Below are 115,343 nucleotides of genomic sequence, written 5' to 3'. Positions count from 1 at the left end.
GCTTTGGGTGGCAAGTCTGAAAGTAAAGTGGTCAACTGAGCCATTAACATCGCCGCTGATACGGGCTCGACTAAAGTGACCGCCACTGAGCTTTGCGCCGTCACTGTGGTGATCACGCTGCAACCGTGGCAGCCCAAATCCTGAATCGTTGCCAAGTCCGCCTGAATACCGGCACCGCCGCCGCTGTCTGAACCGGCTATAGTCCAGACAAACGCGGGGCGCTCGGTATTCATGGGCAATTTCCCCCCATGAATACCCAGCATCATTAGGCTTCCTCAGCTTCGGCGACGAGCTTGTCTTTAACGTGATAAATCTCGGCGCCCGAGGCAGCAAATTGTGCCGATTTTAGCGCCATTGCCGCTTCCAACTCCTGCGGCGTCTTGATTGTGACTTGCATAGCTTGGGCAGCCGCTTCAACTTGCTCCGCCTTCGCTTGTGCCGCCTCTAAGCCAGCGGCATAGGCGCGAACATCTTGGGTGATTTTCATCGAACAAAATTTAGGGCCGCACATAGAGCAAAAATGCGCGACTTTAGCGGATTCCTGCGGTAAAGATTCATCGTGATAAGCACGCGCGGTTTCAGGATCGAGCCCTAAGTTATATTGATCTTCCCAGCGGAATTCAAACCGCGCCTTTGCCAGCGCATTATCACGAATTTGCGCACTCGGATGACCTTTTGCCACATCGGCAGCATGGGCGGCAATCTTATAGGCAATCAAACCTTGCTTAACATCTTGTTTATTCGGTAGTCCTAAGTGTTCTTTTGGCGTGACGTAACACAACATAGCGCAGCCATACCAAGCAATCATGGCCGCGCCTATGCCGGAGGTGAAATGATCATACCCAGGTGCGATATCGGTGATTTGTGGGCCAAGCGTGTAAAACGGCGCCTCGTCGCAGTGAACTAACTGCTTGTCCATGTTCTCTTTAATGAGCTGCATCGGGATATGTCCCGGCCCTTCGATAATGGTTTGTACGTCGTATTCCCACGCGATTTTGACTAGCTCACCTAAGGTTTCAAGCTCTGCAAACTGGGCTGCATCATTAGCGTCGGCAATCGATCCGGGACGCATACCATCACCTAAAGACAGGGATACATCGTAAGCGACGCAAAGCTCACAGATCTCACGAAAATGGCTGTAGAGGAAGTTTTCCTTGTGATGACTCAGGCACCATTTGGCCATAATTGAACCGCCGCGAGAAACGATCCCAGTAACACGTTTAGCCGTCATCGGCACATAACGCAGCAGCACACCAGCATGAATAGTAAAGTAATCAACACCTTGCTCAGCTTGTTCAATCAAGGTATCGCGGAACACTTCCCACGTTAAATCCTCTGCCACGCCGTTCACTTTCTCCAGCGCTTGATAAATCGGCACTGTGCCGATGGGCACTGGTGAGTTGCGGATGATCCACTCGCGGGTTTCGTGAATATAACGACCCGTGGATAAATCCATTACCGTATCTGCGCCCCAACGGGTAGACCAGACGAGCTTTTCCACTTCTTCCTCGATGGAAGACGTCACCGCCGAGTTACCGATATTGGCGTTCACTTTCACCAGAAAATTACGCCCGATAATCATAGGTTCGGCTTCGGGATGGTTAATATTCAGCGGAATAATCGCGCGGCCACGGGCAACTTCGGCGCGGACAAATTCGGCGGTAATCGGTTCGCCGACTAAGGCACCAAAAGCTTCGCCCTTGGCTTTACGATTGAGGATTTCATCCTGTACTTGCGCAAGTGCCATGTTCTCGCGGATCGCCACATATTCCATTTCGGGAGTGATAATCCCTTGACGGGCATAGTGTAATTGACTGACTCGTTTGCCCTGCAGCGCTCTGCGCGGGCGGACAATGACACTCGAGCCTGCCTCAAAACGCAGATGGTCTAAACCATCATCGGCGATTCTTTGTTGGGTAAAGTCTGAGGTCGCGCAGGGTAATTGCTCTGTATCGTTGCGGGCTAGGATCCAGTTTTGTCTTAATTTACCAAGGCCTAGACGCACATTGATGTCGGCCTCAGGATCGGAATAAGGTCCGGCGCAATCGTACACTCGGATTGGCGGATTTTTTTCCATGATAGGCGCATCATCAGTACCGCCGACAAGCGTGTCAGTCTGCAGAATCTGCCGCATGCCAACGCGAATATCGGCACTGGAACCTTCGAGATAAATCTTTTGTGAATTAGGATGTTGCAGTGGCGCTAACGTATCGATAAAGGCTTGAGCCTGCGCGCGAGTTTCGCGGCGACTCGGCGCCTTAGTCACGATTGATTGACTAGACTCAGCCGATTTATTAGCCACTGTCGATTTATTAGGGATTGTCGATTCTGGCGCTGTGATTTCTATCGCATTGGCAGCTACAGCTGGGTTTGAACTGGACATAAGCAATCTCACGTTAAAAAATGGAGTTGCTTGTCTGGAGAATTGAGTTGTTGATAGCTGGGCATGGCAATCAATTTTTGTGACCAACACTGGCTTCAAAAATTGAGTTACCCTGCTCAATAACAATTAAATCTAAACATTAAGGCTTAAAACACTGCTGAGTTAACAGGTGTTCAAGCCGTCTATTTTGGCGATTTAATGTGTGTTATTACGCTTGTTTCCTTCGCAGGTTTTAACCTGATCAGGTTCAACGGATCCCGAATAAACGGTCTCAGCCAAGAGGCACTCCGACAAGATGAGTGCGCAGTATAGACAGAAGCGGCAGCAACAAACAAGGAAAAAAGCAATTAAAAACCTTAACCACCAATCCAAAATAAAGATTCATAATTAATTGTTTTTAATTGATTAAATAAAATTAAACTAAAAAATCTATAATTAGCATGAAAATAAATCATAAAAGAAAGTCACTGTTTATGGGGTTTGAGCATCATTTTGTTTAATCGAGATTGAATGGCATCATCAATAGCTTGATTGATTTTTTTGCCACTGCAGTTAATGGGAAAACCTAAATTTTCGGCGTTAGGATTAACTTGAGTGCCGACTTGTACCACGCGATAACAAGTATCCCCTTTACGCACAATACGATTTGGGTCTAAGGGTAAATCTAGACTCGTTGTGCCACCGAAATCATCAGCATTAGAGACAAATAGCACCTCCATCTCTGGGCTCATTTCACTCATATTCGATTTCTGGGTGAACTTATCGGCCTGTTCAATGACGAGAGCATCGAGCGCTTGCTCGCGCTGACGTTCAAAATATTGCTGGGTGAATAAACTCATGCTTGAGCTTGTCGCTATTGTGCTCTCACCTTCTGCTGCGGGTGAACTCTTAGCGCCAAGCTGCGGCTTTATTTCTGTGGTATTAAGCGTATTCGTTGGTTTTTTTGCAGTCACTTCAGCGGGCTTTACTTCACTTTGGGCACTTGATTGAGTTTTCTTTGATTGAGATTGGCTCGATTGAGTGATGTTCGGTTTAACCGTATCTGGGTTCACTTTTTCCGACTCTACTTTTTCAGAGACGGCCTTTTCGGGTGCTATTGTTTCAGGCATGACCTTTTCAAGTATTGGCAGAGGCTTCACTTGAGTTTGAGGTGTGGGAACAATTGTAGGCGTAACAGAACTTGTCGCTTCAGTCTTATCCTCGGCCTTGATCTCAGTTTTGGACTCCGAGGTTTCGGCTTTCTCTACCGCGGGAGCATAAATAAAGTAAGCCTTGATCGCTGTCACTTTAGGGCCACGGCTTTCTATTTCCTTCAATCCAAAGGGATTTAACTGCGGGCGCCACAAAATGCAGATAAGTAAAAATAAACACGCATGCACTAAGAGCACAAAAAATAACAAACTGAATCCTTTGAAATACGGCTGACGAGCACGCAAAACGGATCCCGTACCCAATCCCTGAGCACTAGTTTGTATTGTCCTAGACAGTTCAGGTTTGGATTCAGATTCAGCAACCAATTTATCTTGATGTTGATGTTGATGTTGATGTTGATGTTGATGTTGATGTTCAGCATGGATTTCTTGCAGTACCAAATCTTGGGTTTTATCTTGAGCTATGCCTTTGATGTCATGCTTAGAGGCTGAATGACCTGTATCGCTATTGAACGCTAATGGCTCCGTATCAGTGGTAAAAACAGGCGTTTGAGCAGCATCCAGTTCACCGAGGTGATGATCAAAGGTGATAAAAGTCTCACCTTCTGGCGATGTGACCGAAATCAGCAAAGCACTATCGGCATCATCTCCAATCGCTATCGCTGTAGGAGATGCTGTCAATAAAGGCGCGGCCTTGGGTTGATGTTGAAAAGGCAAAATCCATCCTTAGGTTTTGTATAGTATCCATTGATTTCAATGACGCTTAACGTGGAACGATTGCACTCTAATTCAATATCAATCCAATATCAGGTTGGTGAATATTGAAAACGAATTATCCAATGATTGCATTTACTTGCGAGTGCTCAACGCAGATTAGAGGAGGCAAACAGGGTAAAGTTCAATGCAAATGCAACCTGCTACAAGCACAGTACTTTACGCCAGTGCTTGATAAGTCACTTGCCAGTTAAGACAAATAAGGCTGGGAATTGGGATCATAATCGCGCTAAATCTCACGTCTTGAAGCGAGTAGCATCATCAATGCGATGCACTGATGGGAGTGCAAGACGGCGTTAAAAATCTAAAAGATGAAAAATAGAAGCCAACCATAAATTTAAGCTTACAAGTGTACGCTTAAATATGGTGATTTATTTTTCTAACTGATAGACTCAGTCATTATCGTTTACGAGTGTGTATCTACCATGTCGAGTCAAAGTGTTACCGAACAGCCAAACACAGTTAAAAACCCGGTAAAATCTGGACCATATAGTATCAAAGAAGAGATCGCTAACAGTGTATCCCATGGCCTAGGTGTTATTGCGGGGATTGTGGCATTGGTGCTCATGCTGCTTAAAGGTCAAGATCACCTAACGCCAATTCAACTTACGGGCGTAACCATTTATGGTGCGAGCATCATAGTGCTTTTCCTATGCTCGACGTTATATCACAGCGTTAGCCATTCAGGCTGGAAACATAAACTGAAGATCGCCGATCACTGCGCTATTTACTGTTTAATTGCAGGAACTTACACACCTTTGATGCTGATAAGCTTACAAGGCACGCAGTCGATAGTGATTTTAACGGCTATTTGGTCGCTTGCAATTGGTGGGATCCTATTTAAGACACTGTTTATTCACAAATTCAAAAAGTTAAGCTTAGTCTTGTATCTCGCTATGGGCTGGCTATGTGTCACTGTGATGGGCGATTTAACGGCGGCCATGTCAGAGATAGGCTTTAATCTATTAATCTTAGGCGGGTTATTTTACACCTTAGGAGTGGTGTTCTACGTCGGTAAACGCATTCCTTTCAACCATGCCATTTGGCATTTATTTGTGCTCGGCGGTGCCATGAGTCACTTTCTGTGTATTTATCTGACTGTTATTTAAATGGCTATGACTTAACAGATGGTGATTTAACTGGCTCTGATTTAAATGACTATGACTTAACAGATGGTGATTCAGCTGACGGTGATTTATCTATGGGTCAAAGCTAAACGTCGTTAATTATCTATTTAAGCACTTCCTCGAACGCTCTCTCAAACATCGCAATCAAGTACGGCTATTCAATTCAGTAAACAGCGACGCTAATACCGTCGCTTGTTCTGCTCTGCCACAGTGCCGCCAAAGCGCAATAATACATTCTGCGGTACACAAGCCCCCTTCTTGCTGATTACGCCGCAATATAAAGGCGGATTCAGGCATAAGTGGCGGCAAACTGACTCGTGCAGCCGTTTTAAGATAGGGGCTCTGGCGCAGCATCTTACGCGCCTCCTGCCAAGTCGCATCTAAAATTACCACTTGGCTCGGCATTCGTTGTGCTGCTATGAGTGTGGATTGCGCAGGCACTAACAAGGCTTGTGCGTTCGAGAGCGATGGCTCAGCTAAATTCGTCTCTAAGGGGTTAATATCAGTGGGCATAGCAAACTCAGTATCACTTGCAGGAAACAACAGCTTGGCTTGCTGCGATGCCAACATAGCCACTAAATCGTTATCAGGTGCCGTTCTCGACCAGACGATGCTTTTCACCTCTTCAGGGAATGCGGCTAACGCGAGTTGGCCAGTATTCGTTTTGCGGGTTAACTCGCGCTCGTGGGTCAATAAAATAATCTGCATTGCCTTCCTTGCTGCGGCAAAAGAATGAGAAATAACATTAAACATCTAGCGATGTTAGGAACAGGCTCGAAGCACATCCACTTGAAAGCTCAGGTTAAAATAACGGCGTTCGTTCGCCAATAAGCCAAGCCAACTAAGTTTGACGTGAAATAAAATCATAGATTAAAGTTATGATTTAAAAATGATAAAACTTACAAACATTCCAACACTATCTGTTTTAGCAGAAAAGTTTCACGTTCTATTGATTGGCCTTTATGGGGATGATTACGCTGAATATCTTCATTATGGGCGATAGCTTGATGAATATTGAGCCATTGAGGTCGCATGCCATTTTTAATCTCATGGGCTTCTAATCGAGTCTCACCTAAACCACGCTCGCCCAGTGCGGTGTCAATACTGCACACATAACAGAATGACTCCATGTGCACTACATTCGCCCCTTCACGGTACCAAGGTCGAAACTCTTCATAGCGACCAAAGGGCGCTAACACTTGAATGTCTAAGGCACCGGTTTCTTCCTGAAGCTCGCGGATCAGTCCATCTTCGAGACTCTCGCCATCGTCAATGCCGCCGCCAGGTAAGCTGTAGTCGCGGTATTTTTGAGTATACAGCAGCAAAATGTCTTCACCCGATAACACAATCGCGCGGGCAGCTCTGCGATAAAAAACGCGTGCCGTCTGTAGGTTAACCGCTGGATCTTGGGTGGTTCTCAATAAACGCATAGTCTTAGCCATTTGCCGAAAAGGAGTCGCAGCATAAACGAAAATGTGCCAAATGCAGATCAAAAAATGTAGCAGAGGCAATAATCACACTCAGTCCAATCCGAGTGATTGATAGGTTTTAGCGATTAGACTCTTGATTATTAACGGCTTAGGCTAAAATCGATTTGCCCATGATATTAACAACGAGATCGCGATGCATCAGCTCTTTCGCCTGATTCTCATCTTTGGTGCTCATAGTCATTCTTAACGTAATGCCCAAGCGGCAAAAATGCTCAAGCGCATTCAAACTCACTATGCTCACTCAAGAGCTGGGCCAATTGCTGCTGATAGGCATCAATAATCGCTGGTGTTTGCTTATGCGCGGGCATGCGTTGGTAATGGCCAATCACCTGCGACAGATAACGCTGCGCTCGCGGCAAACTTGCTTCATCTAGCGTCTGCCACATTAACGACCCCGTAGCAGTGATAGGCAGACCATTTGGAGCTGCGATTGTACTGACATGGAGGATTTCGTAGAAACGTTGATTCTCTTCCAATAAGAGTTCCGACTTAAGCCCTAAGGCCGAAAGTGATTGCCTGACATAGTAATTATGATGCACGGGACACAAAATAAACTCGAGGTGCCGCTGTGGATGTTTGGCTAGAATTGCCCGCACTAATTCCACCAGCAATTCACCACCCACGCCAGCGATGATAATTAACTGTTTATCTTTGTCACTGGTTTGCTCGAGCGGTAAAATCGCGACATCAAGGCAATGCACTTGCCACTGACTATGACGACTTAAATTAGGGTCTATGTCTAGGTTTAAGTGAGGGTCTATGTCTGGGTTTAAGTTTGGATCTAAGTGTGGATTAAGGCCTGATATGTCAGCGGGAAAGAAACGCTGTAAACGCAGCTCAAGCGCCTGCATTAGCGAAGGCACACAATCGACAAAATGCACTTGGCGAGCAGCATTCCTTTTTAACAACAGCATACCGAGCAAACCATGATCGCAGCAGCAATCCCAAATATGATCGTAATGACCAGTGATCATGCTGTTTATCTGTTGTAAACGTTGGCTAATTTTCACGGTTTGACCTTACTGCTGCGGCTCCAAATGCTGTAAATCCCACGCTAAATTGCATTTTTAAGCAAAAAGAAAGCGCGCAGTTTACCCGAGTCAAAAGCAAACCACATCTTTTGTTCGTGCCCTCAAAGTGCTTCTCGTCACGTCTGTTACGACACGCCTTAATGTGGTGAATACGTATGCAGGCCGTTGCGGTTAAAAAGCCATCGCCACTAGTATGCTGTGAGTCACATTCATTATAAAAACAAGGATCAAGGAATGTTCATCAAGACCAACCCTATTCAGTTCACTCGCAGCGACTTAACTGCCCGTCACGTAACAGACTGCCACTTAACAAACAGCCACACTCGCCAGTGCTCATCGCGACAAAAGCTATCGCAAGCGCTATTAAGCCCTACAGCTATCGCCCTTGCGGTCACGAGTCTTTTTAGTGCCAACGTATTTGCCAAAACCGTTACCGTCAGCTCACCCAACCAACAAATTCAAATCAGCTTGAGTGATGATACTGGCCGCCCCGAATATAAAATCGATTTTCACGGCAAGACAGTCATAGAACCGAGCCGCTTAGGCTTAGTTTTTCAATCCCTTGGCGAACTCGGTCAAGGATTACAGATAAACAGCAGCGATAAACAAAGTGCCGATGAAAAGTGGCAACAACCTTGGGGCGAACAGGAATGGATCCGCGATCAACACAATCAACTGACTGCTGTATTAAGTAATGGCAAGGTGCAACTCGAAATCGAATTTAAAGCCTTTGACGATGGGATTGGCTTTCGCTATCACTTAGCCCAACAAGCAGCCCTGCCCGCCAATTCGCCGCTATCCATCACTGACGAGTTAACCGAGTTCAATGTCGGCAATAGCGCTAAAGCCACAGCATGGTGGATCCCTGCCCGCGGCTGGAATCGCTACGAATATTTATATCGCACCACAGCGCTTAAAGACGTCGATAGAGCCCATACCCCCTTCACCTTTAAACTCGCAGACGGTACGCACTTAAGTATCCACGAAGCCGCCTTGGTGGACTTTGCCGCCATGACCTTAGATCAACAGCGCGATGGCAAACTTAAGGCCGATCTCACGCCTTGGTCCGACGGTATTCGCGTCAAAACCCAAGTGGGTTTTTATACGCCGTGGCGCACCATTCAAATTGCCGACAAAGCAACTGGGTTGCTCAATTCGCACCTCATCCTAAACCTCAATGAACCCAATAAACTCGGCGATGTTACTTGGGTAAAACCAGGGAAATACGTCGGTATTTGGTGGGGAATGCACTTAAACGAAAATACCTGGGGCTCGGGCCCAACCCACGGCGCCACCACCAGTGAAACAAAGCGTTATATGGATTTTGCCGCTAAATATCAGTTTGATGGCGTACTGGTAGAAGGTTGGAATGAAGGTTGGGATGGCGACTGGTTCCACAACGGCGACCAATTTAGCTTTACTAAGGCCTATGCTGATTTCGATCTGCCCGCCATCACAGCATACGGAGCAAAACAAAATGTACGTTTAATCGGCCACCATGAAACCGCAGGTTCAGTCACGCATTATCGCGAGCAAATGGCAGATGCCTTCGCCCTGTATGAGCAGCATGGTGTTACTCAAGTCAAAACGGGCTATGTCGCCGATGGTGGCCAGATCAAGCGCATAGATGACAAAGGCATTACCCGTCACGAGTGGCACGACGGCCAATTTATGGTCGGTGAGTATTTGCACAATGTCACTGAAGCAGCGAAACACCACATCAGTATCAATACCCACGAGCCGATTAAAGACACAGGCCTGCGCCGAACCTATCCGAACTGGATCTCCCGCGAAGGTGCCCGCGGCCAAGAGTATAATGCTTGGGGTAGCCCACCAAACAGCCCTGAACATACGGCCATATTACCCTTTACCCGCATGCTTGCGGGTCCAATGGACTTTACCCCGGGAATTTTTGACTTAGCGCCCAAGGGGTTGGATGCTGAAAATCGTGTGCAAACCACATTGACCAAACAGCTCGCCTTGTACGTTGTGCTCTATAGCCCAATCCAAATGGCAGCAGACTTACCGCGCAATTATGAAAAGCACTTAGATGCCTTCCAATTTATCCGCGATGTGCCCACAGATTGGTATCAAAGTGTCGCGCTGGCCGGTGAAGTCGGTGACTATGTGGTCTTTGCTCGCCAAGCGAAGGATCAAAGTGATTGGTACTTAGGCGCACTCACGGATGAAACCGCACGCAAGGTCACGGTCAAACTGGATTTCCTCTCCCCGAATAAACGTTATCAAGCGCAGATTTACCGCGATGGCGCAAAAGCCGATTGGAAAACCAATCCCTATGATTATGTGATTGAGACTAAAGAAGTGAGCGCTAAAGATAGCCTAAACCTCGCACTCGCCAGCAGTGGCGGCACAGCAATCAGATTCAAAGTGCTTTAGGTTTAGTTTTTTAAAGTCAGTGCGTTAAGAACGTGTTTAAGCGAGTGTGAAAATACAGAGTAAAAAACAGAAAGTCACCAAGGATATACCTTGTCCTTGGTGACTTTTTATCGCCAACTAACACCTGTTGATCCCAATACAAACATAAAAGTTGATCAAGGTCGAGGCGTCTATTCAGTTCGTGCCCATTGGCCGACAAATCGGTATAAACCGAATGAACAGGCTGGAAATGCCCTCGCAAACTCACCAACATCGTAGACAGACCATGCCAACCCAAGGCGAAGGCGTAAAACCAACACAGGTGCAAAAATGCCTCCGTTAGATTAATCTGACCTTCCTTTACTTGCTTATGGTGCTCAGCTTGCGATATCGGGCAAATTTATTAGAAATGCGCAGCTTTAAACGTTTCGAAACTGAACTCGCACACTTAGGCTTTAGCCATTTCCAACCCTTAGCGCCACTTCGCCCTTGGGTGCAGCGCTACTTTCATTTGCGCGTTGCGATTAATTTACCGCAGAGCATTGAACAGACATTTTATCCAGACGGCGGCACTAGCCTGCATTTCTATTTCCCAACTCAAACACTCAGTGGCGATGAACCTCAAGTGTTGTTTCATTGTGGTCAGAGCCGACATTCCCACGCCTTTTTACCAGGAATCGAGCTGATGACAGTTCGCTTTCACCCCGGCGGCGCGTTTCATTTACTTGGCATTGAACTGCAAGATATTCTGTCTGCCGCATCAATGAAGGCTATTGATGCGACGCAATTGCAGCTAACAGGATTGGATCAACTGCTATCGCAACTGGCGGAAACCAATCAGCCAGCCCAACGCGTCGCCCTACTTGAGCACTGGTTATTGCAGCTCACCCAGCAGCAATGTGATGCGGCCTTATCTCGACATAAAAGCGCTATGATTAGCTTAGTGCAGGCGAGTTTACCAAAGCTTACTCAAACCCAAGCCAGTTTAGAGGATTTCTATAGGCAACTGCCCCTAAGTCGCCGCCAGTTTGAACGAAGATTTAAACAAGAAACCGGATTGTCACCCGCGCAGTTACTGCAATTAAACAGAGTCAAAATCGCCCGAAACTTACTCAGCCAATCACCTAACCTCAGCCTAGTGCAGGTCGCATTCGATTGCGGATTTTACGATCAAGCCCATCTACATCAACACTTTGTACGGGTGACACAGCAAACTCCAGGACAATACAAAAAGCGTAAAATGTCGCAAATCTCCAATCCTACATAGCGCTAACAGCTTAGATTGAAGCCTCAGCTTATAGGAGGCTTTTATGTCAGAACGTATACCACGCCAGCAAATTTACCAGCTACAACCCACACTCGCTAACGCGCTGCTCAGCTTAGACAAAGCGGCCGGTGATTCCCACTTTGCACCATTACTGGTGCATTTAGTCAAGCTCAGAGCATCGCAACTCAATGGCTGCGCGTTTTGTCAGCGAATGCACGCCGAGGAAGCCAGAAGCGACGGTGAAGAACAGCTGCGTTTAGATTTACTTGCCGCTTGGCAGGAGGTCGATGGAATCTTTAATGAACGGGAACGTGCAGCGCTGCTCTGGACAGAAATCTTAACCCAAGTTGCTACTGCCCCCGTGCATGACAGTCAATATGCGGCGCTTGCAGAGCATTATTCCGAGAAAGAAATTGTCGACCTCACCAGCTTAATCATTGCCATTAATGGCTGGAACCGCGTCGCGATTGCCTTCCACTTGCAACCCATCTAACGGCAAATAAACAGGGCGCCGAATCGGGTGCCCTGCTTGTTAATATCACTATGTAGTTCTTATCACTATACCATTTGTATAACTAACTTAATGTCAGTGCCACTATTTTAAGTGGATGATTGTCATCGAACGAAGGGAAATCCTCATGGGGATCGAGCCAAGTGTGCGTAGTGACTGTACGGCCTTGTTTTTCAACACAGCGCACTAAACTGTCAAACCATACTTGGCGCTCGACTTTCGCCACATTGTTACAGCAAACGATAGTGCCACCGACTTTCGTCGCCATTAATGCGGGCTTGAACAAACCTTGATAATCATTAACCAAATCGACAATACCAAAAGCACTCTTGGCATAACGCGGCGGATCGAGGAACACCAGATCAAACTGGGTTTGCGCCAATTTGGGATAACTCGGTAATTTTTGATTGCGACGCCCTCCCACACTCAAGCCTGCCAATTGGCGCAGGGCCGGAAACGCATCACTCTGCACAAACTCACATACATTCGACACCTGATTTAACGCCGCATTCGCTTTGCCCGTCGCTAAAGCAAAGGAAGAAAAATCAACATTCATCACCTGAGTCGCGCCGCCGATGGCTGCCGCAGTACCAATGCCGCAGGTGTAGGAAAACAAATTCAGCACAGTTTTATCTTGGCTGTGTGCCCGCACATATTCGCGGCCAATGCGCATATCAAGGAATAACAGCGGATCTTGTCCTTCGTGGCGCAGTTTAGTGCTGAACTTGATGCCATTTTCCTGCATTACTCGCTCAGAACTCGCAATCTCTGTCAGTGCGGGAGATAAGGCATTCAATACACGGGAATGGCCTAATGAACGATCGTTATACACTATCGGCAAATCGGCCTGTTGCAACAAAACAGTGCCGACATCAACCAACTCTTCGTCGGTTAAGGTCTGATGAAAACTCTGCACTAGCCAAGTATCGCCATAACGGTCGATATTCAAGCCACTGACGCCTTCGACTGTGCCATGGAACACCCGAAAACAATCGGTTTGATCCTGTTCTGCTTGTTGTAAAAAATCATGGCGTTTCGCCAGAGCCGTCGATAACAGCGTTTGAATAGACATAAAAAGCGGGACTCGCGCAGCGGAAACCTGCGTAAGGTTTCAAGAGGGAAAACGGCATAATACCAAACTAGGTCGCAGAATATCGGAAAAGTTCGCCCCGAAAACAGCATAAACACCGACTAACACCCAAATGGGGGGAACTCTATGTCCCCCAACCCGCCAAGCCTGTTATAACCAAGTGCACGGAATAATTTTCAAACAAAGATGTAGGTTAAATCACTTCAAGCAACGGCTCTAACCCTGGCGCCGTTTTAGTCGGCACAAACTCTATCACCTCAAACTCAGCGACATCGGCAATGCAGAAAGGATCTTGCTGCAAAATAGCCTCTAGCGCCGCGCGACTTTCAGCCTTGGCGAGGATGACGCCACCGGTACGTGGCACCTTACGACCCGAGGCGACAAAAGTCCCTGCGGCATAATACTCATCAAGATAAGCAATATGGGCGGCTAAATGTAACTCCACTTCTGCAATTGGCTTTTTATAGGTAAGCGAGACAACAAACATAGGGATCCTTTAATCAACTGAAAAAATTTAAAATAATCGAACGAAAAACGCTTAATCTGGCGATCATCATAAGCTAAGTAACTATTTGAGCCCACCATATCTAGGCTGGCTATATAGTGCAGAGTGCGCGACTTTCGAGTCAAGCTATCGGCATCCGTACTGGATATTTATTGCATGCTGACTCTGATTAAGCGCATTTAACTCGCCGTCAGTTATGCTGCGGTTGATTTTATCACTCAGTTAACATCCGCAATAACAATACCCTTTTTTCTAAAAAATAATGCAATGACTGATCATCAAGTATTCTAACAAGATTAGAGAGTTATTTGAGCATTCCAGCAAGCCTATAGCTATTGATAAACCGTCTAGATGCGTTACGCCTATGTTTCAATCCAGTTACTGAGCCATGATGAATACGTATGTAAGCAGTTGTGCAAAAATCTACGCCGAGGCTACTATAAATCCGCTCGTTTCACCCTCTGCTTGTGGGGTTTGAAATCTGTGAGGTCGTTTCTGATAGGGTTACATACAAGGATTGCTATCAGGCTTAAGTTCTTTCTGCTGACTGGCTTTAGGCCACTCACTTGGGCTAATCCCTTTGAATTAAGGTGTTAGGTCCAAATTTGAAATGAATTTATCGGCGAATATGCTTCTGAGGGAGGAGTATATTCGCCATTTTTTCACAGAGTACACTCATTCATGGCATGCGCGAAACTACCATGAATAAGCCATGAATCTGACTCTTAGCTTTTATTGTATGCTCTTGGCTGTGATGAAATAGCTCACCACATAAAAGCAAAGTACAGTGCCAATCCATTGCTAGGCAAAACAATTAAAACAATAAGCACTCAAGGCAGAACGACTGCCGGCAACAGAAAGGAAGTTCAATGTCTTCGAATCACCAGCAAGATCCCCATCAAGCCGCAGCGCCTCAGTTGCCGCATGCATTCAAGCAACAACCTGAGCTGAGTTTCTGGCAAATTTTTAATATGTGTTTCGGTTTTTTAGGCATTCAATTTGGGTTTGCCCTGCAAAATGCCAACGTCAGCCGCATTTTTCAAACCTTAGGGGCTTCTATCGATGAAATTCCCATACTGTGGATTGCCGCACCACTGACGGGTTTATTGGTTCAACCTATTATTGGTTATTTGAGTGATAACACTTGGGGACGCCTTGGTCGTCGTCGCCCCTATTTTTTGATTGGCGCGATTTTTACTACCCTTGCCATTTTCATCATGCCGCACTCGCCTACCCTGTGGATTGCCGCCGGCATGTTATGGATCATGGATGCCTCGATCAATATCGCCATGGAGCCGTTTCGCGCCTTCGTCGGTGACAATTTACCGAAAAGCCAACGTACTCAAGGCTATGCCATGCAAAGCTTTTTCATCGGCATTGGCGCTGTGGTCGCTTCGGCCTTACCCTATATTTTGACTCACTTTTTTGATGTTGCGAATACTGCACCTGCGGGTGAAATTGCCGATTCAGTACGTTATGCCTTCTATTTTGGCGGCACAGTATTATTGCTCGCCGTCAGTTGGACTGTCGTATCGTCAAGAGAATATTCCCCTGAAGAATTAGCCGCCTTTAACGCAAAACAAGTCGATGCTGAAGATGAAACCTTAGCCCGCACTCGTACCCGCAAGGACTATCAATTTGCCTCCATCGTATGGATGGGTCTCGGCGCCCTGCTCACCTTCGCTATTGGGGCGCAGGATTTAGACAAGCAACTGTATATTTTGAGCTTAGGGATTTTCGCCTTTGGCCCATTACAACTGTATTGCGCGCTGCGTTTGGGCCATTCACAACCCGCTGAACGCAATAAGCTCGGCATGGTATTTAGCGTGGTCGATGACTTGTTCCATATGCCCAAAGCCATGCATCAACTGGCGATCGTGCAGTTTTTCTCTTGGTTCGCACTGTTTGCCATGTGGATTTACACCACAGCCGCCGTGACGTCTTACCATTTTGGCAGCAGTGATGTGTTGTCCCAAGCTTATAACGACGGCGCAGATTGGGTCGGCGTACTGTTCGCCTCCTACAATGGTTTTGCCGCCATTGCCGCGATTTTTATTCCTATGCTGGCTAAGCGTATTGGCATCAAGCTGACCCACACAGTCAATATGTTCTGTGGTGGTATAGGTTTGATTAGTTTCTTTTTTATTAAAGACCCAAGCCTGTTATGGCTGCCTATGATAGGTGTCGGTATCGCGTGGGCGTCAATTTTATCTGTGCCCTACGCCATGTTGTCGGGCATGTTACCCCCGCAAAAAATGGGCGTTTACATGGGGATTTTTAACTTTTTCATCGTCATCCCGCAGCTTCTTGCCGCCAGTGTGCTGGGTTTAGTGCTCAATGGTCTGTTCGATGGTCAACCTATTTATGCACTGATCACAGGTGGCGTCTTGATGATGTGCGCCGGTATTGCCGTGCTTTTTGTGGAGCAAGAAATTGTGGTTCAAAATGAGCAAAGTACTGGCCTGAATGGCAACACGCCCTTAACCGCAAAAGCCGTAAACAAAGTTAACTGATAAAACGTCACTAAGCACAAAAGGTGGCAAAAAGTTAGCTGATATACATCCAATATGTGAAGCGCGGTGAACTCGCCCCATTGGCGATTCACCGCAGCATGAAGCCTTTTTATCAATCCAATCACTATAAAAATATAACCATTATTTGGGGAGAACGAGATGGAATCGAGTCCTACGCCGCAGCAGGATCTGCACACCAGCCAAACCCGTCACGCGCAAACGTTAACAAGGCGCAGCCGCCTAGCGCTTGCCGTCGCCGCAAGCCTATTAGGAATAATAGGGTTAGCGGCCTGTTCACCCACATCGAATTCAGCAACAACTGCCACAAGTGTGAATGCCGCGCCAAGTGTGCAGCAGGTTGCGCCCGGCGCACCAGGTAAAGCGCCGACTTGGGCATTTTCGGGTAAAACTGGTATTGGGACGTCTTACGAGCCTTATACCCAAGGTCAATATCAAGATGCTAAGCAAAATCCCATTAGCCGCGTTTGGTTCTCCCTCGCCCAAGGTATTTTAACCGAAACCATGTATGGTCTTATCCATAATGCGCAGCTCAAAGAACTGCAATTTGTGGTCACAGGTAATGGCTTTGTCGATACCGAAAAAGAGAACACCATCAGCAGTATAGAATATTTAGATACAGATGCTAATGGTCGACCGCAATCCCTTGCCTATAAAATTATCAATAAAGATGTTGAAGGTAAGTATCAGATTGAAAAGCATATCTTTACCGATCCAGACCGCGACACTTTGATGATGCGTGTCACCTTTACCGCCTTTGAAGATGGCATTACACCGCATTTGTATGTCAATCCGCATATCGACAATGCGGGCGCCAATGATATCGGCCGCATCGACACTCATACAAAGAATCAGGCGCTGGTGGCCTATACCGCCGCCAAAGACAGTAGCGTAATGACGGTAAAATCCGATCTGAATTTTGTGCAGGCTACGACTGGCTTTGTCGGTGTTTCCGATGGCCTAGCCGATTTGGCCGATAACGGCAAACTCGATACGCCCTATCAAACAACCAGTGCGCAAGATAAATCGACCGTCGGCAATATCGCCTTTACCGCAAGCTACCCAACGCTCATCAAAGCCAAACCCGTCACCTTTAATCTCGCCATCGGTTTTGGTAAAGATGAACCCCAGAGTTTAGCCAATGCCGATGCCAGCTTAGCCGCAGGTTATGATGCTGTGCTCAGCAATTACAACACGGGCTGGCACGATTACTTAAGCTCACTGCCCGCCATCGCTAACATGGCCAACAACACGACCGATAACGGTAAGCTGCTGTATACCAGTGCTATGGTCTTGAAAGCGCAGGAAGATAAAACCTATGCGGGCGCACTTATCGCCTCGTTATCTAATCCTTGGGGCGATACGGTTTCGGCAGCCGTGCCGAGCACTGGCTATAAAGCAGTATGGCCGCGCGACTTTTACCAATGCGCCATGGCATTCCTCGCCATGGGTGACACGCAAACGCCCAAAGTGGCCTTCGAATACCTGAAAAAAGTGCAAGTGACCGAAAAGACGCCCGGCTTTACGGGTACGCCCGGTTGGTTCCTGCAAAAGACCCATGTGGATGGCCAAATTGAATGGGTCGGCGTGCAGCTCGATCAAACCGCCATGCCTATCATGCTCGGCTGGAAACTCTGGCAAGCGGGCGTACTCACCCCTGATGAGATCAGTCACTGGTATCAAGAGATGCTCAAAGGTGCAGCGGACTTTTTGATCAGCGGCGGTGACGTCAATCTGGATTGGAATCACACTCAAATCACCCCACCTAAAACTCAGCAAGAACGTTGGGAAGAACAAGCGGGTTACTCCCCCTCAACAACGGCTGCCGTGATCGCCGGTCTTGTTGCCGCGAGTGAAATTGCCAAAGAAGCTAAAGATATTACTTCAAGCGCCCGTTATCTTACCGCCGCCAAAGACTTAAGTAATAGTTTAGAAAAACACTTAGTCACCACCCAAGGGCTATTGAAAAACAGCGCAGATGTCAGCGCGCCTTACTATTTACGTTTAAGCCCGAATGGCGAGCCAAATACTCGCGATACACTGGCGGCAAATAACGGTAAGCAAGGTTTGGATCAACGTCAGATCCTCGATGGCGGATTTTTAGAACTAGTGCGTTATGGCGTGCGCGGTGCAACCGATAAGCTCATCAATCAAAGCCTTCAATTAATTGATAATACAGAGCTTGAGCACAACCTACGCCTTAAATACGAGTTTACCGCCAAAGATGGCAGCACTATCCCCGGCTTTAGACGTTATGGCAACGACGGTTACGGCGAGGATACGGTGACTGGCAAAAACTATGCGGAATCTGGCAGCAACAGCGCCGATCAACGCGGCCGAGTCTGGCCCTTCTTCACCGGCGAGCGTGGTCATTTTGAATTAGCACTCGCCCAAGCAAAAGGCGAGCTAACAGGCAATAACGCGCAGCAAACCAAGCAGCAGTTAATCAACACCTATGTGCAAGGCATGGAAACCTTTGCGAATGCGGGCATGATGTTACCCGAGCAAGCGTGGGACGGTGTCGGCGACGCCACTCGCTATCATTACCAACTCGGACAAGGCACCAACTCTGCCACACCGCTCGCCTGGACCCATGCAGAATACATCAAACTGGTGCGCTCAATGACCGATGGCCAAGTCTGGGATTATAACCCTATCGTCCCAGCGGCATTGAAATGACAAGTTGAAATAGCCAATTAAAATAGCGCATTAGCTTAAGACACTTTGATAAATTGCAGGCTAGAACAGCATCCTAGATATTGTTCTAGCTTTTTTATAGACGGTTTATGATGCCTGATTTAGCTCCCGCTTTTCATAGGTTTATGCTGCGGGTAATCTTGCGGCGTGCAACCAAATTGCATTTTAAAAGCGGCACTGAAACTGCTGACACTCAGATAACCTAAACTATGGGCCACCATAGTTGTGCTCTCCCCTTGGCTTAAGCTCTCAAGCGAATTTAACAAACGAAACCTTTGCCGCCATTGTCGATAAGTGAGCCCAGTTTCAGCTTTGAATAGTCGCTCAATCGTTCTCACACTCGCGCCGCCCATTTCGGCTAACTCGGTCAGTGAGTAACTCACTTTTGGACGTCGGATCAGCGTTTGGATCAAGCGGCTGAGTCTTGGATCTGAGCCAGCAGGTAAATGGGCATCCAGACTGTCCAGAGTTTGAAGCTCATCGATGGCAACCAAACCCAGCCGATGCAGTTGTCCACTGTCCATAAGATGTGAACTTTCACAAAGTTTAAGCACTAATTCGCGCATCAGCGCTGTCATAGTCACCATCACCACTTGTGTATCCTGTGGCCTAACGCCATAACTAGGGTCAATATAAATATTACGAGTGTGGGCGTGGGTTTCGCTGTTCACTTGATGGGGCAAATTACAGGGGATCCATACCGCATGGGTTGAGGGTACCACCCAGACGGCATTTTCACTGCGAACACGTAACAAGCCTTTGGCGGCCCAAAGTAGCTGCCCCCGCGGGTGCGAGTGAGGTTCGATGCCCGCTTCCGCCGCCATATTGCGAGTATGGGTCAGCACGGGCCGATTGGCATCTATGATAAACGCCGCATCACTGGGTGTTAACAATGTCGCCTTAGGAACATACTTTGACATATTACCTTCTTAAAACGCCAAACCAAGTCAGTTATCTTAGTAGGCATCTTTTACGTATTCAACCCAATAGGTCGGTAAACATGAAACGTTTTATTGGCGTTAAACAGCTAGCGTTTTTCAGTGCACTGTTGATCGCTACTTTACTTGCGCTTTTTCCGCTAAGTCAGCATCCCGCGGTGTTTTCCTACAGCGCAGGCGTAGTGTTAGTGACCTTGATGTTTTGGAGCACAGGTTTCTTCCCGCCCTTTATGGCGGGGTTAATCTTTTTTGCCCTTGCCACCATTTTTAAACTCATTGAGCCGAGTATACTTTTCTCCGGATTCGGCTCAACTGCGGTGTGGTTAATCATTTCGGGGTTTGTGATCGGCAGTGCCATCACTCAGTCTGGCTTAAGTCGCAGAATGGCCAGTTTGATTGCCCCCATACTGACCTCAAGTTATCCACGCTTGATTGCGGGTTTGGTCTTTAGTGCCGTGCTGCTTGGCTTTGTGATGCCCTCATCCGTTGGCCGTGCTGTAGTCATGGTGCCAATTGGTATGGCGTTAGCTGAGCAAGTCGGTTTTGCTCGTGGTAGCCATGGACGGATAGGCATTGCGACCGCCTTGGCACTGGCGTGCAACATGCCCAGTTTTGCCGTGTTGCCCGCGAATATTCCCAACATGATATTGGCAGGTTCCAGTGAGAATCTATTCAATATCCATTTTGGTTATACCGAGTATCTCTTATTGCATTTTCCAATCCTTGGTTTACTCAAATCGATATTGATTGTGGCGCTAGTTATCTTCCTATTTCCTGCAAAAATTGATAAAAATCAGCCTGAACGCGTTATTGAAAAAGAAGCTTATAACCTTGGTATGCAAAAGAAAGTTGCACTGTTACTGGCGATAACTTTGCTCTTTTGGGTGACTGACTCGCTGCACGGCATCAATCCCGCTTGGGTAGGATTAACAACGGCTATCTTGTTATTGCTCCCCAAATGGGGAGTACTTGAGCCTAAGAGTTTTAATAGTTCAGTGGATTTGTCGACCGTCATTTTTGTCGCGGCGGCCTTAGGTCTGGGAGCATTGGTCAATCATTCCGGGCTCGGCACTGCGCTAGGTCAATTGTTTAGTGAATGGTTACCATTGCAGCAAGGGGCATCGTTCCTGAATTTTATGTCGTTATCGTTAATCGCGACGCTAACAGGATTAGTGGCAACGGTTCCAGGCGTGCCGACTGTGTTATCCCCCATGGCAGCAGACTTTGCCAATGCAACTGGCTTCTCCACCCCTGCGGTATTAATGACGCAGGTGATCGGGTTTTCAACCGTGATTTTTCCTTATCAGGTGGCTCCTTTGATTTTGGCGATGCAATTATCCCAAGAGCCATTAACTAAACTACTTCGCATCACCTTACCTCTAGCGGCAATAACTCTAGTTGCACTCATGCCACTGGATTATTTATGGTGGCTATGGCTCGGTTGGATTAACTAAATTGCGTTAACTAAAGTGCGTTAACTGAATTAAATGGACGAAACGCTCACCCTTGGCGATATTCAAGCCGTCAAGGGTGCTTTAGAGCAGCCATCATCAATTGCTCAGCACTCGACAGCACTTGGGTCGATAACATAACTCTCCCCACATAAATTCTTTCGATAAGCTTCATAGTTAGACTATACTGTTTATATGTACAGTATATTGTGATTTATTATGATGCTTCTAGGCCGCTTCGCCAAACATACCCAATATCAGCTCTCGTTATTTAGCTCCTTGATTGCCGCAGGATTTCCGTCACCGGCCCAAGACTATGTAGAACAAACATTAGATCTCAATGAGTTATGCATCAAACATCCTGCCGCCACGTTTTTTGTCAAAGTCCAAGGGGATTCGATGATCGAAGCGGGGATTTTCTCCGGTGATATTTTGGTGGTGGATCGCTCACTACAGCCAGCCCACGGTGATACCGTTGTCGCAGCGGTGAACGGTGAGTTTACCGTAAAGCAATTACAGCTACGCCCTGTGGTGCAATTGCTACCACGTAATGCCTTATTCTCCCCGATCGCTATCAATGATGAGTCTGAGTTAAACATCTTTGGGGTAGTGACCAACGTGGTGAAAAAGCTCAAATGACGCCCTCACTATTCGCCCTCGTCGATTGCAATAATTTTTATGCCTCCTGTGAGCGGATGTTTAGGCCGGATTTGGTTGGTAAGCCGATTGTGGTGTTATCCAATAACGATGGCTGCGTCGTCGCCCGCTCCGTAGAGGCAAAACAACTTGGCATCAAAATGACGGTGCCTGTATATCAAATAGCAAACCAACTCCGCCAGCATCAGGTTGCGGTATTCTCCTCCAACTATGCACTTACAGTTGGGAATTTTTTTAGATGCCACATGTTGGAATTTTTCATGATAAATAAATTAGACGAAGAGAAGAGAGGTCGTTACAGTTTTACTGTTTGTCTGGATATCTTGAAAAAGTAGATGGATGAACGCGTACCCCTTGGGGCAAGGCTTATCAGTGTGAATAACGGATGATTTAGGTGTTAATATGATTGAGCAGAATAAGTCGTTTCCAGATGACTTCGGTTTTGACTACTGTCTTATATGGATTAATAGTGATAAATATCCCTCATTTATCAGTAAGCCACACCCTGACAGTGGCGAAATCATCCATGACGTTAGGGATAACTCAAAACCGTTTGCTCATGAACTTCCAATTTTAATAGACCTCGATGGCATCAATGTGGTGCCGGTTAATCTATATCTTCACTCTTTGTTGGCAGACCCTGATATATCCTCAGATAAAACAATTCAATCTCATGCAGTTGCGCTATTGAGCTTCTATCGGTGGCTGAATACGGAAATCCCCGAACATACTCACCCAAGGACAGGACTGTTGGTTGATAAAAAATGTCCGTTAACAATATATGACTGCACCGACAAGGTAGAGGAAAGTCCAATCGTGAGATATCGAGACTATTTACTGGAAAACCTTTATACCAGGGATGAAAATGGAAAAGTTGGTGGTTCTCCAAGTACAGCTTCTAACTATGTTTTGAAAGTTGTTAATTACTTCATCTTCCTTCATCGCCAGCGGATCATTTCAATCAGCAAAACCTTTCGACCATTTGAGTTTAAGGCAAAGACTGTTCGCATAAGCAGCAAAGGAAAGAGATCTCAGCATGAAATGCTCTCACATCTTAACCGCTATCACAGTAAGGAGATTACTGTATATACCACAGGTCTCACTAAACCATTTAAAAGCATCAAAAAACCTCAAGAAGCTGATCTCAGAGAACTTAATCCACTTCGTGAAGATGAAAAGCAAGAGCTTTATAAATACCTTGATGTTGGAAACTCGACTGATACTAAAGCTCTCATGCTGTACGTAAAGACTGAAACGGGATTGAGATTGGAGGAATTGATAACATTTCCAGCCTCTGTCGTGGACAAGCCAAAAGCTAAAGTAGTTAAAGTGCAAATTGGTGAGAACATTAACGGTTGTTTAACCAAATTTAAAAAAAACAGATCAATTGAAATCCCAGCTAAGGTTATGGAACTGCTGTACGAGTACAAATTGAGTAAGGCGAGAAAGAAGGCTATTCAAAACGGACTACTTCGCCATAACCACTTATTCGTAAAATCAAATGGCAATATCTATGCTCCAAACACCATTCAAAAGTATGTGGAAACTATCCGTAACGATTTAGCACACTGTGGGCTTGATATTTATTTTTTCTCTCATGATTTACGTGCCACTTTCGCAACCGACTGGCTGTACGGCAAACACATGGAAACAGCTAAGCCCTTCGAAGCCTTGTTACAGGAGTTGGCTGATTTGATGGGGCATGAAAGCACATCTACCACCCAAAAATACGTTAACTATATGAATGACAATAAAACATGGTTGGAATTCTCTCAGCGTAAAAATGAATTCGCACAACAATCGTTGAGGTGAGTACATGGCCAAAAGTCGATTAGCAGCATCAAGAAATCAAAATAAATTACCCACTCCGCCGATTACTAAGAATAATGTTACTTCATTAGATTTGAACGTTGATATATGGCCAGAAGGGAAGCTGAACAGCACAAAACACAATTTTCTTTATTGGTGTCATGAACAGTGTGATCCAAAAAAACCATTAGCTAAACCCTCTCGATTAGAAAAAATGCAAAAGCTAAAAAGATGGGTTGATCAAGAGAAGAAAAATGAAACCAATGCATGGTCTCTAGTGGTGAAATTAAGCGCCTTAAAGGCTTATATAGCATTTTGCGACATTAAGAAGTTCGCACCTTTTAGTCAGGCTGGATATCTTTCTTACGCTGGTAACTCTGGAGAGTTACGGCGCTTAGTTGATATTGCTAATGAGCCTAAAAAATATCAGTTTCAGTATCATAATGGCGAAGAGTTTGGTTTGTTGGAATATTCAGCTCTTCAAAAAAAGATGAATCTCGACTCGCTACTTCCAATACTTGGTTTTGATGTGTCAGACATGCAAGCCACGCTCAAGAGCTTTAATGGTGAGATTGTAGATTTTGCTACACAACCTTATACATCAAGAGAATGGTATGCACTAGTTAGACGCACTCAGCTTCTCTTTTTCTCTTTGGCAACTCAACTTATTGCATATAAAGAAGAAAATCCTGATTCTCCACCACCTCAACACCTCGATAATATTGTGGTTGAAAGAAAAGATAACCGTGACATCACGATTACACTTGGGAGAAAAAATTGTTCAGCGTTAGATGGCTTAGCGAGTCCTTTTAATCAATGTATGGCAGCAGCTTACACTCTGTTTGCCTATTACACTGCATTTAACGACTCAGTGATTAGACAAGTTCGCCACCCAATTAAATTTGTTACGCCAAATAAAGATGGTCGGACATCAAAATCTACTCAAGTCCGCGCTTATAAAGGCCGCGCTTCAAAAGATGTAAAAGCGTTATTTTCAGGCACTGAGGAAAACTCTCATCCCGAAGCCAAAGACGATGAAGCTGGGTTTATTGTCGCTGACATCAATAAGCGCGACTCTGTCGGAGAAGCTGACGGAATCACCTTTCTTCGAGCACTCGAACTCCTCTCGAAAACCTACAGCGAAGACCCTTATGACACTCTGATATATTTCCTCAATAGCGAAGGTGATAAAGGCAAAGTTGATGTATCTGGAGCTTCATTCCAATTATCAAAGAACCTAAATTTGCTTTCTGAGAGCAGAGCTGAGTTGATCGACCATCTAGTAAAAACCTATACCGACATTGTTGAAGATCAAAAGATGACCACGTTTAACAAGATTAAACGAGATGATGGTGTACACACGATGGAATCAAATGTCACCGATCTTAATAAGCAAGTTGTAACAATAAGAACAATGCCGATTGCTTACGCAGCGCTGTCATGTATGACAGATGTTTCACTGCGGAACGCGCTGATACCACTTAATTATTCAGAGAAAGATTTCGATGGAGCGATCACCGTTTCTTTCAAATACGCTGATGGCTCGTTAGGTGAGTTCATTATTGCAGCTAAATACAGACATTTTCTTCAATTGGTCGAACGCTATGCTGCGACCAGAAACCCTTTACCTAGAAAAAATTATGGTTTTGGTGGGGGGAGTTCAACAACCAGACTGCCTTACTTACTACCGCAGGGTGGTAAGCATGTTACTTATCAGTGGTCAGAGGGTGAGGTTCCGATTCGCAAAATTCTATTAAATTTATGTGGTATTGGTCGCGGTGATTACTTTCTAAATATTACAGCCAGTAGGATTCGTATTACTCATTCTAACTTAGAGTATAAAGCAGAAGAAAAAGGGTGGACAGCCCGAAAAATTTTGCAGCACAATATTGAAACAACGGAAAGACATTACCCCAACGGTCACCCTGTTTCAAACAACAGGCAAATGTCACAAGGGATGATGGGGTTAGTCTACATAGCCCAAGGTAAGAGCCGCAGTGAAGCTATAGAATCAGTTAAGAAAGAATTGGAAATTCCCATCTTAGAATACGATGTTTGGAAACAACGTAATGCTCCTACAAACCCCAATGGCATTAGCTGCGACGGGGAAATCGATTTGGTGTCCGAGAAAGATTGGCACTATACAGCACGCAAGTTCGCAGAAAAAAAAGGGATTATTGAAGAGGGTCAAGATATTACCTGCTATCAATACGATCTTTGTGTCTTTTGCAGAAGTGCCAAACTCGTTGATGATCCCTACGCTATTTATAAACTATTGAGCTTTCTCGATGCGTTAAGTGAAGCTATTGACCAATACCCAGAACGCGCTTCGGTAATTCAATTAAAGATAAATCGCTTTCAAGCTAACCTTGACGGCCTCCCATTAGAAACCATTGAACAAGCTGAGTATTTGCTCGAAGAAAAAGGGCGTTATCCACTTTTCAACTCGTTATCTTCCATTTCCCAATTTCTATAAGGACTATATCTATGCTGTCTTTTGAAAACTCACAAGATATGGATTCAACCTTAGATACCATGCGTTCGATTGGTGATAGAGGCGACTATTTACAACAGGAACTTCTCCCTGCACTACTGCGAGGCGATTGGGAAGAGTTAGATAAAATGGTGGTCTATCAAGATCAAAAAAAAACCATCTTGTTTGGCGAGGATATATGGGCGTTTAGATATTCTGACTACAAAGGGAGTGGGATCGCGAACTTGATTTTTAACATTGAGCCAAAGCAAGAAGAAAATGTCATTGTACTTCATCAAAAAGGGCGTCACATGCTTAATCAAATGAAGTGCGTAGCATTAGCAGAGATGTGGTTTTCTGTTAAACATACAGAACTGGCTTCAATTAATAATAAAAAAAACTCTCTTCGAAAGGATATTGCTCAGCTAATCAAACGTGGCATCAATTCGTTTGAGGAATTGAATCAAGGATATTTAGAAATTTTGGTTTCTGAGGGATGGTATGATATTTCTAGAAGCTATTGTTTTATAGGGCTGAATAACCTTGTCCACTTGAAAGGGCTGCTGCCTTTCAAGGTCAACTTTTCACATCAAACCCATAAGATACATAACGTGAGTTCTGATGCGCAAAACGGAAAAGTGGTGATTCCCCCACGAATCTATTTTGCGGCATTAAAAGAGTACAGTGAAGACATCGTAAAAGCTTACGGGTTAAGAGATGAAATAGAACAAGCTGTTGAGCAGATGATTTCGCTTTATGAGAATGAATTAGAAAGAAAAATCCTGAGGATTAGAAAAGGCTATGGCCATAAACCTAGTGACAGCTACGTAAAATCATGGGAACAATTTACGCAGGCGCTCAACAAAAATGGAATAACCTTAGTGGATAAAGGTGAGGATCCTCGGTGGATGCAAATATTCACATCTATTCAACCCCGCATTCAAATAAGCGGAGAACGTCTTAGAAGCTTCAGAGCACACATTGGCAACACTTGTTATGGCTGGGGTGATTTTAGGCGATATTTGAGGAGCCTAAATACAGAATCCTCATGGCTTTGTCTGACATTGTCTGGAATGCGCGTAGACGAGCTGTACAAAATAAGCCCTGTTTACGGTGCACAAAGAATGACTTTCAATAAAAATGGCTGTGAGTCGGAAACTGGCAAGGAAACCATTTACTTTTTAACTACACGCCAATCAAAGATTACGCTCAGTAGCCAAACCAAAAATGACACGTTTGTAACCACGCAAGCTGGCTGGAAAGCATTCCATATGCTGAATGCAATTAATACGCCCTATCGCAAAAGATTTGAAAAGAAATATAATCATCGAATGTTTGCAAACTTAAAGGACATCGCTTTTCCCAACCCTATAGGAAAGAGCGCATTGCACACTGTAATTAATACGACGTTTAACCGCGATAAATTTGATTTTACACTTACAGCCGAAGATATGGCGTATTTACAGACCTCAGACCCAGCCCAAACATCTTTTAATCAGGGCGATAAATTTCACTTCTCTCCACATCAGACACGGCGCACTCTCGCATACTACCTAATTGGATATGAGCTGTGTTCTTTCCCTGCCTTGAAGCAGCAATTTTCGCATTTGTCGATGGCGATGACGCGATGGTATGCCCGAAATGCCTATTCATTTGAAAAACTATACAGCGAAATACAAAAAGAACGTGTCACACAACAAGCTGAGATATTTGCTCGCATATATCAAAAAATGGCGAATGGTAAGCGTATCGCAGGTGGTAAAGGTCAAGCAGCAGTTGCTGAAATTAGTCGCCAAGGTGAAAGTTATTTTGAAGATGGATTAAGCAAACGCAAGCTATCAATTGACTACTGGATAGATCGATTGACCAACGGAAAAGAACACTTACATGCTATTGCTCCTGGGATGTATTGTACTAACACTCAATGCTCAATGCGTATCAATATTGATTTAAGTGAATGTGTAGACTGCGAATATGATTTTATTGAAAACGCTGTTTATGCCGAATCCTCCCGCATGGACGCAATGCGCAACATTGAGTTTTTAAAAGAAAACAATGAATTAAATTCCAGTTCTGCAACCAAATACCTGATGCAGGTAAAAGCTGCGGAAGCGATCATGGATGACCTAGGGTTTAAATATGAAAAGTATGAAATTGCAGAAGATGTGCTGAATTTGGTTATCGACACGACAATGGAGGCGTAAGGCATGGCAGACAAGTCTGGATTAAGCTCCACAGAAAGGCAGCTAAGAGACGCATTGGCGCGACTTGTTGATCAAAAGCCGATTAACAAAGAGTTGAAACAAAAGCTTAAAGCTAACAAGCTTAAAATTGTTGTTTCTAATGTTGAAAAAGAAGCAGGGTTATCAAATGGATCGGCCAGGCGCTATCCAGAAATAAAAGCGCTGATCGAAAGTGCTGAAGCAACGCGTATTCATGGTGCAAGCAATGTGTCCGATAATGTGGTTCGCGGTCACCCTCTCCACATAAAGGCTAAGGGAGACTTAGACAAAGCCAAACAAGAAATCAAAAAGCTCAATGAAGAAATTGAAAAGAAAGAACAAAAGCTTGGAGATTATAAAAAACGCTTAAAGTCTCAAGCTGTGAGAATGCACGAAGTGACCGTTGCAATGTGGAAACATATACCTGAAGAATGCAAGCATATTGAGTTAATGATCGATATGGAAAAAACGGGGGCAACAAGCAACGTTCTAGAATTCAAAAAGAGAGAAGAATTTGATTAGCTATGAGGCCTATTTTCTTGGTTGAATTGTACTAATCTGGACTCAGCTCGCCAAATTCAAATCACGATGCAACCGATCCGAAAGGTTGCTCAGGCTCTCTTCTGACGCATTCATTGTTTCGCATAACTTAACTAGTTTTGCTTAGTACTGCCTTGTTGACCTAATTTTTGTAATGCTAGAAAGTGTCTACAATATCAGTGGCGATTCAGTATTGCTTCGCCACTTCACATGTCTCATCCATATCAAATGCTGGCCGGGTTCAACAGTTCATGTAGTTATACAGGCTATTTGTTAGCTGAGTATCGATTCCTGATCGTTCTGATAGTATCACCAAGGATGAGTTTATCTTCAGGAAAATCTAAAACTACATTGATAATGTCTGCCATTGCTTGATTACTGAATCTAAATCCGATAGGCAGCTGATTTAGTTCATCAAATTGGGCGTCAAACGCAAGAACAAAATCTTTATGGTCTGACGATCTTCCATCTAGTACTGCATCAGGGATTTCAACATGTTGTGGTATTGGTTGAAGACCTTCAAATTCACCAATGGCTTCTACGACCTCAGCCCGTGAAGGCCAGTATTTAAGATCATATTGGTACGCCAGACTTTTAAGCTCATTTTTAACGTAAGCTCCGAAAAGATAGTTATGCTCTCCGCCTTGCACCAACGAATCGACTGCTGTTTGATAATCATGCCGGCGAAAACCAGATAACTCATACAATTCACTCTGGCGTCTTAGCATACCGGCCAGACAACATGAAAGCTCTGAGATATCTTCTTGTAATTTGAGTAGCTCACGCCTATTGGTTCTAGCTTGGATAAACTCTTCCTTCGCAAAATCACCGCTCATCCAGATATGTTCCAATGTCAACCAAACAGCTTCAGCATTTGGCCTTTCTGATTCATAAAGGATAGCTAGTTTGTCAGCGTAGCCAAACTGATTGATTAGCTCGTTGAATACCCTTTCAAGGTTTGATGCCTGGTCAATCATCCGTTGCATAAGTGGCCAGCGGCTCATCCAAATCTTTTTCTCTCGGTTATCTTCAAGTTCCCTTTCTATAAAGGCTACGCAAAGTCAGTTGGTGAGTTTGTAGGTAATTTCGTCACGATAAGCACCTTTTGTTTCTGTATTTTCGTACTAAGATATCGCTTAGTAAAACGAATTACCGTGTCTCAAAATTTTTATTTTTTGGCCTTCAGACACGCACGCCTTCTGTTATGCCGTGAAACTAATCAAAGATCAACCAACCGATAAGCCTGAACAAACTTACAAGGTTTGATCTCTTGTTGTGAGAGAGTAATCAGTTTGATACTAAGTATTAAAGTTTCATACTGAAATGGCAGCGATCACATAGGTACTCTGCCTTTTCTAAAACGTTTATGCCCCAAAGCTTGCTAGCATTCATTTAGTGAGTCGAAAACGGACGAATAAATTGCCCTACAAAATCTCATCTATTTAACGAATGTTTGGCCCTACCGTAAAGCGACTAACAATGTATGGGTACAGTCGTATTTAAATTTAGATGCTTTTGAGTGTTTTTAAGCTCATTTTTTTACGCGTTTATCCAGCATGAAATTAACAAAACCCTTTAAAATCATTTGTATATATTTTTCCAAAATTAGTTAATAGGTTTGGAAAACGCGCATGCGCGTTTTTCCGGATGCTGTATTTGATAAAAAACTGATAAGTTCTTTGCATACAGGTAGTTAACTGTGCGCGTTTTCACTGGTCTAATGAGGTAAACGCGCATGCGCACTAATAAAATGTTGAACTAAGCCGCTGCGCGGAGCCCAAAGCGAACCACTGTTCCACACTTACTCCTAGGGATAATCCCTCACCTAGGAGGTCTACCATGTCATCACTTCTGCAACAATTCCATGATGAGATCAGTTTACGTGGTTACTCGGCCCGTACGCGTAACGCTTATTTGTATGCCATCACCCAACTGCAGCACTATGCAAACCAACCGTTCGATAACATTACGGATGAGCAGCTTACGGCTTATTTCCGTTACTTAAATCTTGAGCGGCATCATTCCAGGGCCACCTTAAAGTTACAGCTTAATGGCATTCATTTTTTCTATGAACATGTCCTAAAGCGTGACTTTACGATTCAGCTGAGTTTACCGAAACGTCCGCACAAGCTGCCGCAATTGCTTAGCTGCCAAGATATCGCGGCATTGCTGTGTCACTGTCAAAACCTGAAACAACGCGCTATGTTGGCGCTGTGTTATGGTTGTGGTTTGCGTGTCAGTGAGTTAACCCATATTAAGGTTGCTGATATCGATGGGCAGCGGCAGTTGCTCAAAGTGTGTCAAGGCAAGGGTGCCTGCGACCGCTGGGTGATACTCTCACCGACTTTACTCACCCTGTTGCGTCAGTATTGGCAAGCGTATCATCCCGTCGAATGGTTGTTTGCCTCGACCTATCATGATGTGGTTTATCCGCTGCATGAGTCGACCTTTCGTAAAGCGTTAGCGAAGGCGGCCCGCTTAGCGAGTATCACTAAGCCATGCAGTCCACACAGCCTAAGGCATGCTTATGCGACCCATCAATTACAAGCGGGTATGCCACTTCATCAATTACAGGCTCAACTTGGTCATCACAGTATTAAATCCACCGAGCGCTACTTGCATTGGTCGCCGGAATTGGGTCATCAAGGCTGTGACTTGCTAGCAAGTCTTGGGGGATGCCATGGCAACCTCCTACCATGTAAGCGATATCCTTCATCAGCACTTAGCCCACTATCAACAGCAGCATAAACTGACCGAACAACAAGCCTTAGTCTGCCAGCATATTCAACAGTGTCGCACGCAAGCCTTGGGCATACAGCAATGGCGTTGTGATACTTGTCACTATGAGCAGCAGCTGTTTTGCTCCTGTGGTGACCGGCATTGCCCTCGTTGTCAGGGAAGGCAGACGCAAGCGTGGATTGCTGCGCAGCAGGCGCAAGTCTTGCCTTGTCGCTATTTCCATTTGGTCTTTACCTTACCCCACGAGTTGAATATCTTGGCGCACTACGCTGCCAAGCCGTTATACAGCGCCCTGTTTGAGTCTGTGTGGCAGACGCTTGCGCAGTTTGGCATGAAACGGAAACACCTTCAGGGGCAATTGGGTTGCACTATGGTGCTGCACACGTGGGGGCAAACCTTGAGTCAACATATCCACTTGCATTGCTTAATTCCAGGCGGGGTGGTGACGTCAGCGGGAGATTGGCATGGCGTAAAAACGGATTATCTGTTTCCGGTTAAAGCCTTGTCCACCGTGTATCGGGCAAAGTTATTACGGGCGCTGCGACAACATGAGCTGGCTATCCCTGCGGCTGACACCTTAATGGCAAAACCGTGGTGTATTTACAGCAAAGCGTGTCTGAGCCGCGCCGAAACCGTGGTGGAATATCTCGGGCGTTATACCCGTAAAGGCATGCTGCATGAATCAAGAATTGCCGACGTGACCGCAGAGCATGTCCGTTTTCACTACAAGGACTATCGTGACGGTCAGCAGCATAAGCAAATGCGGCTAAGTTGTGATGAGTTTATCCGCCGTTACTTATTGCATGTATTGCCCAAAGGGCTGATGCGAGTGAGACATTTTGGTTTTCTCGCCAATGCTTGCCGCCGCAAAAAGCTCGCGCTTATCCAGCGGCAATTACGTAAGCCGCAGGTGGTATTGGCGAGTCCTTTAGTTAAGAAGGACTGTTGGTGGTCATGTCCGCAATGCCAGTTAGGTCATTTGCAGTTTATTGGGCTGTTAAGGCCGCAGGGATTAGTGATGATTAACAACCAAAGTCAGCCAGTACGTCTGTCAGGATAACCACTCCCTCAAGATGTAGCGTAATGACCGACAGCGAAAAGCAGCCAGCCTTATGGGCGCAAGCCGATGAGGGGATAGGGTGTGAGTGTCAGCCTGAATCTGGAGCCAAAATACTGTCAACCAAGGTCAAAAATCAGTCGAAAGTGAGCGTAAAAGAATGAGAAAGCTAAAACGATATCAAGTGATTACCCATCAAACTGTATAAAAAACCGCTACCGCAAAAAAGCAAATTCCTATAGCATCATTCATACCCATTTACACGGATGTGGCAGCGGCCAAGTCCAACAAGCGATTTATGCCCTGCAAACAGCGCAGCGCATAAATACTAAGACGTTAGCTATACAGGAAGTCACATGAGCGATCCTCAAAAAATTTGGGAAGAATACTACGCCCGAATTAAAAGTAGAAAAATAGACGAAGCGATCCAGCTTTGGAATGATGTTAAACGCTCTGGAGCAAACGACGAAACTGTCTTTGCTATGGATTTTTCTCACTTTTGCGATGTTCCATCCAAGTTAAATGATTTAGCTGAACAATTGAGTGAAAACTATGAAATTGAGCTTGGCGATGTTGATGAAAAAGGGTATCAAACTTTAATTGGTACAACTCGACCTTACGGCAATGAATTGAGTGAAACAGACTTTATAAACTGGGTCGAATTTATGTGTGATGTAGCACAATCATACAGTTGTGTATTTTCAGAATTTTCATTAGAAAGTCCAGAGCTTGGCTTAGTATGGTCAAATACAGAGTTTGAATCAGAAAAGTATAGCTAACAAGTTACTCAAAAGGACGCTAAACGCTTGGCTTGCGCTCCTTCGTCGCTAATTTTAGCCAAGCATTTATGCGCCCATTAGTAATGGCGTTATGTCTCTGGGAGTTGATGGTGTTTGGCCTATTTAAAAAAAAGATGAACGTCGAAGAATTTATCTCGGGTAGCGTCGAAGGCCTGAGGATGACCACTGATGCTCACAGAGCAACGTGGCACCTAGGCGAAGAGAAATCCTGGAACGTAGATCAGGACAGCGGACAAATCATCTTTTCGTTTGAAGATGGCACTATTGCAGAATCACCAGTCCAAATTATTGGTACCTTCAATTCCAATGATGACACGTTCATGTGGGGCTGGGACCACCCTTCAATATTGCCTACACTTCAAGCCAACGCATTGCGGGTAAAGCAATTTGGCGAAGAGCATGGTTCAAAGGAACTAACGACTCAAAAGGTTACCTGCACAGAGATGAGAGCGTGGGAATATACTGCACTGGCTATGCGCCTTGCTGAAGCAAACGGCGCATATTGTGCTGAGGCCGCTCCAGGCACTTTCGTGTTTATGAATTTTGGAGAGGTACACCTTGCCAAAGAAACATAACCAGTGCAGGCACGGCGACGCCAATTACATTGCGCCTTCGGCTCCATTCCATGGGCGCGCATGCTGCAAGCGTTAGGAGTCGCCAGGACATAATCATGGACCATTACCGCCCGGACAAAAACATTTGGGATCACCATGACTTCAAAATCATGGGTTGGCATGACGCCACAATTTGGTCAATGGTGGCAAATACTGAGTCCTTCGAGTTTCTGATTGACCTTGATTACATATTCAAATGGGTTGATCCAGGCCCCGGCGAAACCTATTACAAGTTCTGGGTTGCACCAGTAACAATGGTCTTTGAAAATGCTTTTGACGTAAGAGTGGATATCCAATCATCTCAAGGAGATATGGAGATTTCGGCTCTGCATTGCACAGAGCTGGGCCCCTCTCCAAATGGGAAGTTTACTCAGTACAAATTTTGCTTTGAATGCCAGGAAGGAGAAGTATCTTTGCAAGCAACGGGGTACAAAATGTATATCCGTCAGAGTCCGACCCTTCTCGATCGACAATCTCTAGGGTTCCTGAGCAGAGGCGGTGTCAGTTTTGATCGCAGTGTCAGCAACTCCTAACAACTGGTTCAAACCGTTCGCTTCGCTCACTGGGACGGGCTAAAGCCCGCCCCTTAACCATACGTTAACTGTACGAAAGTATCGAGTTGGTAATGTCGAATAAAACCGTATTAGAAAGACTTTTAAACGAAATAGAGAAGTACGATAAAAATCGTAATGATCGTGATGCTTTTGCACAAATAGTTTATGAGTCAATCGAAGCCCTGGAGGGGATACCCTATTCAGTTCAGCAGCAAGGTAGGGATTGGCAGTACAAAATTGAAACTGAGGAATACTTCGACAAAGAGGGCTTTGAGTCTGAAATCAATGAGGTAATCCCAAAACTTAAAGCGTGGGTCGATGAGCTTATTCAATCCCACAGTTAACAAGGCCAGCCAGAGGGACTGCCAAACCGCGACGCGCTTTGTCTGCCCCTGCTGGCGGCGTTGGTATGACTCCCCACGTCAAGTAGAGCACACAAATATCGGCCTAATTATTTAAGCCTTATTTTTACGTTACTCAAAAGTATTGAGTTAACGCAGTAGATGAAGCAAGTAACTTCGTCGGTTGTCATGCTGATATCCGTGGATTACTTATCTTTCGACAAGCAGCGCCTACCTTACTTTATCCGCCGTGGCACCTGTCTTCAGTCTATGTACGTGGTTCAATACAGGGTTAGCCGTATTGCCATCCTAACGCCGTCGGTGGTTGTGCCACATCCGCTGCCTCACCAGCTGCATTAACTCAAAAATTAAACTCATGCAGGCACCCTCGCTAAACGCAACTTGGGATTGATCTGCACTAATACAATTTCCCTCGCAATCGCCCAAATATAAGCAATCATTTCTCTCGCTATGGCAGTCACAACCACATTATAGTGTTTACCTTTTTGCATTAGCCGTTGATATCGACGGCAAAGCCGAAGTTGTGCTTGCCATGCCATATCAACAACTTGCTTCGGCAAACCTTCTTGTCTTAGCTGAAGGTCTGTAGAGATATTGGCGGGATAGCGATAGGTGTGCGCTCCCTCCACGAGTAATCGCCTAGCCCGAGTATTGCCGCACTTGGTTATTGCTCCGAGATGACGTTTGCCGCCACTAGAGTGTTCAGCGGGGACGAGTCCTAAATAACTCATTAATTTTCTGGGATGATCAAAGCGTGTTAAGTCGCCTAATTCTGCAATTACACCCGTTGCAACCAAGAGCCGCACACCTCTTAGCGCTTGAATGGCTTTGACAACGGGATAATAGCGCCAATTTCTCACATGATGCTCAAGTTCATTGTCTAATCGTTTTAGCCTTGCAATCCGTTCCGTGACAGTCTGTAGATATTCCTGCAAGACAATCTGCTGACTGGGATGGGGTAATATCAGTTCGGTCAGCCAACGTAAATGCTGTAGTGACCAATTGGCCGTACCTTTGTAGTTGATATTATTTCGAAGGAGTAACGCTTTAAGTTGGTATTTGGCATCCTTTAAATCCTTCATGGCAGTTTCCCTTGCACGGGAAAGGTCACGAATGGCTTCGTCTTCAGGCTCAGGCACATAGATGGGTGTGAGATCTTCAGATTTAAGTAGCTTAGCGAGTTTAAGCGCATCACGTTTATCAGTTTTGACTTTTTCACCAGGCTTTTTGGGAATGAGAGAGGGAGCTATAACGTAGCAACAGTGGCCTAAGCTAGTGAGGAGACGATAGATCCAATAGCCACAAGGGCCTGCTTCGTAGACAAAGTGCAGTGTTGCATCTGGATACTTGGATTGAAATTGTTTTGCTAATTTAGTGATGGATGCTTTTGCACTAGAAACGCGGCCATAATGTACCGATTGTGCACCATAATGGTCTTCGATATAGGCGACTTCGACGAATTCTTTATGAGTATCTAAGCCAATGAAAAGTATGTTATGTTTTATCATGCTGATCTCCAATTTTTAGTTTCTTTGACAAAACTATTATGGCTCTGGCTTTAAGCTAATCCACGATTGATTGGAGATCAGCATCTTTGTGGGGAGTCATTATGTCTATGCGTACTGATGAGGAGTCTTCTACATGGAACATAATTTTGAGAAGTTAAAAGAGCATATATTGCCTTTGTCCAATTCAACTGACTTTCATCATGCAAAAAACGAGTGGAAACTTGTTGGTGTTGAAATAAATGAAGACTGGGATAATTGTCCCTGTGGGCAATCGATTAAAGAGCTTTGTTATATTGAAAACCAACTCAACAATCAAAAGACTTACGTTGGTAATGTTTGTATTAACAAATTTATTGGCATTGATACTGGTAACTTATTTGCTGGACTAAAACGAATAGCTAAAAATGACTCAGCTAACGCAAATGAAGATCTAATAATCCATGCTTATAAACTAGGTTATATATTTGAAAATGAATATAGCTTTCTTATGGACACAAAAAACAAACGAAAATTGTCAGAGAAACAACTCGCTTGGAAACAAAAAATAAACAATCGAATTACAAGCCAAACCGTAGTTCGAGCAAAAGTGTAAACACGCATAGCAAGGCGTTTAAACAGAACTAAAACAGTGGGTTACGTTTCGCTTCGCTACACGTTATAACCCACAGTTTTAGTCCGCTTAACGCGGCGTTACCCATAGAAATCTTAATCCGAAACTCAAAAATTAGAGTTGGGAATCTAACACGCATTTGTCCAAAAGCGTGCTGCGTAACGCTTTTAAATCTACAGATTACGCGAATGCTCGAAAGGTGTGCCATGGTGATTGGCAAGACGACCGTCCGCCCCATGGACGGGGCGGTCGAGCATCCAAGGATGATGGGATGGACACCTCTTGTGAAGTAGGCGTCATTTACGCCATATTGAATTTGCACGTTCAATAACAACAAAAGGTGTCCAAAATGAAAGTTACACTAATAGGAATTGATCTCGCAAAAAATATCTTCCAAGTATGTGGAGTTAATCAAGCAGGCAAGAGTGTTTTTAACCGTTCGATTAAACGTGCTCAGCTCCTGACTTTTCTGCGTACTTACCCTGATGCCACTATTGCTATGGAAGCCTGCAGTGGCTCTAACTATTGGGGCAGAGAGTTACTTTCTCTCGGGCATGACGTCAAACTGATCCCGCCTCAGCATGTTAAGCCATTTGTCAAAGGCAATAAGAACGATCGCAATGATGCCTTCGCTATCTGTGAGGCAGCGCAGAGACCGAACCTGATTTTCGTCCAGCCGAGAACCTTAGCGCAGGTTGATATCATCATTACCCACAGAATTCGCGAGCGCCGGATCAGAATACGCACTGCACTAACCAATCAAATCAGAGGCTTACTAAGTGAATATGGAATAGCCCTCCCTAAAGGACGTAATCCATTGAATCTTTTGCTGCCGGAATTACTTGAGGATGCCAGTAATCAACTCACTACGATTGCACGCCAATACATGCGTGAGCTGATGGAAGAGTTGCGTGCGATCAACGTTGCAATAGGTTCGCTGGAAAAAGACATCAAACTGCAGGCAAGAACGCACCCAGATGCCAAGCGACTGATGGGTATAAGAGGCGTTGCAGAAATCATTGCCACTGCCGCGGTGTCATTTGCCGGAGATGGCTCTGGCTATCATGGTGCTCGGCATTTTTCTGCAAATTTAGGACTGGTTCCTAAAGAGTTTTCCAGTGGGGGAAAACAAAAATTGGGCGGCATAACCAAACGAGGTAACAGCTATCTGCGGCGGCAACTGATCCAGGGAGCTTGGTCGATTATTCGTTATGCAAGTAAGAGTAATGACAGGATCTCCGTATGGGCCTTAAAGGTGATTGAGCGGCGAGGTAAACAGAAAGCGGCAGTAGCAATTGCAAACAAATTGGCACGGATCATCTGGGCTATGCTGTTTCATCGCAGCGAATATCGGCCTTGTTAATATGTAAAAATCGAGTATTAAACTCACCTCAAAACACGACTACAGATAATGAAGTAACAGGTAATACCGGCCTTTGCAGATGCTGAGAGAGTACACTCCGAAAGGACGATAAGCAGCAAAGGCGCGGTTCTCATTAAGGCCAGAGAACAAAGATTCTCACAAACAGGTCGGATATACGTACGCAGTATTACTTTCTGTTACTCAAAAAGTGGTTGATCTATTCGAGGTGTCCATATATGGACTAGCAGCGCGTCGGTGAGTAAATACCATGGCAAGCCTATATGCGGGGATATCAGCCAACACTAAAATCCTACTTAATCTATCCCCAATAGTCACAGTCATATGTCCGCCACATGAAGTACGAAAGCCAAACCATAAGGCGGAATAGCCGATGAGATAAATCCACTCCCCCTCTTAAATATAAAAAGAGGAGTGATACTTTTATTCAATCGATATAAATCAAGCCAACTTAAAGGCTTTTATTTTGGGCAGATGGGCAGCGAGCTGGGGGAATTTGTGGGGTTGAACGTCATCCCAATCAATCGAATAATAGGCGCTTAATTCACTGGCGAGTTGCTGATTATCGAACATCTCATCATTCACAGAAAATATGCACATGGCCTTGTGGGTATTCTTTTCACGAAATTGCGACACACACTTATTGGCGATATCGGCATATTCTTCTGGGCGGTCAATCTTGCCCTGCATATTATTTTCTGGGTGCAAATTAGGGTTAATCAGCACAGATTTAAGACCATTTAAAAATCCAATCCGCTCGGCCCAATAAGCGCCGAGTCCTACGCCAACCATTAACGGCGCGGGATCGTCGCTATGCTGCATTTGCTTAGCAACTTCCTTGAGCAAGTGTTGCATGTCGTGCTTAGGGTGCAAGGTGCTGTAACTGATCAAACGCACATCAGGGTCAATAAATTGCAACTGACGCATTTTTTCGTGATTACCTGGGCTAGTAGCATCAAATCCATGAAGATAGAAAATCATATCAAGGCCTTTTAATCATTTTTAATCACAGTGAATTAACTAACCCTAGCAAAAGAGTGATCTCACACCTTGCGCTACATCAAACTTTCGCCTGTTGAGCCAAACAAATTTGCTCGGCAAGCTGCTTGGCATTTTCCCAACGAGCCGTATTATCGAGCGCCGCTGCCGTTTGCGAGGCATTGGGTTTAAGTAAACTCGCAGGATACTGTGGCGCGCTCGCAGGCCAAGTAAAGCCATCGAGTAGCGACATTACGCCCGCATTATCATTACACACTAAAATCATGTCACAACCTGCGGCTAAGGCGGCGCTGGCCCTTGCACGGTAATCGCCCGCAAATCCTGCGCCTTGCATGCCGAGATCGTCGGAGAAAATCACCCCGTTAAAGCCAAGTTCTTTACGCAACACTTGTTTTAGCCAGTATTCAGAGAAGCCCGCAGAGTTAGGGTCGACTTTAGGGTAAACCACGTGCGCGGGCATCACGCCTAATAACTTTTCTTTTGCGATCAATTCTTTAAACGGCAGGATATCCTTTGCAAAAATCGCCTCGGCATCGCGATCATCAATGGGTTTCTCGTAGTGCGAATCCGCCACTACACTGCCGTGCCCGGGGAAATGTTTACCCACGGCGCCCATGCCAGCTGCGGCCATGCCAGCAATAAAACTTTCGGCCAGTGTAATGACCTCGGCGGGCTCTGGGCTAAAGCTGCGTTTACCTATGACTTGGCTCACGCCGTTTAAGTCCAATACGGGCGCGAAACTTAAGTCGATATCGCAAGCCAGTAATTCAATCGCCATCAAGAAACCGAGCTCACAGGCCCAACGCTTGGCCAATACCATATCACCCTTTGCTGCGGGTAAAATGTCGCCCATGGCGGGAATAATAGTAAAACCATCACGGAAACGTTGTACTCGGCCACCCTCATGATCAACGGCAATTAATATTTCTGGGCGGATTTGGCGTATCTGTTGTACCAGACGGATCAACTGATCACGGCTCGAAAAATTGCGGGAAAATAGGATTAAACCACCCACCTGTGGATGGCGTAGCATCTCAGATTCAGCCTCACTGACGTCCAACGACAGTAAATCCAACATTAAATAGCTCATACTTCTCCCTAAAAATATTCATTAATACTCAAAAAATAACCACTCAAGCCATAAGTAGTCCACGCTCACAAAAAAGCTAAAAAAAGCGAGCCACCTACCCTTGTAGCGCTATCGAAGCCTGTATTCTTGGCCATAAAATGGCCTGTAAAAAAGTCCCAATTAAGTTCAGCTTATCCGAACTATTACGAATAAAAAAAACTAATGTGAATTGTCACACTAATCTATGGGATACTGGCGTTAGAGTATCACACAAGCAAATTTCGCATGAAAGAACGCCGCCACTGACCAGAGTACACGCGCAAGATTAGCGTGCTTCAATCTGCAGAGCGAGCAATCCCATGCACTCAGACTAAAATAATAAACAAGACACAACAGGACTTCTATCATGATTAGCGTATTTGACATGTTCAAGATCGGCATAGGTCCATCGAGTTCACATACCGTCGGCCCAATGAAAGCGGGCAAAATCTTTATGCAAAACCTGACTGACTCAGGACTCGTGACCCAGATTGATGAATTAAGAGCCGAGCTCTTTGGCTCCCTCGGCCAAACAGGCAAAGGCCACGGCACGGGCAAAGCAGTGATTTTAGGCTTAATGGGCGAAGATCCCGAAACCGTGGACACTGACAGTATCGACGGCATTTTAGAACACGTCTCCAAGGACGAAACCTTAACGCTGCACTGTGGCAAAGTAGTTAAGTTTACCCGTGAGCAAGGCATTACCTATCACAGACGCAAAACACTACCTGCGCATGCTAACGCCATGACCTTGTACGCTTACTGTAAAGGGGAATGTATTTTTGATCGCACTTACTACTCAGTGGGTGGCGGCTTTATTTTAGATGAAGATGAAATTAGCCAACGTAATGCATCGCCAGCCTCACAAATTGAATCGGCACCTTTTGATTTTGTGAGTGCGGCTCATTTACTGGAATTATGCGGCGAGCAAGGTCTCAGCATTTCTTCTTTGATGATGGCGAACGAACTGAGTTTAGCCTCTGAAGAGGAAGTCAAAGCCAAGCTGTGGAATATTTGGCAGACGATGAAAACCTGTATCGAACGCGGTTATCAGAAGGAAGGCATTTTACCTGGCGGCCTAAAACTGCGTCGTCGTGCTCCTGCACTGTACCGCCGTTTGAAAGCCGAAGGCCGTAACAATGTCGATCCATTAACCGCTATGGATTGGGTCGATTTATTCGCACTGTCGGTCAACGAGCAAAATGCGGCCGGAGATCGCGTCGTGACTGCGCCAACAAACGGTGCTGCGGGAATTATTCCTGCCGTTTTATGCTATTACGATACCTTCGTACAAGAAGTGGATATCGATGTCTGCGCCCGTTATCTATTAACTGCCGCTGCGATTGGTATTTTGTACAAGAAAAATGCCTCAATTTCGGGTGCCGAAGTCGGTTGCCAAGGTGAAGTGGGCGTGGCCTGTTCTATGGCAGCTGGCGCACTAACTGAGATCATGGGCGGTACGGTTGAGCACGTTGAAAACGCGGCTGAAATCGGCATGGAACATAACTTAGGTCTAACCTGCGATCCTGTGGGCGGCCTAGTGCAAGTGCCTTGTATCGAACGTAATGCCATGGGCGCGATTAAAGCGATTAACGCCTCTCGTATGGCCCTGCGTGGCGACGGTAACCATAAGGTTTCACTGGATAAAGTGATCAAAACCATGATGGACACCGGCAGAGATATGCGCAGCAAATACAAAGAAACCGCCAAAGGTGGTTTAGCGGTCAACATTGTTGAGTGCTAAGTGCTGAGTGTTAGTTAACTCTCGTTAATCGCTTAAATCGCACCATAAAAAATGCCGCAACCAGTGAGTTGCGGCATTTTTGTTTTAGCTAGCACTTGCCTCCTAAATCGCTATCGATGGTAGATGTGAGGCAACTGGCATAACTAAGATTTTTTCAGGGAATACTGCGAAATAATACCCGCCCAAGCTTTTTCTATTTCAGGGATTAACTGCGTAAATGCCGTTTTTTCGGTAATCACCCGCAAATCATCTACCGCTTCAGACGTTCCCCATACGCTAGCATTTCCCGTCTCTTTCGCGGTAGATTCGGCAAGTCCATAAAGATATTCAGTCCGAACATCAAAAAATGCAGCAGAAACAGTCGTCGTTACACTGATCTCTTTATTCTTTAAGAAACCCAAAGACACCACATTGAGTGGAGCAAACTGTTGTTCACCCGCATGGAATGAAGTATCGAAGGTATAGATAAGTAAGATATCCGCTTTTAATCTCGCAGCGGCTTCTCGTAAGGATTTTATCGAGTCCAAATTCTCAGGGAGTAAAATGCGATTTAATGGCGCAATACCTGACACTTGTGGCATTTTAGCTAGCCTAGCAAAGTCGGCTTCCGTCTCAACTTCGCGGGTCGTCACCACGCTATAACGACCTGTACCAAAACTGCTTACTCGATAGGATAAATAACCGGGAGCTTGAATACGCGCTACCGAAATATTTGCAGGAAACACCGCAGCAGGCTCTTTGGACATAAGTAAGTTGATATCCGATTCAGCTAACGAACTCAGCTGCACACTACCACCTGGGGTGGTGTACGATGCACATCCCCCTAATATCAACAATGCGCCTAACATGGCAAGTTTAACGATCCTCATCAAATCTCCTTTAAATACGTTTCAAATCCCTAAATATTGAATACTAACTTACTGTTGATAAATGTTTTATTCAACCAAATTAATGTTCAAGCGTGACATGTTTCTAAGCTATCCAACGACCAAGAGACAGTATTGGGTAAACAAAAGGCGCAGTGATAAAACAATATCACTGCGCCTTTTGTATCAATATTTTAAATGGGTTTAAGGCTTAAAGTACAAGCTATGGAACTTAAGGTGCTCTTCAATAAAGCTTGCGATGAAGTAGTAGCTGTGATCGTACCCCGCTTGCATCCGCACATCCAAGGGATAACCCTTGGTATGGGCGATATCCACCAGCGATTGTGGCATCAATTGGGTATCTAAAAAGCTGTCAGCTTCACCTTGGTCAATCAGTATTGGCACTTCGCTAATCGCGAGCTTAAGCAACTCGCAGGCATCATATTGGCGCCAATGTTCACGATTTTCACCTAAATACTCACTAAAGGCTTTAATGCCCCAAGGTGCATTACTCGGATTCGAAATCGGGCTAAAAGCCGAAATTGAGCTATATCTGTGCGGATTACTCAGACCAATCACCAAAGCACCATGACCGCCCATCGAATGGCCGGAGATAGCGCGCTGGCTAGTCACCGGAAAATGCGCTTCAATCAAGTTAGGCAGCTCATGGACTATGTAATCGTACATTTTGTAATGACGATTCCAAGGTGCTTTTGTCGCATTGAGGTAAAAACCCGCGCCTAAGCCTAAATCGTAAGCTTTATCTGCCGCATCAGGCACATCGTCACCGCGAGGACTGGTATCAGGGGCGACAATCGCCATCCCAAGTACCGCTGCCATGCGCTGTGCACCCGCCTTCTGCATAAAGTTTTCATCGGTACAGGTTAGACCTGACAGCCAATACAGCACAGGCACAGGTTTATTCACCGCCTCAGGCGGCAGATAAATGGCAAAGCGCATCTCGCAGTTTAACGACTGAGATTGATGGCGATACTGCTTATGCCAACCGCCAAAACTCTTGTTACAACTGATATTTTCTATGGTCATACAAGTCCTTTTAAGCTCAATCTTTTAGTGCTATTTATAACGTTAGTCTTAGCGTTAGTCATGGCGCTTATCGTCAGCTCAGTTGGCAACACAGCAGACAGATTTGCACCTGTCTGCCCGTTAGTCACATCAAGCTGAAGCATCCATTTACAATGCGAAACGGCTTATTTATCAAAATGGATCACGCTGCGAATGCTCTTACCTTGGTGCATCAGCTCAAACGCTTCATTGATTTGCTCAAGCCCCATAGTATGAGTGATAAAATCATCGAGCTTAAACTCACCCGCTAAGTAACGCTCAACAATGTGTGGCAGCTCAGAACGCCCTTTCACGCCGCCAAAGGCAGAACCGCGCCATACTCGGCCAGTAACTAATTGGAATGGACGGGTTGAAATCTCTTGTCCAGCACCGGCAACACCTATGATGACTGATTCACCCCAACCCTTATGGCAACACTCTAAGGCGCTGCGCATCACGTTGACGTTGCCAATACACTCGAATGAGTAATCCACGCCGCCATCGGTCATTTCAACGATCACCTCTTGGATGGGCTTATCGAGTAATTTAGGATTGATGCAATCGGTCGCGCCGAGTTTTTTGGCTAACTCGAATTTAGACTCGTTGATATCAATCGCGATAATGCGGCTGGCTTTGGCCATAGTCGCCCCAATGATCGCCGATAAACCGATACCGCCGAGGCCGAAAATCGCCACGGTCGCACCTTCTTCCACTTTGGCCGTGTTCATCACAGCGCCCATACCTGTGGTTACGCCGCAACCCAGCAGGCAAATTTCTTCTAATGGCGCGCTCTTATTGACTTTAGCCAATGAGATTTCAGGTAACACAGTATATTCAGAGAAGGTCGAGCAGCCCATGTAATGGAAAATAGGCTTGCCATCAAGATAAAAACGCGTGGTGCCATCGGGCATTAAGCCTTTACCTTGGGTCGCACGGATTTTTTGGCATAGGTTAGTTTTGCCCGATAGGCAGAACTTACACTCGCCGCACTCTGGGGTATAAAGTGGGATCACATGATCGCCCACTTGTACACTGGTCACGCCCTCGCCCACTTGCTCAACGATACCGCCGCCTTCGTGGCCTAAAATCGCTGGGAATACGCCTTCTGGATCGTCGCCGCTCAGGGTAAACGCATCCGTGTGACACACGCCCGTAGCCACAATGCGCACTAAGACTTCGCCCGCTTTAGGTAACATCACATCCACTTCTTCAATCTTAAGTGGTTGTCCTGGCCCCCAAGCAACAGCGGCCTTTGATTTAATAAACTGCGGTTTTTCGTTCGACATTGTTACGTCCCTTGAATAGGTAATAGGAGTAAGTCATTGGTGTATCATAAATTCAATTCAGGCCAAGTAAATTCTTGCGCCCATTGCACTGATGCTACTGAATAGGAGGATTGTATTTGTTTCTCAGCGAGAGACAATCTAGTATTCAAGCAATTCATTTTTACTGAGTAACAACAATGTATCTCTGGGACGGCATTTCTGAATTTGTCGCGGTGGCTGAGGCCGAAAGTTTTACCCTAGCAGCGCAGCGGCTGAATATCTCCACCGCCCACGTTAGCCGCCAAGTGAGCACCTTAGAAAATCGCCTCGGCACAAAACTCTTTTACCGCACCACCCGCAAAGTGTCGTTAACCGAAGAAGGCACGATTTATTATCGTCATTGCCGCCAATTACAAACTGGGTTAGAAGAAGCCGAACGCGCCATTTCAAACCTAAAGGACTCACCCCAAGGCTTAGTCAAACTCACGGCGCCCGTGGCCTATGGCGAGAAATTTATCATGCCGTTGCTCAATGATTTTATGGTGCAATATCCAAGCGTTGAGTTTAGCGTCGACTTGACCAATCGCACCTTGGACTTAATTGAAGGCGGTTATGATCTGGCGATTCGCCTCGGAAAACTCGCCGATTCAAGCCTGATGGCCAAACCGCTCAGCAGCCGTACCCACTATGTCGCCGCCTCACCAAGCTATGTTGAAAAATACGGTCAGCCCCATACCTTATCAGAACTTAGCCAGCACAATTGTTTGATCGGTAATCATAATTACTGGCGCTTTGTAGAAAATGGCCGCGAGCGCAATATTAAAGTCCGCGGCAATCTCAATTGTAACAGTGGCTACGCATTAAGGGATGCGGCACTAAAGGGCATAGGGATAGTTCAACTGCCTGATTATTATATTGAAGAAGATATTCAAGCCGGACGGTTACTCTCCTTCCTTGACAGTCACCGCGAAGCCAAAGAAGGCATTTGGGCACTCTATCCGCAAAATCGCCACCTGTCGGCCAAGATCCGCGTATTGGTCGATTATCTTGCCGAAAAGCTCATCGAACAGGATTAAATACTGTTTGAGCAGATTGATTGGTAGCAGACAAAACGGCGCAAACTAGCGCCAGTTTTCCCGCAAAGTGTAATACAACATGCCTAATGCCAGCGCTTGATTGCCAAACCATTCATTTAACGGAATACGGATATGGCGCATGGCGGCAAACAAATCAAATTCACGCAATTGCCCATCCATCGCATTGGCCATGATCTCGGCCATAATGTGCGATGTCGCCACTCCGTGCCCAGAATATCCTTGGCAATAGAATACATTCGGCGACACTTTGCCGAGCTGCGGGATACGGTTAATCACAATTCCAGCCATTCCGGCCCAGGCAAATTCGATATCAACGCCCTTTAATTGTGGAAACGTACGCTCAATCGCGGGCCGTAATTCCGCCGCCACATTTTTAGGATCGCGGCCGCTGTAGTTAGTCCCGCCGCCGAACATCAACCGTTTATCCGCGGTCAGGCGATAGTAATCCAACACAAAGCGGCAATCGTACACGGCCAAATCCTGCGGATTGATTTGCAAAGCGATCTCATCGGGCAGAATCGCAGTGGCACAATTGCCTAAGGACGCAGGAAATAACATACCGCGCAGTTTTGGACGGGCGAGTTTATGGTAAGCATTACCGGCGATCAGCACACTGTTAGCGCGTACTTTCCCCCTAGCAGTGACAACAGTCGCCACATCACCTTCTTCAATATCGAGTACGGGCGAGTGTTCAAAGATTAATGCCCCAAGACCTGCTGCGGCGCGGGTTTCACCAAGGCATAGATTAACAGAGTGTAAATGCATATTGCGCCGATTGACTAAGCCGCCGTGATACAAGGGCGAGCCTAAATAGGCGGGCATTTCATCGGCGGATACCAGCGTCATAAATTCCCCCATGCCGCGGCGCTGCGCCTCATCATGCATCGCACTAAGCTCTTGCATATGCTTTGGCTGGTAAGCGGTTTGGATATGACCAAACTTTAAATCACAGTCTATGCCGTACTTGGCCACCCGATTTTTAATAATGTCGTGGCCGCGCCAACGCATATTCCACACATAATCTTCGGCCTCATGGCCGATTTGGCGGCGCAGCTGTTTTGTCATCTCAACATCGCCGGACAAACTGCCCGTCACCTGCCCACCGTTGCGTCCGGTCGCGCCCCACGCAATTTTATTGGCCTCAATCAGCGCGACTTTGTAGCCCTTCTCGGATAACTCTAACGCCGTTGCCACGCCGGTAAAACCGCCACCGACAATCGCCACATCGACTCGAATGTCGCCTTCAAGCGCAGGATAATCTGACTCTTGGTCAATGGTGGCATTGTAGTAGGAGGCGCAACGCTCTGCTGACATGGTCATTCCTTGATGTTGAAAGTTAACTGTTGAAAGTTAACTGTTGAAAGTTAACTGTTGAAAATTAACTGTTGAAAGTTGAAAGCTGAAAGTGAGTGTTAAGTCTTAGTTCTGGGCTCTCAGTTCTTCTGGACACTCAGTTTTGGACACTCGTTTTAACACGGCATCATGCCGAAGTTGTTTTATATTTTTTACAAGCGTTCAGAATTTGTGAGTATATCTGAGTTGAGATCGAGATCAACAGTGAATTGCGATAACTATTTGCAGGACAGGACAAAGGAAGTTGAGCTGACTGCAGGCTCCTTCTTGAAGAACCTGAAATGGAGGAGCTTGAGATGGAAACTTCTGAAATGGCGGTACCTAAAATTAAGTTACCTAAGATAGAGACTCCGAATGTTAAGGCGCGGCTCATTTTATCTTTTAAGTCTTATACTTTTTGCTGGTTTAAGATAGGCTTGTGCGGCGTCATCCTCTTTTAATCTCAGCAACCTAGAGTCCATTATGCCACTAATGCCAATTGCCCAGCCACTTGTCCAATTGCCGTTTTCCCAAGCGTGCGAAAACAACAAAGCGCCGATTTTAGCGGTATTAACACAAGCATTCTCACTCAACCAACATGTACTCGAAATCGGCAGTGGCACAGCGCAACATGCTGTGTATTTTGCAGCAAATCTTCCCCATTTAATCTGGCAAACCAGCGATCAAGCTGAGTATATTGAGGTCATTACCGCAAGGTGTATACATGAAGGTAAGCTACCCAATGCAGCGGCAAACCTACGCTTACCACTTACCCTTGATGTTACCGCGCCATGGCCGGTGAAGGGATTAACACCTCATGTTGATGGCGTATTTACTGCAAACACTTTGCATATTATGAGCAAAAATATGGTTGAAACGTTTTTTACTGGCCTTGGTCTGTATCTCCCCCAACTCAAGACCCTGTGCATTTACGGCCCCTTTAACTACCAAGGCGAATTTAGCAGTGACAGCAATCGTCAATTCGATGCCTTTTTAAAACAACACAATCCCGCCAGCGGCATTCGTGATATTGAATGGATTTGCAGTTTAGCCAGCGAGCAAGGCTTAACACTGAAGCAAGATGTGGCTATGCCCGCCAATAATCGACTACTGCATTTTGTTAGAGGCTAGCATTTTGTTAAAGACTCGTTTTTTGTTAAAAGCTAGCTTTAGTTTAATGGTTTAGTCCGTTTTGGCCTCGGCGGTTTTGTGTCCATAGCTCAGTACTCGGGTAGCTTTCCACTGTTCGTTCTGTTTGCGCCACACAATGACAAAGTCGGCTAGGCCATCACAGCTACCGGTTTCAAAGCTGCAAAAACGATGAACGCCTTGCTCTATCGCGCCAAACTCTTTCACCGGAAACACTTTCATCGTGCCCGCAACTAACTCGCGGCGGTAATGGCCACAGGCATATTTTTCGGTATTAGCGATCATGTCCTTGCGGTTCCACGTCACGCCACCCGTGTCGTGGTAAAACTCCACATCTTCAGTGAAAAACGCCGCATGTTTCTTTAGTTCAGCGGGGACGGCGCACTTATTGAAACTGTCGAACACAGCAAAATCCACCGCTGCAATTTGGGTAGATAAAGTGTCTGTAAGTGCAGTAGCGGGCTGCGCAATGTCAGTTTGTGGAGCATCAGCGGTTTTATCCGATGCTGCTTTAGCTAATGTTGGCGTATCTGTGGCAACAGCAGGTTCGGTAGTGGCGAGTGACAAAGTTAAAACAGTGACTGTGGCTAGGCTATAAAATACTGGATTCATATTCTCTCCGTAAATATTGGCAATACATTTTGTATGGCGACGATTCACGTCACAAACATGAATGCACCACGAAACATAAAGTCACATCGCCAGCAAAGCTTATGCCAGTTAAAATATCCATATTAATCATATTGATATAGCTTCATATTACGTTATGCAGTTTTGTGCGGTGATAGTTTCTGATTATTCTCACTATTTTTTAGTGATTTATCCGACGACAGTCAGACTCAGATCGTCATACTCAGTGCCTTATGCTCAATCCGCTCAATGCGCTCAATCAGAATGACCATGCCAGCGAGCAACACGTCGAATATACGGTCTATCACACTGTTATTAAACACTAAAAATTTACACTGCCTTTACACAAAAGAGAGACATCCAAGCTTGAAGCTATAATTAAGAATAATTATCATTCGCCAAAATTACCGAAGGAAGAATGATATGCCCCGCTTTATCCGTCGCACTCGCCAAACCTCGCATCTATCTCATGCAACACAGACACCTATGTTGAGCCAGCTATCACGCGCTATTGGTTTATGTTTGTTATTACCTGCAGCATGGGCTAGTGCTGCAAATACGCAAGATACCACTCCAGAAATGGAACGCATGGTGATCACAGCAACACAAACTAAACACTCGGAGCTTTCGGCGCCCGCTTCGGTGTCCGTGATTAACCGCAGTGAACTTGAAGCGCTAGTCATAGACGATCTCGCTAGCGCAGTCCGTTATTTACAGGGTGTGAACATCAGCGAAGGCACGCCCTATGGCCGCAATGAGATCAGCCTGCGAGGTTTAGATTCAGATTACACTTTAATCTTGATTAATGGCCGCCGCATTAACTCCCGCGAAGCATTAACCTCTGGTTATGGCAACGATTTTGACTTGTCCTCTATTCCAATGTCTGCCATTGAACGTATCGAAGTTGTGCGTGGGCCTATGTCATCCCTCTACGGCTCAGAAGCTTTAGGCGGTGTGGTTAACGTCATACTGCGTCAACCGACTGAAGACTGGCAAACCAGCGTTGGCGTGCAATACGATGCACCGACCAGTGGCAAAGGTGGCGATAGCACTAAGTACAATTTCTACAGCAGTGGCGCGCTGATCAAAGATAAATTACTGGCAAACTTAATCGTCGACAGCAATAAACGCGATGCATGGCGCTCAGACTTAAAACCCACTATTGATGCGCTAGAAGACAGAGATGAAATCAGCGCCCTCGCCAATTTACAATGGCTGATTGATAACCAGCAAGATCTGCAATTTGACTTAAGTTACGCCAACGATGAACGCGAGTCTGATTGGAATAACTACGGCACGATTCTCACCAATAACCAACAAGCGGAGCGGATAAGTTCAGGTCTGACCCATAATGGCCACTGGAACTGGGGCGACACTCGCCTGCGCTATTACTATGAAAATGTTGAGGTGACTGACGACTCAGCGTTAATCGCCGAGATAGGTAATATCACCCAAACCAACCACAATCTCGACGGTCAAACTACTGTCCTGCTTGGCGATCACATGTTAACCAGCGGTGCAGAATACCGTTGGACCCAGCTCGAAAATAGCCGCAATATTTTAGGTGATGGCACCTTAGACGACAGCCAATCGGCATTGTATCTACAAGATGAATTTAGCTTAGGCGAACTCAATATCACCTTAGGTGGGCGCGTCGATCACCACGATATGTACGGCACCGAATTTAGCCCACGCTTGTATTTAGTGTATAACTTAAGCTCTGAATGGGTCATTAAAGGTGGTGGCGGCAAAGCCTTTAAAGCGCCAAATATGGCGCAATCCCAAGCCGATTATATTATCCCCGCTTGTCGTGGCGCCTGTACCGTTGCGGGAAATCCTGATCTTCAACCCGAAACCTCAGTGAACTACGAGTTATCGACCCAATATCAAACCACGGATTTTGGTGGCTCGATCACCTACTTCCATAACGATGTAGAAAATAAAATTATCACCGAAACTTGGAATAGAGTCCCAGGTACAGTATTAACTTACCAAAACGTGAACGAAGCTAAGATCACTGGTTGGGAATTACAAGCTTGGTACAATTTAACTCAAGATCTCAGCCTAAACGGTAATTACAGTAAAACCGATGCCGAAGATAAGCAAAATGGCGCGCCTTTTACCTTAACACCGGACGACAGCTATAACCTAAAACTGCAATGGCAGGCATTCGATGGTTTATCCACCTTTATCGCCTACCATTATACTGGCGAGCAGTATTTGCGAGCCAATGTCAAATCAGAGAGTTATGGCTCGCTCGATATAGGTGCGAATTATCAAATTAATCCTATGTTTAGACTGAAGCTTGGCGTGACTAACCTAACGGATTCTAAACGTGACCAAGTTGCCACCGACCTTGATTATATTCAAAAGAGTCGCAGTATTTATGCTGGGGTAACTGCAAGTTTCTAAGCTCTACAAGCCAGAAATTAATGTGTAATTATAGCTCTGCTACTCAACATTAAACATCATAGGCGAAGCCCGTTTTGGCTTCGCCTATTGTTTTAAGATCAAAATAAATATCACACATCCGACTAGAAAAAGTAAAATCAATATATTTTCTAAAATATAGAATTTTTAAATAAACATCAAAAATATAAATTACATAATCCAGATTTATATCATTAGTCTTTTACATTCTGCAATATAACCTTGATCATACTTTAACGCTAAAAAATAACTCACCCGTTAACCTTTGATAACGATCAAGGTTTTGTCATATTAAAAAACTATTATACACACGCAAGACTGCTAAAGCTTGAGGTGTAAAATTCTCGATTATTAAACTTACGCACCAAGCAAAAGCGATATTATCTTTCCGTTTATATCACTAATAAAACAGCGAGAAAAATACAGTTCCAACTTCAAGTTACATATTTCATAGCTAGATATGTGATTTACTCGCTTCAGAATGATGATTTAACCAACAATAAAAAAGGAAAATAACATGCTTAAAAAGATGATGCTAATGTGCGCACTGTGCTTTTCAACTAATTTAATGGCGGTATCACTTGCCGACAGTCATTCTGAAAGATCTGACTGTGAATCCTGCCATAAAGATAAAAAACCTTCAGCGGATTATGTTTTTGAAAATCAGCAATGTGTATCATGCCATGGAGAAATGAAAACACTCGCAGGCGAAGCTCATACTAAACATGATGGCGTTTTAACATGCACCAATTGCCATATCGCTCATCAAGAAAAAGCACCAGCAGATGCTTGCAAAGAATGCCATTAATTCACTAAAAATCTAAAACCAAAGGCCGAAGAATTATTTATTTTGAATGGAACCATTAGGCAGGATGCCACTTGACCCAACCTCCAAGGGTGTTTGCCATCTATTGCTCACAGGTGGCAATTTTTACCTCCGTTTTTATATCCTTACAATATGTGTAACGGCTCAATACTTAGCTCAGAATTCCATATCCGGCAAATAGGACAAGTTTACGTATGCTAGGTAAGCCATAGACGACTCTCAGGGGATTGTTCTCAAGAACGCCAATGCCTTTTCTAGATCACGGGTGCGCGCCATCGGTGGCAGCGAGTTTAAAAAAGCTTGGCCATAGTAGCGATTCACAATGCGATTATCGCAAAGGATCAGCACACCGCGATCTTTTTCATCGCGAATAAGACGGCCAACACCTTGTTTCAGCGCAATAATCGCCTGCGGTAACGACACTTCAGTAAAAGGATCGAGTCCCTGACGACTCACATTGTCGGCTCGGGCGCGATACAGGGGCTCATCGGGCGACACAAAAGGTAATTTGTCGATAATCACGCAACTTAACAATTTACCGCGCACATCCACCCCTTCCCAAAAACTACTGGTGCCGAGCAATACCGCATTGCCGAGTTGGCGAAACTTAGTCAGCAGACTCTGTTTACCTGCTTGGCCTTGTACCAGCAGCGGATACTGAGTGCGAGTTCGCAATGCCAGCGCCGCTTGTTCGAGCATTTTATGGCTGGTAAATAAAATAAAAGTCCGTCCCTGCGCCGCATCTATCGCTTGCACGCACACATCCACCAGCTGCTTTAACGCTTGCTGTTGATTGGTCACGCTCCCAAGTTGTCTAGGCACACAAAATACCGCTTGGCGGGGATAATCGAAGGGACTGTCGAGAATGCTTTGCTGCGCATCAACGATACCCATTTCTCGGGCAAAATGAACAAGACTACGATTAACCTGCAAAGTTGCCGAGGTAAATATCCAGCTGGTTTCTGGCACAAATAACTGTTGGCACTCACGGGCAATATTGATTGGTGAAATTCGCAGCACCACAAAGCGACTACCAAATTCGATGCTGTAGGCCGCCAAATTATTATCACAGTTAAAAAACACACTGAGCTTATTATTCAGCTCAGCCAACTTAATGGCGATATCATCTAACAATTCACTACGCCCAATATGGGCCATTAATAAATTCTGCAGCGCGGTTAATTCCGCTAATAAATCCCATGACGCCGCCGCGAGCGCTTTATTGCCCAGCACTAAACGCCAATCGGATTCACCGCAGGAATATAACTGATTATGCCAATCACTTAATTTAGCGAGGCAACGCTGGCAAAATTGGGCGAGTTGCCCAGTATCACTGAGTTCAGTCTGATAAATAGCGAGTAGCTTTTGAATGAAATCATCGATAGTACGACTCGAACATTGCTGGCCAAAATAGTTAACGCAAATATCGGGTAATAAATGCGCTTCATCGAAAATCACCACATCAGGATCGGGTAATAACTCGGCAAAGCCCGTATCTTTCAGTACGCTATCGGCGAAAAATAAATGGTGGTTAACCACAATGATTTTGGCATCCAGGGCACGGCTGCGCGCCTTGCGAGTAAAGCAGACATCGTAAAAGTCGCAGCGCTTGCCAATACAGCTTTCCTTAGTGCTGACCACAAGTGGCAGCGCCGAGGAATTCTCAGGCACTGAGGTTAAGCCGCCAATATCACCATCTTTGCAGGTGCTCGCCCACTGATTGATTTTCAACAAATCATCCAACAAACGCGCATCGATATGTGTCGCCTCACTCATTTGCTTATCGAGGCGCCACTGGCACAGATAATTATTGCGGCCCTTTAGTAGAGCCAGTTTAGGCTCAATCCCCAACATGGCGACCAGCGCGGGTAAGTCTTTAAAAAACAACTGCTCTTGCAAGTTTTTACTGCCCGTACTGACGATGACTTGCTTACCGCTCAATATCGCGGGGATCAAATACGCAAAGGTTTTACCTACCCCCGTACCCGCCTCAATCACCACATTGCCCTTCGCCGCTATCGCCTCACTCACTTCCTGTGCCATCTGCATCTGGCTTGTTCGCGCACTAAATCCTTGAATATGTTTAGACAATACTCCATCGGGCAAAAATGCGCGTTGCACTTCGGACGCGAGTCGACTCACCGCAGCGGCGCCTTTTAAGGCAGAAGGCTTAGCGGCGGTTTCTTTAGAGGAAACATGCTTTGATGTCGGTTGGCGGGAGCGAGTCAAAGGGAGAATCAATCCTTTATCAAGGTGTTAGGAACGTCAGTGAAAACAGTACTGCAAGTCCACACAATAAATTGCTGAGCGAGTGCATTGTGATGACTTTAATTAACCACAAGCACTGGTTAGTGACGCAAGCCGCGGCCGTAAACAATAGCGTTAAGCTTAACAGCTCGAAGCATTATGCTGATTTGAGATAAGACTACAAGTTAGCCGCGTAATTAACGCCAATTTAAACGTCGGTATTTGCTAGCATCCGCCAAAGCATGTGCGCTAGCTGTAACGGTTCGCAAACTTCTGTCGATTTCAGCCTGCCACTAACCATTTGAAATAAATAAGCTACCTCAGCAAAGCAAAACTCTATACCATTATATACGCTCGATAACAGGATGTTTCAGTGCCCAAGCATCAATACTAAGACGCAGGTAATCAGGATGAATGATGTCAAACGTTAGTCTTATCAATTTAAAAACAAGTGACACCACAACGCTACAACGTCTGCTCCAACTTTATTATTTTGATTCAACATCTTGGAGTAAAGAAGATATAGGCATTGATGGGTTATATGATGGATCTACAGCCTCAGATCTTGAATCCTATGTTAACTCACAAGAGGCAAAAGCCTACCTCATTTGGGTAAATGAAGTATTGATAGGCTTTGTTCTACTAGAATGGGTTGAAGATGAAAAAAGGCTTATCTGGGAACTGGCTGACCTCTTTATTCTTCCTAAATATCGCGGTGGTTGGATTGCGCTCGAAGTAGTCCGTCAAATATTTGAGCAGATTAGCACACCGATACTGGTCGCTACGTTCAAAGAAAATGAACTGGCTTTGCGCTTTTTTAAAGCGGTATCAAAACGATTACAGCTTAATTCAGTACGTGAGTTAATCGAGGATGAAACTACTCCGTTTTATACTTTCATCATAAATGAACACATCTAACAATCCATGTTATTCAAGTTTTTCTAAGCCACCCATTGTTTGTAGTAGTACGGTTAATTTGGCCATCTAGTTAGAATTGACCTCAGCAATTTCTACGTTTTTTGACCTTCGCCATACTTATCGTAATGTGAACTAGACGATTGTGAGTAATAGATCTTCCGCGCTTTTGTCCAAAAGTGAGCTAGGAAGCAACAGGCAGATGACATGTGATTACTGAGTCACTTGAACCTGTTTGTGTCGAGTGAAGATTGTCCCTAGGCAATTTGTCTGTCAGTCTTCCTCGGTATTCAAATTATTAATTCCTTAGCGATCAAATTGATTACAAAATTAGACATATGGATGAATCCCTACTAAAAAATAGACAGCAAATTGAGCTTGGTGATTTTTCAGGTGTTAGACGCCAGCAACCTATGTAGCAGAAAGGATGATCACTTACTCGTCTATTTTTAGCAGGAATTATTAGCCAACTGTATGAACTCTATGCCAACATGCCAAACAGAGTGATGACCACCTTAGAGCAAATGGTGCCTAAAGTAGAAGTGTATAGTATTGATGAAGCGTTTTTAGATCTATCACGCATCGATAAATGCACCGATATTCATCAGCTTGCATTAGATATTTATCAGCGAATACCGCAATGGACAGGGATCAGTGTTTGCGTTAGCATTGGGCCGACAAAGACCCTCGTCAAACTGGCAAACTATGCTGCTAAGCGTTATCCAGCAACCCGGGGCGTGGTTGATTTGCGCGACCGAGAACGCCAACGACGACTCATGGCGCTTATCCCTGTCGAGGAAGTCTGGGGAATAGGCCGTAGGCTTACGAAACGCTTGAACATCATGGGCATAAATACCACGCTGCAATTGGCGGATGCGCATCCCAAACTTATCCGCGATACCTTTTCGGTCACCGTTGAGCGCACGGTACGCGAGCTTAACGGCATTGCCTGTGATGACATACAAGAGATCGCCGTCACTAAGCAACAAATTATCAGCTCCCGCTCCTTTGGTAGTCGTATTGATAACCTGGAAGCGATGCAACAGGCAATCAATGAATACACTTTTAGGGCCTGTGAAAAACTGCGCTCCGAGCGCCAGTACGCTAAAGCGATGTCGGTATTTGTGCGTACTAGTCCTTTTAGTGGTGTGACTCCCCAGTACAGCAAATCGCTGTCGGGCAGTTTAGTTCGCCCCAGCAATGATACGCGGGATTTTGTCACCCTTGGCCAAAGCCTACTGCAACGCATTTGGCGTGAAGGTCATGCCTATGCAAAGGCTGGTGTCATTTTAGGGGATTTTTTTGGTGCAGGCGTGTTTCAGCTCGGATTATTCGATGACGTCACGCCTAGGCCTAAAAGCAAGGAGCTGATGCAGTTACTCGATAAAGTAAACCACAGCGGCCACGGAAAAATTTGGTTTGCAGGACAAGGTATTGACCCAACTTGGGGGATAAAACGTGAACAGCTCTCCCCTCGTTACACCACCCAATGGGCACAATTGCCCATAGTGACATAATCAGCAGATCCAGTGGCTAAATGACCATCTGCGAATCGCATTAATACTCTAAGCATTGGTTATTCAGTTAAGCTCACTCCACTCCTGACGACATTAATCAGAATAGGCTTATCAGCCTAAACCCATCTCACTAAGACTGTGCCAGCAAAACTCATCTCGCTTGGTAAAATAATTTTAAAAACCAATGTTTAACATTGAAAATGATAAGACAATGAACGCAGTAGAGATATGACTAAAGCATTAAAGCAGACTTGCAAGTCTTCGCGATCTTAAAAAGATAAGCAAGGGCAATCATGAGCTTGCCCTAAACATAGATGCGGCTTTCAACATTATTCTGTTTTAAATCTCAACTAACACTAGAATGTATCCAACACTATAATCCAACGATTGCAAAACCGACTTAACACTAAAATCCATCGGCGTTAGCGCTAAAATGGTATCAACATCCATTATGCTTTGCCTATTATCTCAGCCTTAACACTCTTCATCACTCAGGTCTTCAAAGTACCAGTAACCGAGGTTCACCCACTCAGTCAGCTGCGTAAGCAAATCGGCATCGGCTAACCAGGGGGCTAAGGCGGTTTTATCTAACTGATTGCTATCACATAGTAGTGGGATCACCTCGGCCAATTCGGCTGAAAGCAGATACTTATCACCATTAATATACACAACGCCTTGTCCCACATTGATATCAAAATACAAACAACGCAGTCCGCCGAGGCGAATAAGCGGTTGCTCATCGAGCCATGCGAGCACTTCGTCTTGTGTGATGTCCAACGGCTCATCGGGTAAATCGAGGGCGCATTTAGATTGAGTTAAATAGCGGCCCGAAAACTCGCTCACCAGTTCATCGGTTAACATATTAGTCAGTTGCGTACGTAACCGCGCTAAATCACGATTATCAACACAACCACTGCGCGTTGTCTGCTCGCGGTCTGGATCTTCAATCTGCTGTGTGCCTAAATCTTGCTCAGACAGATGATCGGCCAAAGCACTTACCATATCTTTGGCGGAAGCTGTACGATAACCTACTGAAAAACTTAAAGACTGTTCTAAGGTTATGCCGTCATGGGGGAATCCAGGGGGAATATAAAGGATGTCGCCGGGCAACAACTCAGTATCGATAATCGGTTCAAAGGCTTCTGTGTGCAGCAAAGCGGGATGGGCGGCAAACTCTTTGTGCGGCCCCAGATCGCCCACGCGCCAACGGCGACGTCCCGAACCTTGGCAAATAAACACATCATACAGATCGATATGTGGCCCCACGCCACCGCCAGGAGTGGCAAAACTCACCATCACATCATCTAAACGCCAGCGCGGAATAAAATCAAAACATTGGATCAGGACTTCTGCATCGGGCACCCAGTTGTTCAAGGCTTGCACGATCAAAGTCCAATCCCGTTCACCGAGATGATCGTAGGAATCAAAAGGGCCAAATTCAGCCTGCCATTGCCCTGCCTGTTGGTACACTCGCCGAGATTCCACCAGCTCATCCATGGCTAACCCAGCTAACTCTTCGGGCGAGATTAAATCTTGAAAATGTTTGAATCCTTGGCGGATAACCAAAGGTTTTTTCTGCCAATATTCTGCTAAAAATTGCGCGGGCGTTAAGCCATTAATATCGAGTTGCATGGGTTGCTCACAAACCAAACTGTTATTCATAGAGGTAAATGCTAACAGGAAGCGAAACCAAGAAAGCTCGACCGGATCAACAAAGCATTAAGTCTTTTATCAGCGTTAATGTGATAGTGAATTTACTAACGTATTGAATTACAATCGGCTTATCTAAAAGCGTTGCGCTGTCAAAGACGACAATGCTGACACATCATTTATAGAGTCCATGTAAGATCTATGCCTACATCTGCAGCTAACACTTTGGTCGTGCTCGACTTTGAAACCACGGGGCTATCGCCCAATCAAGGGGACCGCGCGATTGAAATCGGAGCTGTGCTGATTGAAAACGGCGTGATCACCCAAAGATTTTCAGAGTTGATGAACCCAGGATTTAGAATAAGTCGTTTTATTGAGGACTACACAGGGATCAGCAATCAAATGCTCAGGGATGCAGCGCCCTGCAATGAAGTGATGGCGCGTTTTGCCGACTTTATCGCCGATCATAACTTAGTCGCCCACAATGCGGCATTTGATCAGCGCTTTTTAGACGCGGAATTTGCTCAAATTCGCCATCGCTATCGAGGGCAATTTGGTTGCTCCTTGCTGGTGGCGAGACGTTTATATCAAGCGGCACCCAATCATCAGTTAGGTACTTTAGTGCGCTATAAACAGTTACCAACCGATGGCACCTTTCACCGCGCCTTAGCCGATGCCGAAATGACTGGCCATTTGTGGCTGGCAATGCTGGCAGACCTTCAGCAAGAGTTTGGTCTCAATGCTCCCACCTTCGAGTTACTGCAAAAAATCGCCAAGAAAACCAAAGCAGATGTGCCGAAGTTTTTACGTCAATATGCGGTTAAGTGATCCCAAAAAGCAAAAAGCCGATAAATCCAAGGATTATCGGCGATGTTTGAATAAGCAAATTAAGTGCTCAACGACTTGCCAGCAAAAAACAGCAAGCTCCTAGCAATAACGGCCCATCTATAACGGCTTAAGCGGCGCACTATCAATGCAGCAGGAACTGCGAACCACTAAGGTCGTCGGAATAAGCTGCGCACTCACCTCTTGTCCGCGGATAAGTTTGAGTACACTGTCGACTAAAATTTCACCAGCTAATTGGGTATTCTGCTTAATGGTCGTTAATGGCGGATTGGCAAAACTCGCCACCGGAATATCATCATATCCCACCACTGCAACTTGTTCTGGGACTGAAATGCCCTTCTCTTTCAGCGCACGAATAGCACCAATGGCAATCAGATCGCTAGCAGCAAAAATAGCATCAAACTGTGCGCCTTTGGCCATCAATGCCATAGCCGCATCGTAGCCAGCACTTTCAGTGCTAATGGCCGACACTTGCTTAGTGCGATCGACAGCAATATTCGCCATTTGCAGCGCCTTCACATGGCCTAAATATCTGTCCCTAAACTCGGGGCTGTGGCTTGAGGCATCGCCTAAAAAGGCAAAAGCTTTACGACCAAGGGAAATCAAGTGCTCTGTTGCAATCAAGCCGCCTTGATGATTATCACAACCAATGGAAAGTACTGACTTATTGTTATGCTCAGCGCCCCAGATCACAAAGTGAGTATTCTGCGCGAGCAATCGCTCCAGCTTTTGCTCGTAGTCCATGTAGTCGCCGTAACCAAGCAGGATAATACCGTCAGCTTTATTACTGTCTTCATAATCGGCGTGCCAATCGCTGGACAATTGCTGAAAAGAAACGAGTAAATCATAACCTTGCTGCGCCGTTGCTCGGGTAATGGAGCCAAGCATAGACAGGAAAAAAGGATTGATTAACGAGTCATCGTTGGTGGGGTCTTCACACAATAACAGCGCTAAGGTATGGCTATTTTGGGTGCGAAGATTGCTGGCATTTTTATCGACCTTATAATTCAACTCTTTGGCAATGGTTTGAATACGTTGGCGAGTTTCTAAATTGACTAACGGGCTGTTTCTAAGGGCACGGGAAACCGTTGACTGGGATACGCCAGCACGATAAGCAATATCAATCGAGGTCGCTTTCGATGCCATAAAGAGGATTTAACCTTAGTTATTATTTTGCGTCGATACTAAAACAGTTCCACCCACTTGTATAGACGAATGCGTTAACATCCGTCTTACATTAGAGACTCTGCTTAAATGCCGAGCTGATCGAGCAAATCATCGGCTTCATTATCAATGGCACGAGTCGCAATGGCGGGTTTATCGGCCATCTTAACCCAAGGCGAAACATTCGAATTTGAGTCGTTATTTCCCCCAATCGAACTGTGCTGCTCTAACAGACTATCGGGATCGAATTCTTCATCGTAGACAAATTCATCTAAGCGAATGAATTCGGTTTTGTCCATGGCAAACTCGAGGTAGAAAATATGGTTATTCTCAGTCCTAAACGACACTCTACGGGCAACCGCATCGTCTAAGTTAGCGTCGATTGATATGGTTAACTCTTTATTAATCGTCAACATTTTTGGCTGGCTTTGGCTGATTGACGTTTGCAATTCTTTAGAAATTTTATTAATAAAATCCCCTAGAATTTGGTTCATCAGTTCGCCCATCACGTTACCCACTTCATCTGACGTGTGCGAAAACGCGAGCTCAGATTCAGGCATCCCCATGTTCAGCATGTAGCGACGGTAGATTTCAATCGCCGCCGACGCGGAAAAGTTGATCACAACCAGCCCTGAAAAACCACCGTCGAAAATCGAGAAACAACCGAGATCAGGTTTAAGACGAGTACGCGCAATACTTTGTACCATACCCGCATGGGTAACATTGCTGGCACTGGTGCTAGAAAGGACGTGGGCGACTGAGTGGCATAACTTCAGTAAAATATCATCCGACGTTACGATAGTATTTGTGGTCATAATCGATTCTCAAACTGAATAATGAATTAATCTTGCGCGTAAAAGCGTAAAAAATCAAAATTAAAACAATTGATTAGCCTAATATAGCAAGATGGCAAAATTAACATAATGCTAACTTATTGATATTTAATAGATCAGATAAAACCTTCAACATAAAGCGACTTATAAAACGGCCTAACTTAATAAGAACATGCCCCATAATGCAACAGATTAAAGTTCCCTATCACTATTCCCTGCTTTAGATCAAAGAAACTCATATTTTATAACGGCTTTTACTTAATTTATGTCACAGACGATTCAATTGAGATTGATTCGCAGGTATATTGATGCACAATAATAAGCCCTTAAGGAATCCAAATGATCACGTTTTTGCGCCGGTTTACCATTTTGCAACGCTTAATGATGATGCTCCTTATGGCCGCGATAGGGACTGTGTGTTTTGCCAGTTTTTCAATTAAAGAGCAGTACAGTAATTTAATTGAGCAGAAATGGTTGCAGATAGACGGTCAGCTCGCCAGCATGTTAAGCGTGATAGATGTGCACCGTCAGGATGCGCTCAAAGGTAAGTTTAGCGAAGCAGAAGCTAAACAAATCGCCGCGGATTTAATCAATCAAACTCGCTATTCAGGTTCAGGCTACTTCATTGTTATTGATGATAATAATCAAATCCTCGCCCACGGGGATAGCGCAAATCTTATTGGCACCTCAGCATTAACCTTCAAGTTACCTAATGGCACAAATCCCTTAGCCACTATGCTGCCATTAGCGCGTGCTAAATCGAAAACGACCCTCGAATACCCTATCGCCGATCCTATGACACGTGCCATCGAAGATAAGCTCGCAGAAGCCCGTTACTACCCACAATGGGGTTGGACAGTCATAACAGGCGCTTATCTTAGCGATGTCAAAGCGAGCTTAAAGTCAGTCATTATTGATTACCTGATTATCATGTTTTTGATTTCAGTGCCGATTTTTGCCTTCTTCCTTGTGCTTAACCATTCCATCACCTCACCATTAAATGATGCTATTGATGCCCTTGAAGATATTGCCCAAGGCGAAGGCGACTTAAGTCAGCGCATTAATGCTCAAGGTAAAGATGAGATTGCCCATCTCGCCCGCGCCTTCAACATGTTCGCCCAAAAAATTGGCGACATGGTCGGCCATTTACAACCTTTAGGCCAAGCATTAGATAAAGATGCAAAACAGCTTTTGATTGCAGTTGAAGAGTCCAATCAGAGTGCTGAACATATCCACAGAGAAACTGGCAGCGTCGCCACAGCCGTCAATCAAATGCTGTCGACCACCCATGAAATGGCGAGCAACACCCAGCAAGCGGCCGATGCGGCGAACAGCGTAAAAGAACAAGCGCAGCAAAGCCAAGTCGTGATCGACAACACCGTCAGCAACACAGAAAAACTGGTGGCAGAATTAAAAGCCTCTGAAGTCATCACCCAAAAGCTAGGCGTCGCCTCACAGCAAATCGGTAGCATTCTCGATGTGATCCGCAGCATTGCCGAGCAGACCAACTTGCTCGCCCTCAATGCCGCCATTGAAGCTGCTCGAGCTGGGACCCACGGCCGTGGTTTTGCCGTGGTTGCCGATGAAGTCCGCGCCCTTGCTACTCGCACCCAAGACTCGACCAATGAGATCCAAAAAATCATTAGCGAGATCCAATCCGGTGTAGGCTCAGTGATGAAGAGCAACAATCAAACTCAACGGCAATCCGATGAGCTGCAGGCCCAAGCCCACGAAGCGGGTAAAGCCATGGCGGCGATTCTGCAATTGATTGCCCATATCAGTGACATGAACACACAATTAGCCAGCGCCACTGAAGAGCAATCATTGGTGACCGAAGAAATTAATCGAAATATTTGTAATATTTCGGAATTAACCGAAGTCTCAGTAAAAGCTAACGAAAGTAATAGCCATGCAGCTCAGTCACTGCAAGACATTAGCCAAGACATGTCCCGCACCTTAGGCCAGTTTAAAATCTAACTAAAGTGTATGAGAACGGCATGACTTGTCGATTGGGGCGCCATAGGGCGCCCTTTTCTTTGGGTAAACCTTCTGGTAACGCTTGTTAACCGCTATCTCACCAATAATAAATTTCAACGACAAAATCCCATTAACCACAAATTCTCTGTCACGCTAACGTTTGATATGCGGTATGCTTTAGCCTTAAAAATCCAACCGAGACACTGCCATGCGAATGACCTTAGCCGTTCACCCTGAACAGTACACAATTCATAGCTTTAGCCCGAATGCCGTATTGCCCAGTGAGGTTTTTGCACAGGACATGTATTTCATTGGTAAGACCCAAGAAGGTTTATCTTTAGTCGTTTCCAGTGAAATGGAACTCGACAGCCTAGAGCAAGAACCGGGCTGGTGTTGCTTTGAAGTACTCGGGCCACTGGGATTTTCGATGACAGGCATTTTATCTAAAGTGTCTGGCACCTTAGCGGACGAACAAATCAGTATTTTTGCGATTTCGACCTTTGATACCGATTACATTTTAGTAAAAAATAATCGCCTCAAAAGTGCCATCGCCGCCTTGAAAAAACAAGGCTATCACATCATAGAATCGAAAGACGAAGTGTAATACCCCTTTAAATATGAGCTCATCTACTATGTACGAAAAAACAGTCACCATTACCGCCAAACATGGCATTCATACCCGCCCAGCAGCCTTACTGGTTAAAGAAGCCAAAACCTTTGACTGTGATGTCATGGTCGAATGTAATGGTAAGCAAGCCAGTGCTAAGAGTCTGTTTAAGCTACAAACCTTAGGCTTATATTCTGGCGTCACGGTAAGAGTGTTTGCCGAAGGTGAACAGGCACAGGCCGCGGTTGAGAAAGTCTCTGAGCTGCTCATAACTCTAAGCTAGGCCTTTTCTTACGCTAAAGTGCATTTATCTGCAGGTTTAGCCGACACGCAAAAAACTCGTCTCGACCGTCTTGACATACTAATGCTTTACAAGCTTAGCGTCACTCAACTAGACTCGCTATCGCTAACGGACACTCAGTTCAGTGGTTAATTTAGGAAGGGATATGTCAATAACGGGGATTATAGTGTCATCGGGAATTGCCTTTGGACAGGCTCTTCACCTGCACCACACCGAACACCACCTCGATTATCGCCCTATTCCCCTGTCTAAAATCCCTCAACAACAGGGTAAATTTGCCAAAGCCTTGCAAGAACTACAGGCACAACTGACCCACAGCCAAGCTGCACTCGATAGTGACTCCGAAAATTATCAGTTGATCGAAGCCGACTTATTGTTATTAGAAGACGATGAATTAATCGAGCAAGTGAACGATGCCATTCGCACCTTACAATTGTCGGCAAGTGTGGCGGTGGAACGTATTTTTGCCCATCAGGCCAATGAGTTACAATCCTTAGATGATCCCTATTTAGCCAATAGAGCCCAAGATGTGCGCTGTTTAGGCCAAAGAGTCGTTGCGGCGATAAACGGCCATTTAGCTCAAGGGCTCGAAAAACTCGATAGGCCCACTATCTTATTAGCGCAGGATTTGACCCCCGCCGAATTTGCCTTACTGCCGCGGGAAAACCTCTGCGGTATTGTACTGAAAACGGGCGGTTTAACGAGCCATACGGCCATTTTAGCCAGAGCAGCCGGCATTCCAGCCATCTTAAGTTGTCAGTTCGACGCAGACTCTATTCCCAACGGCACGCCCTTAGTGCTCGATGCACTCGCGGGTGAACTTTGTGTCAATCCCAATCCAGACCAACAGGCAAGACTCACAGTCACCTTTCACCATGAACAAGCAAGGCGCGCAGCACTTCAAACTTACAAGGATGTCCCAGCGCAAACCCAAGACGGTCATACCGTGGGACTCATGGCAAACGTGGGTAATCTCAACGACATCACTCATGTCAGCGATGTCGGCGCCGATGGAATAGGTTTGTTTCGCACCGAATTTATGTTGATGAACGTCGCCACCCTGCCCGATGAAAAAGCCCAATACAGCTTATATTGCGATGCATTGCACGCCCTAGGCGGTAAAACCTTTACCATCCGCACCTTAGATATAGGTGCAGACAAAGAACTCCCCTGTTTATGCCAAGAAATTGAAGATAATCCTGCCTTGGGTCTTCGCGGCATTCGCTACACCTTGGCGCACCCAGAATTATTTAAAACCCAATTGAGGGCCATTCTGCGTGCCGCTAACCATGGCCCGATCCGTTTGATGTTCCCTATGGTCAATCAAGTCGAAGAATTGGACGAGGTGTTTGCACTCATTGCCCAGTGCCAAGATGCCTTGGAAGAAGAAGAAAAAGGCTATGGCGAACTTAGCTACGGTATCGTTGTCGAAACCCCTGCTGCGGTATTCAACCTCAACGCTATGCTGCCAAGACTCGATTTTGTCAGCATTGGCACCAACGATTTAACCCAATATGCAATGGCAGCCGATAGGACAAACCCGCAGCTTACCCGTGACTATCCGTCCCTTTCGCCTGCCATTTTAGCCTTAATTAACATGACAATAACCCAAGCTAAGGCCGCTAATGTTAAAGTTTCTCTGTGCGGTGAACTCGCCAGTTCACCGCAAATTGCGCCACTGTTAATCGGCATGGGGTTGGACGAACTCAGTGTTAACTTAAGCTCACTCTTAGAAGTGAAAGCTGCCATTTGCCAAGGCAGCATCACACAATTTTCGGCATTAGCGCACACAGCATTACAACAAGATAGAATTGCAAGCTTACAGCAGTGTATAACAAGCTATAAATAGAGACATTTATTCGTTATGCTGCATTACAGAACAAAAACAATGACAAAAACAAGCAAAAGAGGCTCTAGATTATGGGATTTTTAAGCCGAATAAGGCGCTTGGTATCGGGCCAGACTCAATTAGCTGGCGGTATCATGGTATATGCCCCCGTTTCCGGGGATATCGTCGCCATTGAAAAAGTCCCCGACGTGGTTTTTGCTGAAAAGATTGTCGGTGATGGCATCGCTATCGCCCCCAAAGGCGAATTAATTCTGGCGCCTATCGACGGCACTATAGGTAAAATTTTTGAGACAAATCATGCGTTCAGTATTGAGTCTCCCCAAGGTTTAGAGCTATTTGTTCACTTTGGTGTAGGTACAGTCGAGCTGAGAGGCAAAGGGTTTAAACGTTTGGCCCAGGAAGGTCAAGAAGTGAAAGTCGGCGATCCGATCCTGTCATTCGATATTGATTACCTTAAAGATCAAGTCGACAGCCTACTCACTCCTGTCGTTTTGGCAAACATGGAAGATGTCAAATACCTCGACAAAGCACAAGGCAGTGTCACCGCAGGCAAAGACGTGATCTTTACGGTACAGCTCTAATTTAACCATTTCGAATCAATCGTTTATCGATTGTTTTCTGAATAATAAAAGGCTGACTCACCATCATGAGCCAGCCTTTTAAGTTTTTGAAAACCAAGCCTATACACGGTATTTGAATTCGCCAAACTGCACCGATACACAGGCTTGAGAGAATCTATTTCGACCATTCTCACGCTAAGCATCACGTTCCCTGCGAATAACGGCTACATAACTCTAGTACATTAATCTGCTTTAAACATGGCAAAATCGGGGCGCGGTGTTCAATAACAGAAATTGGATGAAAATAATCACCCTAGTATTGGTGAAAATCATGCGAGAATTTAATGCCAGTAAATCAGGAACATTTAAACTACAACTTCTACCATCACTTAGATTGTCATTCGATGAGGCACAGGTCGCCAAAGTAAGATCCGATTTTCGTAACACAAGCTCAGTAGCACATCCCACTTGTGACATGCGACGCACAATGCCACAATGCCAGTAAAATCAATGCTTGCAAGCCAAGCGTCCATCCACACTGGAGCATCATTTTGACCCTCTACGGTATTAAGAATTGCGATACAGTGCGTAAAGCACGTAAATGGATTGAAAATCATCAACTTCCAGTTCATTTCCATGATTTTAGAGATGACGGCCTACGTCAAGAAGACCTCGAATTCTGGTGTAACACCTCAGGCTGGGAAACCGTATTCAATAAGCGCAGCACGAGCTTTCGTGCGCTCAGTGACGCAGATAAAACCGATATCGATCAAACCAAAGCCATTCAACTTATGCTGACGCAACCGACACTGATCAAACGCCCCGTCTTAGTCGTCGGTGAACAAGTGCTGATTGGTTTTGATGAAGCCGCCTATAAAAGAGTATTCTCAGTATGATGCTTGCCGACAATTATCCCGTTACAGAACTGACAAAAGCGCTGATCGCCCGCCCTTCGGTGACGCCGCTTGATGAAGGCTGTCAAACCTTAATGGCTGAAAGACTCAGCGCCATCGGCTTTAATATCGAACCTATGGTATTTGAAGACACCACCAATATGTGGGCTCGCCGTGGCAATGAAGGTCCGGTTTTTTGTTTTGCCGGCCACACAGATGTTGTGCCAACGGGTGATGTGAGCCGTTGGCACACGCCGCCGTTTGTGCCCACCATCATTGATGGCTACTTATATGGCCGCGGCGCAGCGGACATGAAAGGCTCACTCGCTGCTATGGTGATTGCCACCGAACGCTTTGTGGCTAAACATCCCGATCATCATGGCTCTATCGCCTTTTTGATCACCAGCGATGAAGAAGGTCCATTCATCAACGGCACGACGCGAGTCATTGATACCTTAGAAGCGCGCAACGAGAAGATCACTTGGGCATTAGTCGGCGAACCCTCATCAACCCTAAAGCTGGGCGATGTGGTCAAAAATGGTCGCCGCGGCAGTTTAACCGGCAACTTAACCGTGAAAGGCATTCAAGGCCACGTGGCCTATCCACACCTTGCCGATAATCCAATCCACAAAGCCGCGCCTTTTTTGGCCGAGCTAAGTCAAATGCACTGGGATAATGGCAATGAGTTCTTTCCGCCCACCAGCTTCCAAATCGCCAATATTAATGGCGGCACAGGTGCATCAAATGTGATCCCTGGCGCACTGGAAGTGATGTTTAACTTCCGTTACTCCACCGAAGTGACCGCCGAAATCTTGATTGAGCGAGTTGAAACTCTATTGAAAACATATCAGCTAGACTACGATATCAGCTGGATTTTCAATGGCCTACCATTTTTAACCGGTGATGGCCCGTTATTAGATGCAACCCGTATCGCGATTCGCCAAGTCACAGGTTATGAAACCGATCCGCAAACCACAGGCGGCACATCAGACGGTCGCTTTATCGCGCCAACGGGCGCCAAAGTGTTAGAGCTTGGCCCTGTCAACGCCACCATTCATAAAGTGAATGAATGCGTTAAAGTGGACGACCTTGAGCAGTTAGCCCTGTGTTATGAAGTCATTTTGGAACAATTACTGTGTTAGCACATCTGAAGATCCGTCCCGAAACCGCAAAGCTTTACGGCTTAAGCTCCCCTGAATTGGTGGATTATTTAAGCCCGTATCACCTTAGTTATCATAGCTTTGGGTTAGAGGAGAACACAGCTATCGCCTTTAAGTCTATGGCGGCAAAAGCTGAAGATGCGGGCATAAAACTCGCGATTTGCTCGGCTCATCGTCCCTTTGAACGGCAAATGGCAATTTGGAATGCCAAGGCTAGTGGTAAACGCGCGGTATTGGATGCCAATGAGTTACCGGTCAATATTCAGGGCTTAAGTGACGATGCCATAGTTGACTTGATTTTGCTCTGGTCGGCGTTGCCTGGCGCTTCACGCCACCATTGGGGTACCGATCTCGATGTGTTCGATGCGGCTCAAATTGATGTTAAAACCCTGCGCCTTGTTGAAGCTGAATATGTTCAGGATGGTCCCTGCGCTAAATTGCATGCTTGGCTGGTAGAAAATGCCCATGATTTTGGCTTTTACTTCCCGTTTCAGCAGGGACAAAGTGCGGTAAGTCCTGAACCTTGGCATATCAGCTATTTCCCTGTAGCGCAGTTATTGTTGCCACAATTCGATCGTGCCGAACTGGCAATCCTGTTAGAAAACAGTGATATGTTGCTAAAAGATGCAGTACTCGCCCGATTAGACAATCTAATAGATGAATACGTGCTGCGTATCGCTCAGCCCTAATCACGAAATACTCGCCAAGATCAGTCAACACAGGTTAAGCATAGCGCTATATCGTCAAAATTGGCCCCAAAATGCGGTTTAACACAGTGATATATTTGATAAAGTAGGTTTTATGGATTTTTCTTCACACCGTCAGCAGCTTGTTATTGCCGATCGAAAATTAAGTTACCTTGATGTCGGCTCAGGCCCTGTATTGTTGTTTGGGCACAGTTATTTATGGGATAGCGCTATGTGGGCGCCTCAAATTGCCACCTTAAGCGCCCAGTATCGCTGCATAGTGCCTGAACTTTGGGGCCATGGTCAGTCAGATTTACTGCCCAATAACTGCAAAACGCTACTCGATATTGCCGATCAAATGCTTGAGCTAATGGATGCTCTTGAGATAACTCACTTTAGTGTTGTCGGACAATCTGTCGGTGCTATGTGGGGCGCAGAATTGGTGCTGAAAGCACCAACAAGAGTTAAAACCCTCGTTATGCTCAACAGTTTTATCGGTTTCGAACCCGAAGTCACCCGTGCGAAATATGATGGCATGCTGGATATGATTACCGCCGCTAAGGCGATCCCTGCGCCACTGATCAGTGCAATTTCCCCTTTATTCTTCGCCAATGATGCCGCGAATAACACTCCCGAACTGGTTACGGGCTTTGAACAGTCACTTGCCAGTATCACAGCGGAGCAAATCCCCACGATAGTTAAACTTGGACGAATGATTTTTGGTCGTCGCGATACCATGGAATACGCCGAGCAATTGACGCTGCCCTGCCTCATCATGGCTGGCGTGGAAGATAAGGCCCGCAGCGTATTGGAAAGTTACCTGATGAGTGATGCCATTGACGGCAGCCAACTTGTGCATATTCCTGCGGCAGGACACATATCAACTCTCGAACAAGCGGAATTTATTAACCAACATTTAGCCGATTTTCTGGCTAAACATTATTAATCAATCGCTAAATCTACGCTTCAAGGTGCGAAAACTCGCATCTTGAAGATGAGTATTTCTACTTAGCACATGTTATCAATATGTGCTTATATCAATATTGCTCACCCATACTTAATTCCTATTTTATGGATAAATACATTAGGCTTTACTTTATTAAAGTCTGTTATTGAGCACGCCTCGTTTCATTAAACTCACCTGTGAAACCTCTATTAACAAGTAAAGACCTTGTTTTTGTTCCAAGCGGCTTAAAAAATGTTGCACAAAGGTGAAATCTACTAATTATCAACTACCTTTATACTGTATTCCCTCAACAAGGTATTCTGCCATGAGAAAAAGTACAGTTGCCCTCTGCGTATTCAGCACACTTTATATACCGTCTCTTTATGCCGATGTTCAAATAAATGGATTTGCCTCTATTGTCGCGGGCTCAAGTCTAAGTGACGATAAAAGCTATTATGGTTACGACAAAGAACTCGATTTTAATAATGATTCCAAAGTTGCCTTACAATTTACCGCCGATCTTGGTAGTGGCTTAAGAGCTACTGCACAAGTGCTATCCAGAGGCAGTAACGATTATAGCGCTGAATTCGAATGGGCTTATATCTCCTATGACATCAGCGACAAACTTATGCTTATGGCGGGTCGCCAACGTTTTAATCTCTATAAATACTCCGATTATATTGATGTAGGCTATGCCTATCATTGGATCACTCCGCCCCGCGGAGTTTATTCACTGCCATTTAATTCAGGTGAAGGTGTAGGCTTAGTTTATGCCGATTTATGGGGCGATACCGAAGTAGGTTTGACCTATAAATACATTACCACTTCAGTTTCTGACTACTCACCTACGGGTTCATCAACACCTCCTGCGCCCTTCTCCGCCGAGGGCCACATAATGAACTTTAACTTTGTAACCTATGGGTTTGAGTACGGTTTAAATATTGGCATAGTTACCGATTTCTCCTACGAATTACCCGCACTGCTTGGCTTAGGCAATGCAATTTCTCAAACCGGACTCTTTACTCAGCAAGTGGTTGATGATCTTTTACCGATTAATGACAGCGCGTTACTCATTGGCGCTAACGTTAAATATGATGCTGAAAAATGGTTTATTTTGGCCGAATACACGCGAATTGATGTCGATCCCAGTAGCTTTAATATTCAAGATTCAGCCTTTGTTTCCGGCGGGATCCGCTATCATGATTTCACCTTCCACTTAACCTACGGTATTGATAAAGGTGAGCCCCAATATGATGCCTATGACGCTATGTTACCTGTTTACAATAGTCTGCCACCGGCAAACCAAGCTGCACTCGCACCGCTTGTTTTTGGTACACAAGCAGCGCTTGAAGCACAACAGGAAGACAGCGCCTACTACATCATAGGCACCCGCTGGGATTTCCATCCTTCTGCCGCACTGAAACTAGAGTACACCAACTACAGTAACGACAAACCGTCCTCCGATGAACAGTTGCTGAGTATGGCAATAGACTTAGTTTTTTAAGGAGTTAAGCATGAAACTATTAATAAGTTCTCGGTTGATGATAAAAACCTTAGTCGCCAGTGCGCTTCTACTTGGCAGTGCCTGTGTTCAAGCCGAAATTGCCGTCGTGGTGCACCCTTCTAATACGTCAGAAATTAGCGCTGCGGATATTTCACGGATCTATTTAGGCAAACTCAAGTCTTTCCCCAGTGGTGGCACTGTCGTCGCACTCGATCAACCTGAAGGCACGCCCGCACGTGATGCCTTTGTTAAACAGATCCTTAATAAAACCGAGAGTCAGTTAAAAGCCTATTGGTCAAAACTGGTCTTTTCAGGCCAAGGTCAACCGCCCAAAGTCGTCGACTCCAGCGCTGAAATGCTCGCATTGATTGCCGCCAATCCCAATATGATCGGATTTGTTGACGTCAGCGAAGTAAACGACAGTGTGAAAGTGATCAGTAAGTTCTAACCCATACTGCATCATCCTTGTCCGCCTTAATCTGTGGCGGACAAGGTTTCCACTCAGCATTAAGCGCGATATGAACAACAAACACACCATCAAATGGTGCTTGAACCCTCAGAGAGGGCTTATCCATTTGCAGTACTATTAAGAAAAAATAATCTCGATTTTTCAATATCCTGATTCAAACCTTAATTGGATAGACCAGCAGAGCCAAATTTGCTGGTATACTCTTGCTAAAAATGTGCTGCTTGCATGAATTAGAGCATGAGAAGACATTTTATATGTCAATAAAACAATAGGTTAAAATGAAACTACTCAAACCTTTATTCGACAATAACCGCCGCTGGGCCGGACGTATACGCCAAGAAAATCCTGATTTTTTTGAACAATTAGCGAAACAGCAACATCCTGAATACCTGTGGATTGGCTGCTCAGATAGTCGCGTACCCTCAAACCAAATCATTGATCTTATGCCCGGTGAAGTCTTTGTTCACCGTAATATCGCCAACATGGTGATCCATACCGATCTTAACTGCTTATCTGTACTGCAATACGCCGTCGATGTGCTCAAGGTGAAGCATATTATGGTGGTGGGTCACTACGGTTGTGGTGGTGTGCGCGCGGCCATGGGTCAGCAACGCTTAGGACTCATCGATAACTGGCTCGGGCATTTACGTGATATCTATCGTATTTATCAGGAAGAATTACAACTGATGGACGAAGCCAAACGTTTTGATCGCCTGTGCGAGCTAAATGTGATTGAGCAGGTTGCCAATGTCACCAGTTCAACCATAGTGCAAGAAGCTTGGGATCGCGGCCAAGAAGTGGCGGTACACGGCTGGATTTACGGCATTGATAACGGTTTACTGACAGATTTAGATGTCACGGTTGACCGTGAACATGGTTTAGCCAATCCACGCTAACGGCCTGAATGTAGGCTTTCAACACCCCGCTGAGTGTCATCAATGCTCAGATAAAACCTGCCACTGTGCAGGTTTTTCTTTTTCCATGACAATTTTCAGCAATAAAACATCGCAAGGGTCTATTACGCCAGTTATAATCCGCCAGTTAATTGCAGGCGACCTATGCGCCACAAATTCTAAGGAGATACCTTCCATGCCCGGTTTTGAATTATTTGGTCCTGAAGAGAAGCAGGAAGTCGCTGACGTTATGGAAAACGGTTTTACCTTCCGTTACAACTTCGACCATATGCGTAATGATCGCTGGAAGACGCGCGATATGGAGCAACTACTGTGCGAGAAGATGAACGTGAAGCATGCTCACCTTTTATCAAGCGGTACTGCTGCGCTGCAAACGGCCATGATGGCTGCAGGCATTGGTGCTGGCGATGAAGTTATCGTGCCACCTTTTACCTTTGTAGCCTCAGTTGAAGCGATTTTTATGGCAGGCGCTATTCCGATTTTTGCCGAAATCGATGAGACATTGTGTTTATCTCCAGAAGGTATCGAAGCCGCGATTACCCCACGCACTAAAGCGATTAACTTAGTGCACATGTGCGGTTCTATGGCGAAGATGGACGAGATCAAAGCTGTCTGTAAAAAACATAACTTACTGATTTTAGAAGATGCTTGCCAAGCCATTGGTGGTAGCTACAAGGGCCAAGCGTTAGGTACTATCGGTGATGTGGGTTGTTACTCATTCGATTCAGTCAAAACCATCACCTGTGGTGAAGGTGGCGCTGTGATCACTAACAACACAGAAATCTACAACAATGCGCACATGTTCTCAGATCACGGCCATGACCATATTGGTAAAGACCGCGGCGCAGAGTCACACCCTATCATTGGCTTGAACTTCCGTATTTCGGAAATGAATGCCGCCTTAGGGTTAGCGCAGTTACGTAAACTCGATACCATTATCGATATTCAACGTAAAAACAAAAAGACCATTAAAGATGCAATGGCCGCGATTCCAGAAGTCACCTTCCGCCAAATCCCAGATCCAGAAGGCGACTCGGCTGGCTTCTTAACCTTTATGTTGCCAACCGAAGCGCGCACGCAAGAAATCAGCAAAAAACTGGCTGAAAACGGCGTTGATGGCTGCTTCTACTGGTATGTAAACAACTGGCATTATTTGAAAAACTGGAAACACATTCAGGAGCTTAAGGCATCTGCTGCGTTGCCAATCACATTAATCGCCGACAGACCTGACTATACTCAAGTTTCTGTGCCTAAATCCGATGCCATTATGAGCCGCACGATTTCTATGCTCATCAAGTTGTCTTGGACCGATGCTCAGATCGCCGAGCGTATCGAAAACATCAAGAAAGCATTTGCCCAATAATTCTACGGGAGTTTGTTGCAATGAGTTTTAAGAATTTTAAAGTAGTTGAAAAAATGATCTTCGGCCGTGGCTCATTCGTCCAACTGGATGAAGTGTTAGCTGCAGAACGTAAAACCGCCGACGACTTCGTGGTGTTTTTAGTCGATGACGTGCATCAAGGCAAAGCCCTTGAGGGCCGCATTCCAGCTAAAGCACAAGACATGGTGATTTGGGTTAACGTTGATGAAGAGCCAAGCACAATTCAAATCGATGCCCTGACTGAACAAGTTCAAGCTTTCAATAGCAAACTGCCAGTGAGCGTCGTCGGTTTAGGTGGCGGTTCAACCATGGACGTGGCTAAAGCGGTATCGCTGATGCTGACAAACCCAGGTGGCTCTGCCATGTACCAAGGTTGGGACTTAATCAAGAACCCAGCGGTACACCACATTGGTATCCCAACGATTTCTGGTACTGGTGCAGAAGCGTCACGCACCGCAGTGTTATGTGGTCCAGTGCGTAAGCTAGGTTTGAACTCAGATTACACAGTATTCGATCAAATCATCATGGATTCTGAGTTAATCGAAGGCGTGGAAACGGACCAATGGTTCTACACAGGTATGGATTGCTATATCCACTGTGTTGAATCTTTACAAGGTACCTTCTTAAACGAGTTCTCTAAATCCTACGCTGAAAAAGCCATGGATTTATGTCGCCAAGTGTACTTAGACGACCACGTAGAAAAAGACGACAAGCTAATGATGGCGTCTTTCATGGGCGGTATGAGTATCGCTTACAGCCAAGTGGGTGCCTGTCACGCGGTTTCTTACGGTCTGTCTTATATCCTCGGCTACCACCACGGTATCGGCAACTGTATCGCCTTTGATGTGTTAGAAGAATTCTATCCAGAAGGCGTTGAAGAGTTCCGTCTGATGATGAAGAAACATAACATCACGCTGCCGAAGAACATCTGTAAAGATCTGCCAGACGAAACCATAGCGAAAATGGTTGCCGTGACTAAGAGCATGGGTCCACTATGGGCTAACGTTTACGGCGCGGGTTGGGAAGAGAAAGTCACAGATGAAATGTTGACTGCGCTGTTCCGTCGCATCTAAGCTCTAACACATGTTAAAAGGGCTCAATTGTGAGCCCTTTTGTCTATATGCATTGTATATCTACACTGTATATCTTTGATAAAAGTAGGATAATTTGATGAATGTGACTCTGTTAATCCCGGCTCGTTACGGTTCAAGCCGCTTCCCGGGCAAACCCTTAGCCCCGATTAACGGCAAGCCAATGATCCAACACGTGTATGAACGCGCGTCGTTAGCCAAAGGCCTCACCAATATTTACGTCGCTACCGATGATGATCGCATTAAAGCGGCCGTTGAAGGTTTTGGCGGCAAAGTAGTCATGACCAGCCCAGATGCAGCCTCGGGTACAGATCGTATCAATGATGCAATAAACCAACTGGGCCTGAAAGATGACGACTTAGTGATCAACCTACAGGGTGATCAACCTCTTATTGACCCAACCTCTATCGAGCAAGTCATCAGCCTCTTCGAGCGTCACCCTGGTGAGTTTGAAATGGCCACCTTAGGCTTTGAAATCGTCAATAAAGCCGAGCTTGACGATCCTATGCATGTGAAGATGGTGTTCGATAACAACAACTACGCCTTGTATTTCTCTCGTTCGCGTATTCCTTTTGGCCGCGATACTCAAGATTACCCCGTTTATAAGCACTTAGGTGTGTATGCTTATACACGCAAATTCGTACAGGCCTTCGCCGCCCTACCATTAGGTCGTCTAGAAGATCTGGAAAAACTCGAGCAATTACGTGCATTAGAGTACGGCCATAAAATCAAAATCGCCATTAGCGCCTTTGATTCTATTGAAGTGGATACGCCAGAAGACATTCGTAAATGTGAGCAACGTTTAGCGGTTGATTAATCGCCCGTTAGGTGTGCGCGAGTCAATTCGAAACAGGAGCTGAGTATGTCGACCTTAGAAGTCTGGATCATTATTATTTTGATCGTCGGTGTCATCGCCAGCAATCTTGCTGCGTTGAAGTACAGTGCTAAGTTCAAACTGCCGCAGTTCGGTCAACATGGTAAAGATAAGCAGATAAAGTCAGATACTGCCAAGCCTTCGGCAGCAGACAATGATGCCGATGCGGCTTCAAACAAGCCAAGTTCAGCGGACTCAGAACCCAATAAAGCAGATAAGTAAAACTGAGCCACCTAGGGGCTAAACTCAATGGCGGCTTTTAAAGAGTGAGTCTAAAGATCGCTCTTGAACACGCCTTTTAAAGACTTTGCTATAAACACTGAGCAATGACGCTCGCAAACATAGAAAAGGCGCCACAGGCGCCTTTTTTGTCTCTCAAATAACAAGCTAGCCAATGCCACTCATCAGCCTTAGGCTTTTTTCGCTGATGTGCGACTCAATGGCTGCTCCTCAAGGTGCGCCACTAAAAAGACTAAAAAGCGAAACAGGGATTTAATCTTAAGATCATGATTTTTATTGGACTCAGCCGCGACTAACTTCTGCAGTGATTTAATTCTAGCGTAAGCATTCTCGACTAAAGCGTCGTTCTCTTTACCGACATATTTATTAAATTCGGCAAATTCACCAATAAATTTCAGTGTCACTTTACGGTTATTTAACGCAGTGAGTGCAGCGCCCTCTTTCAGTTTTGCCTCAAAAATACTGCATTCTAAACCGCTGGCGATCGCGCTTTGCGATAAACCGCTGCTTAAGGCATCGGCCAGAAAACCCAAATTGGCTTTTAACTCAAAGGCAATCGCCTGCTTACTGGCGCTTGATTGCTGCCAGCGACTGCGTTCCTTATCGAAAATATCGTATAGCTCTTTCCAAATGCTCATGCGCTTTGCCTACCTTGCACTGAATCGCTCCTTTCGCGTTATAGCACTCGACTTTTTTAAATGCTAGCGTTGTTAATACTAACATTTTTAACACTAGCGACTGAAAGTTATCATAAATTTAAGGTTTTCGGCATAGCGCTATGATAAATAATGAGTTAAATAATGGCCTAAAAGCACATTCACGCTAAAACTAAAATCGGCATAAAAAAATGGCCCGAACGAGTCGGGCCAGAGTGCGAGCTGCCTAAGTACGAAATGAGCTCAGTGCGAACTCATGACTAACTCACTACTCATCTAATGGCATATAAAGTTAAAGCGCTTGCGATTTTTTCGCGTTATTTTTCTCGGCGGCGAGTCGACGCTGCGCTTCTTTTTTCTCACGGCGCGCTTCAATCACTTGATTTACATCGCTACCGATATGCGCTTCGTTACGGGCTTTTGCCAGATTAACTTGGCGCTCACGCTCAACGAAACGTTTACGCTGCTCGTCAGAAATTTTATCGATACAATGTGGGCAACTGACACCTTGCACATAGGCAGGGCTCTGTTTTTCAGCTTCGGTGATTGGCATACGACAAGCATTACATTGATCGTATTGGCCTTTCTTCAAGTCATGGTTCACTGCAACGCGGTTATCGAATACGAAGCACTCGCCTTCCCACAGGCTTTCTTCCTCTTTCACTTCTTCGAGATATTTAAGAATACCACCTTCGAGATGATAGACCTCGTCAAAGCCTTGCTCTTTTAAATAAGCAGTTGATTTCTCACAGCGAATACCGCCAGTACAGAACATGGCGACCTTCTTATGTTTAGCAGGATCAAGATTCTGCTTCACATATTCAGGGAATTCTCTGAAGGTTTCAGTCACAGGATTAATGGCATTTTTGAAAGTGCCGATTTGCACTTCATAGTCGTTACGGGTGTCGACTAAAATCACGTCCGGATCAGAAATCAGCGCATTCCAATCTTGAGGCTTCACATAGGTGCCAACCACTTTAAGTGGGTCAATACCTTCAACGCCCATAGTCACGATTTCGTTTTTCAGTTTGACTTTAGTGCGGTAGAACGGCATTTCATCGTCAAATGATAACTTGTGAACGATATTATCTAGGCCATTTTGGCTATTAAGCCACACTAATAACGCTTCAATCGCTTCTTGAGTGCCAGCAACTGTGCCATTGATCCCTTCACTTGCGAGGAGCAGAGTGCCTTTGATCTCGGCCTGTTCCATCATAGCGAGCAATGGCGCTCGGATAGATTCAAAATGCGGTAACGACACGAATTTATATAACGCACATACGACAACTTTAGCCATAACACCCTCTTTGCTGGCTGGAACTTAATTTCCAGTGCATAAACAAATCAATCATCTGCAGCCTTGCTGCAGATCCCAAAAATAGCGCGGAATTCTACCTGAGTCACAGCAAGATAAACACAGATAAAATACAGGGTCTTTAATTCTTTACGCACAGTGGTGAGAAAAATCATTCTATGATGGTAATTTAAGCAGAAATCCCAGTATGAAAGCGTTACCATCTGCGCCCTTTGAATATTGCATGATTGGCACGCAACATTCGCATTGGCATGCTCGCGTCGTCAATAAGCAGGTATGAACACGCTGACATCAGCTTTAGTCGCATCAACTTCCACGCATGGCGCCGCACAGTAGAGGAAATCCGAATGACTCTAGCCGTCTTATACACCTTCCGCCGTTGCCCCTATGCCATGCGAGCACGTTTGGGACTCTTATTAGCCCAATGCAATGTTGAAGTCCGTGAAATCACCCTTAAAGCCAAACCACCACAAATGCTAGCGGCCTCATCTAAGGGTACTGTGCCAGTATTAGTACTAGCAAACGGCGAGGTGATTGCCGAAAGTCTTGAGATCATGCGCTGGGCACTCACGCAAGCAGATCCCTTAGATCTATTGTGTCAGCAAAATCCTGCTATTGAAGATAAAATGGCACAGCTTATCGCGAAAAATGATCAGCAATTTAAACCATGGCTTGACCGCTATAAATATGCCGACCGTTACCCTGAGCAAACGCAAGCTTATTATTATCAGCAGGCGAGTCATTTCCTCCTGCAACTTGAAACATGCTTAGGGCAACACCCCTTTTTAGTCGCCGATACACCTCGCCTTACCGACTACGCAATCGTACCTTTTGTACGCCAATTTGCCGCAGTGGATCTTAAATGTGCACTTAGTGATGATTTTCCGCGAGTCGCCGCTTGGCTAAATCGACTTATTTCGAGTGAAATATTTATTCGTGCGATGGAAAAATATGTGATCTGGGACGCTAGCCATTCTCCAATTTGCTTGTTAGGAGACGTGTAAACCAATAAGATTTAAAGATTATTTTTATTTTATGTTATAGCCATCGGTAAAATATTCGAGTAAGGTATTTGCCACTAGGTAACTAATTTAGCTAATCGTAGCTAGACAATCTTCTCAAGAAAAGTAACCACGCCTAAAGACTCAAGGACGTGAATGATAGAACACAAGGATAAGACAGTTGGAAAATATGGATATTAATATCGTTATTATGCTTGGGGGCCTGGTGCTATTGCATTGTCTATTTGCCCTTCGGGCTTTCAAGAGTAAAGTGGATCTCAGCACTAACAAAAAGTGCTTATGGTGCCTACTGAGTCTGATACTCGGCCCTATGGGTTATTATGGTTTTCACGGTTTTATTCCCCTAGATAGAATTCTCAAAGACTAAACGGTAAAACTGAATACCTTCAAAAAGCCAGTCATACCATTGATTTAATTATCAAATTAAGAAAAAATAGCGCAACCTTAAGCTGCGCTATTTTATGACCCAGTTTAATCAAACAAGGCATTCAGTTAACTACAAATGACTGTGCAACAATACCGAGTCATCAGGAACTTTTTGGATCACAGGTGCTTGCCCTTCAGCCAAGGCTTGTTTATAGCTTTGATTCATTTTAAGGGCGAGATACAAATCTGGCCGGATCAAAATACCGCCTTCCCCTGTCTGCATGCCCGCTTGCTCAAACCAACTCAGCATCTGCCGTTTACGTCCCGCAAGCACTAAACGAACGCCACGTTTTTTAAGCAGTTGATGTAAATCAGCCAACATGGCCATCACGCTTAAATCCAAATGGGTAAAACAAGGCACTGCATCAATAATGATGCAATCGACCGGCTCAGATTCCCGAATAAACTTTTCCAATAAACGGCGCTTAAAATACGTCGCATTAAAGTAAGTTAACGGCGAATTAAAGCGATATATAAATACTCCTGGAACAGATTTAGCTTTACCCGATTCATCGACACTACGGATAACGCCCTTATGATCTAAACCAAGCACTTGATCCGTAGGCCGCATCACAGTAGCGAGGAACTGGAATAAACCCAGTAATACAGCCAAGGTTATCCCAGGAATAACCCCAATAAACAACACAGAGAACAAGGTGATACAGGCAAGTAAAAAAGCAGACCTATCCCGCACTCGTAGATTCCACAGTGACTTTAAATCGATAAGCGAGATAGAGGCAATCACCAGCACCACACCTAAGGCGGCACTGGGGATGAACTTCAAAGGCGCAGTGAAAAATAGCGCCACAACACCAATCAATACCGCCGCAATGATAGACACTAACTGGCTCTTACCACCATTGGCATCATTAACCGCAGTGCGGGAATCCGCGCCGCTCACCGCAAAACCTTGAGATATGGCAGACGCTATATTGGCTATTCCTAACGCCCTGAACTCTTTATCGGCATCTATATCGTAACCGTTTTTTGCCGCAAAGCTTCGAGCCGTCAACATCATGCTCACAAAGCTCACCATGGCTAAGTTAAGCGCCGGTACCACAAGCTCACGGGCGATACCTAAATCAAATACAGGCGCTTGGAATGAAGGTAATCCTGAGGTCACTTCTCCGACGACGCTAATATCAAAGCTCGTCAGGTTAAACACCCAAACAAGGAAAGCTGCCATCGCCATTGCGCACATAGAAGCTGGCCATTGGGGACGAAACCGTTTCACTAAGGCATAAGTCGCTAGCGTCACAATCCCCATAGTCAATGTCGGCCAATGGGTTTTGGATAAGTAGGAAGGCGCACCGCTGAGGCGTTCGATTAGATAACGCTCATCGAAGGTAAAACCGAAGATTTTTGAAAACTGTCCCACGATAATGGTAATTGCAACGCCATTAAGCAACCCCATCAAAATCGGCTTTGATAGAAAATCGGCGAGCACCCCCAACCTAAAACGACTCGCAATCAAGCACCAAAAGCCTGTCATGGCCGTCATGGTCATCACTAACTGCCAGTGCTTCATGCTATCCCCTGCAGCTAGGGGCGTGACAACCGCGGCGATAACAGCACAAGTCGCCGCATCTGGACCCACGATTAATTGTTTTGAGGTGCCAAATAGTGCGTATACCAACATTGGCAATACGCAGGAATACAAACCCACGGCAGCATTCACACCAGTGAGCTGGGCATAAGCAATCGCTACGGGTAATGCCACAGCGGCAACGGATAAGCCTGCGCGCACATCATCCCTAAGCCATTGCTTTTCATATTGTAATAATTGCGCCAATCCCGGCATAAACGAAATCAAACTAGGGAACTTCACTCGGCAACCTCCATATACACACTATCAAGATAAGCAACAAGTATAACTGAGACTGAAAATGTTCAGCTAAAAGGTCATTACCTAAAAAGCCATCAATAGTATGTTGGTTATGGCATAAAGCCAATCATTACGCGAGTGTCTTCCTCAGAATTTTTATAGGGTTAGGCACTTAATTCAAGCCAAGCTAGCGTAATATCATAGGTAATGACACTAAGAGCAAGCTGCCCATAAACCAATTAAAATGGCGCTTACGTCTATCGGTATTGAGTTTCTTACTGATCGCGGCACCGACAAATACCCAAGTAAATGATGCAGGAAATCCCACTATGTTGAACATTAATACGCCAAGAAACGCACTCAACCAAAAGCCATCGCCACTTAATGTAAAAGCGCTACACAGGGTAATCGTCGACATCCAAGATTTAGGGTTAATCCATTGAAATAATGCAGCTTCAATGAGCGTCATAGGTTTTCGTCCATCATCCAAATGCGTGCTCTGCACTGGCGACGTCACTAATTTGTACGCGAGATACAGCAAATATGCTAAAGCGAAATATTTCAATACTTGGTGCAATACCGGTAATGCTTCAAACAAGGTACCGAGGCCGAATAATACCGCAAGATGTAAAGAGGTCGAACCCAAGCGGATCCCTGCAATATGTGGCACGGTACGCAGCACACCAAAATGCGCTCCAGAGCTAGCTAAGAGAATATTGTTCGGTCCGGGAGTCATTGTCATCGTCGCGCAAAACAGCGCGGTCGAGGCCATTAAAGTCCATAATTGTGGAGCATAAAGTAGTGCAGTATTCATATTCGCCTTAAATTGTATGCATACATTTGTTGACATAAAAAGATGCAATAAATAATATACGGAGAATATTAGAGATCAATGGATTTATTGTCATGGGTACAATCTGGACACCAGACCTAACGACTTTTTCAGGCCCGAAATATCAGCGCTTAGTCAGTGCCATAGAACAAGGCATTTCGCAGAAGGTGTTAACCCAAGGTAGTAAACTGCCACCGCAGCGCCGTTTAGCTGATGCCTTAGGCATCACTATTGGCACTGTGACCCGCGCCTATGCATTGGCGGAACAAAGAGGTTACGTCGAAGCACGAGTGGGAGATGGCACCTATGTCAACGCCTCCCCTGTACCTGAAATGGGTAACGTACAATTGAATATGGCGACCTGTCAGCAGCCACTCACAGATCAAATCAGCACCCTAAGCGATTGCCTCAGCCAATTAGCGAAAGACCCCACTAAATTGAGTCAGTTACTCGGTTATCGCGCCAGTCCATTAGATCAACACCAACAAGTGTTCCACCAATGGTTAAACCAACGCGGCATACAGCAAACGCCCGAGCAACTGGTCTTTACCCATGGCGGCCAGCAAGCCATTTTTGCCTGTTTGAGCGCATTTTTATCAACAGGCAATGTACTGTTACACGAGCAATACAGTTATCCAGGCGTGAGAATTTGTGCTAAACAGCTTGGCGTCACTAGCGTTGGTGTGCCCCTTACCCACGAAGGATTAGATCTGCCGCGCTTTGAAGCCCTATTACAGATCCACAACCCTAAATTAGTCTATCTCACACTGAATAATCAAAATCCCACTTGCATTCAGTACAGTGAATCACAGCGGCAGAAAATCCTTGAATTATCAGAGCAATATCAATTCTATATCATTGAAGATGACGTGAATTATTGTTTACCTGAAGAATGGCATTCACCCCTGTGGCAATTAGCAAAACAGCTGGCGATACCACGGGTGATTTATATTTCCAGCCTGTCAAAATTGTTTTCTGGCGGCTTAAGGCAAGGTTTTATTCTGGTTCCTGACCCCCTTATCGCCCAAGTGCGACTCGCTATTCATAGCCAATGCTGGATGGTGTCGCCGCTGAATATTGAAATAGCCTGTCAGTTGATAAAGAAAGGTCATATCACTGCAGAACGAGATACGCTCGTACGTCAACGCCAACGTCACTGTATCGCTATGGGCGAACGGCTGGGATTAACCCAAACTTGGCGAGGGTTAAACGGTTGGATACAACTGCCAGAAGATATCAAAGCCCATCATCTCGTTACCGCACTGGCCGCAAAAGGCATATTAGTCCGTAATGGTGATGACTTTAATTGCCATGATAATTTTATCCGCTTGAGCCTTGGTGGCGCCGAAAACGACACTCAATTTCAGCATGCAATTGAGTGTATCGAGGCAACGATTCACTCCCTCGTACAAAATGCCTATTCCGTAGTGTAAAGGCGCTTAAAGACCATTAAGCTCAGCCAATTTTCATGTGCCATTTCAGATGAAGTTAATTCACACAAAATGGCGAATTTTATAGAAGAGTGAATAAAAAAAGCGCCAGTAGCATGCATGCTACTGGCGCTGATGTTACTGACAAGCTTGATGAACTATCGGTGAGCCATTAGCTATAACTTACTAGTGCACCACTATTTAATCTTAAGTTGGTAAACACTCGTGGTGCCACTAACTTCATTGCCTATTATTAACAAAGGATTACCGTTAGGGCTTTTATCGGCACTGACAAATTTCATCCCTTCTGGTCCCAAATCACCCGCCAATGTTGCATCACCTTTGACTGCACCTGTAGCGGTATCGACAACGAAGTCAGCTTCAAAATCACGATTCACAACATAGTCGACAAAATGCACATCAAAAGGATTAGTCACGTCATAGATCATAAAGCCAGAGGTACGTTCTAAACCAACAAAGGCATATAGTCGTTGACCAATTTGGCCTAGGGCTAAAGCTTCTGGCTCTGGCCCCTTGTCATCGCTGCGACTATCACCTTTATTTTCTTCGTTGTTATTGTTGAACTTATCCCCCAGTAGTGCGGCGGTAATACGCTCAAAATCACTGCCACTGTCAAACACTTGCTGACCATCAGCATTCCAAATCGAGAATGAACGAGCACCAAAGCTCACGACTTTGTCGTAGTCGCCATCCTTATCATCGTCCCCCCTGCTCTTCGTTACCTTAAGACGCGCTAATTGGGTTTTATCTTTTGCGGCGGCAAATTGTGGGTGATTCGGGTCGAGCACTAAATCCCCTGCGCGGGCTTCTTCCGAAAAAGCCGCATAGTCACGGGAGTCACCTTCATTCGCAGTCACAATAAAGTCAGTGTTATTCCAACGGTAGCTAGCAAGGGTATCGGGTTGATACATGCCGTACACCCCTGTGTAGCTTTGCAAGTTAACAAGATTATCTTTGTCACTCGCATCAATTTTATTCACATCAAGCCCGTAATCTTTGAGGCCTAGCGGTAAAATCTTAGAGACTTTCGCATTGGCGATATCAATCACGGCAATAGCATTGTTCTCTTGTAAACTGACAAATGCACGGCGGTTATCTTGGCTAATGGCGATATATTCAGGTTCTAAATCCTGCGCCACACTCGCCATTGGGCCATTAATTTTAATGTCAGCGGTGATTTCACTTGCACGCGCACCGCCCTGATTAAACGCACTAAAATTTATGATGGTCGCAGTAGCTGCGGGCTTACCGTCAGTAATCGCAATCAACGCAACACTGCCTTCAGGATCTAAGGTATAAGCAGGATTAGGTTCGCCTTCATTGGCCACGAGTAAGGTTTTACCGTCGTGGGTGAACACCACATTATCGGGTAAAGCACCGACTTCGACGGCGCTGATAAACTGCGGAGCATCTGTGCCGTTAAGCTGATAAAAAGCTACAAAACCATTGGCTTGAGTTTTATTGCCTGCAGCGTCACCACGCTCAATGGCAGCCGCTAACAAGTTGCCTGAAATACTCACGCTGTTAACGCTACCCATAAAGGTTTGCCCCACATCCTTAGCAACATCGAGTTCTGCTAATTTTTCGAGATTATTCAATGCTAAAGGATCTGTGGCGTTTGATGCAGTCGCTAATAAGCTGCCATCGATAATATCGACTTTGCCGCTAATCGCATTGACCACAAAAATACGGTTAGATGCACTGTGATATTCAACGATTTCGGCGGCACTTAAGCCATAAACGCCAGTCTGATGACGACCAATTAACTCAGCTTTTAAGCTTGCAGTTTGTGGCTGGCAAACATATTGGGTTTGCGCGACTGCAATTTCACTGTTATCCAATTGTCCATTATGGTTGGCATCTAATCCGGTATCGATACGCTGACCACCGGCGGGACAATTTGCATCACCGATAGTTAATGCGGTCACTTTAACCAGTGAATTTAAGCCGTTGTCGCCTTTATCACCTACTGCGCCATCATCACCGCTGCAAGCACCGAGTAATAAGCTCGCCATAATGGCGGCTGCAAGCGGGAGTCGTTGTGTTTTCATCGTGTCATTCCTGAATATTTTATTTTTAGTAGGGTGAAGCTAAAGCCCACTAAATTAGTCAGCATAAAAGACACCTAGATGACAAAGCAGTGACACTCAGATGACAACTAACACTTTTGAATGAAGCATATTGGAGGATAACGGCTCGATCCGCCAAGGTTATGCCTTGATTATCGAGACTTGCTACTTAGTTACAATTTAATCGGTAAAATACGGTAAAGAAATCATCGCAAAGATTGGTTTATTTGCCCTAGCGCTTTACTATGCTATTGCTTAATGCCTTACCGTGAAAATTGATCGAAGCACAATTCACTTTTCCCCAAACACCGCCAATTAGCGCAAGATGCTGGCTAAAAATGGACGGATTAAAGTGAATTGTCCTAGTACAATTTAAACCACGCCGCATAACCCTGAGAAATACGCTTTCAATTCTTTCGCCACCCGAGGTAACAGTGGACCCACAATCACAACCTTCTGCCCATAACGGTAGACGTATACCGAATTTAGCACTGCTTATTCCCATGCTAGCGGCGATTGTCGCGATCACACCATTAGCCATCGACATGTACTTACCTGCGATGTCGACATTGGCCCTTAGTTTTCATACCGATATCACAACAGTGCAACAGTCCCTGAGTATCTACTTAGCAGGTTATGCACTGGGCATGTTGTGTTTTGGCCCCTTAGCTGACCGCATTGGCCGTCGCCCTATGGTGATAATGGGGCTGAGTGGCTTTATGCTAACCAGTTTACTGATTGGTTTTGCTGGTCAAGTCGAAGTCTTTCTTGGGCTACGCTTTTTGCAGGCCTTTATCGGCGCAGCAGCGACTGTGGTGGTACCGGGATACATCAAAGAAGTCTATGGCGACAATACCGCCAAAGGTATGTCTTACGTGAGTTTAATCATGATGTTAGCGCCATTATTGGCCCCTAGTATTGGCAGCGTGATCTTAGAACTCGGTGATTGGCATTTAATCTTCTTCATTCAATCTGCCTATGCCGCGACCCTGTTATTACTCGTGCTGTTTGCGCTAAAAATGCCCAGCGATAAAGATATGGATACTCGCAGCCAAAAATCGTTTCTTGGTGCCTATGCGACCGTATTTTCCCGACCTGGCGTTAAGTTAAACATTGCCAGCGGCGTGTTAACGTCTTTTGCGTTTTTCTGTTATCTCACCGCATCACCCTTCGTTTATATGGAAGTCTTTGCCTTAGATAAATCCTATTTTGCCATCTTATTTAGCACCAACGTTGGCGCCTTGATGTTGGCCAATATCATTAATACTCGCATTGTCGGCCGCTATGGTTCGCTGCGTATGTTGCACGTATCGACCTTTTTTGGCGCTATTGCGGGAGCTGGTTTATTAACCGTCAACCTACTGGATATGAGCTATCATTTTACCGTGATCATGCTTATTCCTTTGATGGGCAGCCTAGGGGTGATGTCGGTCAACGCCGATGCGATAGTACTGATGAAGTTCAAACAAGAAACCGGCACGGCAACGGCGGTTATTGGCACCTTAAGATTTGGCTGTGGCGCGTTAGCGGGGCCGTTATTAGCGGTGTTCTATGATGGCACAGCAGTGCCCTTCTCTGCCCTCATGTTAGGCTCTATTGTGTTAGTCGGTATTTGCCAATTCAATCGTCCAAAGCATCAAATACAGCCGACGGTTTAAGGATCTATTTTTAAGGGTCTATTTTTAAGGACCCATGGATACCAATGCCACATCGGCAACACATGTTTGATCGCGTGAAAACAGCGCATTGGCTTTCACTAATGTAGAAAATAAGTAATATTTAATCGCAACAGTTAAGTATCTGCTTATCTAACGTCCCACACCAAAACGGCACTTTTAGTGCCGTTTTTGCTTTTTAAGCATCTAATAATCTGAAAAATATAAAATAAGCTCATAAATCAGCCTAGATTACTTGGCGATTCCAGCAAGTTATCCAGCCATTCAAACGTGAAATTGTTTCAAGTTGGTTATTTTTTACATAAAAGGCTTGAAATGTTGTTTTTTTTGAATATGATGAAATTCTGTTCATTGCAACAGTTGCTGCATCCTAAGGATGAATCACTTGTCTTCTACGAAGTCAGTTCAGCATTTCGGAGTCTGAATTACCCTTCAGGCTTAATTTTTAAAGCGATTACCGTCGCTGTAACAAAATACTGTTTACCGTAACGGTACTATGCAATAGGAGTTCCACATGGAGATGTTATCCGGCGCCAGCATGATAGTGCGTTCTTTGATTGATGAAGGCGTAAAGCATATTTTCGGCTATCCTGGCGGTTCAGTTTTAGATATCTACGATGCCCTGCACGTTATCCCAGGTATTGAACACATACTCGTTCGCCACGAACAAGCCGCCGTACACATGGCCGATGGCTACGCCCGTGCCACGGGTAAAGTGGGTGTGGTATTAGTCACTTCAGGACCCGGTGCCACCAACGCGATTACCGGTATTGCCACCGCCTACATGGACTCTATTCCCCTCGTCGTATTATCGGGTCAAGTACCGAGCAACCTTATCGGTAATGACGCCTTCCAAGAATGCGATATGATCGGCATCTCTCGTCCAGTGGTCAAACATAGCTTTTTAGTTAAAGATCCCACTCAAATCCCTGAAACGATAAAAAAAGCCTTTTATATTGCCTCTACCGGCCGTCCTGGGCCTGTGGTCGTCGACCTGCCAAAAGATTGCTTAAACCCAGCGCTGCTGCACGAATATATTTATCCCGAAAGCGTGAAAATGCGCTCATACAACCCGACAACCTCGGGGCATAAAGGACAGATCCGTCGTGGACTACAGGCACTATTAGCGGCTAAAAAGCCTGTGCTCTATGTCGGTGGCGGCGCCATTATCTCAGGTTGTGATAAACAAATTTTACAATTAGCTGAGAGATTAAATATTCCCGTCGTCAGCACACTCATGGGACTCGGGGCTTTTCCAAGTACCCACAAAAACAGCCTAGGCATGTTAGGGATGCACGGTCGCTACGAAGCCAACATGACAATGCATAACTGCGATTTGATCTTCGGTATTGGTGTACGCTTCGACGATAGAACCACGAATAATGTGGAAAAATATTGCCCGAACGCGACCATTTTGCACATAGATATCGATCCCTCGTCTATTTCAAAAACTATCCACGTCGACATTCCCATCGTAGGGTCGGCCGACAGTATTTTAGACAGCATGTTGACACTGTTAGATGAATCGAACGAGCACAATGACAATGATGCCATCGCCACTTGGTGGAATGATATTGAGCAATGGCGCGGCCGCGATTGTCTGGCCTATGACAAAAACAGTGGTCGCATCAAACCACAGCAAGTGATTGAAACCTTGTATAAGCTGACCAATGGCGATGCCTATGTCGCCTCTGATGTTGGCCAGCACCAGATGTTTGCCGCCTTGTACTATCCGTTCGATAAGCCGCGCCGCTGGATCAACTCAGGGGGTCTAGGCACCATGGGATTTGGCCTACCCGCAGCGATGGGGGTTAAAATGGCGATGCCTGATGCCACGGTTGTCTGTGTCACGGGTGATGGTTCAATTCAGATGAACATCCAAGAGCTATCAACCGCACTGCAATATGATACGCCGGTTAAAATTATCAACTTAAACAATCGTTTCCTTGGCATGGTTAAACAATGGCAGGACATGATTTACTCTGGCCGTCACTCACATTCCTATATGGATTCAGTACCTAATTTTGCCAAAATTGCCGAGGCCTATGGCCATGTAGGTATGACGATAAGCGATCCCGCCGAACTTGAGTCAAAAATGGCAGAAGCGCTAGCGATGAAAGACAGGCTGGTCTTTATCGACATCATGGTGGATGAAACTGAGCACGTGTACCCCATGTTGATCCGCGGTGGGGCGATGAATGAAATGTGGCTGACTAAGACGGAGAAATGCTAATGCGTCGAATTATATCTGTATTATTAGAAAACCAATCCGGCGCCCTGTCTCGTGTGGTCGGTTTGTTTTCACAGCGCGGTTATAACATTGAAAGTTTAACGGTGGCGCCAACGGACGATATCACATTATCGAGGCTTAACATTACGGTCGTTGCCGATGAAATGGTGTTAGAGCAAATAGAGAAGCAGCTACATAAGTTAATCGATGTGTTAAAAGTCTCGAATATTACTGAGTCTGCTTATATTGAACGTGAGCTTGCCCTTATCAAGGTCCGTGCCCAAGGTGAATTTAGGGAAGAAGTAAAACGGATGGCGGATATTTTCCGCGGACAGATTGTCGATGTCACCGCCAATTTATATACCATCCAAATGGTCGGCACATCAGAGAAACTCGATGCGTTTATCAATGCCCTAGGTGAAGTGACTAAATTGGTTGAAGTCTCTCGCTCCGGCGTGGTGGGTTTGGCTCGCGGCGAAAAGGCCATGAAAGCGTAACTTTCTCACGGAAATCTCGCGGACATTTTTTGCGTGAACACAAAAACATCAAGGAGAGCATTATGCTCCCCTTGTTTTTAGGTGGTTACCACAGTGTCAATTATGACTGGCTGTCTAGCAAGCGCGATGAAGTGATCTCGATTTTACGTGGTTTCAACGCTTCAGGGATTTCACGCACTAAATCAATATTGAGTAAGCCATTTTCTAAACTTGCGCCGAGCACAGTGACATAGTCTGCCAGTTGGAAAGTACGCTCAAAACCGCGTTCCGCTATGCCTTGGTACAAGTATTTACGCTCGGTTTGGCTTTCAGCTTTATTGCCTTTCACCAGTAATTTCTCACCTTCACTGCTGATCTCAAGTTCATTCATTGAGAATCCGGCCACGGCCATAGTAATGCGATAGCGATTTTCGCCTAATAATTCAATGTTATATGGGGGATAGCCAGTATTGCCATTATTAGCGGCGGCATGTTCTGCCAACTGAGCTAAACGGTCAAAACCAATGGCACTACGGTACAGGGGAGCTAGATCATAATTACGCATATTCATATCCTTGTCTTAAGCAATATGGAGAATTGGCGGACGGTTTTCACGATGAAAACGCTTGCAGAGTCTGCCGAGTTAAATCTTCTGTCCTTACGGCACAGAATTCACACTAGGATCCTCATCGAGCGATCCTGAAATAGATATAAGGACGGGAGAGAAAATTTCAAGCAAGAAAATTAAAAAAAATGTGCAAAATTTAAAAAGACTAATAAAAACAAAATTTTATTAAGTTTTAACACTTTGAATTGACGTATGATTTGTATAAAGGGATTAGCGTCATTGCAATATGGAAATCTATATTCACTAAATTGCAGCCAATAAAAAAGGAGCCTAGGCTCCTTTTTTAGTCTTAGCATCGAATTAACGAGTGCGTGGACACAATTCTTCAGCGCTGAAGAAGTAAGCAATTTCACGAGCAGCAGATTCAACAGCATCTGAACCGTGAGCCGCGTTTTCGTCAATGCTTTCTGCGAAATCAGCACGGATAGTACCAGGAGCTGCTTGAGCAGGATTAGTTGCACCTAAAATTTCACGGTGAGCTAAAACAGCGTTTTCGCCTTCTAATACTTGGACCATGATTGGACCAGAAGTCATAAATGCAACCAGAGCACCGAAGAAACCGCGCTCGCTATGCTCAGCATAGAAACCTTCAGCTTGTTCTTTGGTCAGGTGTAACATTTTAGCTGCAACGATCTTAAGACCAGCAGTTTCAAAACGATTGTAGATAGCACCGATGTGGTTTTTTGCAACAGCATCTGGCTTGATAATAGAAAATGTGCGTTCGATCGCCATAACTAGCTTCCTTTGTCAGCAAGTTTAAAAAATTCGCGCGGATTATACGAAATTTAAAAGCTAAATCCTATCTTTATAGCAAATTAGTCTGAGATATTGCGCACATTCGCTTTATTCGTAATCAGTTTGATCACACAAAATACCCCACTAGGATAATAAAATCTTAGCAGGGCATGTTAACTCATTAATAATGGGATTATTTTTTGTTTTTTGCCCAAATACCAGCCCATGCAATCAAAGCGACTAAAATGACTGCGGGTGCAAGATCTAACAAGTGATGGAATAAACCGACACCGCCATGACCTGGATGAGCCCAAGCCATTGAAGGGACAAGCATACATAACAATACAAGCAAAAGTTTCATGTGAACATCCTTGCAGTTGCGATAATAAAGTTAAGCCAGATAAATGCCTTAACCAATATACAACAAATTACGATATCCACTGAAAATGAACTTGACTGTGATCAAACTCTCGCCAAATATTCTCTGCGCCACTGCAAATACGTGAGGTAAATCACCTTAGTTAATCTTCTGAAGGACAAGATGCCTCACATAAAAAGCCGTACTACAACTGTGCTCACTACTTTTCATCAATCCAACACTGCTGAATTGCTTCCAGTATTTTTTCATTGCAATGCTTAGGATCATCAGCAAAATCATTCAAAGCTAACACCCACTCATACAGTTGGGTGAAATGCAGTTGAGTAGGATTAACCTCTGGGTGTGCTTCGAGTAATTCCAACGCAATATCTAACGAATCTATCCAAGTTAATGTCATCGTTTTCCCCTATTCGGTTCGCTTGAATGGGTAAGCTAGTACTTAACGCCGTTACCCATAAGGAGGTGAATCAAGTGTTGATATTCCGTAGTCAATACTCGACACCAAGGGTGTTAACCCTGTGCTTGCGTCACCTTTTTTACTTTAATCGCATTTTTTTCAACAAAATCAATAATAGCACCCGCCACATCTTTCGTGGTGGCACCTTCAATCCCTTCAAGTCCAGGTGAGGAGTTCACTTCCATGATCACTGGACCATGGTTTGAGCGTAACAAATCAACCCCTGCCACATTCAATCCCATCGTCTTCGCCGCACGAATAGCCACAGAGCGCTCTTCAGGAGTTAGTTTGACTAGACTCGCCGTGCCACCACGGTGCAAATTAGAGCGGAACTCACCGGGCATAGCTTGACGTTTCATGGCGGCAATCACTTTATCGCCGAGCACGAAACAGCGAATGTCTGCGCCGTTGGCTTCTTTGATATATTCCTGCACCATGATGTTGGCTTTCAGGCCCATAAAGGCTTCAATCACGCTCTCAGCCGCTTTGCGGGTCTCGGCTAATACCACGCCAATGCCTTGGGTGCCTTCGAGTAATTTAATCACCAGAGGCGCGCCACCCACCATATCAATTAAGTCAGGAATATCACTCGGTTTATTGGCAAAACCGGTAATAGGCAAACCAATACCGCGGCGTGACATCAACTGCATAGAACGCAATTTGTCCCGTGAGCGGGAAATTCCAACTGAATCATTTAAGGCATAGACGCCCATCATCTCAAATTGGCGCAACACCGCCGAACCATAAAAGGTAATCGACGCCCCAATACGGGGGATCACGGCATCAAATGCAGGTAACTCTCGCCCGCCAATGTGGATACTCGATTGCCGCATATTGATATTCATATAACATTCAAGGGGATTGATTACGTGTACTTCATGACCACGTAATTGAGCCGCTTCAACGAGTCGCTTCGTTGAATATAACTCTGGCCCTTGCGATAAAATCGCTATTCTCATTTGGTCTCCGGCAACCATTAATTTTGAGCGCATAATACGCCTGCGCAAGGATAAATCAAACAACTAGAGGCATAGACAAGATTAGTTGCACAAATGCTCAACGCCAAAAGCAAAAAACCAGTCACGTGGACTGGTTTTAATCATTATCGAAGCAATATTAATTGCCTTCGCTAACCATGTTAACCGTGTATTTAGGGATCTCAATCACCATGTCAGTGTCGACCACTTTAGCCTGACAAGATAGACGGCTTTCGGGCTCGAGTCCCCATGCTTTGTCTAACATGTCATCTTCTAGCTCATCACTTGGCTCAAGATCATTAAAGCCTTCACGCACGATACAGTGACACGTCGTGCAAGCACAGGACTTTTCACAGGCATGCTCGATATTGATGCCATTACGCAGCGCAACATCGAGAATGGTCTCACCAACATTCGCCTCAAGCACAGCGCCATCAGGGCACAACTCGGCATGGGGAAGAAAGACTAATTGGGGCATTACATCACCTATATGTTGTCGATCGACTGGCCTTTGAATGCCACTCGAATAGAATTGTCCATACGTCTGGCAGCAAAATCTTGGGTTTGCTCATCCAGTTTTTCAATCGCGAGCTTAATCGCATCGGCATCATCGCCCGCGGCAACTTGCGCCACATTGGCCATAGTAGCATCGATCTGCCCACGCTCATCGGCATTCAGCAAATCGCCATCCTTCGCTAACGCGGCATGTAAAGACTCGAGTACCCTCGCCGCCTCCACTTGCTGCTCGGCCAGCATACGACGACCGATATCGTCTTTAGCATACTTCATCGAATCTTTCAGCATAGTGGCAATTTCAGTATCCGATAAACCAAAAGACGGCTTAACTTGAATACTAGACTGCACGCCGGTGGACTTCTCCATCGCCGTCACGCTAAGTAAACCATCGGCATCCACTTGGAAAATCACACGAATATGCGCAGCGCCAGCGGCTAACGGCGGAATACCTTTTAAGGTAAAACGCGCCAGTGAGCGGCAATCGGCAACGAGCTCACGCTCGCCCTGCACCACATGGAATGCCATGGCCGTTTGACCATCTTTAAAGGTGGTAAATTCCTGCGCCCGTGCAACCGGAATCGTGGTATTACGCGATACCACTTTTTCCACTAAGCCGCCCATGGTCTCTATGCCTAATGACAAAGGGATCACATCGAGCAATAACAAATCCGATTCGGGTTTGTTACCCACTAAAATGTCGGCTTGAATGGCCGCACCAATGGCGACAACACGATCGGGATCGATAGATGTCAGCGGTGGTTTACCGAAGAAAGCTTCGACCTGTTCACGCACTAATGGCACGCGCGTTGAACCGCCAACCATCACAGTTTCAAGCACTTCATCCGTCGTCACGCCCGCATCACGCAGGGTACGGCGACAGCTGGCAATGGTCTTTTTCACCAATGCCGCAATCATGGCATCAAATTCAGCTTTAGTAACGATTTGCGTCAGTTCAGTACCATCGGCAAGGATCACTTTTGCTTCAGTTTCTGCAGCATCCGTTAAGGCTTCTTTGACTCGACGCGATTCAATCAACAACTGACGGCTTAATTGTGAGTCGATGTCGCTAAGCTGCCACACTTGTTGCATATGTGCTTGCAGTAAATGATCGAAATCATCGCCGCCAAGCGCTGAATCACCACCAGTGGCTAACACTTCGAATACACCGCGATTCAAACGCAAAATAGAAATATCGAAAGTACCGCCGCCTAAATCATAGATGGCAATCACGCCCTCTTGCTTAGAATCTAAACCATAGGCAATCGCAGCAGCAGTCGGTTCATTCAACAAACGTAGCACTTTAACACCCAGCAAAGCTGCGGCATCTTTTGTGCCTTGGCGCTGGGCATCGTCGAAATACGCAGGCACAGTGATCACCACGCCTTGCAGTTCGCCGCCTAAGGTTTTTTCAGCGCGGGCGATCAGCGGACGTAAAATCTCCGCAGACACTTGCACGGGATTCACTTGGCCTTGGGGAGTCACAAATAAAGGTAAACCGTTTTCGCTTTCGGCAAACTCGTAGGGTAATGATTGCTCGCCAGCTTTAATATCCGCTAGGCTGCGGCCCATAAAACGCTTAACCGAAACGATCGTGTTTTGCGGATCCTGCGCCGAACTCAACGCAGCAAGCGCGCCGACTTCGACTGAATCTTGGGTATAACGCACGATAGAAGGTAATGAATGCTGTCCAAGTTCGTCCGGCAGGGTTGCCGTCTCTCCACTTCGAACGGCCGCCACCAAAGAATTGGTCGTACCTAAATCTATGCCAACGGCAAGTCTATGTTGGTGCGGCGCGGCACTTTGACCGGGCTCAGCTATCTGCAAAAGGGCCATATATATCCAACTTAGTAATGCCAACTCAAGCGTACTTGAGTCAGCAAAGTAACATAAACACGGAAAATCAATCTAACAGAGCGTCTTCGACTCTGGTCAACTCGTCGTGTAATTTTGCCATAAATTTGAGTTTGCGAACTTGATCCGCCGCTAACAATGCGTCTTCAGCCTGCTCACTGGTTAACAGTTGAGTCAATTGCTGAGTGAGTTGCGCGCGGTACTGCGCAAAAGATTGATATAGCTCGTCAATACTCGCTTGAGGATCGGCACTATCGCGTATATCTTCTAACGCCTCGCGCCATTCCATTTGCTGCATCAAGAAGCCAGTATCTTTCACTGTCGTGGTTTCATGGCTTAATTCAATTCCACGCAGCGACAACATATGCTCAGCGCGGCGAATGGGATCTTTTAAGGTTTGAAAACCATCATTGACTTGCGCCGTGCGCTGCACCGACAGCAATTTTTGCTGATCAGTATCATTGGCAAATTTATCGGGATGAACCGCCCGTTGCAGTTCGCGATAGCGTTCTGCAAGTAAGGCGGTATCAATATCGAAGGCAGGGGAAAATTTAAACAGCTCGAAATAATTCATGCGTCAACTTTAGCGGTTAAACAGTGAAACTTTCACCACAACCACACTCACCTTTTGCGTTAGGATTATTAAATTGGAAGCCTTCATTCAGCCCTTCTTTAACAAAATCCAGCTCGATCCCTTGAAGATAGATAAGGCTCTTGGCATCTATGATGATTTTCACATCTTCGATATCAAATACTTCATCGTCATCATTTAAAGAATCAACGAACTCAAGTACATAAGCCATACCAGAACAGCCTGATGTTCTTAAGCCGAGACGCAGGCCTACACCTTTGCCTCGGTTGACTAAGAAAGATCTGACACGATCGGCTGCCGCTGGGGTCATTGTAATCGCCATCTTAACTCCAGATGTTACTTAGCTTGTTTCGATTTGTACTCGTCGATAGCAGCTTTAATGGCATCTTCAGCCAAAATTGAACAGTGGATCTTCACTGGTGGCAATGCCAATTCTTCAGCGATATCCGTGTTTTTGATCGCCGCAGCTTGTTCGATAGTCTTGCCTTTAACCCACTCAGTTACCAGTGAGCTAGACGCAATCGCGCTACCACAACCGTAGGTTTTGAACTTAGCATCTTGAATGATGCCATCAGCACCAATTTTCAACTGAAGTTTCATCACGTCACCGCAAGCAGGCGCGCCTACCATACCGGTCACGACCGAAGGATCGTTTTTATCAAAAGAACCAACGTTACGTGGATTCTCATAATGATCTATCACTTTTTCACTGTAAGCCATGGTACTGCTCCAAAATTATCTATTGTAAAGGTCAGAATTAATGATGTGCCCACTGAACTTGGTTCAGGTCGATCCCATCTTTAAACATTTCCCACAAAGGAGACATTTCTCTTAATTTATCAATAGATTGAGTAATTACTTCGATAGCGTGATCGATTTCTTCTTCGGTTGTGAAACGGCCGATTGAGAAACGAATCGAGCTATGTGCCATTTCATCATTTAAGCCAAGTGCACGTAATACGTAACTAGGCTCTAGGCTGGCTGAGGTACAAGCCGAACCCGATGAAACCGCTAAATCTTTCAGTGCCATCATTAACGACTCACCTTCAACATAGTTGAAGCTGACGTTGAGGCTACCGCTAACACGCTCAATCGCATCACCATTGATATAGGTTTCTTCAATGTGCTTGATGCCATTCCATAATTTGTCACGTAATGCACCGATACGAGCATCATCAGAGGCCATTTCCGCTTTTGCGATTGCAGCAGCTTCACCTAAACCTACGATTTGATGCGTTGGTAACGTACCGCTGCGCATACCACGCTCATGACCACCACCGTGCATTTGCGCTTCTAAGCGAATGCGAGGCTTACGGCGAACATATAAGGCGCCGATACCTTTAGGACCATACATTTTGTGACCAGAAATCGAGATCAAATCCACTTTAGTGGCTTGCACATCGATAGGCACTTTGCCTGCACTTTGCGCCGCATCCATGTGGAAAATAATGCCCTTTGAACGGCATAGCTCACCGATTGCATCGATATCGTGGATAACACCGATTTCGTTGTTCACGTGCATGATGCTGACAAGGATAGTGTCGTCACGCATTGCCGCTTCTAAACGTTCCATTGGAATGATGCCGTTTGCAGCAGGCTCTAAGTAAGTCACTTCGAAACCTTCACGCTCTAATTGGCGACAAGTATCGAGAACCGCTTTATGTTCAGTCTTACTGGTGATGATGTGCTTGCCTTTCTTGTGATAGAAATGAGCAACACCTTTTATCGCTAAGTTGTTCGATTCCGTCGCGCCAGAGGTAAACACAATTTCGCGGTGATCGGCGTTAATTAACTCGGCAACTTGGTTGCGAGCAATATCCACCGCTTCTTCGGCTTGCCAGCCGTAGCGGTGTGAACGTGAGGCCGGATTACCAAAGATGCCGTCCATTGTCATGCATTGGAACATCTTTTCCGCGACTCTAGGATCAACAGGCGTGGTGGCGGCATAATCTAAATAGATAGGAAGCTTCATAACACACTCCGTACTGAGCAGTCTCTGGTAGAGGCTACATACAACGTACAAAAATTATTTTTATATATAACAAAGTGCCGCTATAAACTGACTCTTTGTTCCTTTTGCATAGTGTCTTGCTTAAGTGAGATAAATTGCACATCTCGCTTCTGCATCAAGCCGGCAAGACTGATACCATCTAAAAAATCGGAAATTTGTTTGCTTAAATCGCCCCAAAGTGAATGGGTTAAGCAGCGAGTTCCACTCTGACAGTTGCCAAGTCCTTGGCAACGAGTCGCATCGACAGACTCGTCTACAGCATGGACAACCATGCCGACTGAAATATCATTGGCTTCTAGACCTAAGCGATAACCACCGCCCGGTCCACGTACACTGGCAACTAAACCGTGTTTTCTTAGCTTAGCGAAGAGTTGTTCCAGATAGGAAAGCGAAATCCCTTGTCTTTCAGAGATATCCGCTAAGGGAACTGGTCCCGATGCTGAGTGGATTGCCACATCTAGCATAGCGGTTACTGCATAACGACCTTTTGATGTAAGTTTCATAACTACCATAGCTCCCGAACAGGTATGCATTATTTCAACATACCCGAGTAATTCAGTCAAGTATTAAAACCTACTAAAACACTCAAGTATATGAGTGTGCACATAACCAATACCCTTTCATCTTGGTGGGGTATTTAACCTTTTTCTAGCCTAAGATTCAATGCTAAAGCGCCAATTAATCGACATCTAGCACGATATAAACGCAGGATAAAAGTGATCTCGGTACTATGGCGCGATCAAACTCAGGTTTGATCGCAATATGCGCCTTTACAACAGGATGAGCTAAAGTAAAACGCTAAACGAGACCCTTGTGAGGGTCAGCCCTTAAGCAAGTTAGACCTCTAAGTTAACTGATTTCGTTGAACCATTTCTTGAAACTTAGATACTCGGATCAAACTCATCTAATGCACTATGGCGTTTTTCCGCTGCCGCTTTTTCTGCATCATTAAACTCGCCCATATCAAGCTCTGGCAGTTTTTCAGTGCAGACATTGCCACCCAGCCCTTGAATGGCTTGACACAACTCTTGAACTTTCGAGTCCATCAAATGCATGTGATCGAGCATCTGCCCTATTGCATTGGCCACCGGATCGGGATTATCCGGTGATACCGCGTACGCATCGAAGCCGTATTTTTTTGCCATCGCGCTGCGACGTTCAGTTTTCTCTTTCGATTGCGGTGACGGTGTTGCCACCACGCGCCCAGGAATCCCCACAACCGTGGTATCTTTGGGCACATCTTTCACCACAACAGAATTCGAACCCACACGCGCACCATCGTGCATGGTAATAGGACCGAGGATTTTTGCCCCTGCGCCCACCACCACGTTATTGGCTAACGTAGGGTGACGTTTCCCCGCCTGCCAGGTGGTTCCACCAAGCGTGACACCGTGATAAAGGGTGCAATCATCACCAATCTCAGCCGTTTCACCAATCACAACGCCCATACCGTGGTCGATAAAAAATCGATGACCTATGGTTGCCCCAGGATGGATTTCAACCCCTGTCAACCAACGGGAAAACGTCGATAAACAACGTGCCGTTAAGCGCCAATCGCGCTTCCATAGCTTATGGCTTATCCGATGCAACCAAATGGCATGCATGCCTGGATAGTTAACCAAGATCTCAAACGCGCTACGCGCCGCAGGATCACGGTGATATATAGATTCAATATCTTCTTTTAGCCTAGCTATCACGCCCATTATTTATCCTTCGCGATTAGTGTTAATTAGTAAGGTTTGGCTATTTTTCTTTAGAACCCGCCACTTTCTCAATTGACGTCAAAATGCCCCTGAGGATATTCATTTCCTGACTCTCAATCCGTGCACGACTAAACAAGCGGCGAAGTTTCATCATCACTTGTCCAGGATGGTTCTTTATGATAAATCCAGTGGATAACAGTGTCGTTTCAAGGTGTGCGAAAAAACGTTCCTGATCGGCAGCCAAGGGATACTCAGTCAGCTCGTCTTCGGCAACGTCTTTTTGCGCAAGATGGGCAACGCGGGTTTCATAACAAATGATTTGTACGGCTTGCGCCAGATTAAGCGAGCTGTACTCTGGATTTGCAGGGATAGCCACATGATAAGTGCACTGTTGCAGCTCTTCATTACTTAAGCCATGGTTTTCACGGCCAAACACAATTGCAACAGGGCCTTTAAGTGCCTCGGTCGCTAATTTCACCCCAGCTTGTCTTGGCTCTAACATGGGCCAATCTAAGGTGCGACTGCGCGCGCTAGTTGCAATCACTAGACTGCAATCGGCAATCGCTTCAGCAAGTGAATCCACTTTCACAAGATGTTTCAGAATATCCGATGCACCCGCGGCTAATGCTATGGAATGACCGTCGGGCTCAACCCGGGGTTCTGCAAGATACAGAGTAGACAGACCCATAGTCTTCATCGCTCTGGCAGTAGAACCAATATTGCCGGGGTGCGAAGTCCCCACTAAAACCACTCGAATATTACTTAGCATGAAACAACTTAATTTAATTCATAAAACGTTGGGGACGAATATTATCACAGCCATTGCCGAATGCTTATATGAAAATCGGTATTTGATATAACTATCAAATCGAGTATAATACCGCCCGCTATTTTAACGTTCTTTAACATCCAGGGGATTGCAATGCATCCGATGCTGACGATTGCTGTACGCGCTGCCCGCGCGGCCGGCCAAACTATTATGCGCGCCTATACTGAACTTGACCGTATCGAAGTCAGTTCAAAAGGTATCAACGATTTTGTTACCAGTGTAGACAAGGAAGCAGAAGCGACAATTACTTACCAAATTCGTAAATCTTACCCAGATCACACTATCGTGGGTGAAGAGAAAGGCGAAAACCGCGGTGAGAATAAAGACTATGTTTGGATAGTCGACCCTCTGGATGGCACTAACAACTTTGTTAGAGGCATTCCCCACTTCGCGGTTTCTATCGCTCTGCAATACAAAGGCAAGACTGAAGTTGCCGTTGTTTACGATCCTGTCCGTGAAGAACTCTTTACCGCCGTCCGTGGTAAAGGCGCCAAACTCAATGATTTCCGTCTGCGTGTTACCAACGTGAATGAATTAGCGCCTACTATGATTGGTACTGGCTTCCCATTCAAGGCGCGTCAACACACTGAAACTTACATGGCTATTTTCGGCGAAGTCTTCGGCCAATGTGCTGACTTACGTCGCGCAGGTTCTGCCGCATTAGATTTAGCCTATGTTGCCGCGGGTCGTTTGGACGGTTTCTTTGAAATCGGCTTAAAGCCATGGGACATCGCTGCTGGCGATCTGATTTGCCGCGAAGCAGGCGGTACAGTGACTGATTTTACTGGCAACCATAACTATTTGGTTTCGGGCAACATCGTTGCTGGCTCACCTAAGGTGACCACAGAATTAGTGAAGATCATGCGTCCATTATTGAACGAAGGCTTAAAGCGTTAATCGAAATTAACGCTTAGTTTAAATAAACGCATAAAACAGATACAAAAAAGGCCAGTGGTAATCTCTTTAAGAGCGCCCACTGGCCTTTTTGTTTATGTGGTTTTCATTCTAAAGCCTTAAGTACTCGAGTCATCAAGTCCTCAGTCGCCACAATATCGTATTTAGAAATAATATAGTAATTAAGCAATAGTCATTGGGAAGAAAGGAGTGTCCTGAAAACATCTACACTGATTTCAGCCCAAATCGGCTAACATGACGAACAGCCACTTATCCAGTTATCTACCCGCTAACGCTTGTGCTGGTGCAATTTGGCTCGCCTTCCAAGCGGGATACAAAGTCGCGATTAAACTCATCACAAACGCCATCACAATCACCAGTACTGCATCCGAAACATGCAATTCAGACGGTAAAAAATCGACAAAGTAAACATCGGCCGAGAGCAGTTGAATACCGAGTAACTGCTCAACTGAGCTCGCAATCGCACTTAAATTCAGTGCCACGCTCACGCCGATAATGCCACCAAGACCACAGCCAAGCAGACCATTCAAGGCACCCTGCACCATGAAAATCCCCATCACAGCCAAACGGCTCAGGCCCATGGTCATCAAAATAGCAATTTCTGAGGCTTTATCCCGCACCGCCATCACTAAGGTGGAAACGATGTTAAAGCAAGCAACACCAATCACCAGCACTAGCACTAAGTACATGACTGTGCGAACTAACTGAATATCTTGATATAAATGCCCTTGAGTACGAGTCCAGTCACTGATATACACAGACTGCTTTTGCGCATAACCGAGTTCGCGCACTTTTACTGGTGCATCAAACACTTTATCGACGCTAATACGCACACCCGTTACACCGCTATTCATGTTCAAGATCTGCGCCGCGTATTGCAATGGAATATAAGCGGTTGTCAGTTCAAGCTCGCCGCCCAAATGATAGGTGCCTGACACCACAAAACGATGGCTCTTCGCCGCACGTAAACTGCCTGCCGCGTCGGGGTCGATATCCTGCACATATAAGGCCAGCGTATCACCCACCTCAAGCCCCAACTTAGTCAATAAACTCTCGCCAAGGACGATATGATTCTCATCTTGGCTCAGACTCTGCCAGCTTGCATCACTCATAAACTGTGACAAAGTTGATACCTTCGTTTCTTCTTTCGGATCAATACCCACCACGGCTAAGCCTTGAAAACCACCAGGCTTCTGTACTAAACCTTGCATGCGAATAAAGGGGGCTGCACCACGAATACCTTCAATTTGTAGCGCACCTTGCGCAACACTCTGCCAATTGACGATAGGTTCGTCCACCCCGACAATGTCCGCCTGCGGCACTACACCCAGTAATCTTTGCTCTAACTCGCGCTCAAAACCATTCATTGCAGACAGAACTATGATCAATACCGCCACACCTAAAGCGATACCGGCAGTCGATGCAAAGGAAATAAAACTAATAAAACTGTTGGATTGGCGGGCGCGATAAAAACGCCAACCAATGGATAGGGCTAACGGTCCTTTCATACTTGGGTTTCCGCCGCTAATTGCAAGTAACCGTTTTTCATCATCAGTTGGCGGTCCATACGGGCAGCCAATTTATGATCATGAGTCACCACCACAAACGCCGTACCTAACTGATCGGCCAGCTCGCGGATCAACTCATAAACCGCATCGCCACTGTTAGCATCTAAATTACCCGTAGGTTCATCGGCCAGCACTAACTTAGGTTTATTAATCAACGCCCTTGCGATAGCGACACGCTGACGCTCGCCGCCCGATAGTTCAGCGGGAATGTGAGTCATGCGATGGCCTAGCCCAACCCGCTCCAATAAGACTTTGGCATCGGCGAGCGCTTGTTTACGATCTTTACCTTGAATAAATGCCGGCATAGCGACGTTTTCTAGCGCAGTGAATTCAGGCAATAAATGATGGAATTGATAGATAAAACCGAGATCTTGATTGCGGATCTGCGCTTGACGCGCACTAGACACTTGGTATAAATCTTCGCCTAGCAACAAGACTTTGCCCGCGGTTGGCTCATCCAAAGTCCCCATAATATGCAGCAGTGTGCTCTTACCTGAGCCTGAGCTGCCGACAATCGCCAACTGCTCGCCCTTAAACACCTGCAAATCGACATTAGACAACACTTGCGTGGTCACGGCGCCATCATGGTAACTCTTACTGACACTCTGCACTTGCAGTAACACGTCTTGCATTGAAGTTCTCTCTTAAACATGCTTTGGCACCGATTTATTTCATTAAATCAATGCATTAAATTATTTTCATCTTGGCAAGCATCACTCACGGATGAATGCCCATGGGTGACGACTATTCGTAAAAGCTCACGGGGTTATTCGTATCTCAACGCAGTTGCAGGTTGCACACTGGCCGCACGCAGCGCGGGATATAAGGTCGCCAACAAGGTGACCAATAGTGTGCCTATCACGATCACTGACAACTGCATCAACTCCAGTTTTACTGGCAAACTCTGTCCTGCACCTAAAATCGAAATGCCTAATGTCGTCATAATGCCATTCAGATTCAAAGTGATAAGTATACCTACCGCGAGCCCAAGCACTAAACCAAGTACAGCATTGAGCGAACCCTGCACCACAAAAATGCCCATCACGGCGGGCGTGGTTACGCCTTGGGTTTTTAGCACTGCCACATCCGTGGTTTTATCGACCACCATCATCACCAGCGCCGAGACGATATTGAATGCGGCCACGGCCACAATCAGGCTCAGCATCAGTGACATCATGTTCTTTTCCATTTTTACCGCACCAAACAAGTGACCATAGGTATCACGCCAATCGCTGGTTGTTACCTTAATATCTTGTTTAGCGAGAACATCCTGCACTTTAGACGCTAAAGCGGGCGCACTAAAGGGATCAGTTAAATAGAGTCTAAGCTGATCAATAGCCTCACTCGGTTGACGCATTAGACGCTTTGCATCTTGATAATGGATATAAGCAACGCCAGCATCAACCTGAGAGCCCATTTCAAAAATGCCAGATACCAAGAACTTACGTTGACTCGGAACTGGGCCTAATGGGGAGTACACCACACCATCGCCACTCAATAATCGTACCGTATCACCGGGAGCGACTTTGAGTTGCCGTGCGAGCTCAGATCCTAAAATCACCTTGAAGTCGCCACTCGCCAACTGTTCAAATGCACCTGAGTAAGTATGCTGCGCAACGGAGGATAACTTTTGTGCTAATTCGGGAAACACCCCATAAACCTGCACTGCGCGAATATTCGACGCAGATTGCACCATGGCCTGCGTCGACACGCTCGGTGTAACGCCTAACACTCCCGGTAAGGCTTTAAGTGCACTCGCCTGCTTTGTCCAATCGACTAACGGCGCTTCGCTATAAAGGGTTAATTGTGGCACTGCACCTAAGATACGTTGCTTAAGTTGGCCTTCAAGGCCATTCATCACTGAGCTGACAACGATCAGGGCTGCAACGCCTAAAAAAATGCCCGAAACAGCAAATAAGGTAATGAACGACGCGAACGCGTTCGCTTTTTTGGCCCGCCAATAACGGTAACCAATATAGAAAGGGAATCCTGGATTCATTGAAAGAGGGTTGCGTCCTGTGTGCTGAACTTGCTAAATCATGAAGATGGGCACGATAATAGGGGTATTGGTCCTATAAATAAAGAGGCAAGCCTTGTTCACTGACACCAATCCGTATTTTAGTGTGCCTCACCACTTTACCGCCTACCTAAGCCAATGGCCGAGTTCCCAGCCATTACCCTCAGAAATGGCACTGAGATCAATGCAATCATTAGGCATTCAACTGCTCAGCGAAGTCAAAACACTCGAAGCTAACTGCTTGCTACAGCTGCGCCATTTAGATAACGAGGCAAAAGTTGTCGTGGATTTTTTAAAGCTGCAATCCCGCAAAGTAGATTTAGTGCTGCAACATGTATTAGAAAAAGAAACCCAAGAAGGCGAAAAATGCTTTGGTAACCAATTTGGTGGCAGTGGCCTGAGATTACTCACCCCAACAGCCTTAGACATTGGCTCCCACTATAAAATTACTCTGTTTATTCACGACGAATTAGTTGCCATTCTCTGTTTTGGCAAAGTCATCGCCACTCAAGCACAAAAAATAGCACAAGCCGAAGGCGATATGAGTCGTAATGACAGAACAGAACAACATACTCAACCTGAACATCTACAATGGCAAACTGACTTTGAATTCAGTCAAATTCTTGAATCTGACGTGGAGCAATTAGTCAAAGCCAGCCTCAATGTGCAACAGAAACAACTCAAGTTACGCAAACTCGCCAGAGACGAGCGTCAATAGCCGCTGACTTTTCTCTGGCACCTACGCCATCAAGTCTCTACAATGTCTGCAACTCTTTGTGAATGAATCAGTTTATCGCACGCCAATGACTCACATATCAGCCCTAACGCCGCCAGCCGTCAAAAATGGCACTCAAATTCAGACTCTGTCCACCGTGGGCGGCGTTTGCCAAGCCGTTACACTCGCCAATTTAGCGCGTCAACATAAGGGAACGACCTTAGTCGTCACCAGTGACACGCCAAGTGCCTTAAGCTTAGAGTTAGAGCTGAGTTATTTGCTCAGTAAAACAGGCATTAAGGTCAGATTATTCCCTGACCGCGAAACCTTGCCCTACGACAGTTTTTCGCCCCATCAGGATTTAATCTCCCAGCGACTCGAAACGCTATCGCAGCTGTCTCAGATTGAGCAAAATATCGTTATCGTGCCCGTCACCACCTTGATGATACGCCTGCCACCTAAGGCCTATTTAAGCGCCAACGTGTTTGTGCTCAAAAAGGGGGATAGCTACAAGTTACACGATGTACGCCAGCATTTAACCGACACTGGCTACCATTCGGTGGAGCAAGTATATGAACATGGCGAGTTTGCCATTCGCGGTTCGATTCTGGATATCTTCCCAACGGGGATGAATATGCCACTGCGCATCGAGCTATTCGATGAAGAAGTGGAAACCATTCGCCATTTTGATCCAGAAACCCAACGCTCATTGCAACCTGTCGACTCAATTCGCCTATTGCCCGCGAAGGAATTCCCAACCGACAGTTCGGCCATCGAAGGTTTTAGGCAAAGATACCGCCGCCGTTTCGAGGTCATAGTCAAAGAGCCGGAATCGGTTTATCAGCTAGTGAGCCGTAACTTGATGCCGGCGGGGATCGAAAACTACCTGCCGCTATTTTTTGATGACACAGCCACCCTATTCGATTACTTGCCCAAGGACACTCAACTCGTCACCTTAGGCGATATCGAAAAGTCGGCGCGCGCCCATCTACAAGAAGTCGAGCATCGCTATCAAGACAGACGCGTCGATCCGCTGCGGCCATTACTGGCGCCTAAAGAACTGTATTTACTCATAGAAGAGTTATTTGCCGCCTTTAAACCGCTGCCACGTTATCAAATGCAAGTGCCAGCAGATGGCACTGAAACAACGAAAGCGGTTGTTATTGCCGCCAGTACCCTGCCCGACATCAGCGCCAATCATAAATTAAAGCAACCGCTGCTAGCGCTGCAAGATTATGCCAGCAGCGCCAAACGCATGTTGTTTAGCGCGGAGTCCGAGGGGCGCCGCGAAGCGCTGCTTGAATTGCTCGCTAAAATTCAGTTAAAACCTGCACTGTTTAACCATTTTGATGAGTTTATTCAAAGTGATGCCAAGTTAGGCCTTATCGTGTCGCCGCTGTCACGCGGTTGTTTGCTGCAGATCAGCGCCAAAGATAGTATCAGTATCATTTGTGAGACTGAACTCTTCGGCCATCGAATTTCCCAGCAACGCCGCCGTGAGAAACAGCGTCAGATCAGTAATGATGCCCTGATTAAAAACTTGGCCGAACTCAAAGTTGGCCAGCCCATAGTGCATTTAGAACACGGCGTTGCACTTTATCGGGGCTTAGTCACCCTAGATACGGGGGGACTGGTCGCAGAATACTTGCAATTAGAATACGCTGGCGGTGACAAACTGTATGTGCCAGTGTCTTCATTGCATCTCATCAGCCGTTACAGTGTTGGCGCCGATGAAGACGCCAACTTAAATAAACTCGGCAACGAGACGTGGGCTAAAGCCAAGAAAAAGGCGATTGAAAAAATCCGCGACGTCGCGGCCGAGCTGCTCGATGTCTATGCCCGTCGCCAAGCGCGTCCCGGCGAAAGCTGCGCAATTGACGAAGAAGAATACGCTCAATTCGCCCGCGGCTTCCCCTTCGAAGAAACCGTCGATCAAGAAAGCGCCATCATCGCCGTGTTAGCCGATATGCAATCGCCGACCGCAATGGACAGATTAGTCTGTGGCGATGTGGGCTTTGGTAAAACCGAAGTCGCCATGCGCGCCGCCTTTGTAGCCGTCAACGCTGGCAAACAAGTGGTCGTGCTAGTTCCGACCACATTGCTTGCCCAGCAACACTATGAAAACTTTAAAGACAGATTTGCCGACTGGCCCGTGGTCACTGAAGTGATGTCACGCTTTCGTACCGCCAAAGAGCAGACTCAAGTGCTGCAGCAATTGGAAGAAGGCAAAGTCGATATCGTTATCGGTACCCACAAGTTACTGCAATCTGAGGCTAAGCTTGAAAACTTAGGCCTATTGATTATCGACGAAGAACATAGATTCGGTGTGCGTCAGAAAGAGAAAATCAAGGCGCTGCGCGCCAACGTGGATATCTTAACCCTGACCGCAACGCCTATTCCGCGCACCTTAAACATGGCCATGTCGGGTATGCGCGATTTATCAATTATCGCCACCCCGCCCGCCAAACGTTTAGCAGTGAAAACCTTTGTACGGGAATCGGATCCCGCGACTGTGCGCGAAGCCATTTTGCGGGAAATTCTCCGTGGCGGCCAAGTGTATTACCTGCACAATAATGTTGAAAGTATTGAGAAATGTGCCCAAGGCATTATCGATTTATTGCCTGAAGCGCGAGTCGTCGTTGCCCACGGTCAAATGCGTGAGCGCGATCTAGAACGGGTAATGTCAGACTTTTACCATCAAAGATTCAACGTGTTAGTCTGTACCACTATTATCGAAACCGGTATCGACGTTCCGAGTGCCAACACCATTATTATTGAGCGCGCCGACACCTTTGGTCTGGCGCAGTTACACCAATTGCGTGGCCGCGTCGGGCGCTCGCACCATCAGGCCTACGCTTATTTGATGACGCCGCATCCCAAACGTATGACGCCAGATGCGCGCAAACGTTTAGAAGCCATTGATGCTCTTGAAGATCTCGGGGCGGGCTTTATGCTGGCGACCCAAGATTTAGAGATCCGCGGCGCAGGTGAACTCTTGGGCGATGAACAGAGTGGCCATATTTCGAAAATTGGTTTTAGCTTATACATGGAAATGCTCGAAGCGGCAGTAAAAGCCTTAAAACAAGGCAAAGAACCGTCACTGGCGCAAATGCTCAATCAGCAATGCGAAATTGAACTGCGTATCCCCGCCCTACTGCCTGAAGCCTATGTGAGCGACGTAAATATTCGTCTGTCGCTCTATAAACGCATCGCAGGGTGCGAAACACAGGCGGCGCTGGATGAGTTAAAAGTCGAATTGATCGACCGTTTTGGCTTATTACCTGAACCGACGCGTAACTTAATGGAAATGACCCTCTATAAACATGAGGCGACTCGCTTAGGTGCGACTAAAATAGAAGTGCACAGTAAAGGTGGCAGCATCGAATTTAGTGATGATCATGTCATAGATCCTGTGTTTATTATTGGATTACTCCAAAGCCAGCCACAAATCTATCGAATGGAAGGACCGAATAAGTTAAAGTTCAGCCTTGCAGCCGAAACCAGTAAAGACAGGCTCGCTTTAGTGAAACTCTTGCTAGAACAATTATCGCAACATCGTCTTGGAGATAAATAGTGTTACGTAAACTCGCGGTCTCTATCGCTACACTCATTGCACTATCACACAGTCAGGTCGTCCAAGCAGAAGCTTGGTTTGAGGTTGAAGTCTATGTGTTTGAACGCCAAAGTCAGTCAAGTGAACAATGGCCTGATGCGCCGAACAAGACGAAAACCGATAACGCAATAGACTTAATCTCCCCCGCTATCGCGCAAGCAATCACGCCGATACCCAGCGCATCTGCGCCTTGCACACTGGTCTTTGATGCCGATGCAAATAGCCACTGCGCTGAAACCTTAAACGGTACCTCGACGTCAGAACCTATGTCTGCCGCGCCTGCGAGTGTGGAATATCGTTACCCGCCGGTGATCCCATCAGAAATCAGCAGCGCACAGATCAGTTATCCTACAGCCAATGGCAACCCAATATTGTTAACCCGCAGCCAAAGTCAGTTCGCGAGTATTATCAATAGTATCTCCCGCGAACGTGGTACGCGCAGTTTACTGCACATGGCTTGGCAACAACCTATGCGTGGTAAGAGTGGCTCAGTACCCATACGCTTATTTGCGGGTAAAGATTTCTCAGGTACTTATCACTTCGATGGCAGAAAAATCATTAAGCAAGCTCAAGCAGAGCCTATGACTAATGCCGATGGCACGCCAATGCTTGCACCTGCTGTATCACCAGTATGGGAATTAGATGGCACACTGAATATCTATTTAAGCCACTATTTGTATATTGAAACCGCATTGCACTTGCGCAAAGAAGGCAGAAAATTAATGCAAGCCGTACCCAGTGATGCGGCCGATACCAGCGCAACACTCACGGCGCCCAAAGTCATGACACCATTTTTAATGTCTGTGCCTTTGGAGCAAAACCGCCGTGTGAAGAGTGAAGAAATCCATTATTTAGATCATCCCGAAATGGGCATGGTGATCCAAATCCGCAAGATGGCGCAACCCAGTGCAATGCAAAATAATCAGAATGCCGAATCAATACAGACTGTTGGCCAATACTGAACAAACGCACAACCCGCACAACCCGCACAATTCTTAAGTTAAAACGGTGCAGTTAAGTTAACACAGTACGTTTAAATTAAGACTGAACGATGGAGAAATCGAGGTAGATATCATCAGCCTCGTCTTCTCCTACCGTTACGGTTAATCCCTCAGTGCAAGGCACACCTACTTCGCACCAAGCAATTAAAGCATTAACGGCGATGTCACTGCCTTGGGCGAGTACTTCAACACTGCCATCGCGGCAATTGGTTACATATCCTGTCACGCCCAAGGCTCTGGCCTTAGTCAGGGTCGAATGACGGCAACCAACACCTTGCACTTTTCCCGTCAAATTAATTAATACTCGCTTCATCTCACGCTCCTTTTTCACGGAACCTTGTTATAGAAATAAGCATAGCCGCAATTATCCAACGGCTAAGTGTTAACCTATGGATTTGTAGAACAAAAAACAAACAATATTTAAATTTAGGAAAAAAAAACAGCTAACAAGACTGCTGCTAGCTGTGTCGGGCGACATACGCAAAGGGATATCCAATAAATGGACAAATAAAACAGCAACTCTGTATCATTTTGTTACAAAATAGCAAGGGTCGCTACTTTACACAATAAATAATTATTTTCAAGAGTTTGAAAAGTAAAACTATCCATCCCGAATGAATATAATGCTTTTAGCTGAAAATTAGCTCGTATACCCATCTGCATTGTTCATGTTTAAAAACATCCCCTGTGATAGCCGAAGAAGTATAAAGGCGTATTGACGTTTAACGCTGAGATTGTGTTTGTTCTGGCAAGTTAGTAAACGCGAAACGAGGGTTTGAGAAGTGAGCCCTCTAATGACAAGCGGCGCGTATGCCTGACGATAAAGCAAGGCAAGCAAACTAGATGCAAAAAGCAAAAAACCGACCTAATTAGCCGGTTTTTGCTTGATTGTGTGGTTAGGTGATGAAGTGCTACTCGCTTATCATCAGACCATTTTGATAGCGATACTCGGATGAGGGTTCACCATTAAAGTAGTACACCGACCTGCCGTGCAGTTGATTATCAAGATACTCATCACTTTGCAGCAGGCTACCATCTTCGTTAAAACTATAGCCTTTGCCTTGCAATTGACCTTGATCATCATACTGGGCCTGCCCTAATAAATGGCCATTGGCGGAAAAGGCTTGCCAGTGACCCACTTCGTGTCCTGCTTTATAGTTGCCATGCCAGAGCTTAACCATGCTGTAGCTGCTTTCATCTTGCAGCAGCCATTGGCCTTCGCGCTGACCGTTAACATACTGACCTTGGGCTTGCAGTTGTTTATCAAAGCCACGCAGTAAATACGCGCCATGTAATTTAGCGTTTTTATAAAACTCTCGGCGCATTATCGTGCCATCGGCTGCGATTTCTGTTTGTTCACCACTCAGCTCACCTTGTTGGTTAAACTGCTCATTGCGCGTCGTATCCGCGTTTTTTGTGACCCACTTGCCGGACTTTAACCCTAAGTGATATTGGCCGCTGACAAAGCCGCCGTCCTCGGCCTTGTCTTCTCGATATGCACCGTGCATTTGACCTTTGCGGTAGTTTATCCGCCTGATATACCCATTCCAGCCTGCACCGATATACAAACCATCGTATCGTCCCTTGAGTTGTTCATCACGCTCAATCAGCTCATCTGCTGCATCAAAACGCTGACGTAAGCTCCAGTCTTTTGTAGTATCTTGCTGATATTGATAAGTTAACTTTCCCGCAGAATCGAAGCGCTGTTCAGTGCTAGTCTGACCTTTAGCGAGGTATTGCGTGTCGGTTTGGGTCGCAACGTTACCGGCATTATCATAGGTAATATGTTGAATTTCACGACCATCCTTATCATACTTTTGCAGCTCTGCTAACTGGCCTTGTTCATCAAAACGCTGCTGGTTTCCCACCTGTTTATCATGCTCATAGTGTTTAATCTCTTGCAGCACATCGGCAGCTCGGTAAATCAACACTTCGCCGTGTATTTTCCCCTTAAGATAAAACTCTTTAGTGTATAACCAGCCGTCTTTTGTCCAATACAGTCGCTCGCCTTCTCTTTTTCCCGCCACCATATTAACGGTTTGCTCCGGCTGACCATTGTTATGAAAGCTTTCATATAGCCCTTCCATACCGTTAGCGCCGTAGGTTACGCGTGTTTGCAACTGGCCATTGTTAAAATAACTTTGCGATAATCCTAATTCAGCCCCATTCACACGATGCTGAAGCTCCCTTAATTGACCATTAGTATGGTAACTTTTCTGATCTCCATGCAACTGGCCATGCTGGTAGTGGTACTCTCCCGAGAGCACTCCGTCTTCCCAATAATGCAGATGTGTGCCCTGATAACGCCCTTGTGCATCGCTACTGCCCTTGCGAGACAGTTGACCATCGGGATAGAAAAACTCAAAATCACCAACGATAAAACTCTCGGCTAAATTGGGACTGTTGACGCTGCCCTTAAAAACGGGTTTATCCGTCTCCAGATAAAAGAGTTGTAGCGGCCACTCACCATTTTGCTCTGTCGGCGCTTGCTCCTGATAATAAATGGCTTCACCAGGCACATCGCTAAGCCGCCATAGTTCGTCGAGTAAAATTCGCTCTGCCGACAGATTAAACGACATAAGTAGTGCAGATAATAGTAATAAGACTCTCATATTCTGCTCCTTAAGGTAACGCAGGGAATGTATTAACCCACTGTTTATTGACCGGTTCGCCGCTTATCGTCAGCTGCTCTATCTGTGCTGCGCGCCCCGCCAGTACAAACCAGCGTTCCTCACGTAATACTTGCTGCAACGGACGCTGATAAAAATCACTACTGTCACCTTGAATAGCAGGAGCTAGCTGTAAATTTTGCGCATTTAAAAAACGATAGCGCCGCATAAAGTCGGCCACGGTTTGATGGGTATCAACATTCGGCAACTGAGTGATATCAATCAACCAGCTTTGCTCGGGTTGATACGCTAGCGCTTGCCATTTGGGCGTACCGGTACAGGCCAAAGTGCTGCTGACATTGATGTAGTAAAAATTGCGGCGGATCCCATCGGCGCTAGTCAGTTGGTACAGCACAAACTTATCCAGCCCTCCACCAAAACCCGTGTTGTTAGTGTTAGTGCTTGT

At 45.7% G+C, this 115,343-nt stretch carries 101 protein-coding genes, 2 pseudogenes and 1 riboswitch (2 of these 104 only partly in view); of the genes and pseudogenes, 55 read left to right on the top strand and 48 right to left on the bottom strand.

Annotated features, from left to right (window positions below; translation table 11 throughout):
- The 3 genes from thiE to RA178_RS10960 all read right to left on the bottom strand — a co-directional run.
- Nucleotides 1-263, bottom strand: partial view of a thiamine phosphate synthase gene (gene thiE / locus RA178_RS10970; RefSeq protein ID WP_306685409.1) — the 5' portion only. 1,687 nt of this gene lie to the left of the window's left edge; only the first 263 of its 1,950 coding nucleotides appear in the window; its start codon is at nt 261-263; the stop codon falls past the left edge of the window.
- 2 nt (nt 264-265) lie between these two features.
- Nucleotides 266-2,383 (bottom strand): phosphomethylpyrimidine synthase ThiC, encoded by a 2,118-nt coding sequence (thiC, locus tag RA178_RS10965; RefSeq protein WP_306685347.1) that lies wholly within the window; start codon nt 2,381-2,383, stop codon nt 266-268.
- A 201-nt stretch (nt 2,384-2,584) separates the two neighbouring features.
- Nucleotides 2,585-2,683, bottom strand: a riboswitch (TPP riboswitch).
- A 164-nt stretch (nt 2,684-2,847) separates the two neighbouring features.
- On the bottom strand, nt 2,848-4,251 hold the full coding sequence (locus RA178_RS10960) for a hypothetical protein (protein WP_306685346.1): 1,404 nt from the start codon (nt 4,249-4,251) through the stop codon (nt 2,848-2,850).
- Nucleotides 4,252-4,733: 482 nt separating this feature from the next.
- Between RA178_RS10960 and trhA the strand changes: the two genes are divergently transcribed.
- Nucleotides 4,734-5,417 carry a PAQR family membrane homeostasis protein TrhA gene (trhA, locus tag RA178_RS10955; protein ID WP_263161370.1) on the top strand — a complete coding sequence of 228 codons (684 nt, stop codon included), beginning with the start codon at nt 4,734-4,736 and terminating at the stop codon, nt 5,415-5,417.
- 162 nt (nt 5,418-5,579) lie between these two features.
- Here the strand turns inward: trhA and RA178_RS10950 are convergent, their stop codons facing one another.
- The 3 genes from RA178_RS10950 to RA178_RS10940 form a co-directional block, all read right to left on the bottom strand.
- The gene (locus RA178_RS10950) at nt 5,580-6,188 is read right to left on the bottom strand and encodes a tRNA-uridine aminocarboxypropyltransferase (RefSeq protein WP_113940367.1); all 609 of its coding nucleotides are present in this window, start codon (nt 6,186-6,188) and stop codon (nt 5,580-5,582) included.
- Nucleotides 6,189-6,334: 146 nt separating this feature from the next.
- Nucleotides 6,335-6,865 carry an NUDIX hydrolase gene (locus tag RA178_RS10945; protein ID WP_113940366.1) on the bottom strand — a complete coding sequence of 177 codons (531 nt, stop codon included), beginning with the start codon at nt 6,863-6,865 and terminating at the stop codon, nt 6,335-6,337.
- A gap of 272 nt (nt 6,866-7,137) precedes the next feature.
- A complete protein-coding gene (locus RA178_RS10940; RefSeq protein WP_306685345.1) occupies nt 7,138-7,935 on the bottom strand; it encodes a tRNA (adenine(22)-N(1))-methyltransferase in 798 nt (265 codons plus the stop codon).
- A 255-nt stretch (nt 7,936-8,190) separates the two neighbouring features.
- Here RA178_RS10940 and RA178_RS10935 point away from each other — a divergent pair, with 255 nt between their 5' ends.
- The 3 genes from RA178_RS10935 to RA178_RS10925 all read left to right on the top strand — a co-directional run bounded on the left by RA178_RS10935 (nt 8,191) and on the right by RA178_RS10925 (nt 12,092).
- Nucleotides 8,191-10,353, top strand: coding sequence for a glycoside hydrolase family 97 protein (locus tag RA178_RS10935; RefSeq protein ID WP_306685344.1), 2,163 nt, complete (start codon nt 8,191-8,193; stop codon nt 10,351-10,353).
- Nucleotides 10,354-10,702: 349 nt separating this feature from the next.
- The gene (locus RA178_RS10930; protein ID WP_306685343.1) at nt 10,703-11,599 is read left to right on the top strand and encodes a helix-turn-helix domain-containing protein; all 897 of its coding nucleotides are present in this window, start codon (nt 10,703-10,705) and stop codon (nt 11,597-11,599) included.
- A 43-nt stretch (nt 11,600-11,642) separates the two neighbouring features.
- Complete coding sequence (locus tag RA178_RS10925) at nt 11,643-12,092, top strand: carboxymuconolactone decarboxylase family protein (protein ID WP_105252585.1); 450 nt, start codon at nt 11,643-11,645, stop codon at nt 12,090-12,092.
- 82 nt (nt 12,093-12,174) lie between these two features.
- Here the strand turns inward: RA178_RS10925 and RA178_RS10920 are convergent, their stop codons facing one another.
- Both RA178_RS10920 and RA178_RS10915 read right to left on the bottom strand, forming a co-directional pair.
- Nucleotides 12,175-13,182 (bottom strand): class I SAM-dependent rRNA methyltransferase, encoded by a 1,008-nt coding sequence (locus tag RA178_RS10920; RefSeq protein WP_306685342.1) that lies wholly within the window; start codon nt 13,180-13,182, stop codon nt 12,175-12,177.
- A gap of 211 nt (nt 13,183-13,393) precedes the next feature.
- Nucleotides 13,394-13,687, bottom strand: a complete 294-nt coding sequence (locus RA178_RS10915) for a YciI family protein (protein ID WP_198572268.1) — start codon at nt 13,685-13,687, stop codon at nt 13,394-13,396.
- Between the two features lie 887 nt (nt 13,688-14,574).
- On the opposite strand from RA178_RS10915, the gene RA178_RS10910 reads away from it, so the two are divergent.
- On the top strand, nt 14,575-16,218 hold the full coding sequence (locus tag RA178_RS10910; protein WP_306685341.1) for an MFS transporter: 1,644 nt from the start codon (nt 14,575-14,577) through the stop codon (nt 16,216-16,218).
- 159 nt (nt 16,219-16,377) lie between these two features.
- Nucleotides 16,378-18,915 carry a glycoside hydrolase family 15 protein gene (locus tag RA178_RS10905; RefSeq protein ID WP_306685340.1) on the top strand — a complete coding sequence of 846 codons (2,538 nt, stop codon included), beginning with the start codon at nt 16,378-16,380 and terminating at the stop codon, nt 18,913-18,915.
- Between the two features lie 119 nt (nt 18,916-19,034).
- Here the strand turns inward: RA178_RS10905 and RA178_RS10900 are convergent, their stop codons facing one another.
- Complete coding sequence (locus RA178_RS10900) at nt 19,035-19,853, bottom strand: AraC family transcriptional regulator (RefSeq protein WP_263138781.1); 819 nt, start codon at nt 19,851-19,853, stop codon at nt 19,035-19,037.
- A gap of 80 nt (nt 19,854-19,933) precedes the next feature.
- Here RA178_RS10900 and RA178_RS10895 point away from each other — a divergent pair, with 80 nt between their 5' ends.
- From RA178_RS10895 to RA178_RS10865, 7 genes and pseudogenes are all read left to right on the top strand, one after another.
- Complete coding sequence (locus tag RA178_RS10895) at nt 19,934-21,325, top strand: SLC13 family permease (protein ID WP_306685339.1); 1,392 nt, start codon at nt 19,934-19,936, stop codon at nt 21,323-21,325.
- 216 nt (nt 21,326-21,541) lie between these two features.
- Entirely contained in the window at nt 21,542-21,961 is a 420-nt protein-coding gene (umuD, locus tag RA178_RS10890) for a translesion error-prone DNA polymerase V autoproteolytic subunit (protein WP_212601839.1), read from the top strand.
- Nucleotides 21,958-22,197: pseudogene (locus RA178_RS10885) on the top strand (Y-family DNA polymerase); the annotation flags it as partial. The gene umuD and the pseudogene RA178_RS10885, both read left to right, overlap by 4 nt.
- 184 nt (nt 22,198-22,381) lie before the next feature.
- Nucleotides 22,382-23,791, top strand: coding sequence for a tyrosine-type recombinase/integrase (locus RA178_RS10880; RefSeq protein WP_306685338.1), 1,410 nt, complete (start codon nt 22,382-22,384; stop codon nt 23,789-23,791).
- Nucleotides 23,792-23,795: 4 nt separating this feature from the next.
- Entirely contained in the window at nt 23,796-26,264 is a 2,469-nt protein-coding gene (locus tag RA178_RS10875; protein ID WP_306685337.1) for a hypothetical protein, read from the top strand.
- Nucleotides 26,265-26,275: 11 nt separating this feature from the next.
- Entirely contained in the window at nt 26,276-28,465 is a 2,190-nt protein-coding gene (locus tag RA178_RS10870; RefSeq protein ID WP_306685336.1) for an integrase, read from the top strand.
- A 3-nt stretch (nt 28,466-28,468) separates the two neighbouring features.
- Nucleotides 28,469-29,005: a hypothetical protein gene (locus RA178_RS10865; RefSeq protein ID WP_219250867.1), complete on the top strand. Its 537-nt coding sequence runs from the start codon at nt 28,469-28,471 to the stop codon at nt 29,003-29,005.
- Nucleotides 29,006-29,289: 284 nt separating this feature from the next.
- Here RA178_RS10865 and RA178_RS10860 read toward each other — a convergent pair whose 3' ends face one another.
- Nucleotides 29,290-30,027, bottom strand: coding sequence for a hypothetical protein (locus RA178_RS10860; RefSeq protein ID WP_306685335.1), 738 nt, complete (start codon nt 30,025-30,027; stop codon nt 29,290-29,292).
- An 835-nt stretch (nt 30,028-30,862) separates the two neighbouring features.
- Between RA178_RS10860 and RA178_RS10855 the strand changes: the two are divergent.
- From RA178_RS10855 to RA178_RS10830, 6 genes and pseudogenes are all read left to right on the top strand, one after another.
- A pseudogene (locus tag RA178_RS10855) lies at nt 30,863-31,725 on the top strand (tyrosine-type recombinase/integrase).
- The gene (locus RA178_RS10850; RefSeq protein WP_306685334.1) at nt 31,704-32,822 is read left to right on the top strand and encodes an IS91 family transposase; all 1,119 of its coding nucleotides are present in this window, start codon (nt 31,704-31,706) and stop codon (nt 32,820-32,822) included. The pseudogene RA178_RS10855 and the gene RA178_RS10850 overlap by 22 nt, the downstream one beginning before the upstream one ends.
- Before the next feature lie 353 nt (nt 32,823-33,175).
- A complete protein-coding gene (locus RA178_RS10845; RefSeq protein WP_306685333.1) occupies nt 33,176-33,598 on the top strand; it encodes a hypothetical protein in 423 nt (140 codons plus the stop codon).
- A 68-nt stretch (nt 33,599-33,666) separates the two neighbouring features.
- Nucleotides 33,667-34,194 carry a DUF6882 domain-containing protein gene (locus RA178_RS10840; RefSeq protein ID WP_306685332.1) on the top strand — a complete coding sequence of 176 codons (528 nt, stop codon included), beginning with the start codon at nt 33,667-33,669 and terminating at the stop codon, nt 34,192-34,194.
- Nucleotides 34,195-34,289: 95 nt separating this feature from the next.
- Entirely contained in the window at nt 34,290-34,766 is a 477-nt protein-coding gene (locus RA178_RS10835; protein ID WP_306685331.1) for a hypothetical protein, read from the top strand.
- Nucleotides 34,767-34,858: 92 nt separating this feature from the next.
- The gene (locus tag RA178_RS10830; RefSeq protein ID WP_219235952.1) at nt 34,859-35,131 is read left to right on the top strand and encodes a hypothetical protein; all 273 of its coding nucleotides are present in this window, start codon (nt 34,859-34,861) and stop codon (nt 35,129-35,131) included.
- A 371-nt stretch (nt 35,132-35,502) separates the two neighbouring features.
- Here RA178_RS10830 and RA178_RS10825 read toward each other — a convergent pair whose 3' ends face one another.
- Nucleotides 35,503-36,657: an IS110 family RNA-guided transposase gene (locus tag RA178_RS10825; protein ID WP_248993755.1), complete on the bottom strand. Its 1,155-nt coding sequence runs from the start codon at nt 36,655-36,657 to the stop codon at nt 35,503-35,505.
- A gap of 133 nt (nt 36,658-36,790) precedes the next feature.
- Between RA178_RS10825 and RA178_RS10820 the strand changes: the two genes are divergently transcribed.
- Both RA178_RS10820 and RA178_RS10815 read left to right on the top strand, forming a co-directional pair.
- Nucleotides 36,791-37,249 (top strand): hypothetical protein, encoded by a 459-nt coding sequence (locus tag RA178_RS10820; protein ID WP_219235956.1) that lies wholly within the window; start codon nt 36,791-36,793, stop codon nt 37,247-37,249.
- Between the two features lie 367 nt (nt 37,250-37,616).
- Nucleotides 37,617-38,630 carry an IS110-like element ISShes7 family transposase gene (locus RA178_RS10815; RefSeq protein ID WP_263166486.1) on the top strand — a complete coding sequence of 338 codons (1,014 nt, stop codon included), beginning with the start codon at nt 37,617-37,619 and terminating at the stop codon, nt 38,628-38,630.
- A 459-nt stretch (nt 38,631-39,089) separates the two neighbouring features.
- Here the strand turns inward: RA178_RS10815 and ycfP are convergent, their stop codons facing one another.
- A complete protein-coding gene (gene ycfP / locus RA178_RS10810) occupies nt 39,090-39,629 on the bottom strand; it encodes an alpha/beta hydrolase YcfP (protein ID WP_028759796.1) in 540 nt (179 codons plus the stop codon).
- 79 nt (nt 39,630-39,708) lie between these two features.
- Complete coding sequence (nagZ, locus tag RA178_RS10805) at nt 39,709-40,737, bottom strand: beta-N-acetylhexosaminidase (RefSeq protein ID WP_131524457.1); 1,029 nt, start codon at nt 40,735-40,737, stop codon at nt 39,709-39,711.
- A gap of 385 nt (nt 40,738-41,122) precedes the next feature.
- Here nagZ and RA178_RS10800 point away from each other — a divergent pair, with 385 nt between their 5' ends.
- Entirely contained in the window at nt 41,123-42,499 is a 1,377-nt protein-coding gene (locus RA178_RS10800) for an L-serine ammonia-lyase (protein WP_263256204.1), read from the top strand.
- A gap of 143 nt (nt 42,500-42,642) precedes the next feature.
- Here the strand turns inward: RA178_RS10800 and RA178_RS10795 are convergent, their stop codons facing one another.
- The 3 genes from RA178_RS10795 to RA178_RS10785 form a co-directional block, all read right to left on the bottom strand.
- The gene (locus tag RA178_RS10795) at nt 42,643-43,368 is read right to left on the bottom strand and encodes a hypothetical protein (RefSeq protein ID WP_011919404.1); all 726 of its coding nucleotides are present in this window, start codon (nt 43,366-43,368) and stop codon (nt 42,643-42,645) included.
- Nucleotides 43,369-43,569: 201 nt separating this feature from the next.
- Nucleotides 43,570-44,412 (bottom strand): S-formylglutathione hydrolase, encoded by an 843-nt coding sequence (gene fghA, locus RA178_RS10790; RefSeq protein WP_219251572.1) that lies wholly within the window; start codon nt 44,410-44,412, stop codon nt 43,570-43,572.
- Nucleotides 44,413-44,576: 164 nt separating this feature from the next.
- Nucleotides 44,577-45,716, bottom strand: a complete 1,140-nt coding sequence (locus RA178_RS10785) for an S-(hydroxymethyl)glutathione dehydrogenase/class III alcohol dehydrogenase (RefSeq protein ID WP_025007830.1) — start codon at nt 45,714-45,716, stop codon at nt 44,577-44,579.
- A 176-nt stretch (nt 45,717-45,892) separates the two neighbouring features.
- Between RA178_RS10785 and RA178_RS10780 the strand changes: the two genes are divergently transcribed.
- On the top strand, nt 45,893-46,771 hold the full coding sequence (locus tag RA178_RS10780) for a LysR family transcriptional regulator (RefSeq protein WP_198572287.1): 879 nt from the start codon (nt 45,893-45,895) through the stop codon (nt 46,769-46,771).
- A 45-nt stretch (nt 46,772-46,816) separates the two neighbouring features.
- Here the strand turns inward: RA178_RS10780 and RA178_RS10775 are convergent, their stop codons facing one another.
- Nucleotides 46,817-48,106, bottom strand: a complete 1,290-nt coding sequence (locus RA178_RS10775; protein WP_306685330.1) for an NAD(P)/FAD-dependent oxidoreductase — start codon at nt 48,104-48,106, stop codon at nt 46,817-46,819.
- A gap of 501 nt (nt 48,107-48,607) precedes the next feature.
- On the opposite strand from RA178_RS10775, the gene RA178_RS10770 reads away from it, so the two are divergent.
- The gene (locus tag RA178_RS10770) at nt 48,608-49,255 is read left to right on the top strand and encodes a DUF938 domain-containing protein (protein ID WP_306685329.1); all 648 of its coding nucleotides are present in this window, start codon (nt 48,608-48,610) and stop codon (nt 49,253-49,255) included.
- Nucleotides 49,256-49,306: 51 nt separating this feature from the next.
- Here RA178_RS10770 and RA178_RS10765 read toward each other — a convergent pair whose 3' ends face one another.
- Nucleotides 49,307-49,885: a DUF4440 domain-containing protein gene (locus RA178_RS10765; RefSeq protein WP_306685328.1), complete on the bottom strand. Its 579-nt coding sequence runs from the start codon at nt 49,883-49,885 to the stop codon at nt 49,307-49,309.
- 441 nt (nt 49,886-50,326) lie between these two features.
- Here RA178_RS10765 and RA178_RS10760 point away from each other — a divergent pair, with 441 nt between their 5' ends.
- Together RA178_RS10760 and RA178_RS10755 are read left to right on the top strand one after the other, a co-directional pair.
- Nucleotides 50,327-52,315: a TonB-dependent receptor domain-containing protein gene (locus RA178_RS10760; protein WP_306685327.1), complete on the top strand. Its 1,989-nt coding sequence runs from the start codon at nt 50,327-50,329 to the stop codon at nt 52,313-52,315.
- A gap of 535 nt (nt 52,316-52,850) precedes the next feature.
- On the top strand, nt 52,851-53,141 hold the full coding sequence (locus tag RA178_RS10755; RefSeq protein WP_028759787.1) for a cytochrome c3 family protein: 291 nt from the start codon (nt 52,851-52,853) through the stop codon (nt 53,139-53,141).
- Nucleotides 53,142-53,378: 237 nt separating this feature from the next.
- Here the strand turns inward: RA178_RS10755 and yoaA are convergent, their stop codons facing one another.
- Nucleotides 53,379-55,388, bottom strand: coding sequence for a DNA repair helicase YoaA (yoaA, locus tag RA178_RS10750; RefSeq protein ID WP_306685326.1), 2,010 nt, complete (start codon nt 55,386-55,388; stop codon nt 53,379-53,381).
- A gap of 435 nt (nt 55,389-55,823) precedes the next feature.
- Between yoaA and RA178_RS10745 the strand changes: the two genes are divergently transcribed.
- Together RA178_RS10745 and umuC are read left to right on the top strand one after the other, a co-directional pair.
- Nucleotides 55,824-56,324 carry a GNAT family N-acetyltransferase gene (locus RA178_RS10745; protein WP_158683085.1) on the top strand — a complete coding sequence of 167 codons (501 nt, stop codon included), beginning with the start codon at nt 55,824-55,826 and terminating at the stop codon, nt 56,322-56,324.
- A gap of 455 nt (nt 56,325-56,779) precedes the next feature.
- Nucleotides 56,780-57,838: a translesion error-prone DNA polymerase V subunit UmuC gene (umuC, locus tag RA178_RS10740; RefSeq protein ID WP_371135017.1), complete on the top strand. Its 1,059-nt coding sequence runs from the start codon at nt 56,780-56,782 to the stop codon at nt 57,836-57,838.
- 474 nt (nt 57,839-58,312) lie between these two features.
- Here umuC and RA178_RS10735 read toward each other — a convergent pair whose 3' ends face one another.
- A complete protein-coding gene (locus RA178_RS10735) occupies nt 58,313-59,470 on the bottom strand; it encodes a ribosomal protein uL16 3-hydroxylase (RefSeq protein WP_131524491.1) in 1,158 nt (385 codons plus the stop codon).
- A 219-nt stretch (nt 59,471-59,689) separates the two neighbouring features.
- Here RA178_RS10735 and RA178_RS10730 point away from each other — a divergent pair, with 219 nt between their 5' ends.
- Nucleotides 59,690-60,316, top strand: coding sequence for a 3'-5' exonuclease (locus RA178_RS10730; protein WP_306685324.1), 627 nt, complete (start codon nt 59,690-59,692; stop codon nt 60,314-60,316).
- 117 nt (nt 60,317-60,433) lie between these two features.
- On the opposite strand, the gene RA178_RS10725 is transcribed toward RA178_RS10730, so the two are convergent.
- The gene (locus tag RA178_RS10725; RefSeq protein ID WP_306685323.1) at nt 60,434-61,480 is read right to left on the bottom strand and encodes a LacI family DNA-binding transcriptional regulator; all 1,047 of its coding nucleotides are present in this window, start codon (nt 61,478-61,480) and stop codon (nt 60,434-60,436) included.
- A 104-nt stretch (nt 61,481-61,584) separates the two neighbouring features.
- Nucleotides 61,585-62,313: a DUF3334 family protein gene (locus RA178_RS10720; RefSeq protein WP_131524467.1), complete on the bottom strand. Its 729-nt coding sequence runs from the start codon at nt 62,311-62,313 to the stop codon at nt 61,585-61,587.
- Between the two features lie 357 nt (nt 62,314-62,670).
- Here RA178_RS10720 and RA178_RS10715 point away from each other — a divergent pair, with 357 nt between their 5' ends.
- The 16 genes from RA178_RS10715 (at nt 62,671) to RA178_RS10640 (ending at nt 77,765) form a co-directional block, all read left to right on the top strand.
- Complete coding sequence (locus RA178_RS10715; RefSeq protein ID WP_306685322.1) at nt 62,671-64,308, top strand: methyl-accepting chemotaxis protein; 1,638 nt, start codon at nt 62,671-62,673, stop codon at nt 64,306-64,308.
- Between the two features lie 208 nt (nt 64,309-64,516).
- The gene (locus RA178_RS10710; RefSeq protein ID WP_028760054.1) at nt 64,517-64,912 is read left to right on the top strand and encodes an ACT domain-containing protein; all 396 of its coding nucleotides are present in this window, start codon (nt 64,517-64,519) and stop codon (nt 64,910-64,912) included.
- 28 nt (nt 64,913-64,940) lie between these two features.
- Nucleotides 64,941-65,198, top strand: a complete 258-nt coding sequence (locus RA178_RS10705; protein ID WP_028760055.1) for an HPr family phosphocarrier protein — start codon at nt 64,941-64,943, stop codon at nt 65,196-65,198.
- 163 nt (nt 65,199-65,361) lie between these two features.
- Nucleotides 65,362-67,065 (top strand): phosphoenolpyruvate--protein phosphotransferase, encoded by a 1,704-nt coding sequence (gene ptsP, locus RA178_RS10700; RefSeq protein ID WP_198573285.1) that lies wholly within the window; start codon nt 65,362-65,364, stop codon nt 67,063-67,065.
- Nucleotides 67,066-67,136: 71 nt separating this feature from the next.
- Nucleotides 67,137-67,646, top strand: coding sequence for a PTS glucose transporter subunit IIA (crr, locus tag RA178_RS10695; RefSeq protein WP_006081821.1), 510 nt, complete (start codon nt 67,137-67,139; stop codon nt 67,644-67,646).
- 530 nt (nt 67,647-68,176) lie between these two features.
- Nucleotides 68,177-68,521, top strand: coding sequence for an ArsC family reductase (locus RA178_RS10690; RefSeq protein WP_105252601.1), 345 nt, complete (start codon nt 68,177-68,179; stop codon nt 68,519-68,521).
- Complete coding sequence (gene dapE / locus RA178_RS10685; RefSeq protein WP_306685407.1) at nt 68,521-69,660, top strand: succinyl-diaminopimelate desuccinylase; 1,140 nt, start codon at nt 68,521-68,523, stop codon at nt 69,658-69,660. Before RA178_RS10690 ends, dapE begins: the two co-directional genes overlap by 1 nt.
- Entirely contained in the window at nt 69,654-70,367 is a 714-nt protein-coding gene (locus tag RA178_RS10680; RefSeq protein ID WP_306685321.1) for a M15 family metallopeptidase, read from the top strand. The genes dapE and RA178_RS10680 overlap by 7 nt, the downstream gene beginning before the upstream one ends.
- 112 nt (nt 70,368-70,479) lie before the next feature.
- Nucleotides 70,480-71,310 (top strand): alpha/beta fold hydrolase, encoded by an 831-nt coding sequence (locus tag RA178_RS10675; RefSeq protein ID WP_028760061.1) that lies wholly within the window; start codon nt 70,480-70,482, stop codon nt 71,308-71,310.
- A gap of 325 nt (nt 71,311-71,635) precedes the next feature.
- Nucleotides 71,636-72,814: a porin gene (locus RA178_RS10670; RefSeq protein WP_306685320.1), complete on the top strand. Its 1,179-nt coding sequence runs from the start codon at nt 71,636-71,638 to the stop codon at nt 72,812-72,814.
- 10 nt (nt 72,815-72,824) lie between these two features.
- Nucleotides 72,825-73,262 carry a type 2 periplasmic-binding domain-containing protein gene (locus RA178_RS10665; RefSeq protein ID WP_028760063.1) on the top strand — a complete coding sequence of 146 codons (438 nt, stop codon included), beginning with the start codon at nt 72,825-72,827 and terminating at the stop codon, nt 73,260-73,262.
- 299 nt (nt 73,263-73,561) lie between these two features.
- Nucleotides 73,562-74,179, top strand: coding sequence for a carbonate dehydratase (gene can, locus RA178_RS10660; protein WP_306685319.1), 618 nt, complete (start codon nt 73,562-73,564; stop codon nt 74,177-74,179).
- A 193-nt stretch (nt 74,180-74,372) separates the two neighbouring features.
- Nucleotides 74,373-75,560 carry an 8-amino-3,8-dideoxy-alpha-D-manno-octulosonate transaminase KdnA gene (gene kdnA, locus RA178_RS10655; RefSeq protein WP_028760065.1) on the top strand — a complete coding sequence of 396 codons (1,188 nt, stop codon included), beginning with the start codon at nt 74,373-74,375 and terminating at the stop codon, nt 75,558-75,560.
- A 20-nt stretch (nt 75,561-75,580) separates the two neighbouring features.
- Nucleotides 75,581-76,651, top strand: a complete 1,071-nt coding sequence (kdnB, locus tag RA178_RS10650; RefSeq protein WP_113939602.1) for a 3-deoxy-alpha-D-manno-octulosonate 8-oxidase KdnB — start codon at nt 75,581-75,583, stop codon at nt 76,649-76,651.
- Between the two features lie 97 nt (nt 76,652-76,748).
- Entirely contained in the window at nt 76,749-77,486 is a 738-nt protein-coding gene (gene kdsB / locus RA178_RS10645; protein WP_012197229.1) for an 8-amino-3,8-dideoxy-manno-octulosonate cytidylyltransferase KdsB, read from the top strand.
- 45 nt (nt 77,487-77,531) lie between these two features.
- Complete coding sequence (locus RA178_RS10640; RefSeq protein ID WP_263145817.1) at nt 77,532-77,765, top strand: DUF2897 family protein; 234 nt, start codon at nt 77,532-77,534, stop codon at nt 77,763-77,765.
- A gap of 188 nt (nt 77,766-77,953) precedes the next feature.
- Here the strand turns inward: RA178_RS10640 and RA178_RS10635 are convergent, their stop codons facing one another.
- The 3 genes from RA178_RS10635 to RA178_RS10625 all read right to left on the bottom strand — a co-directional run bounded on the left by RA178_RS10635 (nt 77,954) and on the right by RA178_RS10625 (nt 79,957).
- The gene (locus tag RA178_RS10635; RefSeq protein WP_212601078.1) at nt 77,954-78,421 is read right to left on the bottom strand and encodes a hypothetical protein; all 468 of its coding nucleotides are present in this window, start codon (nt 78,419-78,421) and stop codon (nt 77,954-77,956) included.
- 310 nt (nt 78,422-78,731) lie between these two features.
- Nucleotides 78,732-79,736, bottom strand: a complete 1,005-nt coding sequence (gene trhO / locus RA178_RS10630) for an oxygen-dependent tRNA uridine(34) hydroxylase TrhO (protein ID WP_219233652.1) — start codon at nt 79,734-79,736, stop codon at nt 78,732-78,734.
- Nucleotides 79,737-79,783: 47 nt separating this feature from the next.
- Complete coding sequence (locus RA178_RS10625; RefSeq protein WP_173496656.1) at nt 79,784-79,957, bottom strand: hypothetical protein; 174 nt, start codon at nt 79,955-79,957, stop codon at nt 79,784-79,786.
- A 144-nt stretch (nt 79,958-80,101) separates the two neighbouring features.
- Here RA178_RS10625 and RA178_RS10620 point away from each other — a divergent pair, with 144 nt between their 5' ends.
- Nucleotides 80,102-80,758 carry a glutathione S-transferase gene (locus RA178_RS10620; RefSeq protein WP_306685318.1) on the top strand — a complete coding sequence of 219 codons (657 nt, stop codon included), beginning with the start codon at nt 80,102-80,104 and terminating at the stop codon, nt 80,756-80,758.
- 187 nt (nt 80,759-80,945) lie between these two features.
- Complete coding sequence (locus RA178_RS10615) at nt 80,946-81,143, top strand: hypothetical protein (protein WP_028760072.1); 198 nt, start codon at nt 80,946-80,948, stop codon at nt 81,141-81,143.
- A 129-nt stretch (nt 81,144-81,272) separates the two neighbouring features.
- Here RA178_RS10615 and RA178_RS10610 read toward each other — a convergent pair whose 3' ends face one another.
- Nucleotides 81,273-83,030, bottom strand: coding sequence for a SulP family inorganic anion transporter (locus RA178_RS10610; RefSeq protein ID WP_105252613.1), 1,758 nt, complete (start codon nt 83,028-83,030; stop codon nt 81,273-81,275).
- Nucleotides 83,031-83,214: 184 nt separating this feature from the next.
- Nucleotides 83,215-83,841, bottom strand: coding sequence for a LysE family translocator (locus RA178_RS10605; protein ID WP_306685317.1), 627 nt, complete (start codon nt 83,839-83,841; stop codon nt 83,215-83,217).
- 92 nt (nt 83,842-83,933) lie between these two features.
- Here RA178_RS10605 and RA178_RS10600 point away from each other — a divergent pair, with 92 nt between their 5' ends.
- Entirely contained in the window at nt 83,934-85,292 is a 1,359-nt protein-coding gene (locus tag RA178_RS10600; RefSeq protein ID WP_306685316.1) for an aminotransferase-like domain-containing protein, read from the top strand.
- A gap of 194 nt (nt 85,293-85,486) precedes the next feature.
- Here the strand turns inward: RA178_RS10600 and RA178_RS10595 are convergent, their stop codons facing one another.
- Nucleotides 85,487-87,361, bottom strand: coding sequence for a choice-of-anchor I family protein (locus RA178_RS10595; RefSeq protein WP_306685315.1), 1,875 nt, complete (start codon nt 87,359-87,361; stop codon nt 85,487-85,489).
- Nucleotides 87,362-87,813: 452 nt separating this feature from the next.
- Between RA178_RS10595 and RA178_RS10590 the strand changes: the two genes are divergently transcribed.
- The 3 genes from RA178_RS10590 (at nt 87,814) to ilvN (ending at nt 91,782) form a co-directional block, all read left to right on the top strand.
- Nucleotides 87,814-89,037, top strand: a complete 1,224-nt coding sequence (locus tag RA178_RS10590; RefSeq protein ID WP_173244660.1) for a multidrug effflux MFS transporter — start codon at nt 87,814-87,816, stop codon at nt 89,035-89,037.
- Nucleotides 89,038-89,569: 532 nt separating this feature from the next.
- Nucleotides 89,570-91,288 (top strand): acetolactate synthase 3 large subunit, encoded by a 1,719-nt coding sequence (locus tag RA178_RS10585; RefSeq protein ID WP_105252618.1) that lies wholly within the window; start codon nt 89,570-89,572, stop codon nt 91,286-91,288.
- The gene (gene ilvN, locus RA178_RS10580) at nt 91,288-91,782 is read left to right on the top strand and encodes an acetolactate synthase small subunit (protein WP_173244657.1); all 495 of its coding nucleotides are present in this window, start codon (nt 91,288-91,290) and stop codon (nt 91,780-91,782) included. The genes RA178_RS10585 and ilvN overlap by 1 nt, the downstream gene beginning before the upstream one ends.
- 100 nt (nt 91,783-91,882) lie before the next feature.
- Here ilvN and RA178_RS10575 read toward each other — a convergent pair whose 3' ends face one another.
- From RA178_RS10575 to trmJ, 14 genes are all read right to left on the bottom strand, one after another.
- Nucleotides 91,883-92,326 (bottom strand): Hsp20 family protein, encoded by a 444-nt coding sequence (locus RA178_RS10575; protein WP_028759822.1) that lies wholly within the window; start codon nt 92,324-92,326, stop codon nt 91,883-91,885.
- 363 nt (nt 92,327-92,689) lie between these two features.
- A complete protein-coding gene (gene ndk / locus RA178_RS10570) occupies nt 92,690-93,121 on the bottom strand; it encodes a nucleoside-diphosphate kinase (protein WP_011789197.1) in 432 nt (143 codons plus the stop codon).
- Nucleotides 93,122-93,317: 196 nt separating this feature from the next.
- Entirely contained in the window at nt 93,318-93,485 is a 168-nt protein-coding gene (locus tag RA178_RS10565; protein ID WP_081729028.1) for a hypothetical protein, read from the bottom strand.
- 217 nt (nt 93,486-93,702) lie between these two features.
- On the bottom strand, nt 93,703-93,900 hold the full coding sequence (iscX, locus tag RA178_RS10560) for a Fe-S cluster assembly protein IscX (protein ID WP_028759821.1): 198 nt from the start codon (nt 93,898-93,900) through the stop codon (nt 93,703-93,705).
- 113 nt (nt 93,901-94,013) lie between these two features.
- Entirely contained in the window at nt 94,014-94,919 is a 906-nt protein-coding gene (rimK, locus tag RA178_RS10555; protein ID WP_006081851.1) for a 30S ribosomal protein S6--L-glutamate ligase, read from the bottom strand.
- 157 nt (nt 94,920-95,076) lie between these two features.
- The gene (gene fdx / locus RA178_RS10550; protein WP_006081852.1) at nt 95,077-95,415 is read right to left on the bottom strand and encodes an ISC system 2Fe-2S type ferredoxin; all 339 of its coding nucleotides are present in this window, start codon (nt 95,413-95,415) and stop codon (nt 95,077-95,079) included.
- Nucleotides 95,416-95,423: 8 nt separating this feature from the next.
- Nucleotides 95,424-97,286 carry a Fe-S protein assembly chaperone HscA gene (gene hscA, locus RA178_RS10545; protein WP_306685314.1) on the bottom strand — a complete coding sequence of 621 codons (1,863 nt, stop codon included), beginning with the start codon at nt 97,284-97,286 and terminating at the stop codon, nt 95,424-95,426.
- Nucleotides 97,287-97,353: 67 nt separating this feature from the next.
- Entirely contained in the window at nt 97,354-97,878 is a 525-nt protein-coding gene (hscB, locus tag RA178_RS10540; protein WP_113940596.1) for a co-chaperone HscB, read from the bottom strand.
- Nucleotides 97,879-97,894: 16 nt separating this feature from the next.
- Nucleotides 97,895-98,218, bottom strand: a complete 324-nt coding sequence (iscA, locus tag RA178_RS10535; protein WP_006081855.1) for an iron-sulfur cluster assembly protein IscA — start codon at nt 98,216-98,218, stop codon at nt 97,895-97,897.
- Between the two features lie 14 nt (nt 98,219-98,232).
- Nucleotides 98,233-98,616: a Fe-S cluster assembly scaffold IscU gene (iscU, locus tag RA178_RS10530; protein ID WP_006081856.1), complete on the bottom strand. Its 384-nt coding sequence runs from the start codon at nt 98,614-98,616 to the stop codon at nt 98,233-98,235.
- Between the two features lie 37 nt (nt 98,617-98,653).
- Nucleotides 98,654-99,868: an IscS subfamily cysteine desulfurase gene (locus tag RA178_RS10525; protein WP_113940595.1), complete on the bottom strand. Its 1,215-nt coding sequence runs from the start codon at nt 99,866-99,868 to the stop codon at nt 98,654-98,656.
- A gap of 80 nt (nt 99,869-99,948) precedes the next feature.
- A complete protein-coding gene (gene iscR / locus RA178_RS10520) occupies nt 99,949-100,410 on the bottom strand; it encodes a Fe-S cluster assembly transcriptional regulator IscR (RefSeq protein WP_006081858.1) in 462 nt (153 codons plus the stop codon).
- A 378-nt stretch (nt 100,411-100,788) separates the two neighbouring features.
- A complete protein-coding gene (gene cysE / locus RA178_RS10515) occupies nt 100,789-101,610 on the bottom strand; it encodes a serine O-acetyltransferase (protein ID WP_028759817.1) in 822 nt (273 codons plus the stop codon).
- A gap of 40 nt (nt 101,611-101,650) precedes the next feature.
- A complete protein-coding gene (gene trmJ, locus RA178_RS10510) occupies nt 101,651-102,379 on the bottom strand; it encodes a tRNA (cytosine(32)/uridine(32)-2'-O)-methyltransferase TrmJ (RefSeq protein WP_113940594.1) in 729 nt (242 codons plus the stop codon).
- Nucleotides 102,380-102,532: 153 nt separating this feature from the next.
- On the opposite strand from trmJ, the gene suhB reads away from it, so the two are divergent.
- A complete protein-coding gene (gene suhB / locus RA178_RS10505) occupies nt 102,533-103,336 on the top strand; it encodes an inositol-1-monophosphatase (protein ID WP_028759815.1) in 804 nt (267 codons plus the stop codon).
- A gap of 275 nt (nt 103,337-103,611) precedes the next feature.
- On the opposite strand, the gene lolE is transcribed toward suhB, so the two are convergent.
- The 3 genes from lolE to RA178_RS10490 all read right to left on the bottom strand — a co-directional run bounded on the left by lolE (nt 103,612) and on the right by RA178_RS10490 (nt 106,921).
- Nucleotides 103,612-104,862, bottom strand: a complete 1,251-nt coding sequence (lolE, locus tag RA178_RS10500) for a lipoprotein-releasing ABC transporter permease subunit LolE (RefSeq protein WP_287480319.1) — start codon at nt 104,860-104,862, stop codon at nt 103,612-103,614.
- Nucleotides 104,859-105,554 carry a lipoprotein-releasing ABC transporter ATP-binding protein LolD gene (gene lolD / locus RA178_RS10495; RefSeq protein WP_028759813.1) on the bottom strand — a complete coding sequence of 232 codons (696 nt, stop codon included), beginning with the start codon at nt 105,552-105,554 and terminating at the stop codon, nt 104,859-104,861. Before lolD ends, lolE begins: the two co-directional genes overlap by 4 nt.
- Before the next feature lie 134 nt (nt 105,555-105,688).
- Nucleotides 105,689-106,921 carry a lipoprotein-releasing ABC transporter permease subunit gene (locus RA178_RS10490; RefSeq protein ID WP_028759812.1) on the bottom strand — a complete coding sequence of 411 codons (1,233 nt, stop codon included), beginning with the start codon at nt 106,919-106,921 and terminating at the stop codon, nt 105,689-105,691.
- 94 nt (nt 106,922-107,015) lie between these two features.
- Between RA178_RS10490 and RA178_RS10485 the strand changes: the two genes are divergently transcribed.
- The 3 genes from RA178_RS10485 (at nt 107,016) to RA178_RS10475 (ending at nt 112,229) form a co-directional block, all read left to right on the top strand.
- Nucleotides 107,016-107,657, top strand: a complete 642-nt coding sequence (locus RA178_RS10485) for a hypothetical protein (RefSeq protein ID WP_212601065.1) — start codon at nt 107,016-107,018, stop codon at nt 107,655-107,657.
- 85 nt (nt 107,658-107,742) lie between these two features.
- On the top strand, nt 107,743-111,228 hold the full coding sequence (gene mfd / locus RA178_RS10480; protein ID WP_306685313.1) for a transcription-repair coupling factor: 3,486 nt from the start codon (nt 107,743-107,745) through the stop codon (nt 111,226-111,228).
- Nucleotides 111,228-112,229 (top strand): peptidoglycan binding protein CsiV, encoded by a 1,002-nt coding sequence (locus RA178_RS10475; RefSeq protein ID WP_306685312.1) that lies wholly within the window; start codon nt 111,228-111,230, stop codon nt 112,227-112,229. The genes mfd and RA178_RS10475 overlap by 1 nt, the downstream gene beginning before the upstream one ends.
- Nucleotides 112,230-112,305: 76 nt before the next feature.
- Here RA178_RS10475 and RA178_RS10470 read toward each other — a convergent pair whose 3' ends face one another.
- The 3 genes from RA178_RS10470 to RA178_RS10460 form a co-directional block, all read right to left on the bottom strand.
- Entirely contained in the window at nt 112,306-112,581 is a 276-nt protein-coding gene (locus tag RA178_RS10470; protein ID WP_263212735.1) for an acylphosphatase, read from the bottom strand.
- A gap of 598 nt (nt 112,582-113,179) precedes the next feature.
- The gene (locus tag RA178_RS10465; RefSeq protein WP_306685311.1) at nt 113,180-114,880 is read right to left on the bottom strand and encodes a toxin-antitoxin system YwqK family antitoxin; all 1,701 of its coding nucleotides are present in this window, start codon (nt 114,878-114,880) and stop codon (nt 113,180-113,182) included.
- Between the two features lie 10 nt (nt 114,881-114,890).
- A protein-coding gene (locus tag RA178_RS10460; RefSeq protein WP_306685310.1) for a hypothetical protein crosses the window boundary here: on the bottom strand, nt 114,891-115,343 show its final stretch. It continues 1,791 nt past the right edge of the window; only the last 453 of its 2,244 coding nucleotides appear in the window; the start codon falls outside the window, past its right edge — the gene reads right to left on this strand; it ends in the stop codon at nt 114,891-114,893.

This window comes from Shewanella oncorhynchi (assembly GCF_030848765.1).
In the GTDB taxonomy this organism is placed as follows: domain Bacteria; phylum Pseudomonadota; class Gammaproteobacteria; order Enterobacterales; family Shewanellaceae; genus Shewanella; species Shewanella oncorhynchi.
This window is presented reverse-complemented; position numbering and strand designations above follow the sequence as displayed.

What these genes read in the sequence shown, in the direction of transcription:
- lolD (WP_028759813.1), bottom strand. Translation starts at nt 105,554, where the DNA reads ATGCAAGACGTGTTACTGCAAGTGCAGAGTGTCAGTAAGAGTTACCAT.
- RA178_RS10935 (WP_306685344.1), top strand. Translation starts at nt 8,191, where the DNA reads ATGTTCATCAAGACCAACCCTATTCAGTTCACTCGCAGCGACTTAACT.
- RA178_RS10820 (WP_219235956.1), top strand. Translation starts at nt 36,791, where the DNA reads ATGGAACATAATTTTGAGAAGTTAAAAGAGCATATATTGCCTTTGTCC.
- thiC (WP_306685347.1), bottom strand. Translation starts at nt 2,383, where the DNA reads ATGTCCAGTTCAAACCCAGCTGTAGCTGCCAATGCGATAGAAATCACA.
- mfd (WP_306685313.1), top strand. Translation starts at nt 107,743, where the DNA reads ATGACTCACATATCAGCCCTAACGCCGCCAGCCGTCAAAAATGGCACT.
- hscB (WP_113940596.1), bottom strand. Translation starts at nt 97,878, where the DNA reads ATGAATTATTTCGAGCTGTTTAAATTTTCCCCTGCCTTCGATATTGAT.
- RA178_RS10865 (WP_219250867.1), top strand. Translation starts at nt 28,469, where the DNA reads ATGGCAGACAAGTCTGGATTAAGCTCCACAGAAAGGCAGCTAAGAGAC.
- ilvN (WP_173244657.1), top strand. Translation starts at nt 91,288, where the DNA reads ATGCGTCGAATTATATCTGTATTATTAGAAAACCAATCCGGCGCCCTG.
- RA178_RS10795 (WP_011919404.1), bottom strand. Translation starts at nt 43,368, where the DNA reads ATGAGGATCGTTAAACTTGCCATGTTAGGCGCATTGTTGATATTAGGG.
- RA178_RS10945 (WP_113940366.1), bottom strand. Translation starts at nt 6,865, where the DNA reads ATGCGTTTATTGAGAACCACCCAAGATCCAGCGGTTAACCTACAGACG.
- RA178_RS10850 (WP_306685334.1), top strand. Translation starts at nt 31,704, where the DNA reads ATGGCAACCTCCTACCATGTAAGCGATATCCTTCATCAGCACTTAGCC.
- iscR (WP_006081858.1), bottom strand. Translation starts at nt 100,410, where the DNA reads ATGAAACTTACATCAAAAGGTCGTTATGCAGTAACCGCTATGCTAGAT.
- fdx (WP_006081852.1), bottom strand. Translation starts at nt 95,415, where the DNA reads ATGCCCCAATTAGTCTTTCTTCCCCATGCCGAGTTGTGCCCTGATGGC.
- RA178_RS10775 (WP_306685330.1), bottom strand. Translation starts at nt 48,106, where the DNA reads ATGTCAGCAGAGCGTTGCGCCTCCTACTACAATGCCACCATTGACCAA.
- RA178_RS10825 (WP_248993755.1), bottom strand. Translation starts at nt 36,657, where the DNA reads ATGATAAAACATAACATACTTTTCATTGGCTTAGATACTCATAAAGAA.
- RA178_RS10900 (WP_263138781.1), bottom strand. Translation starts at nt 19,853, where the DNA reads ATGTCAAAGTATGTTCCTAAGGCGACATTGTTAACACCCAGTGATGCG.
- RA178_RS10730 (WP_306685324.1), top strand. Translation starts at nt 59,690, where the DNA reads ATGCCTACATCTGCAGCTAACACTTTGGTCGTGCTCGACTTTGAAACC.
- RA178_RS10860 (WP_306685335.1), bottom strand. Translation starts at nt 30,027, where the DNA reads ATGAGCCGCTGGCCACTTATGCAACGGATGATTGACCAGGCATCAAAC.
- RA178_RS10925 (WP_105252585.1), top strand. Translation starts at nt 11,643, where the DNA reads ATGTCAGAACGTATACCACGCCAGCAAATTTACCAGCTACAACCCACA.
- RA178_RS10720 (WP_131524467.1), bottom strand. Translation starts at nt 62,313, where the DNA reads ATGACCACAAATACTATCGTAACGTCGGATGATATTTTACTGAAGTTA.
- hscA (WP_306685314.1), bottom strand. Translation starts at nt 97,286, where the DNA reads ATGGCCCTTTTGCAGATAGCTGAGCCCGGTCAAAGTGCCGCGCCGCAC.
- RA178_RS10910 (WP_306685341.1), top strand. Translation starts at nt 14,575, where the DNA reads ATGTCTTCGAATCACCAGCAAGATCCCCATCAAGCCGCAGCGCCTCAG.
- RA178_RS10835 (WP_306685331.1), top strand. Translation starts at nt 34,290, where the DNA reads ATGGACCATTACCGCCCGGACAAAAACATTTGGGATCACCATGACTTC.
- RA178_RS10755 (WP_028759787.1), top strand. Translation starts at nt 52,851, where the DNA reads ATGCTTAAAAAGATGATGCTAATGTGCGCACTGTGCTTTTCAACTAAT.
- RA178_RS10875 (WP_306685337.1), top strand. Translation starts at nt 23,796, where the DNA reads ATGGCCAAAAGTCGATTAGCAGCATCAAGAAATCAAAATAAATTACCC.
- RA178_RS10615 (WP_028760072.1), top strand. Translation starts at nt 80,946, where the DNA reads ATGGATATTAATATCGTTATTATGCTTGGGGGCCTGGTGCTATTGCAT.
- RA178_RS10600 (WP_306685316.1), top strand. Translation starts at nt 83,934, where the DNA reads ATGGGTACAATCTGGACACCAGACCTAACGACTTTTTCAGGCCCGAAA.
- RA178_RS10870 (WP_306685336.1), top strand. Translation starts at nt 26,276, where the DNA reads ATGCTGTCTTTTGAAAACTCACAAGATATGGATTCAACCTTAGATACC.
- trmJ (WP_113940594.1), bottom strand. Translation starts at nt 102,379, where the DNA reads ATGCTAAGTAATATTCGAGTGGTTTTAGTGGGGACTTCGCACCCCGGC.
- RA178_RS10815 (WP_263166486.1), top strand. Translation starts at nt 37,617, where the DNA reads ATGAAAGTTACACTAATAGGAATTGATCTCGCAAAAAATATCTTCCAA.
- fghA (WP_219251572.1), bottom strand. Translation starts at nt 44,412, where the DNA reads ATGACCATAGAAAATATCAGTTGTAACAAGAGTTTTGGCGGTTGGCAT.
- RA178_RS10915 (WP_198572268.1), bottom strand. Translation starts at nt 13,687, where the DNA reads ATGTTTGTTGTCTCGCTTACCTATAAAAAGCCAATTGCAGAAGTGGAG.
- RA178_RS10595 (WP_306685315.1), bottom strand. Translation starts at nt 87,361, where the DNA reads ATGAAAACACAACGACTCCCGCTTGCAGCCGCCATTATGGCGAGCTTA.
- RA178_RS10585 (WP_105252618.1), top strand. Translation starts at nt 89,570, where the DNA reads ATGGAGATGTTATCCGGCGCCAGCATGATAGTGCGTTCTTTGATTGAT.
- iscU (WP_006081856.1), bottom strand. Translation starts at nt 98,616, where the DNA reads ATGGCTTACAGTGAAAAAGTGATAGATCATTATGAGAATCCACGTAAC.
- RA178_RS10845 (WP_306685333.1), top strand. Translation starts at nt 33,176, where the DNA reads ATGAGCGATCCTCAAAAAATTTGGGAAGAATACTACGCCCGAATTAAA.
- RA178_RS10880 (WP_306685338.1), top strand. Translation starts at nt 22,382, where the DNA reads ATGATTGAGCAGAATAAGTCGTTTCCAGATGACTTCGGTTTTGACTAC.
- RA178_RS10490 (WP_028759812.1), bottom strand. Translation starts at nt 106,921, where the DNA reads ATGAATCCAGGATTCCCTTTCTATATTGGTTACCGTTATTGGCGGGCC.
- RA178_RS10895 (WP_306685339.1), top strand. Translation starts at nt 19,934, where the DNA reads ATGAAACGTTTTATTGGCGTTAAACAGCTAGCGTTTTTCAGTGCACTG.
- RA178_RS10715 (WP_306685322.1), top strand. Translation starts at nt 62,671, where the DNA reads ATGATCACGTTTTTGCGCCGGTTTACCATTTTGCAACGCTTAATGATG.
- cysE (WP_028759817.1), bottom strand. Translation starts at nt 101,610, where the DNA reads ATGGGCGTGATAGCTAGGCTAAAAGAAGATATTGAATCTATATATCAC.
- rimK (WP_006081851.1), bottom strand. Translation starts at nt 94,919, where the DNA reads ATGAGAATAGCGATTTTATCGCAAGGGCCAGAGTTATATTCAACGAAG.
- RA178_RS10665 (WP_028760063.1), top strand. Translation starts at nt 72,825, where the DNA reads ATGAAACTATTAATAAGTTCTCGGTTGATGATAAAAACCTTAGTCGCC.
- RA178_RS10525 (WP_113940595.1), bottom strand. Translation starts at nt 99,868, where the DNA reads ATGAAGCTTCCTATCTATTTAGATTATGCCGCCACCACGCCTGTTGAT.
- iscA (WP_006081855.1), bottom strand. Translation starts at nt 98,218, where the DNA reads ATGGCGATTACAATGACCCCAGCGGCAGCCGATCGTGTCAGATCTTTC.
- RA178_RS10930 (WP_306685343.1), top strand. Translation starts at nt 10,703, where the DNA reads ATGGTGCTCAGCTTGCGATATCGGGCAAATTTATTAGAAATGCGCAGC.
- kdnB (WP_113939602.1), top strand. Translation starts at nt 75,581, where the DNA reads ATGAGTTTTAAGAATTTTAAAGTAGTTGAAAAAATGATCTTCGGCCGT.
- RA178_RS10765 (WP_306685328.1), bottom strand. Translation starts at nt 49,885, where the DNA reads ATGAATCCAGTATTTTATAGCCTAGCCACAGTCACTGTTTTAACTTTG.
- RA178_RS10800 (WP_263256204.1), top strand. Translation starts at nt 41,123, where the DNA reads ATGATTAGCGTATTTGACATGTTCAAGATCGGCATAGGTCCATCGAGT.
- ycfP (WP_028759796.1), bottom strand. Translation starts at nt 39,629, where the DNA reads ATGATTTTCTATCTTCATGGATTTGATGCTACTAGCCCAGGTAATCAC.
- RA178_RS10670 (WP_306685320.1), top strand. Translation starts at nt 71,636, where the DNA reads ATGAGAAAAAGTACAGTTGCCCTCTGCGTATTCAGCACACTTTATATA.
- RA178_RS10735 (WP_131524491.1), bottom strand. Translation starts at nt 59,470, where the DNA reads ATGCAACTCGATATTAATGGCTTAACGCCCGCGCAATTTTTAGCAGAA.
- lolE (WP_287480319.1), bottom strand. Translation starts at nt 104,862, where the DNA reads ATGAAAGGACCGTTAGCCCTATCCATTGGTTGGCGTTTTTATCGCGCC.
- RA178_RS10840 (WP_306685332.1), top strand. Translation starts at nt 33,667, where the DNA reads ATGCGCCCATTAGTAATGGCGTTATGTCTCTGGGAGTTGATGGTGTTT.
- can (WP_306685319.1), top strand. Translation starts at nt 73,562, where the DNA reads ATGAAACTACTCAAACCTTTATTCGACAATAACCGCCGCTGGGCCGGA.
- iscX (WP_028759821.1), bottom strand. Translation starts at nt 93,900, where the DNA reads ATGACATTAACTTGGATAGATTCGTTAGATATTGCGTTGGAATTACTC.
- RA178_RS10565 (WP_081729028.1), bottom strand. Translation starts at nt 93,485, where the DNA reads ATGAAACTTTTGCTTGTATTGTTATGTATGCTTGTCCCTTCAATGGCT.
- RA178_RS10770 (WP_306685329.1), top strand. Translation starts at nt 48,608, where the DNA reads ATGCCACTAATGCCAATTGCCCAGCCACTTGTCCAATTGCCGTTTTCC.
- RA178_RS10780 (WP_198572287.1), top strand. Translation starts at nt 45,893, where the DNA reads ATGTATCTCTGGGACGGCATTTCTGAATTTGTCGCGGTGGCTGAGGCC.
- ptsP (WP_198573285.1), top strand. Translation starts at nt 65,362, where the DNA reads ATGTCAATAACGGGGATTATAGTGTCATCGGGAATTGCCTTTGGACAG.
- trhO (WP_219233652.1), bottom strand. Translation starts at nt 79,736, where the DNA reads ATGGCTAAAGTTGTCGTATGTGCGTTATATAAATTCGTGTCGTTACCG.
- RA178_RS10950 (WP_113940367.1), bottom strand. Translation starts at nt 6,188, where the DNA reads ATGTTTAATGTTATTTCTCATTCTTTTGCCGCAGCAAGGAAGGCAATG.
- RA178_RS10605 (WP_306685317.1), bottom strand. Translation starts at nt 83,841, where the DNA reads ATGAATACTGCACTACTTTATGCTCCACAATTATGGACTTTAATGGCC.
- dapE (WP_306685407.1), top strand. Translation starts at nt 68,521, where the DNA reads ATGCTTGCCGACAATTATCCCGTTACAGAACTGACAAAAGCGCTGATC.
- trhA (WP_263161370.1), top strand. Translation starts at nt 4,734, where the DNA reads ATGTCGAGTCAAAGTGTTACCGAACAGCCAAACACAGTTAAAAACCCG.
- RA178_RS10745 (WP_158683085.1), top strand. Translation starts at nt 55,824, where the DNA reads ATGTCAAACGTTAGTCTTATCAATTTAAAAACAAGTGACACCACAACG.
- RA178_RS10710 (WP_028760054.1), top strand. Translation starts at nt 64,517, where the DNA reads ATGCGAATGACCTTAGCCGTTCACCCTGAACAGTACACAATTCATAGC.
- suhB (WP_028759815.1), top strand. Translation starts at nt 102,533, where the DNA reads ATGCATCCGATGCTGACGATTGCTGTACGCGCTGCCCGCGCGGCCGGC.
- RA178_RS10575 (WP_028759822.1), bottom strand. Translation starts at nt 92,326, where the DNA reads ATGCGTAATTATGATCTAGCTCCCCTGTACCGTAGTGCCATTGGTTTT.
- RA178_RS10625 (WP_173496656.1), bottom strand. Translation starts at nt 79,957, where the DNA reads ATGGTAACGCTTTCATACTGGGATTTCTGCTTAAATTACCATCATAGA.
- ndk (WP_011789197.1), bottom strand. Translation starts at nt 93,121, where the DNA reads ATGGCGATCGAACGCACATTTTCTATTATCAAGCCAGATGCTGTTGCA.
- RA178_RS10640 (WP_263145817.1), top strand. Translation starts at nt 77,532, where the DNA reads ATGTCGACCTTAGAAGTCTGGATCATTATTATTTTGATCGTCGGTGTC.
- umuD (WP_212601839.1), top strand. Translation starts at nt 21,542, where the DNA reads ATGATGCTTCTAGGCCGCTTCGCCAAACATACCCAATATCAGCTCTCG.
- kdsB (WP_012197229.1), top strand. Translation starts at nt 76,749, where the DNA reads ATGAATGTGACTCTGTTAATCCCGGCTCGTTACGGTTCAAGCCGCTTC.
- RA178_RS10760 (WP_306685327.1), top strand. Translation starts at nt 50,327, where the DNA reads ATGCCCCGCTTTATCCGTCGCACTCGCCAAACCTCGCATCTATCTCAT.
- nagZ (WP_131524457.1), bottom strand. Translation starts at nt 40,737, where the DNA reads ATGAGCTATTTAATGTTGGATTTACTGTCGTTGGACGTCAGTGAGGCT.
- RA178_RS10465 (WP_306685311.1), bottom strand. Translation starts at nt 114,880, where the DNA reads ATGAGAGTCTTATTACTATTATCTGCACTACTTATGTCGTTTAATCTG.
- RA178_RS10920 (WP_306685342.1), bottom strand. Translation starts at nt 13,182, where the DNA reads ATGTCTATTCAAACGCTGTTATCGACGGCTCTGGCGAAACGCCATGAT.
- kdnA (WP_028760065.1), top strand. Translation starts at nt 74,373, where the DNA reads ATGCCCGGTTTTGAATTATTTGGTCCTGAAGAGAAGCAGGAAGTCGCT.
- RA178_RS10725 (WP_306685323.1), bottom strand. Translation starts at nt 61,480, where the DNA reads ATGGCATCGAAAGCGACCTCGATTGATATTGCTTATCGTGCTGGCGTA.
- RA178_RS10620 (WP_306685318.1), top strand. Translation starts at nt 80,102, where the DNA reads ATGACTCTAGCCGTCTTATACACCTTCCGCCGTTGCCCCTATGCCATG.
- RA178_RS10905 (WP_306685340.1), top strand. Translation starts at nt 16,378, where the DNA reads ATGGAATCGAGTCCTACGCCGCAGCAGGATCTGCACACCAGCCAAACC.
- RA178_RS10675 (WP_028760061.1), top strand. Translation starts at nt 70,480, where the DNA reads ATGGATTTTTCTTCACACCGTCAGCAGCTTGTTATTGCCGATCGAAAA.
- RA178_RS10705 (WP_028760055.1), top strand. Translation starts at nt 64,941, where the DNA reads ATGTACGAAAAAACAGTCACCATTACCGCCAAACATGGCATTCATACC.
- RA178_RS10785 (WP_025007830.1), bottom strand. Translation starts at nt 45,716, where the DNA reads ATGTCGAACGAAAAACCGCAGTTTATTAAATCAAAGGCCGCTGTTGCT.
- crr (WP_006081821.1), top strand. Translation starts at nt 67,137, where the DNA reads ATGGGATTTTTAAGCCGAATAAGGCGCTTGGTATCGGGCCAGACTCAA.
- RA178_RS10830 (WP_219235952.1), top strand. Translation starts at nt 34,859, where the DNA reads ATGTCGAATAAAACCGTATTAGAAAGACTTTTAAACGAAATAGAGAAG.
- RA178_RS10470 (WP_263212735.1), bottom strand. Translation starts at nt 112,581, where the DNA reads ATGAAGCGAGTATTAATTAATTTGACGGGAAAAGTGCAAGGTGTTGGT.
- RA178_RS10635 (WP_212601078.1), bottom strand. Translation starts at nt 78,421, where the DNA reads ATGAGCATTTGGAAAGAGCTATACGATATTTTCGATAAGGAACGCAGT.